Origin of the sequence: Clostridium sp. CM74B_53 (assembly GCF_036318045.1) — a bacterium.
GTDB lineage: Bacteria > Bacillota > Clostridia > Lachnospirales > Lachnospiraceae > Pilosibacter.
This window is the reverse complement of record NZ_JAWQDE010000015.1, coordinates 1-83,901: the sequence shown is the minus strand read 5'-3', so window position 1 is coordinate 83,901 and position 83,901 is coordinate 1. Positions and strand designations below refer to the sequence as shown.

Below are 83,901 nucleotides of genomic sequence, written 5' to 3'. Positions count from 1 at the left end.
TTGCCTGGGATATATTTACTCATAGTCAAACTCCTTCTACTGCTGTCAGAAGGACGATTAAAGTATCATATCAGTATGCATGAGTAAATATCAACTGTGCAAGAGTAAACTCCACCGCCCTTTGGAGGAGTGGAATTTAAATTTTCATTTTAGGAATGGGCAAAAAACCATAGAAATATAGACATTTTTTTCCAAAAGTGGTAGCATTATGTATCATGGGATACTTATAAACAGAAGTATGTGAAAAAGCTTACAGATATGTCCCCAGCATAATCAAGAGGTGAGAAAAAATGTCGAAATACGGAAAACTGATTGCGATCGGTGCAACAACGCTGTTTGCCGCCGCAGGTACATTATCAGCCGGGTGTAAGTTATCGAATAACCTGCAATAATGGGAACCAACGAACCCTTATAAACCCTTAAAGTCCCTTACATGGCGAGAAATCCCGTGATTAGGGGCTTTTTTAGGCTTATAAGGTATTTTTAACCCTTAAAATTTTAATGGGAACCAGAATTCCTATTGAAAAACTTAAAATGGGAAGAATCCTTGAAAATAAGAGTGGAGAGGGGCCGATGGAAAGTGGATGTTTAAAGCCTTTTAAAACTTTTTAAATTAAAAAGATGAAATGGGAGAAAGTATTGATAATTCAAGGATTTTCTGCGTTTGAAAGGCTTTAAAAGACCGTTTAAAACAATAAAATTTAAAAGCAATTATAAGCGAGTGCTGCGGAATCCATGATCAACGTGATCGCCGGGGAGATGAAGAATCTACGCTTCGCTGATATTGCGATCAACAACGGAACGAAAGCGGGAACCGGTTTTGGTATTGTCTCCACAAACCAGGGTAAGATCGAGAACTGCGAGTTCGAGAAGGTAAAACTTACCGGTTATCAGGCATCCCAGGTCGGTATGATCGGAACGAACACAGGTACGATCACGAATGCTTCCTTAAAGAATATCGAGATCTCGGTTTCCTCGACATCGAGTTATGTCGGTGGTCTTGCCGGTTACTCGACCGGTGCGATCAGCAACATCATGGCGGAAGGAGACGCGGTGGACTATACGTCCCTCGACGGTCTTCCATCGGACACACTCTTTACCTACCGGATCGTTGCACCGTACAGTGAGGGCGTCGGCGGTATCGTCGGCGGAACAAAAGCGACGATTACAGATGCTTCGGTCAAAGGAATCTATGTCAGTGGTTATAGTTATAACGGCGGTATCGCCGGACGTCTCGCTCAGGGCGTGCCGTCCGGAAACCTTACGGTCGGTGAGAGCGGATATCCGGTCTTTGTAAGCGGCAAAAACTATACCGGAGGTATCGGCTCCCTGTTCTCCGAGTCGACGAGAGACAGTGCACCGATCACGAACACGAAGGTGCAGTACACTTATGTCTCCGGCGGAGGAACCACCGCAGGTATCCTCGGAATCGGAAGCTGGTGGACGAGGATCGATGATGCCATGGTATACCGCTCCTATATTAAGGGAACCGGAAGCTACACGATGGGAATCATCCAGAGTGGAGCGAAAGTGAACCGCGCACTCGTAAAAGAGTCCGTGATCACCGGAACTTCCTACGTTGCCGGTATTTCAAACGGGCAGAGTGGCGGTATCTACTACTCGAGCGTCGTTGATTCAACGGTCGAGGGAAGCGGAAACTATATCGGCGGCATCATGGGTAATACATCTGCTCAGGAGGGGATCTCCCAGGTTGCGGTTGTCGGATGTACAGTTCAGGGAACCGGAGCAACCTCGATGGGTGTCGGTGGAATCGCCGGAAGAAACGAGGGAACCGGAACGGCCGCCAGCTTCTTCGTTGTCAATAACACAAAGGTCAAAGGCGTCACGGGGGTTGGCGGTATCACCGGAATTGCGATCGCCGGAAGATATACGTATATGAACTGTAATGCGGATGTCGAGGCGACCGGTTCTGCAGCCGGTGCCTTTGCGGGAATCCTCTACGACTACAAATACGATAACCGTGGATACATTTCAAGAAACCGCGCGATGGTGAAGGAAGGTATCTTCGGAGGAACGGTCAAATCTGTTGAGCAGGCAGGCGCTTTTGTCGGACGTCTCACCTACAGCAATCCGGAGAGAGATGCGACGGGTGCTGTCGTTGCTCACGGAAATGACTATCTGAGCAGCGAAAATTATAATAATCTCGTTCTGACTTCGGATGTAACCGTGACGGGCAGATCGAGTACACCGACCGTCTGGGGTACTTTCTATCTGGACACGACTGAGTACACAGATACGGATTCAACTTATTTAAGACCGACAAGGACTCTTGACGATGAGGGGATCCGGACCGTGAACGGGGCAGCTCCGAAGGCAGCTGTCTGGGGCGGACTGAAATTAAACGGCACACCGCTCTGGGGCGAGAACGGTTCGAAGATCCAGGATTACACCGGAAGCGGAAAACCGTATGCGGAACTTAAGCTGAATGCAAATGCGAAGGATCCGACGAAATTCGATGATCCGGCAGCCGTTGCTCCGTACCAGTATTTTGTTACGGATGCGAATGTGTTTGGTACCAATGCGTTCTACACGAATGTTTTGAGCCTGAATTCCAGCTACTGGGATTATAAGAACCTGAAGCCTGGAAATAATGATACGTATACGGCACATTTCCCGTATGTAAAGACGGGGGAGAGCTTCTACCCGTATCCGGATCAGACACAGACAAACCTCATCAACTATGAGGATGGCTCCTACGGCTTCTGGGGAGTTCCGATCCCGACAGGCGCGATGACTTCGATGTTGTCACTTCGGGATCTTACTGACGAGCAGTACCTCTGGGTATCCGCTTCGGGACCGGCGTCCATCACGTTTGAACTCGCTTCCGACGTTGTCGGAGTGACGATGACGGTTGCAGATGGATCCGGGGAAGTCTTAAGTGTCAACACGACCGACCGGATCTATACGATGCCGTACAATTACAGTACGCCGCTTACCGTAACGCTCTCGGCACCGGAACTCGGATTTACACAGACCTATGATGTTCTGGCGACGGACCTTGTGTCCTCCGTCATGGCATGGAACGGGGATCAGTATTACCTGACCGGTTCCGGGATCCGGAGTGCATCCGGAAAGCAGATCGCGGGAAGCTTCCTGAACCTGCGCGACGGAAAAGCGCTCGACTTAAACGGCGATGTCTGGGATGTGGAGAGCGGAAGCGTCGTATCGCACTGCGATTTCTCTGACATTCAGTGGGAGGAACCGAAGGCAGTCCATACCTTTACATACGATGGAAAGAAGCTTTCCGTCTACCACCAGTTCATCCACTACGACGGGGAGGACCTCGACAGGCTCGCTTATGTGAAGAACGGAATCCTGTTCGGATTGGAGACGGATCCGGAGCTTGTCTACGGGGCAGTGCTCGCAGATACATATCAGGACAGCCAGTATCTGACAGTTCTCGGAACCGATGGAATGCTTCATGACTTAAATGAGTCGATCCATCTTCCGGAGAGCTTCACAAACCGCGGGATCGTGGAGCTGGCTGATAATATGAACGACAGCAGCCATGTCGCGATCGGCCGGTTTGAGGACGGAAAGGTATTTGCCTTCAACTTCCTGACCGGAACGGAGCTTACGCTTGAGGAGACGGATTCCTGGGAGAACGGCGAGGATCTGACACTTGCGGATTACGCGGGTCAGTATATCGAGAGTTACTTAGGAAGCTGGTTCGGAATCAACAATTCCGGATATCAGGCATCCGTGAACCTCATGACGAACTTAAGCAACGGAAAACTTGGAAGTCTTGACGATATCCTTTCCTACAAGGGAACCGCCTCCGGAGACGGGGATGCGGCTGTTTCTTCCGGAAAGGCAGGAGGAGACGGATCCTCATCCGGTGATCCTGACAAGACCGAAAAGAACGGAGAAAACGACAGAACGGCTGACAAGACGGAAACGACAGACGGAAACGGAAATATCTCCGACAATACGGAGAAAAATACTGTTTCCGGAACATCGGTGAAGGATCGTGAGGCGGATACTTCTGAAAAGGATGTAAAAGCTTCCGAGAAGCCGGATTCCGAGAAGAAGACGACTGACAAAAAGGATGGCGGAAAAGAGAAAGCCGCTGTATCTGAGAGCGCGGCTGAGAAGGAGAAATCCGGAAACAGCAGTATCGTGGATAAGATCAGGAGTCTCTTCGGAAAGGCGAAGGACGATGTGAAAGCCGATGCGGCCGATGCGAAGAGCAAAGATGCATCAGAGAGCACGGATGCAGCGAAGAAATCCGGTGCAGCCGATACTCAGATGAAGAATGCAGCTCAGAATGCAGAATCTCTGACAGTGCAGAAGGAAGACGCAGAGAAGACTGCAGACGGATCAGACAAAGCACAGAACGCGCTGCCGGAGAACCGTGCAGACGGCACAGAGACCGGAAATACGGACAATTCCGGTGCAGCAGCTTCCGACTCTGCAGGATCGGAGAATGATTTTGAAGATGCAGATTCGAATGCTGCCTCTGAGGATACGACCTCCGGAACATCTGCAGAAGGTTCCGCGGATGAAGCCGGAAAGGCAGCAGACGCGGCAGCTCAGACTGACGGAGAACAGGCCGGAGAGTCCGCTGGAAATTCTTCTGAAGCTTCCGGACAACAGGCTTCTGAGGCCTCCTTCGACGGAACATCTGCGGAAGCAGCCGATGGAATGACCACCGATCCGACATCCGGCTCTGTGACGGAAAGGAAACTGATCACTGTCTATAATCCGGCAGACGGATCTTACAAGGTTTACACAGCGAAAGATTACCTGTCTCAAAAGAGCAGTGATCTTACAAGTGTGGACGACAAGGTGAAGGAGATGGCATCTCAGGGACTGATCGCCGATCAGGCACAGTTAAAGAGCAACGATTTCGTGAAAGACAAGAAATACGGAATCATGATCTTCGGTGCGTTCTCTGCGATGGGAGTCCTCTTATCCCTTGGTCTTCTGTTCAGAAAGAGAGAGGGGAGGAAATAAGATTCCATGAAACAAAAAAAAGGCTGGAAAGTATTCTTTCTGTCGCTCCTCATGTGCCTGACGTTTTCGTCAGGCGCGTGGGCGGCAGAGGGAGATCCCGTGAAGATCGAGCGGGTGAAACTGAAGCTGGAATCCCAACTGACAAAGACCGGGGAGGTCAAGGTCACAAATATGGGAAAAGGCTACACAGTTACCGGCTGCGAGGTCATCAACGGTGCGGATGTTGACAACTGGAATTCTTCCTACTGCGCACGTGTCCAGATCGGGCTTGTTGCGGACAGCGGGTATGAGTTCCGGAAAAAGGGAAGCTCCTATTTCGACCTCAAAGGGTCCGATGTCTATCGCTTTGTATCGAGAGAATACGAGGGGAATGAAGAGGTCTGGCTCTATGTGGACATGATCCCGATGAATAAAAAGATCGGGGTTCCTCTGGATCCGGACTGGAGTGGTACCGGGACAGCAAAGTGGAGCCAGGCATATAAGGCGGTTTCCTATCATGTAACCCTTTATGAGAATGGAAAAAAGAGAACGAGTGAGACGGTAAAACGTGGAAATACGATCGATTTTTCCGGTCAGATGAAGGAAGGAAAGCTCTACACCTTCTTTGTGACAGCAGAAAACAGCGATGGAAAGAAGAGTAAAGCGGTTGCCGGACCCGGGATCGTCTATACCGGAACCAGATTCACATCACAAGATGGAGGTACTCCGAAAGATCAGGCATTTTCAGGTGCGTGGATCGAGGAAGACAAAACCGGAAAGTGGCGTTATGTGATGAATGCCAGAGGGACTTCTTGGTGTCAGAACCAGTGGAAGGAGATCGGCGGAAGCTGGTACCGGTTTGATGCGGACGGCTACATGGTGACCGGCTGGTACCAGTCTCCGGATGGAACCTGGTATTATCTCGATGAATCCGGTGCGATGGTAACCGGAGAGAGAACGATCGACGGAAAGACGTATCGTTTTGGAAATGGTTCCGACCGGGAAGCCGGAGTCTGGATCTCCTGAGCATGTGATCCGGGAAGACTCCTGACCGGTTTCAGAGCGGCATGAAATTTTTCACGGATGTGCGGCAGCAGAGAAAATGGCGGCTGGGAAGACATGCTCATATGACATGTCGTCCCAGCCGCTTTGTTCACTTGTTACCTCAGACGCCCGGCGAGGCGGCGGATCATTTCGGCTTTCTGACGCTCCGGCGGGGAGAGGGATTCACACAGGACATCAAAGAGAAGTCCTTTTTCGTCTGCCGAAAAGGAGATGGCCTCTTTCTGCAGCTTCTGATTCAGGCTGAGAAACGCATGCATCCTCTCATTTTCGGGGGTGCTTGCAAGCTCATCCGCAAAGGATGCGAGAAGCGCGATCTTCGAGGCGTCCATGGCGTGAAGTCTCGGGTCGGATTTCCATGTGGAGTTGTTCATGCGGAACCTCCCGGCGCGAAGCTCTGGATCACCATCTGCAGGGTCTCAAACTGATTTTTCACATCCGGCGGCAAAAGTGCGAGAAGCTGATCCGGTGTGACTCCGGCATTTGCGGCGCCTTTCCGGGTCTCTAAGAACCGGGTCATCATATCGATCATCTCCTGCTCCTGATGGTTTGCGTAGGGGCGGACGGCTGAGAGCATGGATCGCGGAGAAGTGTGTTCCGCATCGAGCGCACAGATCTTCATCATGCCGTCCTCGTTGTCCCGGAAAAATTCCATGGTCCGCAGAAGCTCTTCGACTTTTACGAACATGGAAAGATTTCTCTGCCTGCCGATGTCGAGGTAGGGGAGTGCGGCTTTCACCATCTGGAGATGATGATCACCGGTAGCGTAGTCGAGATCGGTCAGTTTTAATTCTTTTTCACTCATACTTGTGGACCTCCTGTATGTGAAAATATATGAGAGGAAGTTCCGGCTCATGACGGGAAAATCCGGATGAAAGAGGAATGCGAAAGGTTACAGTACACGGTCACTCCATGCCCGCGTACTGTAACAGGATTTTGCCGATGCTTCGCATTCCAAATCGGCAAAATCCGCGACCACAACGGTATCATACGGAATTTTCAGTTCAGAAAATTCCTACCCGTGAAAAGTAACTGCGAAAGCACTGCTTCTCCGGGTTCACAGTGAAAGAAGTTCCGGAATAAAATAACAGTAAAAAGACGCAGATGGAAAGAAATGGTGCAGCTGCGGACGGAATCCGGATGGAAGAAAATGGGAAGACTTGTCATAGATGGAAACAGTGTGTATGAGATCGATGAGGAATGTGAGAGAAAGAAGATGATGGAGGAGTTGAAACGTGCAGAGGAAAACCATCCGACGGGAAAAAGCGGATGGAACAAAGATGGAACGAAGGTGCCGCTAAGGCGCGGTTAGGAAATATTGGGCGAATCTTAACAGGAGGGCGGGAAGATCTCCCGCCCCATGAAAGAGATGAGACTGCAAAAGGATCAGCAGCCAAAGCCGCATCCGTTTCCATTGCCCCAGCCGCCGCAGCAGCAGAGGAGCAGGATGATCCAGAGACAGCTGTTGTCACATCCGCATCCATTTCCACAGCCATTGCCGCAGCCGTTATGTCCCCAACCGCCGCAGCAGCAGAGAAGCAGGATGATCCAAAGAGAGTTGTTTCCGCATCCGCATCCGCCGCAGCCAGGTGCCGGGCTGTCACATCCACATCCACAGTTTGTAGCAGCTAAATCACTCATGTTATTTCCTCCGGAAATATCTTTACACTTTAAGTATATGCAGGATGGCATGTCAGAATTTAACGAATATCAGCAGAAATTTTCTATTGCCGTGTAAGGGGCATTTCCGTATGCGGCGAAAATGCAGGACCATGGTACGGATCTAACTCACAATATATGAATTCTCGCCGCCTTAAAGGGCTGTGGGATTTATCTGATCGAGATAAAATTAAGGAGGAACAGGTCAGTATGAAAAAGAATCAGCGAAAGCTCAGACAAGCAGGTTTTATTGCGGGGATACTCCTCTGCGCAGGGATCAGCGTTTTCCCTGCATCGGCAGCCGGGCGGATCCAGAAAATTTCCCTTTATCTTGAGGGGGAGGCGGCAAAGCCGGGACAGTTTCTGGATGATACGCTTCCGGAGATCACTACGTCTGCGGAAAAATATACGATCCATTCTTACGATTATGTAAATGACCGAGTCAGATGGGACCGGATGGACACACCGGAGCTCATGATCGATCTTTATTATGACAGTGGTTACAAGCTTTCGAAGGAGACCGTCGAGAAGATCCAGCTGCGCGGTCTGGAGTGTACCTACGAAAAGTGCGAATGGCTGAGAAAAGATGATCTCGAAGAAGACGGAGTCCGGGGTGTGCGGATCTATCTGAAATTCCCGGCATTCAGTACGCCGGGAGAAAGTGCGAAGGCGAAACAGGAGGTGATCGAGGCGAAAGCAGCGGAGCTTGAGAAAAAGTCAAAGAAGAAAGCAAAGCGGCTGCGCGATACTTCTGTCGCTAACGGATGGTATCAGGATGCGAATGGCTGGTGGTACCTTGAGGATGACGGCAAGTGGCATACGAACGAATGGAAACAGACCGATGGCAGCTGGAGTTATCTGGATGCCGACGGTTATGCAAAGACCGGCTGGTTTGAGGTCGGCGGGACCTGGTACTGCGCAGACAAGACCGGCACGCTCTATGTCAACACAGTTACTCCGGACGGGTATCATGTGAACGGGGACGGTGCATGGGTGTCATAACATCCCTTTTCGCAGACAGAGATTTTTTGAACTGAAAGTTTATATGACACAGTAATAGATGGGGATTTTGGCGATTTCGAGTGAGAAACATCGGCGAAATCCCCATCTTGTCATATGGGAAGCGAGATGGTAAAATCAAGATACACTGGGACGTTCGGCAGCAGGGACCGCAGCAGATGGTTCCGGGAGTACGGCTCCGGAGAGGAGACAGGATATGACAGGACGGAAAAAACTGTCAGTCAGGCTTGATGATTTCCGGAAGATCCGGGGAAATTGAGAGACAAAGAGGAGAAAGACAGTAATGAAAAAATTATATTATAATTCAGCATATATCCGCACATTCGAGGCGAAAGTCCTTTCCTGTACGGAGGGAAAAAAGGGATATGAGGTGGTCCTTGACCAGACGGCATTTTACCCGGAGGGCGGCGGACAGCCGTATGATACGGGAATCCTCGGCGGGGCGCATGTGACGGCGGTCCATGATGTGAAAGGGGAGATCGTCCACTATACGGACGCACCGCTTACCGTCGGTGAGACCGTGACTGGCGAGATCGACTGGGAGAGAAGATTTCGGAATATGCAGGGACATTCCGGTGAACATCTTGTCTCAGGGCTGATCCACGAGAAATACGGATATGACAATGTGGGATTCCATATGGGATCGGAGGAGATCACGATCGATCTGAACGGAACGCTCACATGGGACGAGCTTCTGGAGATCGAAAAGAAAGCGAACCGGATGATCTGGGAGAACCTGGAGATCTACGCGGGATTTCCGTCCCAGGAAGAGCTTGCAAAGATGGACTACCGGAGCAAAAAGGAGCTGACCGGGGACATCCGGATCGTCAGCATCCCGAACGGTGATACCTGCGCCTGCTGCGGGACACATGTGGCGAAAACCGGTGAGATCGGGCTCGTGAAATTTTTAACCATGATCCACTATAAGGGCGGTGTCAGGATCTCTCTGCTCTGCGGGGAAGAGGCTGTGATGGATTATGAGAAGAAAAGGGAAGAACTTCAGAAAATTTCTGTATTCCTGTCCGCAAAAGCCGGAAAGACTGCGGATGCCGTGGAAAAACTGAAAAATGAGCTGATGCAGACTCAGGCAAAATTGTCTGAGACTTCAAGAAAACTTATGAAATTCCAGGCGGATCAGTTAAAAGAGGGAAATGAGAAGATCTGTTACCTCGGAAATGATCTCGATATGACGGAACTCCGTCACTTTGTGAACTTCGCGCTCGAAGGAAAGAAGGGGAAAATTGTCCTCGCCCTGTCAGAAAGTGTGAATGGGGGATTCTCTTATGTTCTGGGGAGCCAGAGCGAGGACATGCGCGCTCTCTCGAAGGAATTAAATGGGGAACTCTCCGGGAGAGGCGGGGGAAGCAGCCAGATGGCACAGGGAACCTTCTTCGCAAAGAAGGAAGAACTGCTCTCCAATCTGGCCGGTAAAGGGTTTGTTATGGCTTAAATGGATCAGCAGCCCTGAACCATGTACTGGATCAGACGCTTGGAATCCTCATCGTTGTGTGTGGTAAGGCTTAACTCCTTGATGTTTCCGTTGGAAAAAACGGTAGCCATGGAGAAGTACTGGCTGAGTTTGGACTTTAAGTTTACGCTTCCGCCTTCCGGAAGACTTAACTCAACAGCACCGTCACACTGATTGATGGCTTTGAAAAATGTATCAAGATTGGAAATATTTCTCATTTTTAATTTCATAATGATTACCTCCTTAAAGGTTGCTTGTAACTGCCACAGTTACTCATGTTTTACTTTGTCACTTCGTTTTTCTTTTAACGATTTGAATTCTACCAGATGAGTAGGGAAAAAACAATCGACGGAATAGATAAAAATTTAACAATCTAAACTGGATTTTTATGGAATTTATGGGGAACATCGGGCGGAAGCTGGACGGACTGTCGAAAATGCACCAAAAACAGGGAAAGGATCAGGAAAAATGGCATATTTTCCATTGTTTGTGAACCTGGAAGGGCGTCGTGTCCTCGTAGTCGGCGGCGGAAAGATCGCTGCAAGGCGGATCCGGACGCTGTTGGAGTTCGGATGTGAGATCACTGTTGTGGCACCGGAGGTGGGTGAGGAGCTTCTGGAAATGCTGGAGCTGGATGCCGGGACCGTGTATGCGGAAGAGGAAGGAAAATCAGGAAAGGTGACCCCGGGGAGTTGCCGGATCATCTGGAAAAGGAAAAAGTATGAGATCAAAGAGCCGGAAGCAATTTCAGCAGATCCCATGGAGACAGATAAATTCACATTCGTTCTTGCCGCCGCCACCCCGGAGGTAAACGCACAGGTCGTCCGGGAATGCCGCAAAAAAAATATCCCGGTCAACAATGCGTCGGACCGGGATCAATGTGATTTTTATTTTCCGGGGATTGCGAAGGATGGCGACACGGTCATCGGAATCACATCCGGTGGGAGAGATCATAAGCTGGCGGCGAAGATCTCGCAGGCTGTGCGGAACGTGTTACATGTCTAAGATCTTCCGATTCCGGCCATAAACATAGAAAGCTTGATGTCGTCCAGGTAAAGCGCCGAGACCCGCAGCCCGCCGCGTCCGGATCCGATCTCGATATCGGGCTTTGCGGCACCGTGGAAGTCGGAGCCGCCTGTGGGTGCAAGAGCGTATTTTTTTGCAAGCTTCCGGAGCTTTCCGCTTTCATCCTGATTGTTGGAGGAGTGAAAACATTCGAGACCGCAAAGACCATGCTCTTTTAACATGGAGACAAGCTCTTCTGTGCCTGCCCAGCCGAGCTTATACTGGAGCGGATGGGCGAGGACCGGGAAACCGCCTGCGGCCTGGAGAGCGTTAAGGACTTCCTCCGGCGTGATGAGCTCTCTGGAGCGGTAGTACGGTCGGTCCGGGTTTAAGTATTTCCGGAACGCCTGATCGACGGAGGACACATATCCCCGCTTTAAAAGCGCTCTCGCAAAGTGGGCACGAGTGATCACGGTTTTCGGATTCCCGCAGTGGAGATCTTCCACAGTGATCTCAAATCCATCTTTATTGAAGGCGGCGAGCATTTCCATATTGCGGTCATATCGTTTCCGGGAAGCTTCTTTTAAAAAGGAGAGAAGCTCCGGGTTCGTATGATCAATGTAGAGACCCAGGATATGGATCTCTTTTTCTTTATAGATACAGGAGACCTCGATCCCGGGAATGACCTCCATATCGAGGTCCTTTGCGGCTTTTAACGCCTCGTCGATCCCGGAGACCGTATCGTGGTCCGTGAGAGCCATGGCGGTGAGCCCGAGACCGGCTGCACGGTTTACGACCTCGGTGGGAGTCAAGGAGCCGTCGGAGGCGGTAGAGTGAACGTGAAGGTCGATGAGTTTCATATATCAGAAGTTCCTTTCTTGATCTGTAATTGCGATGCTGTACATCAATGACGAACAGCAGACTGTTACCTTATTTTAACATATCTGAGACAAAATTGTGAATAAAATTTAAGATTTCTGTTATACCATTTTTCTTAAATTATGCTATACTACTACCTGTATATCTGCGCGTTTTGCGGAAACGATGTCCCGATACATTTTCTGTACCGGGATCGGCTGCCTGTAAGAGCCGGAAGCTTCGCGCGGATTCGGATTCAGAAAAACGGATGGATAGAGAGAAGATCCGTCCTGAAAACAAAAATAAAAGGTGAGAGCAATGAGTGACACATTCAGAAACAGCAGAGCGGGCGGAAGATCCCGCCAGTCCAGCGCGGCAGACCGCATCATGGCGGTACAGAATGCCCGGAATAAGGGAACCGGGGCAAGAAGAGGAGGCTCCGGAAGAAGACGGGGCCGGGGAAGAGGAAGAGGTCAGGGACCGGATATGGCAAAGATCGTCCTGATCGCGATCGGCGTCGTGATCTTTCTGATCTGCGTGGCAGTCGGACTCCAGAGCTGTGCAAGGTCCGGGAAACAGGACGCGGGATCCGAAACATCCACGGAGGAGACAACGACGGAGCCGGAGACAGAGATCGAAGCGGAGATCACGGTAAACGGGATCCAGATCCACGGTCTCACAAAATCCGAGGCGATGGAGAAGGTCCTTGCAGATATGGGATGGAAGATGAAGGTGACCTTCGGTGACAGCACGGAAGAACTTCCGAACCTTATGGAAGCAAATGTAGATGCGGTGATCGAAGAGGCACTCGCAAAGAAGGAATCCGGCGACTATACTGTTCAGACGGATGACCTTGATGACGCGGTCCAGGTCGAGGTAAAAGCGCTGGCCGCAAAGTGGGATGTTGAGCCGAAGAATGGTTCGATCGCTTCCTATGATAAATTGACCGGCAAATTTACATTTGCAGGAGCCCAGACCGGAAAGAAGATCGATCAGGAAAAACTTGCCTCCGATATCACGGCGGCGATGAAAGCGGGAGAGTACGACAAGACGATCACGGCGACGGCGAACGAGGTACAGCCGGAGATCACGGAAGCTCAGGCCCGCGACAATTTCAAAAAGATCGGAACATATACGACGACGACAACGACAAATAAGGACAGAAACGAAAATATCCGTCTCGCCTGCGCGGCGATCAACGGCACGATCCTTCAGCCGGGAGAAGAATTCTCCTTTAATAAGATGACAGGCAACCGTACCACAGAAAAAGGATACAAACCAGCGGGTGCGTACTCCAACGGCGTTGTGGTTCAGGAGCCGGGCGGCGGTGTCTGCCAGGTATCCTCAACTCTCTACAATGCGGTCGTATTTGCCGGACTCAAGACGACGGAACGCCATGCACACACATATGAACCTTCCTATGTCACACCGGGCGAGGATGCGATGGTAAGCTATGACGGATATGCGGGTCCGGATCTGCGGTTTGTGAATAACGGAAAGACAGCGATCGGCATCAAAGCGTCCATCTCCGGTCAGACCCTGACGGTTTCCATTTACGGAAACCCGATCTTAGAGGACGGCGTGACCGTGTCGATGCATTCCGAAAAGATCAAGGAACTCGACGCGCCGGCACCGACTTATGTCGAAGACCCGACTCTCCAGCCGGGTACCGAAGTTGTCGCAAAGGCGGCAACACCGGGAAGCAGATGGCAGACGAACCTGATCACGAAAAAGAACGGGCAGGTCGTGAGCGATGTCCTTCTCCACAACAGCACTTATAAAGGAAAGGCGGCTACGATCAAGAGAAATACTTCCGGAACGGTTGCGGCGACGGAAACGCCGTCCACAGAGTCAGCGGCAGCACCGTCTGAATCTGCTGGGGAGTCAACGGCAGCGGAGACGACGGCTGCAGAGACAGCAGCACCGACAACGGCAGCGGAGACAACAGCAGCGCCGACAACGGCAGCACCGTCCGCCGGATCCAACTACGGACCGGGGTATACGCCGGAGACAACGGCAGCGCATGCGGAGACGAACCAGGCTCCGTCCGATATGGGGCTGATCGCTCCGAACGGACAGTAGCGGATCTCCCACTCCAGGACAGCAGCGAAGGTCCTGCTTGAGAGCGGGGAATGGTCGGACCAATAAAAAGAATACTTTATATAAAAAAGCGGTGAACAGGAATCAAAATGATTTCCTGCCTCACCGCTTTTTATTTAAAAGAAATCATTATCTGTAAAAGAGAGAAGTGCTCCGGAACGGGAGTTTGTCAAAACTAACCAAATGCACATTCTCACAATGCGGATAACATTCCATAATATGAAAAGATAATGCAAAAATTTTAATATTGTTTATGATTTGGTACATGATTCTGCCGTTTTTGATTTGCATTTTAGGGAAAAATTGCTATAATAATTTATAGATGTTCTGATAAACGCGGAACACATAAGTTTAATAAATATTTACATATTTATACACTTTACAGGAGGAAATCAACTATGGCAAGAAAAATGAAAACCATGGATGGTAACCATGCAGCCGCTCATGCTTCCTATGCATTTACGGATGTAGCAGCCATCTACCCGATTACCCCTTCTTCTCCGATGGCGGAAGCTACCGATGAATGGGCAACCGATGGAAGAACAAACATGTTCGGACAGCCGGTACAGATCACCGAGATGCAGTCCGAGGCAGGTGCTGCCGGCGCCGTACATGGCTCCCTTGCAGCAGGTGCATTAACAACAACTTATACAGCTTCTCAGGGTCTTCTTCTTATGATCCCGGATCTCTATAAGATCGCTGGTGAGCAGCTCCCGGGCGTATTCAACGTATCCGCTCGTTGTGTAGCAACTCACGCTTTAAATATCTTCGGTGACCACTCCGACGTTTACGCCTGTCGTCAGACCGGATGCGCAATGCTCTGCGAATCCAGCGTACAGGAGGTTATGGACTTAACACCGGTTGCACACCTTGCAGCATTAAAGGGTAAAGTTCCGTTCATCAACTTCTTTGATGGTTTCCGTACTTCCCACGAGATTCAGAAGATCGAGACATGGGATTACGAGGATTTAAAAGAAATGGCTGATATGGACGCCATTGATGCATTCCGTAAGAACGCTCTGAACCCGAACCATCCGGTACAGAGAGGTTCCGCTCAGAACCCGGATATCTTCTTCCAGGCAAGAGAGGCATGTAACCCATACTACGATGCTCTTCCGGCAATCGTACAGGAGTACATGGACAAAGTAAACGCTAAGATCGGTACAGATTACAAACTGTTCAACTACTACGGAGCTGCTGATGCTGAGCACGTTATCATCGCTATGGGTTCCGTAAACGATACAATCGAAGAGACGATCGACTACCTTGCAAAACAGGGCAAGAAGGTCGGCGTTGTTAAGGTTCGTCTGTACAGACCGTTCTGCACAGAGGCTCTTATCAACACAATCCCGGATACAGTTAAGCAGATCTCCGTACTCGACAGAACAAAAGAGCCGGGTTCCATCGGCGAGCCGTTATACCTTGATGTTGTTGCAGCATTAAAGGGCTCCAAGTTCGATAAGGTTCCGGTATTCACAGGTCGTTATGGTCTTGGTTCCAAGGATACAACACCGGCACAGATCGTTGCTGTATACGAGAATACAGAGAAGCAGAGATTCACAATCGGTATCAACGATGATGTGACACACCTTTCCTTAAAGTTAGGTGCTCCGCTTGTTACAACTCCGGAAGGAACTACAAACTGTAAGTTCTGGGGTCTTGGCGCAGACGGTACTGTAGGTGCCAACAAGAACTCCATCAAGATTATCGGCGACAACACAGACATGTACGCTCAGGCTTACTTCGATTATGACTCCAAGAAGTCCGGCGGTGTTACAATGTCCCACTTACGTTTCGGACATACTCCGATCAAGTCCACATACCTGATCCACAAAGCAAACTTCGTTGCATGCCACAATCCGGCATACATCCGCAAGTACAACATGGTTCAGGAGCTTGTTGACGGCGGTACATTCCTCCTCAACTGCCCGTGGGATGCTGAGGGTCTTGAGAAACACTTACCGGGACAGGTTAAGAAGTTCATCGCTGACCACAACATCAAATTCTACACCATCGACGGTGTTAAACTTGGTATCGAGACAGGCATGGGCCCGACCCGTATCAACACGATCCTTCAGTCCGCATTCTTCGAGCTGACAAAGATCATCCCGGCTGACAAAGCAAACGAGCTTATGAAAGCAGCTGCAAAGGCTACTTACGGTCGTAAGGGTGAAGATGTTGTTATGAAGAACTGGGCAGCGATCGATGCAGGCGCTAAGGGACTTGTAGAAGTGAAAGTTCCGGAGAGCTGGAAGAACTGTGAAGACGAAGGTCTTGACATGGTTCACGCTACAGAGGGCCGCGAGGATGTTATCAACTTCGTAAACAACATCCAGGCTGCTGTAAATGCTCAGGAAGGTAACAACCTCCCGGTATCCGCATTCAAAGAGTATGTTGACGGTACAACTCCGTCCGGTTCTGCTGCATACGAGAAACGTGGTATCGCAGTAAACGTACCGGTTTGGAATCCGGACAACTGTATCCAGTGTAACTTCTGTTCTTATGTCTGCCCGCACGCAGTTATCCGTCCGGTAGCTATGACAGAGGCTGAGGCTGCTAACGCACCGGCTGGTACAAAGACAATCCCGATGACAGGTATGCCGGAGTACAAGTTCGCTATGACGATCTCCGCACTTGACTGTACCGGATGTGGTTCCTGTGCGAACGTATGCCCGGGCAAGAAGGGTGAGAAGGCTCTTACAATGGTTCCGCTTGAAGGAAACGCTGCAGAGCAGGAAGTATTCAACTACGGTCAGAAACTTGACATCAAGCAGGATGTAATCGATAAATTCAAAGAGACAACTGTAAAGGGCAGCCAGTTTAAACAGCCGCTCCTTGAGTTCTCCGGCGCATGTGCTGGTTGTGGTGAGCCGCCGTACGCAAAACTGATCACACAGTTATTCGGTGACAGAATGTACATCGCAAACGCAACAGGATGTACTTCTATCTGGGGTAACTCTTCACCGTCCACACCTTACACAGCAAACAAGGCAGGCAAAGGACCGGCTTGGTCTAACTCCCTGTTCGAGGATAACGCTGAGTTTGGTTATGGTATGTTACTCGCTCAGCAGGCAATCCGCGATGGCTTAAAGGCTAAAGTTGAGGAAGTTGCTGCAAACGAGAACGCAACAGCAGAAGTAAAAGCTGCATGCCAGGAGTGGTTAGACACATTCGGTGTTGGTGCTACAAACGGTGCTGCAACTGACAAACTCGTAGCTGCTCTTGAGAACGTTGACTGCCCGACATGCAAGGACATCGTCAAGAACAAAGATTTCCTGGCTAAGAAGTCCCAGTGGATCTTCGGTGGTGACGGTTGGGCTTACGATATCGGATTCAACGGCGTTGACCACGTACTTGCAAGCGGCAAGGATATCAACATCATGGTATTCAACACTGAGGTTTACTCCAACACAGGCGGACAGTCCTCCAAGGCTACTCCGACAGGTGCTGTTGCTCAGTTCGCTGCAGGCGGTAAAGAAGTTAAGCAGAAAGACCTTGCTGCAATCGCTATGAGCTACGGCTATGTATACGTTGCACAGATCTCCATGGGCGCTGATATGAACCAGACCATCAAGGCAATCGCTGAGGCTGAGGCATATCCGGGACCGTCCCTGATCATTGCTTACGCTCCGTGTATCAACCACGGTATCAAGAAAGGTATGGCAAAGGCTCAGACAGAGGAGAAACTTGCTGTTCAGTCCGGTTACTGGAACCTCTTCAGATTCAACCCGGCAGCTGAGGGCAAGAAGTTCAGCCTTGACTGCAAGCCGGCTACCGTTGATTATCAGGAGTTCATCAAGGGTGAGGTTCGTTACACATCCCTCGCACTGAAGAACCCGGCAAGAGCTGAGAAGCTGTTTGCTAAGGCTGAGCAGAACGCGAAAGATAAGTACGCTTACCTTGAGAAGTTAGTAAAGCTTTACGATGACAACGAGCAGTAATCTGCAAAATTGAATCAGATCGTATTGAGATCCCGGGAACAGCTTTGGCTGTTTTCCGGGATCTTTTTGCAGTGCGCTGCATTTGCAGCGGCTTCCGCTTCATCGTAAATAAATCGTAAGAAAAAAGACCTGTGATATTCCTTGATTTCACAGGTCTTTTTCTCTATACTAACTGTATTAAGAGTGTTGATACACTTAGAAAGAATAAACAGACAGAAATTTTTCTGCCCCAGGGCCCGGAAATCAGGAGTGTATCACGCAGAGAATCGGGAAAGGAGGAGGCTTATGATCCTGTTAGACTACAAAGACCGGCGGCCGATCTATGAACAGGTGGTCGCGAAACTCGAGGAGCTGATGCTGCTCGGCGTGATGAAAGAGAATGAACCGCTGCCGTCCGTGCGCAGCCTTGCGATGGAACTTTCGATCAATCCGAATACGATCCAGCGCGCGTATGTGGAGCTGGAACGGCAGGGATACATCTATACAGTGAAGGGAAAGGGAAGTTTTGTGGCAGACAATCAGGCAATGAAAGAGAATAAGAAGAAAGAGGTTCTCCTGAAGGTGAGCGATATGATCGATGAGGCGATCCGTGTCGGGATCCCGGGAGAGGAGATCAAAAACATGGTGGAGATCCAGTATGAGGCGGCAAGAAAGAACGGAGGTGGAGACGAATGATCGAGACAAGCGGACTGACCAAACGATTTGATGACATCACAGCGGTGGACCATATCGATGCGAAGATCAAAGAGGGCAGCGTGTTCGGGCTGATCGGGACGAATGGCGCCGGAAAGAGCACATTTCTCAGGATGGTCAGCGGGATCTTAAAACCGGACGAGGGAACCGTTCTGATCGACGGGGAGAACGTCTATGAGAATCCGAAGGTAAAGTCGAAGTTTTTCTATATCTCCGACGACCAGTATTTTTTCGCGAACGGAACCCCGGTGGAACTCATGAAGTTCTACAAGACGATCTACCCGGCGTTTGATGAGCCGAGATTTTTCCATCTCCTGGAGTCCTTCGACCTTGGAAAGAAGAGAAAGATCTCCACGTTCTCAAAAGGGATGAAAAAGCAGCTCTCGATCATCTACGGGATCTGCGCGGGAACGGACTATATTTTCTGTGACGAGACCTTCGACGGTCTAGATCCGGTGATGCGCCAGGCGGTAAAGAGCCTGTTCGCGAACGATATGGCGGAGCGGAACCTGACACCGATCATCGCCTCCCACAACCTGAGGGAGCTGGAAGATATCTGTGACCATGTCGGACTTCTCCACAAGGGCGGGATCCTGCTCTCAAAGGATCTCGATGACATGAAACTGAATATCCATAAGATCCAGTGCGTCTTAAAACCAGGAGTGAAGGTGGAGGACCTTACCAGTCTCGATATCTTGAAGACAGAGTACCGGGGCAGCCTGGCGACGATCACGGTGCGCGGGACGAGAGAGAATGTGGAGCAGCAGATGGCGGCGTGTGAACCGCTGTTCTTTGAACTGATCCCGCTCTCACTGGAAGAGATCTTTATCAGTGAAACGGAGGTGGCAGGATATGACATCAAAAAGCTTATTTTTTAAACTTATGAAAGAGGACATGAAACGAAGACTCTGGGCGGTCGCTTTTTCCCTGCTCACATTCTTCTTTGCAATGCCGATGGCGGCGGCCATGGGGATCGCGAGCATCGGAAAAGAGTATGAAAACTGGCTCGTGAACGGGACCGGATATGCGGAGATCGGGGCAGATGCCCTGAAACACACGAAGATCCTGCGCCTCGTCGGAGAAGTTCTTGGATTTGAGAATGCGTTCCTGTGCGTTTTGGTGGCAGCAGCGGCTATGATCCTCGGACTGACCGGATTTCTGTATCTGCATTCCAAAAAGCAGGTTGACTTTTACAACTGTCTCCCGGTCAAAAGAGAGCAGCTGTTTGCCGTGAAGTTTCTGGACGGCTTCCTGATCCTCTTTGCGGCATATTTGATCAACATGATCGCTGCATTTGCGATCTTCTGCGGAAACGGGATCCAGGGAGGCAGCATCGTGAAGATGATGCTCTCTGCGTTCGCCACTCATATGGTAGGATTTTTACTGATCTATGCTGTGATGGTGATCGCGGTCCTGCTCACGGGAAACCTGTTCATCTCGATCCTCGGTGCAGGTGTTCTGTACGGCTATGCTCCGGCCATTTCCCTTTTACTCAGTGTCCTGAAGGAATTTTTCTTTGTGACGACCGGAAGAAATAGCGATATGGGATGGATTGCGGAGTACGGATCCCCGATCGGATATTATGCAAAACTGATGGAAGCGGGACTCCGGATCTTCCATTCAGATCAGTTTTTTGATGATATCGATTATGGATATTCCAGGATCCAGATGAGTATCGGAAGCACGGGAACGGGCATGGGACTCTATAAGCTCTGTGTGATCGGCCTCCTTGCTGCGGTGCTCCTCACCGTCCTGGCGCTAATCCTCTATAAGCTCCGCCCCTCAGAGTCTGCCGGAAAAGCGATGGCCTTCAAAAAGACGCAGGCCCCGATCAAAGTCCTGCTCCTTGTGCCGGTCACAACGGCAGCGACGATCCTGCTGTGGAGTATTTACTACAGCCTGTCCTGGGCAGCTATCGGCTTTATCCTGGGACTTGTCCTCATGAGCTGCATGATCGAGATCATCTATCATTTCGATTTCTCGAAGCTCTTTTCGAATCTTGCCCAGACAGCAGCAGGGGGAGTCCTTGCCATTCTGCTGATCGGGATCTTCTGGACGGATGCGATCAGTTATGATTCGTATCTTCCGAACGAGAAGAACTTTAACTATGCATCGATCAATGCCTATCTTGACGATCTCGATTATGGGCTTCCGTACCGGAACGGAACCTCCTACGGATGGAAGTATCTGGATTACGGAAATTATGCGGATGAGAACATGAAACTTACCGATTACGCGAAAGTCCTCGCCTTCGCGGAGCACGGTGTGGAAGAGGCGAAGCTGCAGAGGGAGGCGAAGATCAAAGGAAATTCGACTTCCATCTATGATGACAGCGAGAGAATGATCTATGCGCAGGTCAGTTTCCATATGAAAAACGGAAAAACCGTTTACCGCTCCTACATGATCCCGCGCTCGGTACTCGGAAGTAGTCTCGATGAACTCTACGCATCGAGAGAGTACAAAGAGGGCATTTATCCGGTAATGTCCTACACACCGGAGAATATCACGGGGATCTACTGGATGACGGATGGAGACATCTCGGAGCTCAGGACGGACGATTCCATGAAGGCGGAGATCTTATCCGCCTACCAGGATGAGCTTGCAGGTCTGACGTTAAATGAGAGAGCGGTAAATGCACCGGTGGCTGCGCTGCGCTTCCTCACCACGGCTGAGCAGGAATACCTCACCGTGATCAGCAAACAGCGCGGAAATACTTCCTCTGGATTCCGCCTTGATGATATGAATAATGTAAACTTCTTCCCGGTCTATCCGTCCTTTACAAAGACGATCGCCCTTTTAAAACAGGCGGGTCTCGATGTGGAGCAGAGAATCTCCGTGGATGAAGTGGCTGCTGTAAAGATCCTGTATCCGCTGGACTATGAGACGGAGCAGACCGGGACAGATCCTCAGACAGGAGAGTCTGTCTTAGCGGCAGATATGGTGGCTGACGAGAGCGCGGTGCAGGCGGAAGTTTCTTCGGACGAAGGAATGGCGATCGCGACGAGAACGTACGATGACAATTACCGGGCGATCACGATCGTAAACGATGGATCGGAGGAAAACAGAAAGAAGATCGAAGAGGTCCTTTCGGCGAGTGCCTCGGATAACCTTCTCCAGAGAAACCGCCTCTGCACATATGAGAGCGGGATCGAGATCTATGTGGAACTGAAACCGTCGGGAGATGAGGTTCTGACCGGAACTCCGGAAGAACGCCTGTACCGGTTCGTTGGAACGACAATCCCGGAATTCCTGGATCAGACGTTAAATTACGATCAGATCGTGAATAAATCTGTAAACCAGGGGATCGGAGTCAGCGAAAGTGATTGATGGAATGGAACGTATCGTGTATAATCAGATCGTCTGAATGAAACAGGATTTACCACAGACCAGGCAGAGACGCCGGATACACCGGCAGCTGCCTGGTCTGTCGGGCGCATGAGACACCCGAACGTTCCCGGCAGATCGCTGCGCTGTGTGGAAATGGAGAATGGGATCATCCGGACAAAAGATTTATGGAGGTTTATCATGAAATTTTTTGGCAATATCATAAAGGGAGTCATGATCGGGATCGCAAACATCATTCCCGGCGTTTCCGGAGGAACGATGGCGGTTTCCCTTGGCATCTACGATCGGCTGATCGGTGCGGTTTCAGGTCTGTTTAAGGAGTTTAAGAAGAACATCGCATTCCTGATCCCGATCATCATCGGCTGCGGGATCGGGATCGTGGGATTTACCTATGCGATCGAATATCTGCTCGACAAGCACACATTTGTGACATGTATGGCGTTCGTGGGTCTGATCCTCGGCGGACTTCCTGCGATCATTTCCTCCATGAAGTCAAAGATGACTTCCGGCGGGATCGGCGTGTTCGGGATCCTGGCGTTTGTGATCGCCTTCGTGATCTCCGGTGGAATGCCGCTCTTAAAGGAGAGCAAGGACGCTCTGACCGTGATCGCAGTGACTCCGGTGAATATGGTGATCTTATTTATTCTCGGAGTTGTGGCTTCTGCGACGATGGTGATCCCGGGCGTATCCGGATCCATGATGCTCATGATCTTCGGATATTATTACGCGATCATCAATACGATCAAGACATTCCTCGACAATCTCCGTGCGTTTGATCTCATGGGAATGAAGGATGGGATCCTGCTTCTGGCTCCGTTCGGGATCGGCGTGATCCTCGGGATTTTCCTGATCGCAAAGCTGATCACGTTCCTCTTTGAAAAATACGGGGTTCAGACATTCTGTGCGATCCTGGGACTTGTGATCTCATCCCCGATCGCGATTTTTATCAACACGGGTCTCGTATCGAAGCTTGGTTCCCTGTCCATCTGGGAGATCTTATTCGGGATCGTTCTCATGGGCGCGGGTGCGTTTGTGACGGTGTTTGTGGGAGAAAAATAATAAAAGAAAACCGGCGCTGCTGCTAGGATCCGTGGAAAGGGATTCCTGCAGACATCGCCGGTTTTCTTTCTGTCAGATGGTTTATTCGTGATCTTCGGTCACATTTGCCGTAGTCTCGGCGGATCCGTCTTCGAATTTCTCATCCGGAACCGCTTCGCAGGCGCAGGTATCATTGGATGTTTCGTTTTCGGCTGTCTCAGCTGTTTCGGCAGTATCGACAACGTCGACAGGAGCATCCTCCGGCATCACTTCCGCGATCTTAGCACCGCACTTGCTGCAGAAAGCGGCGGTCTTCTCGATCCTTGCACCGCATTCCGGACAGTGGATAAATCCTTCCAGGGTGGAGAGCTTGTCCTGGAGTTCATCGATCGTCTTTAAGCTTTCACGGATCAGGGCAAATTCTGCGGAGTAAGCTTCCTCGTCGGCTGTGTTTGCGGCTTCGAAGACTTTCTTGCCGATCTGGGCGTACTGGCGGTTCACCGCCTCTTTTTCTCTGGAGATCTGTGTTTTTAACTGAACGGTGTCGGAAACTTCCTTCGTTTTCTGAGCGACCTGTTTTCCGGCCTCCGTGAGACTGCGCTTCATATCTGTAAAAAATGCCATATGCAATAGACTCCTTTCTGAATATGGATCGTGAGCGGCTGTGTGAGAACAGACGCTGGATATTATCTTTATTTTAGTCTTTTTTGTGGGAGAAGTCAATCATTATGCTGGCAGCGTAACGACTTTGGTAGGTTGAAGCGGAAGAGAAAGTGTGCTATGATAATAGTCAGTTTACACATCGGACCACAGTCCGGGGGAAAGAGAGGAATTATTATGGGAGAGAAGAGAAAACCAGCAACGATCTGTATCCAGAGCGGCTGGAAGCCGAAGAACGGGGAACCGAGAGTTCTCCCGATCTATCAGAGCACGACCTTTAAATATGAGACGAGCGAGCAGATGGGGCGTTTGTTCGATCTGGAAGAGGACGGATATTTCTATACAAGACTCGCAAACCCGACGAACGACGCAGTCGCAGAAAAGATCTGCGAGCTGGAAGGCGGTGTCGCTGCGATGCTGACTTCCTCCGGACAGGCTGCAAACTACTACGCAGCCTTCAATATCTGCAACGCAGGTGACCATATCATCAGCGCGGCAACGATCTACGGAGGAACCTCCAACCTGTTTACCGTTACGATGAAAAAACAGGGGATCGATGTGACGCTCGTTGATCCGGATGCACCGGAGGAGGAGATCGAGAAGGCGTTCCGACCGAACACAAAGATGGTATTCGGCGAGACGATCGCAAACCCGGCGCTAGTCGTTCTCGATATCGAGAAGTTTGCCCGCCTTGCGCATAAACACGGCGTACCGCTGATCGTGGACAACACGTTTGCAACTCCGATTAACTGCCGCCCGTTCGAGTGGGGAGCAGATATCGTGACACACTCCACGACAAAATATATGGATGGCCATGCGATGACTGTCGGCGGCTGTATCGTTGACAGCGGAAACTTCGACTGGAATGCCCATGCGGACAAATTCCCGGGACTTACGACACCGGATGAGTCTTACCATGGAATCGTATATACAGAGCGTTTTGGAAAGAAAGCGTACATCACAAAGGCGACAGCCCAGCTGATGCGTGACCTCGGATCGATCCCGTCCCCGATGAATTCCTTCCTCTTAAATGTCGGACTGGAGACTTTACACCTCAGAATGCCGAGACACTGTGAGAATGCACAGAAGGTAGCAGAGTGGCTGCTTGCGAGAGAGGATGTTGCCTGGGTCAACTATCCGGGACTCAAAGACAACAAGTACCATGCGCTCGCGGAGAAATATATGCCGAACGGAAGCTGCGGCGTGATCTCCTTCGGCTTAAAGGGCGGAAGACAGGCAGCAGGCGAATTTATGGACAAACTGAAATTCGTTGCGATCGTTACCCATGTCGCTGACGCGAGAACGTGCATCCTTCATCCGGCGAGCCATACCCACCGCCAGCTGACCGATGAGCAGCTTGTGGAGGCCGGAGTCGATCCGTCCCTGATCCGCTTGAGCGTCGGGATCGAGGATGTGGATGACATTATCGAAGATTTAAGACAGGCACTGGAAGATTAAAAACAGTTTTGCAGATCAGCCGACTGATCGGAGACTGATATGGACGAGATAAGTTGAGGCATAATATATGATGGAAATGGATGAAATGAAGGGAAAGGGAAAACGCGGACTTTTGAGAGTCGTATTCGGACGAACTGCGTTCTTCCTCTTATTTATCGCGCTGCAGCTGGCAGTGCTGTACTGGGTCTATGTGTGGCTGGACAAGCGATACCAGGCATGGGGATATGGTTCCTTTGCTGTGATCAGCGCGATCCTCACGATCCATATCCTGAATGAAAAGCAGAATGCGAGCTTTAAGATGGCCTGGCTGGTCCCGGTCCTCCTGTTCCCGGTATTCGGAACCCTGTTTTATGTGTTTGTCCAGCTCCAGACAGAGACGAAGATCTTTGCGAGACGGATTGAACAGGTGAAAAAGAAGACGGATCATTACCTTGATCAGGACCTGGATGTCTGTAAGAGACTGGAACTCAGGAGCCGGAGCAATTCTAATCTCAGCCATTATATGAAGGAGAGCGGCGGCTATCCTACCTGGGACCGGACGAATTTCAAGTATTTCCCGCTGGGAGATGACTTCTATGAAGATGTTCTCCAGGAGCTTCAGAAGGCGAAGCGCTATATTTTTATCGAGTATTTTATTATCGCAAAGGGAGTTATGTGGGACTCCATCGTGAAGATCCTGGAGCAGAAGGTGAAGGAAGGTGTCGAGGTGCGGATCCTCTACGACGGAATGAACTCCTTCTCAAATCTGCCTCATGACTATCCGAAGGAGCTGGAGGCAAAGGGGATCCACTGCCAGATCTTTAATCCGATCCGCCCGGCGATCTCGACAAGCCAGAATAACCGCGATCACAGAAAGATCCTCGTGATCGACGGCCATACGGCATATACCGGAGGAGTGAATCTTGCGGATGAGTATATCAACCGGAAAGTCCGCTTCGGACACTGGAAGGACAATGCGATCCGCTTAAAGGGCGATGCGGTGAATAATTTTACCGTGATGTTTCTCCAGATGTGGGACGTCTGTGTGAAAAAGCTGGACTCCGATTTCGATTACAGCAGATATCTGGACACCGGCGATTATTTCCACGCCCCGGAGCTCAACATGGACGGCTTTTCCATTCCGTTTTCCGACAGCCCGATCGACGGGGAGCCGGTCGGACACCAGCTCTACCTGGACATCATCTACCAGGCGAGAAAATATGTGTACATCATGACTCCGTATCTGGTTCTGGATGACGATATGATCACGGCGCTCACCTATGCGGCAAAGCGCGGTGTGGATACAGTGATCATCATGCCGCATATCCCGGACAAGAAATCGGCGTTCATGCTGGCACATTCCTACTATACGGAGCTGATTGAGGCCGGTGTAAAGGTATATGAGTATCTTCCGGGCTTTGTCCATTCCAAGACATTCGTCAGTGATGGGGAGAAGGCAGTCGTCGGATCTGTAAACATGGACTTCAGGAGCCAGTACCTGAATTTTGAATGCGGTGTTTATATCTATGAGAATCCGGTCGTGAAGGATATCCGGTATGATTTTGATGAGACATTAAAGAAATGTGTCCGGATGACGAAGGAGAGTGTGGATGCACTTCCGACACTCCATAAATTCTGCGGAAAGGCGATGCGGCTCATTGCACCGCTGATGTAAAAAGAATCAGACGAAAAAATGGAGCAGAGAAGATCTGCTCCATTTTGTTTTCACTTGTTGAAATCCTGTGACGCAAAAGACCCTGTTATTCGTTTCCGCTCTTATCACTGAGCGGATCTGCAGAGGCTGTATTGACGGATGCTTCCGCGCGTTCCCTGAGACTTACTGAGGCATTTTCTTTTTTGTAAGCGGAGATGGCCTCAGCGATCCGTTCTTTAATGTACTGATCCTTTTCTAGTTTTCGTTCCGCTTCGTCCGGATTGTCGAGGATCGGCACAAAGAGAAATCTGCGGACAGCAAAGAGGATCGCGACGGCAATACAGCCGATGAGCGCCTCTTTTATGGCAAGGTGATCGATGACCATCTGTCTTGCGACAGAGAAGAGAAGAACTTCGACGATAGAGTCGATATCATGGCGGCAGAACATCTTCAGAAGCTCGACACCGATGACGAGATCAAAACTTTTCTTCATAAAGTCTGAGAGATCAAAGCCGTTGTCAAGATACAGACTGTACAGGTTTTGCGGGACCGGTATGAACGCGATACAGATCGCGACGATCAGGATCAGGGCACAGGCGATCTCAAGATAAGAGGAGACTTTCATGAGAAAAAGCTGTGCCCGCTGGATCCGTGGGCTGGTGTAATGTTTCATGTGGGGTACCTCCTGGGTGAATTTATCTCAGTCTGATAAGATCCCGGCTGCGTCCGGCCGGTAAAAAGCATCAGACTTATATACAACGTGAAAGCGTTCAGAAGATCCGATTCCATATGCCGGAAAAGTCATGACTTTTGTAACTTTAGACAATATGGACAAATAATTAAGAATATTATACAAAAATTTAGCAATGTTTTCAATTATAAATGTCGCTTGTGCAAGAAAAAATACAGGATCTGTTTTCCGGCTGACGACAGTGCCCGGGGAAGGAGCACCGTGCACAGTCACCGGGTGACGCCATGTTCACAATTTTTTAATAGAAAATTTTTTGCTTTTTGATTACAGATATGTTACACTAATGTTTGTATGTGCATGACAGGGACAATTGTCCCTGCCCACAAAACGCGCTGCTTCGTCTGATCGGAACGTGACAGACGGGGAGCGGAAATCGGAAACAGCATGGAGAGAAACATATGAATGATGATAAAGATACGGTAAACTATATGGATTCAATCAATAAAGCGAGCAGAAAGCGGAGAAGAAAACCGTCTTTCTGGGAACACTACGGGATCCTGGTGATCGGCGCAGCAGTTCTTGCGGTGATCGCTCTGGCGGTATTGTTCGGAGGAAAGGCTGTGACTGCGGTCCGCTCAAAGATGGCGGCAGCACAGGCGGCTTCCGAGTCGGCGGCGGAGAGCGAGAGTGCGGAGGAGTCTTCCCTTGCGGCGGAAGAGGAGAGCCGCGCTGAGATCGAATCAGAGTCTGAGGCGAGAGATGCGAAGATCCAGGAAGTGATCGATTCCTATTCAAATCTCGGGATCGCGAAGGTGACAGGATACCTGAATATCAGAAAAGACCCGGACGGAGCGGCGAATGTCGTCGGAACGCTCTCGGACGGAAGTGCCTGTGAGATTTTAGAGACTCTGGATGGCTGGGTAAAGATCAGCTCCGGGGAAGTTGAGGGATATGCAAGCTCCGAATACATCCTCACCGGGGATGAGGCGAAAGAGGCTGCGAAGGACCTCGTGAAGGAGCGCGCCTATATTACGGCGGATAACCTGAATATCCGTGAGACTCCGTCCACAGACGGACAGATCGTCGGAAAATGCCTGCAGGGAGAGCTCCACGAGATCGTCGGGGAAGAGAACGGCTGGTATAAGATCTCCGGCGGTTACATCTCTGCGGATTATGCGGAGAAACGCTTCTGTATGAATGAGGCGAACAAGCTGGATATGAAAGCGATGGTCTTAAATTTCTATGACCGTCCCGGTGTTTCCAATGTCTCAAACTATCTGAATATCCGTGCTGGTGCCGGGGAAAATGAGAAGATCATCGGAAAACTCCCGAGCTATGCCGGATGCGAGATCCTGGAGGATGCGAACGGCTGGTACAAGATCAGTTCGGGCGGGATCACCGGATATGTAAAGAGCGATTATATCCTCACCGGAGACGAGGCTAAGCAGGCGGCGATGAACCATGCGGAGTTAATGGCGATCGTCCATGCGGACCGACTGAATGCGAGAACGGAGCCGTCCACCGATGCGAAGATCTGGACACAGATCTCTGAGAACGAGCGCTACCATGTCGCAGAACAGCTTGACGGCTGGGTAAAGATCGAATTTGATGAGAGTGGCGAGGGAGACGGAGATGATGAGATCTCGGCGGCCTATGTATCTTCCGAGTTCGTAGAGGTACGGTACGCCCTTTCCGAGGCGATCAAGTTCTCGCCGACGGAGGAGAGCGCGTCCTTAAGGAGCCGGATCGTAAACTACGCGATGAAATTCCTTGGAAATCCGTATGTATGGGGCGGAACGAGCCTCACAAAGGGAGCGGACTGCTCCGGATTTACGATGTCCGTTATGAAAAACTTCGGAATCTCCCTCCCGCATTATTCCGGATCCCAGGCAAAGAGCGGAAAACGGATCAAGTCGAGCGAGATGCGTCCGGGTGATCTGGTATTCTACGGAAACAGCCGTGGAAGGATCAATCATGTTGCAATGTATATCGGAAACGGGCAGGTCATCAATGCGGCGAGCCGCCGGAGCGGGATCAAGATCTCGACCTGGAATTACCGCACACCGATCTGTATCGTGGATGTGATCGGAAACCGTTCTTAAAACGGAGAATGACTCAAAACAGAATATGATTTCCTGAAATGGAATGGATAGGAAAACTCCTTTCTGTGCATACTGGGGATACCTGGTATGTCGGAAAGGAGTTTTTTGATATGAATGAAAAGGAACAGAAGGGGATAAAGGCGGAGGAGGAACGGATCCGGGAGAACGGTCAGGCGACGCTTGAGGAGAACGGAAAGAGGATCCATCTTTTGTCGATCATCGGGGAGATTGAGGGACATGAGAACCTGTCGGGAAGCACAAAGACGACGAAATATGAACATATCCTGCCGGAGCTCGCCAAGGTGGAGAGCGATGAGACGATTGGCGGTGTCCTGATCCTTGTCAACACGATCGGCGGAGATGTGAGCTGCGGACTGGCACTGGCGGAGATGATCGCCTCCTTAAGCAAGCCGACGGTGTCTCTTGTCATCGGGGACAGCCATTCGATCGGAGTTCCGCTTGCAGTGGCATCGGATTATTCTTTTATTGTGCCGACCGGAACGATGCTGGTGCATCCGGTGCGCATGAGCGGGATGGTGATCGGAACGGCACAGACGTATGAATATTTTGAGATGATCGAGGAGCGGATCATAAGTTTTGTGTCGGAGCACAGCCGGATCGACAGGGAAAGACTGAAAAAGCTCATGCACAATACAAAAATGCTGACAAAGGATCTCGGGACCGTACTTGTCGGAAAAGAGGCGGTGGAGTGCGGCCTTATCGACGGGGAAGGCGGGATCCGGGACGCGATCGGGAGATTAAACAGGATGATGGAAGAAAACGTTGTTTCCCACAGGTAGAAAATCTGAAATCGAAAATATGTTCGGTTTGTGATTTCTTACGGTTGCATTTTGAAAATTTTTTTTGTATACTATACTTTGGGGTACTTGCCCTGTAAAATAAAAGGGGGAAAAGCACTTGGCTGGAACCAGGAAACAAAAAGAAACGACAAAACAATCACAGACGTCTGTGAGAACGAGATCATCATCAACAGCGAAGACAACAGGAAGATCCGCACAGGCGTCTAAAAATAAGACAGCAAAAAATCAGACAAGATCCACGGCAAAGAAGAGAGAGCCGGAACCGGAGTACGAGGAGGACACCGGATTTTTACAATCCGAAGCGGTGATCCTCGGAACATTCGCGGTATGTGTGCTGTTATTTTTAAGCAACTTCCATATCTGCGGATTTCTCGGGAATTTCTTCAGCCAGATCATGCTGGGTGTATTTGGCTGTATCGGCTATCTTGCACCGCTCCTGCTTTTCGCGGAGCTGTTATTTTACGCCTCAAATAAGGGAAATATCCGCGCGGTCTACAAGATGATCGCGGTGGAGGTCCTGCTGATCGTGCTCTGCGGACTTGCGCAGCTGATCTTTGGAGGCGGATACCAGGAAGGGCAGACGATCCTCGATATCTACCAGTCTGCCGGCGCGAGCGGACTCGGCGGCGGTGTGATCGGCGGCGTCCTCGTCATGATCCTTCACACAGCGGTCGGAACGATCGGAGCCTATGTGGTCCTCATCATGTTCATGATCATCTCCCTGGTATGCATCACGGAGAGATCGTTCGTGTCCGCGGTGAAGAGCGGAAGCGGGAAAGCCTACCAGTACGCGAAGGAAGATTACAGCAGAAGAAAAGAGATCCATGAGGAGCGCCAGGCTGAAAAGCGCAGACTCCGGGAAGAACAGCGCGTCCAGGGTGTAAACCTTGCGGCGACGGATTTCTCGAAAAATCCGGATTTCGGCGGGATCGCCGGCGGATATATGGGGGTTGTGGATGCCGAGGCGGTTTCTGAGACGGACGTGACGGAGGAGAAACAAGCAGCCTCCGGTACATATCATGAGGAAAAACAGGGTCAAAGATCAGAGGCGAAGCAGATGCAGCCGGATCCGGCCGATATCTTCAAAGGAAAGATCACGATGGGCGGACGTCCTCTTGAGGAGGCGGATGTCTCCCGGGAAGAGAGAACGGCGGAATCCCGTCCGGCGGAAGAGACTGCAAAGAATACAGAACGAGTTCCGTTTGCGGAAGCTCCGGCATCGGCCGGAACCCGTGAGGACGAGGACGTGTTTATCCGTCATGGGGAGAATGCCTTTGATGATCCGGATCTTTTCCCGGATGAAAAGAAGAGGGAGACGGAAGCCTGGGAGAGAAAACCGAAGGTGTCTGTCTTATCCAACATTCCGGATATCCCTGTCGGGGAGTCTGGGGAGGACGGTGAGATCCTCGCCGCGATGAGAAGAGACGCAGAGAGGAAAGCAAAGATCTTCCGCTCAGAGACTCCGGAGCAGAATGAGAGCGCAGAGAACCGGGAACCTTCAGAGATGCCGGAGACGGTATCCGCAGAGGGCGGACAGAAAATAGAAGCGGAGACAGGAGCAAAGAGCGGGGAAATGACCGCTGCCGCTGCTGAAAGCGAACCTGTATCCGTATCTGAAACCGTGGAAACTCCGAAAACGTCCCGGATTTCAGAAGAAAAGTCCGTGATGGATCTGACAGATGATGAACTTCTCGATACGGAGCCGTATGTGGAAAATGACGATTACTGGATCCAGGCGGCTGCGGAGCCGGGAAGCCGCGCTTACAGAGCGGCCCATCCGGAGAGTGCGGAGCACGATGGTCCTGTGACAGAGTTCCATGACGACAGCGAAACGGACGAATGGGCTGAGGAAACCAGTCCGTCAAAAGTACAGGAGATCCCGGAGCCCGGACCAGGACCGGCGGATCCGATCGTGGAACCGGCGCCGGCTGCATCCGGACAGTCAGACATGGAACAGCCGACGTACCAGGAAGATCGTTCACCGGACCGTCCGGCAGCCCGCGAATCTGCAGACGACAGGCGCAGGGTCGTGACCGCTTCCGGCAAGGTGATCGAAACGGACACAGAAGAGATCATAAAGAAAAAAGCGGAAGCGAGAAAGCGGGAAGCTGCCGAGAGAGAAGAGGCAGGAAACGAAGTCTTAAAGGAGATCAAACAGACGGAGGAAAAACCGAAGAAACCGTATGTGATCCCTCCGCTTGATCTCTTAAAGAAAGGTGTTCCTGTGACGGGACAGTCGGGGCAGGAATTTAAGGATACCGCGATCAAACTTCAGCAGACACTCCGGAACTTCGGCGTTGGGGTCACTGTGACGAATATCAGCTGCGGCCCGACGGTCACCCGGTATGAGCTTCACCCGGAACAGGGCGTGAAGGTGAGCAGGATCCTGTCTTTAGCGGACGATATCAAGCTGAATCTCGCGGCGGCGGATATCCGTATCGAGGCGCCGATCCCAGGAAAGGCGGCCGTCGGGATCGAGGTCCCGAACAAGGTCAACAGCATCGTATATCTGCGTGATCTTCTGGAGAGCCCGGAATTTAAAAACCATAAGTCAACGCTGGCGTTCGCCGTCGGAAAGGATATCGGCGGCCAGGTCGTCGTTGCGGATCTCGCGAAGATGCCGCATCTTCTGATCGCAGGACAGACAGGTTCCGGTAAATCCGTGGGGATCAATACAATGATCATGAGCCTCATCTACCGGTCGTCACCGGATGACGTAAAACTCATCATGATCGACCCGAAGGTGGTGGAACTTTCTGTATATAACGGGATCCCGCATCTTCTGATCCCGGTCGTGACCGACCCGAAAAAGGCGGCCGGCGCGCTCAACTGGGCAGTTGCGGAGATGATGGACCGCTACAACAAATTTGCGGCCTCAAATGTCCGTGATCTGAAGGGATATAACGCGAAGGTTCAGACTCTGGCGGAGAGCGGGGATATCCCTGCTGATCAGATCCCGAAGAAACTGCCGCAGCTCGTCATCATTATCGATGAGCTGGCGGATCTTATGATGGTCGCTTCCAATGAGGTGGAGGACGCGATCTGCCGTCTAGCACAGCTCGCCCGCGCTGCGGGGATCCATCTTGTGATCGCGACCCAGCGTCCGTCCGTCAACGTCATCACAGGCGTGATCAAGGCGAACGTGCCGTCACGAATTGCCTTTTCTGTCGCATCCGGCGTGGATTCGAGAACGATCCTCGATATGAATGGCGCGGAGAAACTGTTAGGAAACGGCGATATGCTGTTTTACCCGTCCGGCTATCCGAAACCGCTCCGTGTTCAGGGCGCTTTCGTCTCGGACGGCGAGGTATCAAATGTAACCGAGTTCTTAAAAGAACAGAACACGGATGCAGGATATAACACGGAAATCGAAAAGAAACTGAGCCAGTCCTCCTTCGGAGGAGGAGCGGGCGGACAGAATGAACGGGACGCGCTCTTTACGGACGCGGGCAAGTTCATTATCGAAAAGGATAAAGCGTCGATCGGTATGCTGCAGAGAATGTTCAAGATCGGCTTTAACCGCGCTGCCCGGATCATGGATCAGCTTGCCGAGGCCGGTGTTGTAGGTGAGGAAGAAGGAACGAAGCCAAGGAAGATCTTAATGTCCATGGAAGAGTTCGAAGAATTCCTGGAAGCAGGATACTAGGAACTGCGGCAGCTGTGTGGATATCAGACGGCTGCCGGACGCGAACTGCGCAGATCCACTGAAAAGTTATGCTACTACAAAAGGAGGATACCGATTATGAAGACCGATATCGAGATTGCACAGGAGACAAAGATGCTCCCGATCACTACCGTTGCATCCCAGTATGGAATCACTGAGGATGACCTGGAACTTTATGGAAAGTACAAGGCAAAGATCTCCAATGAGCTCTGGCAGGAGATCAAAGACAGACCGGACGGAAAACTCGTTCTGGTGACAGCGATCAACCCGACTCCGGCAGGAGAGGGAAAGACGACCACTAGTATCGGACTTGCCCAGGCGATGGCAAAATGCGGAAAGAAAGCAATGCTTGCCCTCCGTGAACCGTCCCTCGGACCGTGCTTTGGGATCAAAGGCGGAGCTGCCGGCGGCGGATATGCCCAGGTTGTTCCGATGGAGGACTTAAACCTTCATTTTACCGGTGATTTCCATGCGATCACAACGGCAAACAACCTTCTGGCTGCTCTCCTGGACAACCACATCCAGCAGGGAAATGCACTTGGGATCGACCCGAGACAGATCCTCTGGAAGAGATGCCTGGACATGAATGACCGTGTGCTCAGAAATATCGTTGTCGGCCTCGGTGCAAAGGCGGACGGCTTTGTCCGTGAAGACCACTTTGTGATCACGGTTGCCTCCGAGATCATGGCGATCCTCTGTCTGGCGACGGATATGAAGGACTTAAAGGAACGTCTCGGAAAGATCATCGTAGCATATAATTTCGCGGGAGAACCGGTGACAGCGAAGGACCTCAACGCAGTCGGCTCCATGGCAGCGCTCTTAAAAGACGCTATCAAGCCGAATATGGTCCAGACCCTGGAGCACACAGGCGCCCTTGTACATGGCGGACCGTTCGCGAACATCGCCCACGGATGCAACAGCGTTATGGCAACAAGAACCGCATTAAAACTTGCTGACGTTGCGATCACGGAGGCAGGATTCGGCGCGGATCTCGGAGCTGAGAAGTTCTTCGATATCAAATGCCGCAAGGCCGGCATCCATCCGGACGCAGTCGTTCTCGTTGCGACCGTGCGCGCATTAAAGTATAATGGCGGTGTTCCGAAGGACCAGCTCTCCGAGGAGAACCTTGACGCGTTAAAGAAGGGAATCGTAAACCTGGAGAAACATATCGAGAATATCCAGAAATACCACGTTCCGGTCGTAGTTACCTTGAACTCCTTCCTCACAGACACCGAGGCGGAGTACGAGTTTATCCGGAATTTCTGCGAGGAGAGAGGATGTGAGTTCGCTCTGTCCGAAGTATGGGCAAAAGGCGGCGACGGCGGTATCGAGCTCGCAAAGAAGGTATTAAATACTCTGGAGACAAAGAAGAGCGATTTCGCTCCGTTATATCCGGATGAGATGGGAATCTCCGACAAAATCGAGACGATCGCGAAGGAGATCTACGGAGCCGGAAGCGTAAGCTATTCCCCGGCGGCGAAAAAGGCAATCGCAAAGATCACAGAGATGGGATTCGGCGATCTTCCGGTCTGCATGGCGAAGACCCAGTATTCCTTATCTGACGACCAGAAGAAGCTGGGACGTCCGGAGGGATTTGATCTGACGGTGCGCGACGTCTATGTGTGCGCGGGTGCCGGCTTTGTGGTTGCGCTCACAGGTGCGATCATGACAATGCCGGGACTTCCGAAAAAACCGGCGGCGGACAATATCGACGTGGATGAGAACGGAAAGATCACAGGACTGTTCTAAATTATAAAAGTGAAAGAAAACTTGCAGGCGGGCGCTTTTTGTTCCCGCCTGTGCGGGTTATGGGAAAGGATGACGACAGTGGTAATTGGAGATTGGTTAAAACGCATGAAATATGTTCTGGTTTCCGGCAGTCTGGATCAGAACGTGGATGAAGTGATCTATGATTCAAGAAAGGCGAGACCGGATTCTGTGTTCGTGTGCATTCAGGGCAGCACCAGGGATTCCCACGAGTTTATCCCGGATGTGTTAAAGGCGGGCTGCAAGGTCCTCGTGATAGAAAAAGAAGTGGAAGTCCCGGCAGATGTGACGGTGATCCGGGTAGAAAACGGAAGACTTGCACTGGCGGAACTCTCCGCGGCGAGATTCGGCTATCCGGCGGAGAAGCTGATCACGATCGGGATCACCGGGACAAAGGGAAAGACCACGACGAGCTACATGATCAAGGCGGTCCTGGAAGCCGCCGGAAAGAAGACCGGGCTTATCGGAACGAACGGAGCTGTCATCGGGGATGAGAAATTCCCGACCTCCAATACGACTCCGGAATCCTATGTGGTGCAGGAGTATTTCCACAAGATGGTGGAGGCCGGCTGCGAGTGCTGCGTGATGGAGGTTTCCTCCCAGGCACTGATGCTGCACAGAGTCGGCGGGATCATGTTTGATTACGGCCTGTTCACAAATATTTCCCCGGACCATATCGGGCCGAAGGAGCATAAGAGCTTCGAGGAATATCTTTTCTATAAATCAAGACTTCTGACTGTTTGCAAAACAGGTGTCGTGAACCGTCTGACCGACCACTATGAGGAGATCACCCGTGATGCATCCTGCAGACTGGTGACATACGCGCTGGGCGGGAATGCAGATTTTACAGGTGATGACATTCACTATGCGTCAGACCATGATTTCGTGGGGATCGAATTCTCCGTCCACGGACCGCTCAACGGCAGAGTCCGTGTGGGAATGCCGGGAAAATTCAATGCGGACAACGCTCTTGCGGCTCTCGCAGTGTGCTCTCTTGCGCTCTCCGGCGGAAGCGGAAACCTGGATGAAAAAACGCAGAAAGCAGTCCTTACTTCCCTTGAAAATGTCCGCGTGGACGGCCGCATGGAGATCGTCTATGTGTCAAAAACGTGCAGCGTGATCGTCGATTACGCGCACAATGCGGTCAGCATGGAAAGCCTGCTCTCGACACTCCGGGATTATCATCCGAAGCGTCTCGTCTGCGTCTTCGGCTGCGGCGGAAACCGTGCGAGGGACCGCAGATATTCCATGGGCGAGATCGGCGGAAAGATGGCGGATCTCTGCATCATCACAGCCGACAACCCGCGGTTTGAGAAGAATGAGGACATTATCAAAGATATCGAAGTTGGTCTTGCAAAGACGGACGGAAAGTATATCGTGATCCCGGACAGACGGGAAGCGATCTTTTACGCGATCCACAACGCTGAGGAAGGCGACATGATCGCGATCATCGGAAAAGGCCATGAAGACTACCAGGAGATCGAGGGAGTAAAGCACCATTTCCTTGACCGGGAAGTTGTGGAAGAGGCAGTAAAGGAGATTGGAAAGTAATGGAGAACGTAAGTGTTCAGGATATCGTTCGTGCCACCGGGGGCGTGCTGCTCTCCGGAAACAACGATGCCCTGTTAAATAAGATCCGTCTGGATTCCAGACAGGTGGAGGCAGGAGACCTCTTTGTGCCGATCATCGGTGAGAAGGTCGATGCGCACCGTTTTTTACCGCAGGTGGCTGAAAACGGCGCCGGCGCTGTCCTCACAAGTGAGCAGAACGCGAAGACAGAGGAGATGGAAAAGACTTCCTGCGCATGGATCGCTGTGGATGACACGAAGAAAGCGCTCCAGGCAGTGGGACGTTATCTCAGAAAGCGCCTGACATTGCCGATCGTCGGCGTTACAGGAAGTGTCGGAAAGACTACGACGAGAGAGATGATCGCAGCGGCCCTCTCTGCCCGTTACCATGTATACAAGACTCCGGGAAACAGCAACAGCCAGGTCGGCGTCCCGATCACTGTGTCCGAGATCACAAAGGCGGATGAAGTCGGTGTCCTGGAGCTTGGAATGAGCGAGCCGGGCGAGCTCACCGTGATCGCGCAGATCGCAAAGCCGGATATCGCAGTGATCACAAATATCGGGATCACCCACATCGAGCAGCTTGGATCGCGCGAGAATATCTATAAAGAAAAGATGACGATCCAGGACGGACTTTCCGACGGCGGCGTTCTCGTCTTAAACGGCGATGACGATATGCTGCAGAAGACAAAAGGAAAGGACGGCGTGAAGACCGTCTACTACGGAACCGGTGAAAACTGTGATTACCGCGCGGTGGATCTCGTCCTCACGGACGGAAAAGCTGAATTTACGGCGCTCCACGGCGGAAAGACACAGAAGATCCGCCTGAATGTCATGGGCATGCACAATGTGATGAATGCCATGGCGGCCATCGCGGTCTGCTGTGAGCGCGGCATGACGATGGCGGAGGCAGCGGAGGGACTTTTAACGTTCCACGGCTTCAAACACCGCCAGCAGGTCTATGCGGACGGACGCTTCACGGTGATGGACGATTCCTATAATGCAAGCCCGGCATCCATGAAAGCGGCGCTCGATGTATTTAAGGGACTCACCGGAAAGCGCCACATCGCTGTCCTTGCGGATATGAAGGAGCTCGGAGAAAATTATCTGGCCTACCACAGGGAGGTCGGTGAATACGCGGCAAATTCCGGGGTGGATCTCGTTGTGACACTCGGAGAGGCGAGCAAGTGTCTTGCGGAAGGCGTCCGTGCGGTGAAGGAGATCCCGGTCGTGGAGTTTTTAGACCGCGACGAGATGGTGAAGTATCTGGAGCAGGAAGTAAAAGACGGAGACTGTATCCTCTTTAAAGGATCCAACTCCATGGGACTTTCCGCTGTCGCGGACAAATTTGCGGAACTGGAAGAGAAGTAACATAAAAACTGCTATAAAGCTTCTCAAAGAAAGGAGGGACCCGGATTGGAACAGTACGCGGACATTATCATTGATCTTTCTGTAAAAAATGTGGACCGGATCTTCCAGTACCGGATCCCGGCCCATCTGAGAGAAGCTGTAAAATCGGGGGTACAGGTAAATGTCCCGTTCGGAAAGGGTGACACGGTGCGGAAGGGCATCGTCGTCGGGCTCTCGACGGAGACGGACTACGACCCGGAAAAGATGAAAGAGATCATGTCGGTGGAGGAAGGTGCGGTCCCGATCCGTACCCAGATGATCTGTCTGGCGTTCTGGATGAAGGACCGCTATGCGACCACGATGAACCAGGCGTTAAGGACGGTCCTCCCCGTGAAGGTGAAAGTGACGCCCAGGGAGGAGCGGGTGATCGTCTCCTTAAAACCCCGGGAGGAGATCGAGACGCTGCTCATAGAAGCGGAAAAGAAGAAATTCCGGGCAAGAGTCCGGCTTTACCGGGCGCTCCTGGAAAACGATGAACTGCCGTTAAAGCTCACATCGGAGAAACTCGGCGTCACATCCGCTACATTAAAACCGCTGGTGGAAAAAGAGATCGTCGAATTAAAAGCGGCGCCGAAGGAACCGGGACACCTGGGAAGCTTTTCATCCGCGCGGAATATTTCCCTGAATGAGGAACAGAGACGGGCAGCAGAGACTGTGATCCGGGACTATGATTCCGGACTGAGAAATACCTATCTGCTCTACGGGATCACGGGAAGCGGAAAGACGGAAGTCTATATGGAACTCATCGATCATGTCCTGCGGGAGGGCAGACAGGCGATCGTTCTGATCCCGGAGATCTCCCTGACTTACCAGACCGTGATGCGCTTTTACCGGAGATTCGGAAGCCGGGTCGGGATCATGAATTCCAGGCTTTCGGCCGGTGAGCGCTATGAACAGTCGGAACGGGCGGCAAACGGGGAGATCGACATCATGATCGGTCCTCGTTCCGCTCTTTTTACACCGTTCCCGGATCTCGGCCTCATCATCATCGATGAGGAACATGAAGGCGCATATAAGAGTGAGACGGCGCCGAGGTACGATGCGAGAGAGGTGGCGCGCGTCCGGGCAGATATGAGCGGGGCGGTCCTTGTTCTCGGATCTGCGACTCCGTCCGTGGAGAGCTACTACCGGGCGGAACGGGGGGAGTACCGGCTTCTGACACTCACAAAGAGAGCGAAGGAGAACAGCCGCCTGGCGGGAGTCCACATCGTGGATCTCAGGGAAGAACTCGCAGAGGGAAACCGCTCGATCTTCAGCCGGAAGTTAAAGAAACTGATCGAAGACCGGCTGGAGAAAAAACAGCAGGTGATGCTGTTCATGAATCGGCGAGGATATGCGGGCTTTGTGTCCTGCCGTTCCTGCGGAAAAGCGATGAAATGCCCGCACTGTGACGTGAGTCTTACCTACCACAGAAACGGCCGGTTAAAGTGTCACTACTGCGGATTTGAGCGCCCGCTCCCGGATCGATGCCCGTCCTGCGGATCCCCGTTTATCGCGCCGTTCGGGACCGGGACTCAGAAGCTGGAAGAGTTCACAAAGCGGGAGTTCCCGACTGCCCGCGTGCTTCGGATGGACGCGGACACGACTGCAAAAAAAGGGGCTCATGAGGAGATCCTCGCCACCTTCGCGGAGGGGGGCGCGGACATCCTGATCGGGACCCAGATGATCGTAAAGGGACACGATTTCGAAAATGTGACGCTTGTGGGTGTCATGGCGGCGGACCTCTCCCTCTATGCGCCTGATTTTAAGAGCGCGGAGCGGACCTTTGAACTCCTGACCCAGGCGTCTGGCCGTGCGGGCCGCGGGGATCTTTCGGGGGATGTGGTGATCCAGACCTACGCGCCTGACCACTATGCGGTCTCCTCGGCAGCCGAACAGGATTATCTGCAGTTCTACCGGCAGGAACTTCTCTACCGGAAGATGATGGGATATCCGCCGCTCGTGGGACTCCTGACGATCGGTCTTTCTTCAAAGAGGGAGGCAGATGTTGTCCGGGCGTCGGAGGACTTAAAACGCGTTATCCTGCGGGAATACGCTCTGGACGGGCTGAAAGTCATCGGCCCTGTGGAGGATTCCCCGTATAAACTTAATGATAATTACAGAAAAATTTTATATATGAAACATGAAAGTTATGATATACTATTAAAAATCAGAAATTCTGCCCGGAAACGGGAGACCATCCCGGATCTCTTCCGGAATGTGTTTGTGCAGTACGATCTGACGTGACATCATGTTTCGGCAAAAACAATGCGGGAGCCTTTCTGGCCCCGGTATCATAAATATGAGAGGAAATAAGATAAAATGGCAATCAGACAGATTAGAACCATCGGAGATGAGATCCTTACAAAACCGTGCAAACCGGTAAAAGAAATGAATGAGAGAACGATCGAACTCATTGAGGATATGTTTGAGACAATGTACGAGAGCAACGGCTGCGGTCTTGCGGCTCCGCAGGTAGGTGTTCGCAAGCGCATCGTGGTCATCGATGTGGATGACGGAAACCAGTATGTACTGATCAACCCGGAGATCCTTGAGACGAGCGGCAGCCAGACAGGACAGGAAGGCTGCTTAAGCGTTCCGGGAAAATGCGGACAGGTGACCCGCGCGGAGCATGTAAAGGCAAAAGCGCTCAATGAAAATATGGAGGAATACGAGATCGAGGCGGACGGACTTCTTGCCAGATGCATTCTCCATGAGTGCGACCACCTGGACGGAAAACTTTATGTGGACCTTGTAGAGGGCGAACTTCAGGACACAGTCGGAGAGGAAGAGGAATAATATGCGTATCGTATTTATGGGAACGCCGGACTTCGCAGTTCCGACGCTGACCGCTCTTGTGGAGGGCGGACATGAAGTGATCGCTGCGGTGACGCAGCCGGATAAACCGAAAGGACGCGGAAAATCCGTTCTTATGACGCCTGTAAAGGAAAAAGCGATCGAGTATCAGATCCCGGTATACCAGCCGGTGAAAGTGCGGGATCCGGAATTTGTGGATCTCTTAAAAGTGATGGCACCGGACGCGATCGTCGTTGTTGCCTTCGGACAGATCCTGCCGAAAGTGATCCTGGATCTGCCGAAATACGGCTGTGTGAATGTTCATGCGTCCCTGCTCCCGAAATACCGCGGAGCTGCCCCGATCCAGTGGGCAGTCATCGACGGCGAGAAGGAGAGCGGTGTGACCACGATGATGATGGATGTGGGACTCGACACCGGAGATATGCTCGAGCAGAAAGCGATCCCGCTCGATGAAAAAGAGACGGGCGGAAGCCTGTTTGACAAGCTCTCTGCCCTTGGCGGATCAATGATCTTATCGACGTTAAAAGGACTCGAGGACGGAACGATCACGAGAACTCCCCAGGGAGAATCGGAGACTTCCTATGCGAAGATGCTCACGAAAGAGATGGGACATATCGACTGGACAAAGGATGCGGCGTCCATCGAACGCCTTGTCCGCGGCTTGAATCCGTGGCCGAGTGCCTATACTTCCTACGCAGGAAAAACCATGAAGATCTGGGCAGCGGATGTGGCTGACCTTCCGGGCGAGAGGACTCCGGGAAAGATCCATGTGACAAAAAATCAGCTCTTTGTGGAGACCGGTGACGGCGTCCTTGATGTAAAAGAGCTTCAGCTTGAGGGAAAGAAGCGGATGGATACGGCTTCCTTCCTGCGCGGCTTCCAGATGGAAGACGGAAGTTTCTGCGAATAAGGCCTGTGGCAGGATCACACTGCAGCGCTCAGGCAGAAAAGTGACTGTGAAGTCAACACGGGAACGGCAGAAACGACATCGAAAGGAGAGATGTTTATGTACGGAATGTATGGTTACGGTTATGGATACGGGTTTGACCCGACGATCATCCTTGTACTGATCGGAGTTGCCCTCTCACTCTGGGCGCAGGGACGTGTGAATTCCACGTTCTCCAGATACTCGAGAGTCCGCAGCATGACCGGGATGACGGGTGCTGAGGCGGCGAGACGCCTTCTGAATGCCCAGGGAATCTATGATGTGACGGTCCAGCCGATCGCAGGAGAGCTGACAGACCACTATGATCCGCGGACGAAGACCGTAAATCTGTCCCAGTCCGTATACGGGGCAACTTCCGTCGCAGCGATCGGTGTCGCTGCCCACGAGTGCGGACACGCGATGCAGGACAATGAAGGATACGCTCCGCTGCGCTTCCGGAGCGCTCTGGTCCCGGCGGCAAACTTCGGCTCTAAACTTTCCTGGCCGCTGATCCTTTTAGGACTTGTGTTCGGCGGACTTGGCTCCCCGCTCGTTGAGATCGGGATCCTGATGTTCTCCCTTGCGGTGCTGTTCCAGCTCGTGACGCTTCCGGTGGAGTACAATGCGTCCGCCAGAGCAGTGAGACTCCTGGATTCCCAGGGGATCCTTGCGGGCGAGGAAGTAAGCGGAACGAGAAAAGTTCTGAATGCGGCAGCCCTCACTTACGTGGCAGCGGCGGCGACCTCGATCCTGCAGCTTCTTCGTCTCATTATTCTCTTTGGAGGAAGAAACAGACGTGACAACTAATACGACAAATATCCGGGAGGTCGTCCTTGACGTCCTCCTGGAAGTCCTTGAAAACCACAATTTAAGCCATCTCGTCTTAAAACAGGCACTGGAAAAGTACCTGTTTCTGGAACGCCAGGACCGCGCATTTATCACAAGATGCGTGGAGGGAACGCTGGAATACAGGATCCAGATCGATGCGGTGATCGACCGCTTCTCAAAGGTAAAGACTGCGAAGATGAAACCGGTGATCCGCGAGATCCTCCGGATGTCGGTCTACCAGATCCTCTATATGGAACGTGTCCCGGATTCCGCTGTCTGCAATGAGGCGGTAAAGCTTGCAAAAAAGAGAAAATTCCAGGGACTTTCCGGCTTTGTAAACGGTGTGCTGAGGACCGTCTCAAGAGAAAAAGAAAATCTGTCCTGGAAGGATGCATCCATCCGGTATTCGATCCCGCAGTGGATGCTGTCCATGTGGGAGGAGATGTTTGGAAAAGAGACCGCGGAGACGATCGCGGCATCGTTCCTGGAGGAACGTCCGCTCACGGTGCGGTTTAACGAGAGTATTGCCCCTGCGGCGGAGACCGTCGAAGAACTGAGAGCCCAGAATATCACGGTGGATCTGTCAGATGTATTCCCTGGGATCGCTTCGATCCGCGGATTTGACTACTTAGACCGAGTCACCGCGTTCGCGGAGGGAAAGATCACGGTCCAGGATCCGAGCTCCTCTCTGGCAGCCCGGATGGCATCCATCAAGCCGGGAGACTTTGTCCTTGACGTGTGCAGCGCCCCCGGAGGAAAGGCCATGCACGCGGCAGATCTCCTGAGGGGGACCGGAATGGTGGAAGCGCGGGATGTGAGTGAGAGAAAGACGGACCTCATCGAGGAAAATATCATGCGCTGCGGATTTCCCAATATCCGGACAATGGTCTGGGATGCGACGTTCCTGGATCCGTCCATGATCGGACAGGCAGATGTTGTCCTCGCGGATCTTCCGTGCTCCGGGCTCGGGATCATCGGCAAAAAGCCGGATATCAAGGAGCGGATGACGAAAGATGAGATCGTGAAACTGGCTGGACTTCAGAGGGAGATCCTCTCTGTGGTGTCCCAGTATGTGAAAACGGGCGGAACGCTTGTTTACAGCACCTGCACGATCACAAAAGAAGAGAATGCAGAGAACGCGGACTGGATCGAAAAAAATCTGCCGTTTGAGAAAAAAGAGATCCGTGACCTTCTGCCGGAGGCGTTAAAAGCTTCCTGCGAGGAGAACAGGATCCAGCTTTTACCGGGAGTCCATCCGTGCGACGGATTCTTTATCTCGGCATTCAGAAGAAAATAACTGTGCAGATATACCGGACAGTTACAGAAAAAATAACAGAACTGCTGTTTTGGAGAGTGGAGAATGGAAAAGAAAGACCTGAAATCAATGACGTTGGAGGAGCTGACAGAGTTTGTGAAGGAACTCGGCGAAAAGCCGTTCCGTGCGAAACAGCTGTACCAGTGGATGCATGAAAAACTGGCCGCATCCCTGGACGAGTGCACAAACCTGCCGAAAGCGTTTAAGGAAAAACTCGCGGAGAACAGTACATATACGTCTTTACGGACCGTAAGAATGCTGGAATCAGGGATCGACGGGACGAGAAAATATCTGTTTGGTCTCGATGACGGGAACGTGATCGAGAGCGTCCTGATGAAATACCATCACGGAAATTCCGTATGCATCTCATCCCAGGTCGGCTGCCGCATGGGCTGCCGGTTCTGTGCGTCGACTCTGGACGGACTTACGAGAAACTTACGTCCTTCAGAGATGCTGGATCAGATCTACCGGATCCAGAGATCCACGGGAGAGCGCGTTTCCAATGTGGTGGTCATGGGAAGCGGAGAGCCGATGGACAATTATGACAACCTGGTCCGCTTCATCCGGCTCCTCTCCGACGAAAACGGCCTGAACATCAGCCAGAGAAACATCACGGTCTCCACCTGCGGGATCGTCCCGAAGATCTTAAAGCTCGCGGATGAAGGTCTTTCGATCACCCTGGCACTTTCTCTTCATGCGCCGGACGATGAGACGAGAAAGACCCTGATGCCGATCGCCAACAGCTACTCCCTGTCGGAGGTGCTTCCGGCATGTAAGGAATATTATAAAAAGACAGGAAGACGCCTGACCTTTGAGTACAGCCTGGTCCAGGGAGTCAACGACAACCTCGATGAGGCAAAGCGCCTGACAGCGCTCTTAAAGGATATGCAGGGCCATGTGAACCTGATCCCGGTCAACCCGATCAAGGAGCGTGACTTTAAACAGTCCAACCGGGACGCGATCGACGCGTTCAAAGGCTACCTTGAAAAACACGGGATCAACGTTACGATCCGCCGGGAGATGGGCCGCGACATCGGCGGCGCCTGCGGGCAGCTTAGAAAGAGTTACCTGAGTGAGGAGGGACTGTCATGATCTCTTACGCGAAGACAGATACCGGAATCGTGAGAAGATCCAATCAGGATTTCCTGTTTGCATCGGATCAGCCGGTGGGACCGCTCCCGAACCTGTTCATCGTTGCAGACGGAATGGGCGGACATAAAGCAGGGGATTTCGCATCCCGGTATGTCGTGGAACATATGAAAGAAAATATCGAAAATTCTGACGCTGTGAGTCCGGTGATGGTCCTGAGAAAAGCGCTTGAAAAGACGAATCTCGGCCTTTATGAGGAGTCCATGGAAGATCCGGAGCGGGAAGGAATGGGATCCACCCTGGTGGCGGCCACCATCGAGGACGATATGATGTATGTGGCAAACGTGGGGGACAGCAGACTCTACCTTCTGCGGGACAGCCTGGCCCAGATCACGCGGGATCACTCCCTTGTGGAGGAGATGGTCGCGAGAGGGAAGATGGAGCGGGACAGTGAATCCTACCGGAACCAGAAGAATATCATCACGCGCGCTGTAGGGATCGGAAAGCGTGTGGAGGCGGACTTCTTCGAGGTGCCGCTTCTCGAAAGCGACTGCGTTCTGCTCTGCTCCGACGGACTGACAAACATGGTGGATGACGCAGAGATCAGCCGCGTCTTAAAGACGACGAATACACTGAAAGAGAAGACGGACGCCCTGATCGATGAGGCAAACCGGAACGGAGGAAAGGACAACATTGCGATCGTCCTTGTAGAACCTCAGATAAGTGAGGTGAATGTATGATTCTATATCCTGGAACGATGCTCCAGGATCGGTATGAGATCCTGGAAAAGATCGGATCTGGCGGAATGTCAGATGTGTATAAGGCAAAATGCCATAAGCTGAACCGCCTTGTCGCGATCAAGGTTCTGAAATCGGAGTTTACTTCCGACGCCACTTTTGTCAGCAAATTTAAGATGGAAGCCCAGGCGGCAGCCGGACTTTCCCACCCGAATATTGTCAATATCTACGACGTTGTGGATGAAGGAGACATCCACTTCATCGTTATGGAGCTCGTAGAGGGAATTACTTTAAAGAGCTATATCACGAAAAAAGGTCATCTTGAAGTGAAAGAAGCGATCGGGATCGCGATCCAGGTTGCCTCCGGGATCGAGGCTGCCCACGAGCAGCATATCATCCACCGGGACATCAAACCGCAGAATATGCTGATTTCCATGGACGGCAAGGTGAAGGTCGCGGATTTCGGGATCGCGAGAGCCGTCTCCTCCCAGACCATGAATGCGGCAACGGTAGTGGGATCCGTCCACTACATTTCCCCGGAGCAGGCGCGGGGCGGATACAGCGATGAGCGGAGTGATCTGTATTCTCTCGGTATCACGATGTTCGAGATGGTCACCGGTCATGTCCCGTTTGCGGGAGACAACACCGTGACAGTTGCGCTGGCACATCTGGAAGATCCGATGCCGGATCCGAGAACACTGAATCCGGAGGTTTCCCCGAGTCTTGCCCGCATCATCTTAAAATGTACGGAAAAGAGACCGGAACGCCGCTATCCGAGCGCGGCAGCCGTGATCAGCGACCTGAGAAGAGCGCTCTTAAACGACGATGATCCGAATGTCGGTGTGATCGAGGAGGAAGACCACAGCTCCGATACGATCGTGATCAGCCCGAATGAGCTGAATATGATCAAGACCAGGAGTGGAGAGCGGATCCGGGAGTCAAAGCCGGTGAAGGAGATCCGTGAGCGCAGGGAACGGCGTGATCTGGAAAAACGTTATGAGCAGCCGGAGGGCGCAAAGAAAGACCAGAAAAAGAGCAAAGAGAACGACGAAGCGACCGGGCTGGAAAAGATCCTGACCGGCCTGGGTGTTGCGGCAGCCGTGATCATCGTGGCGGTCGTGATCGTATTTATCCTGAAACTCGGCGGCCTCTTCAGGAGCAGCACGCCGGAAGATCCGACGGAGCAGGTCTCCCAGGAGGCGACCACGGAGGAGGCAAAGACCACAGCGGTATCGGAGACAACGATCAGCCAGAAAGAGGTCTACATGCCGAAGCTTGTGGGACATTCACAGGATGAAGCTGAGAAGATTCTGCAGGGACTCGACCTTTCCATGCAGGTGGAGCAGGAAAATTCCGACGGTGTGGAAAAAGGCATGGTCATTTCCCAGAAAGAGGAACCGGATACCGTGATCCCGCGCTTTTCCAAGGTGACTGTCGTCATCAGCGCCGGATCTGACAAGGTGGATCTCGCGGAACTCGGACTTTCCGGAATGACTCTTGAGACGGCAGTGCGCCTCTTAGAGGGAAAGAACCTGAAAGCAGATGTGCAGGAAGAATCCAGCGAGGATGTCCCGTCCGGAACCATCATCCGCTATGAGCCGGAGGACAAAGTGGCACTCGGAAGTACTGTGACTCTGTATGTGAGCACGGGGCCGGAGGAAGAATTTGTCTCTGTTCCGAATCTCTACGGAAAGACAGACGCGGAGGCATCCGTACTTCTTTCTGCGGCAGGACTTGTGGCGGGCGAGATCTCAAAAGAGTATGACAGTACGATCTCGGCCGGTCATGTCATCAGCCAGGGCGTTGAGGCAGGAACCCAGGTCGCACCCGGAGAGACCGTGGATTATACCGTGAGTCTCGGACCGGAAGCACCGAAAAAACAGTTTATCGCCTCCCTGGATGCAAGTTATCCTCTTCAGGTCTCCTACGGACCGGGGGCAGCGTCCTCCGAGATCCAGATCCTGATCCGTTTAAAACAGACGGTAAACGGAAAAGTGACCTACACGAAACTTGCAGAGCCGAAGTCCTACAGCGCGGACACGACCTTAAATATCAAGCTTGACAAGATCCGCGGCGCAGACGGCGTGCAGACCGGTGAAGTGGAGATCGTGGATCTCACGAACAATGTCGTTCTGACCTCGTACAACGTAACCTTTACGGAAGTTGACAGCTGATAAAAGGCGGCAGAGAGCGGATACGAAACCTGACTGCGGAGCATACGGGCAGTCAGGATGAGATATGGGAGAGTGTATGACTGGAAAAATCATTAAGGGGATCGCCGGATTTTACTATGTCCATGACGGCGTTTCCAAAGTATATGAATGCAAGGCAAAGGGCGTATTCCGGAACAGGAAGATCAAACCTCTTGTGGGTGACAATGTGGAATTCGATGTGCTCTCAGAGGAGGAATGCCTCGGAAACATCGTGGAGATCCTCCCGAGAGAGAATTCCCTGATCCGCCCGGCCGTCGCGAACATTGACCAGGCGATGATCGTGTTCGCGGTCGCTGATCCGGAACCGAACTTAAACCTTCTGGACCGGTTCCTTGTCACGATGGAAGCCCAGAATGTGCCGGTGGTGATCTGTTTTAACAAGACGGACCTCGGAAAAGAGGGAGAGGCTGACCGGCTCGCTGAAATCTACCGGAACGCAGGATATGAAGTTCACTTATCCTGCGCTCTTGAGGGAGATGGGATCGAGGCGATCCACGATCTTCTCCGGGGAAAGACGACAGCTCTTGCCGGTCCATCCGGTGTCGGGAAATCGTCCCTGACGAACCGCATCCAGCCGGAGGCGGAGATGGAGACGGGTGCTGTCAGCGAGAAGATCAGGAGAGGACGCCACACAACGAGACATTCCGAGCTGTTTTTCGTCGAGAAGGAAACCTTCGTGATGGATACGCCCGGATTCAGCTCGATCTTTGTTGACGATATGAAGCCGGAGGAATTAAAAGACTATTTCCCGGAGTTTGAAGCCTATGAGCCGGAATGCCGGTTCCTTGGCTGCGTCCATGTAGGAGAGCGGGAATGCGGTGTCAAGGATGCCGTAAAAGCAGGAAAGATCGCAGGATCCCGGTATGACAATTACCGGTTGATCTATGATGAACTTAAGAATAAAAGGAGATATTAAGATCATGTATATTTTAGCGCCATCGATTCTTTTAGCAGATTTTTCAAAACTTGGAGAGGATGTAAAGACTGTTTCCGACGCCGGAGCGCAGTACATCCATCTCGACGTGATGGACGGAGCGTTTGTTCCGAGCATTTCCTTCGGTATGCCGGTGATCTCTTCCCTCAGAAAGACGACAGACCGTGTGTTTGATGTCCACATGATGGTGGAGGAGCCGGGAAGATATGTAAATGATGTGAGAAAGGCCGGCGCGGACCTCATCTGTGTCCACCAGGAAGCCTGTCTTCACCTTGACCGTACGATCAACCAGATCAAGGAGACCGGCGCGAAAGCGGCTGTCGCATTAAACCCGGCGACACCTGTGGAGACTCTTTCCTGCATCTTAAAAGAGGTCGATATGTTCCTCATCATGTCCGTCAATCCGGGATTCGGCGGACAGAAATTTATCCCGTACACCTTAGAGAAGATCAAAAAGCTCCGCACCATGTTAAATGAGGCCGGTCTTACCACGGATATCGAAGTGGACGGCGGCGTCAATGCGGCAAATGTGAGAGATGTTCTCGACGCCGGTGCAAATGTCATCGTTGCCGGTTCTGCGGTATTTAAGAATGATGCGGCAGCGAATACGCGGGAATTTTTAAAGATCTTTGACGAGTATTCTGCAAAATAGAACCGGCAAAGTCTGCGGTCACTGTGGTATCATACGGAATTCCCGCTTCAAGAATTCCCGGATACGAAGAGTAACGAAATCATTTCATCAGCCATGCGTTTCCTGTATGCCATGAAGATCATGGAACAGGAAACGTCATGGCTGGATTTTTATCTCAGTCAGATAAGATCCCACCTGATCGGATCAAAAGGAGTGTGACAACGAAAATGAGTTCAGATATGAAAGAAGCTGCGGACACTTGCCTGATCGTGTCCGGCGGGCCGACAGACCGGGAGTTTGCGGCAAAATTTGTAAAGGAGAGGAAGTACCCGTATGTGATCGCGGTGGACGCCGGACTGGCTGTCTGTGAGGACCTGGGACTTGTCCCGGATCTCGCGGTGGGGGATTTTGACACCTTTGGTCTGGAGCGGATGGAGGAGCTAAGGAAGAAGGAAGGCTGGGCAACGGATGTCCACAAACCGGAAAAGGATGAGACGGACACAGACCTCGCAGTCTGCTCCGCTCTCCGCGCCGGTTTCCGCACAGCCCATGTGCTCGGCGCTACGGGCGGAAGACTGGACCACGAGCTCTCCAACATTCACCTGATGAGGGCTGCGAAAGACGCCGGACTTTTTATGGAGATCTATGATGCAAAGAACCGGATCTTTCTCCTGACGCCGGACGATGAAGAACATTCCGTCTTTCGAAAGACAGACCTCTACGGAAAATACGTCTCCTTTCTGCCGCTCACGGAGAAAGTTCTCGGGATCACGCTGGATGGATTTAAGTATCCGCTCCATAATAAGGATATCTCGATCCTGGAAAACCCGAGTCTCTGCGTCAGCAACGAGGTCCCCGGGGAGTCTGCAAAGATCTCATTCCGTGAGGGGATCCTGATCTGTGTGGAATCCGGAGACTAAGATGCGGGATCAGGAAAACGCTGCAGAATGAAAAAGATGAAAGACTGAGCGCAGGACACAGGCAGAAGGCGGGACCGGAAGAGTGGAATAAGAATCTACTGGACTGCATAAAAAAACCAAAACTGGACATTTTGCACAATCCACATGCGTGCTACTATGGATGACAAGACAGAAGAGACAGCTCCTGCATGACCTGTCGGAATGGCTCCGGAAGCTCATATTCACGAAGAGCGATTCCTGATGCCGGACGGCATGCATCTGAAGAGAACTGCCGGATGGACTGTCAGTAACACACGAGGGGAGACTTAATTATGAAAGAAAAGAATGACCAGTTAATGAAAATCGCGCAGGCGGGCCTGATGGCGGCGCTCTGCTATATCGGATATGCGGTGTTCCCGGCGATCTCAGCCAGCGGAAGCAAGATCCACATCGGAAATGCGTTCGTCGTTCTTTCCGCGTACCTCCTCGGAGGTGTCTACGGAGGTCTTTCCGGAGCGGTCGGCTTATCGATCGCTGATATTGTCGGCGGTTACGCGGCATCTGCACCGAGAACCTTTATCACAAAGCTTGTGATCGGCCTGATCGTCGGCTTCGTAGCTCATAAGATCGCGAAGCTTTCCGATGAACATGACCATGCGTATGTGATCCGCTGGTCCGCGATCGCTGCAGTCTGCGGTCTCGGCTTCAACTGCTTCTTCGAGCCGGCGTTAAAGTATGTATGGTACACCTTATTATTCCCGAATGCTGACAAAGCCGCATCCGCGATCAAGGCGCTCCTTGCGATCACAACGTACACGACGATCATCAATGCAGTGATCAATTCCGTGATCGCCGTGATCCTCTACGCAGCGCTCCGCCCGGCTTTAAGAAAAGCGGGGTTGATTGCTGCAGAGAGAGTGTAAAAGATCAGGATTCAGGGAAAATAACTGAAAGATATGAATCAAAGTATTTTCCGCAGAATTTCTATTTGTCTATGTGCTGATGCCCGTGTGAACAGGAATCCCGGGAACGGCAGTGTATAAACGAGGGGGATTGCGGAAACACAGAAAGACTGGAAGAAAAATTATGCAGAAAAAAATTGCTGTGATCAATGATCTTTCCGGGTATGGCCGCTGTTCATTAACAGTGGCTATTCCTGTTTTATCGGTCATGGGCCATCAGTGCTGTCCGGTACCGACAGCGATCCTCTCGAACCACACGGAATTTCCGGTGTATTTCTTCGATGATTACACGGAAAAAATGACAGCCTACACTGACAAGTGGAAGGAACTCGGTCTCTCCTTCGATGCGGTGGCGACAGGATTTCTCGGCTCGGAGGCACAGATCGAGATCGTCATGGACATGATCCGGAAACTGGAGTCGGAGGAGACGTTTGTCGTCGTCGATCCTGTCATGGGAGACCATGGACATGCCTATGAGACCTACACGCCGGAGATGTGCGAGCAGATGAAGGAACTCGTCTGCATGGCGGATATCGTCCTCCCGAACGTGACGGAGTGCTGCATCCTCACGGATACCCCCTACAAAAAGGAAAACTGGACGCGGCGGGAGCTTTTAAATATGGCGATGATGCTTCGGCTCATGGGTGCGAAGTCAGTGGTCATCACGGGAGTCCGCGAAGGCAGCTATTACACGAACGTGGTCCTGGAACGCGGGCAGATGGAAGCAAAATTTATCAGGACAAGATCTTCCGGCGGCGAGCGCCCGGGAACCGGAGATGTTTTCTCCTCCGTTGTGGCGGGTGCACTCCTAAATGGAAAGTCCCTTCCCGAGGCAGTCGCTCAGGCAGCAGGTTTCGTGAAAGAGTGCATCAAAGTCTCCGACGAGGAGCAGATCCCGCACGCGAACGGCGTCTGCTTTGAGAAGATTCTGGGGAAACTGATAAAAAAGTAAGAGAAATCCCCTTCCTTTTCTCGAAGAAATATGATATATTTTTACCAAAGCGTGTTTTACGCAGAAAAGCCGTCAGATATCGGAGAACGTGTATCAGGAAAACTCCGGGTCCACGGACGGCACCGGATCTGATAAAGCCGGAAGAGAGAAAATTTACGCGGCGTTTCCGCAGATCGACCGGAAATGAGCAGGCCTGATCCTGAAATGTTGGAATTGCTGCAAAAATAAGGAGAAAAGCGATGTTAGATTTAAGATTTGTAAGAGAAAATCCGGAAGTCGTAAAGCAGAACATCCGGAATAAATTCCAGGATGCGAAACTTCCGTTAGTAGACGAAGTGATCGAGCTGGACGAGGAGAACAGAAAAGTAAAGAAAGAGGCTGATGATCTCCGCGCAAACAGAAACAAGATCTCCAAACAGATCGGTGCGTTAATGGGACAGGGAAAGAGAGAAGAAGCAGAAGAGGTAAAGAAACAGGTTACCGCAGCTTCCGATCACCTTGCTGAACTTGAGGAGAAAGAAAAAGACCTCGAGGAGCGCATCAAAAAGATCATGATGACGATCCCGAACATCATCGATCCGTCCGTTCCGATCGGTAAAGATGACAGCGAGAACGTGGAAGTACAGAAATTCGGTGATCCGGTCGTTCCGGATTTCGAGATCCCGTACCACACAGAGATCATGGAGAGATTCAACGGAATCGACCTTGACTCTGCAAGAAGAGTTGCCGGAAACGGTTTCTACTACTTAATGGGCGATATCGCAAGACTTCATTCTGCAGTGATCGCATATGCAAGAGATTTCATGATCGACCGTGGATTCACATACTGCGTACCGCCGTTCATGATCCGCAGCGACGTTGTTACCGGCGTTATGAGCTTCGCAGAGATGGACGCTATGATGTACAAGATCGAGGGCGAGGACCTCTACCTCATCGGTACAAGTGAGCACTCCATGATCGGTAAATTCATCGACCAGATCATCCCGGAGGAGGAACTTCCGAAGACCTTAACAAGCTATTCTCCGTGCTTCCGTAAAGAGAAAGGCGCACACGGCATCGAGGAGCGCGGTGTATATCGTATCCACCAGTTCGAGAAACAGGAGATGATCGTTGTCTGCAAGCCAGAAGAATCCAAGATGTGGTTCGACAAGTTATGGCAGAACACCGTAGACCTGTTCCGTTCCATGGACATCCCGGTTCGTACCTTAGAGTGCTGCTCCGGTGACCTCGCTGACCTGAAGGTAAAATCTGTCGATGTTGAGGCATGGTCCCCGAGACAGAAGAAGTACTTCGAGGTAGGAAGCTGCTCCAACCTTGGCGACGCTCAGGCAAGACGTTTAAGAATCCGTGTAAACGGAGCGGACGGAAAGAAATATTTCGCCCACACCTTAAACAACACGGTTGTAGCTCCGCCGAGAATGCTGATCGCTTTCCTGGAGAACAACTTACAGGCAGATGGTTCCGTAAGAATTCCGGAAGTTTTAAGACCGTATATGGGCGGCAAGTCCGAAATCAAATAAATAAGGAATTTCATAAAGCTGTGGCGAGTCATTTTGTCACAGCTTTTTTCCGTTTTGTAACTGTTCAATACCCTCACGATTGCGGGCAGACATCCATTCCAAACCGGCTTCGCCGATGGGATTTTTGCCTTCAAACCTATGTTATATTACGGTCAGCGCAGCAAGTGCGCAGATCTACGGAACAGTTACTCTGTTTTTTATATTACAAAGGAGATGAGTTTCATGCCGGCAGCATTTGCACATGATCTTTACGGGAGAAAAGTATATATGGAGGCAGATCCGGTCATCAAGCGGATCATAAAGAAAGAGCGGTACTGCTTTCTTCTTGGCGCGCATGGACCGGATGTCCTGTTTTTTTACAAAGCGCTCGGAAAGAACAAGGTGAACCAGAAAGGCGTGAGAATGCACGAGGAACCGGCTGCAAAGCTTTTTGAGCGGGGAAAGATGCTGGTCCATGAGGCGGAGACACGGGACGAGCGGGATGAGATGATCGCATACCTCATGGGCGTTGCCTGCCATTTCTGTCTGGATAACCGGGTCCATGCCTATGTGAACGCGGAGGAGAAACGGACCGGGATCACCCACGCGGAGATCGAGACGGAGCTGGAGAGACGGCTTCTGGAGCGCGAACACATGCGGCCGCTCCACTCAAACCTCACTTGCCATTTAAAGATTACTGCCCAGACTGTCCGCGCCTCCTCAAGACTTTTCGATGAGGACCCGATCAAGGTCGCAAAGGCCATTATGAGCTTTAGGACCATGAACCGGCTGTTCATCAACTCCAGCGAATGGACGAAGCGGTTCTGCTGCTTCCTGCTTCGCTTTACGGGCTGCTACGGGGTGATCCACGGCATGTTCATGAGAAAACAACCGACACCGGGATGTGAGTCGATCACAGACCATCTGGAGAGCGAATTCCATGAGGCAGTCCCGGTCGGGGCGGAGCTTCTCAGCGACCTGTTTACATACCTGAGAGGAAAGGGACCGATGCCGGAACTGTTTTACGGAAACTTTAACGGGGAGACACCGGCGTAATTTTTGCAGACACAATGCGGAAAGAAACAAAAACTTGGAGAATAAAGGAGAACCATCATGCGGGGAAAGATCTATGGAATCGGAGTGGGACCGGGTGACCCGGAGCTTATGACATTGAAGGCGGTCCGCCTGATCCGAGAAGCAGATGTGATCGCGATCCCGGGAAAAGACCGGGAGTCCTGCACCGCATATCAGATCGTCAGCGGGGCAGTTCCGGAGATCAAAGATAAGGAGATCGTCCCTGTGGTGTTTCCGATGACAAAAAATGAGACTGTGTTAAGGGAGAGCCATGAGGCGGCGGTTCAGAGCCTTACGGCGCTTATGGACCAGGGAAAGACCATCGCGTTTCTGACGCTGGGGGACGTGACGATCTATTCGACCTACGGCTATGTCCATCAGGAACTTTTGAGTCTCGGATATGAGTCGATTCTGGTAAACGGGGTCCCGTCCTTCTGCGCGGCGGCGGCAAAACTCGGGATCTCACTCGGGGAAAAGGCGGAGGCGATCCACATTCTGCCGGGATCCTATCCGGTCGCAGACGGACTGGAGCTCCCGGGAACAAAGATCTTAATGAAGTCAGGAAAAAAGATCGGGGACGTGAAGCGGGAACTCATGGAAAGAGAGCTTCCGGCCTGGATGGTGGAAAACTGCGGAATGGACGGCGAACGGCTTTTTGAGAGCGCTTCGGAGATTGCGGAGGACGCGGGATATTATTCCCTTATTATCGCGAAGGACAGGGAGGAACAGTAGCGCATGGAGACAAAAAAATGGCGGACGATCCGGATCGGAACGCGGAAGAGCAGACTGGCGCTCGTTCAGACAAAGATGGTTGCGGAGGCGATCCAGGCAGTATGTCCGGAGGTCGTGTGCGAGCTGGTGCCGCTGATGACAAAAGGCGATAAGATCTTAAAGACATCCCTCGTGGCGTTCGGCGGAAAAGGCGCGTTTGTCGAGGAGTTTGAGCAGGGATTGTTAAACGGGGAGATCGACCTTGCGGTCCACAGCGCGAAGGACATGCCGATGGATCTGAGCGACGGGCTTTGCATTGGGGCAGTTTTAAAACGGGAAGATCCGAGAGACGTCTTTGTAACGGTAAAAGGCCGGACTTCGGAGCGGATGCCGCGGATCATCGGAACGGGAAGCCCGAGACGCCAGGTTCAGATCATGGAGCGCGGGGACGTGGAGTGCAGACTTCTTCGCGGAAATGTCGATACACGGCTGAAAAAACTATATGCGGGAGAGTATGACGGGATCATTCTTGCTGCTGCTGGTCTCTCCCGCCTCGGACTTCTGGATGATCCGAGATTTTCATTTGAATTCCTGGAACCGGAAATCTTTATCCCGGCGGGCGGACAGGGGATCATCGCTGTTGAGGCAAAAAAAGGCAGCGAGGTTTTAAAGATCCTGGAAAAACTGAATGACAGAGAGGCGGAGCGCGCCCTGTTTGCGGAGCGGAAGGTCCTGCGTCTTCTTGGGGCAGGCTGTACCGCGGCAGTTGGTGTGTACGCGAAGGAAGAGAATGGAAACTTCCGGATGGATCTGATGAGGGAAACAAAGAACGGAGTAACCCGCACTCAGGTTTCAGGAGCAGCGGAGGATTCCATGAGACTCGCGGAGCTTCTTGTCAGACAGGGAACCGATGGGGATGTGCCGGCAGGAAAGGCATTTCTCGTCGGAGCAGGTCCGGGAAATGGCGGTCTGATCACTGTAAAGGGGCAGCAGATCTTAAAAGCGGCGGAAGTTCTCGTATATGACCGGCTTGGCTCCGAGGAATTATTGTCTTTAGTGCCGGAATCCTGCGAGCGGATCTATGTCGGGAAAGAGGCGGGTCACCACATCAAAAAACAGTCGGAGATCAACCGGATCCTTGTGGAGAAAGCACTGGAGGGGAAACGTGTAGTCCGCTTAAAAGGTGGAGATCCCTTCGTCTTTGGGCGAGGCGGCGAGGAGATCCAGGCACTCACGGAGGCAGGAATCTCCTATGAGGTCGTCCCGGGCGTCACATCCGCGATCGGAGCACTGGAAGCGGCCGGGATCCCGGTCACACACCGGAATATCGCAAGAGATTTCCATGTCTTTACAGGACATATCTCCCATGAGGACGGCGAAGGACTCTCCGGGGATTACAGCCTGTATGCGAAACTCCCGGGAACCCTGATCTTTCTGATGGGATTATCCAACCTTGAGGAGATCGTGAAACGTCTCATGGACGGCGGAAAAGACGGGGAGACGCCCGCTGCCGTTGTGACGGACGGAACACTTTCGAGAATGCGTGTAGTGAGGGCATCCTTGAAAGACCTGCCGGAAGCCGTGAGAAAATCGGGACTCACACCGCCGGGGATCATCGCGGTCGGTGAGGTCTGCGCATTCCACTTTACATCCATGGTCCCGGGCGCGCTCACCGGAATTACAGTCGGAGTCACCGGAACGGAAGCCGTCGGAGGACGGATCATGGACCGGCTGGCAGTCGAAGGGGCGAAGACGATCCGCGCCGGGGAGTCGGTCGTAGTGAGAGAACCGATGGATCGCCTGGATCAGGCATTCGCGGATCTTGCACAGTACAGCTGGGTGATCTTCACAAGCCGGAATGCGGTGAAGATCTTCTTCGAGCGGATGCATGAAAAGCATGTGGATCTCAGAAAACTCGGCTCCTTAAAGTTTGCCGCTGTCGGGCGCGGGACCGGGGAGTATCTCGCAAATATCGGGATCACGCCGGACTTTATCCCGAAAGAATACACGACGAAGGCGCTGGCAGACGGACTTGCGGCGCATCTGAAAGAAGCAGGAGAAATTTCCGGGATTTCCGAGAGTGGAAAACTTCTGATCCCACGGGCAAAACAGGGATCAAAGATCCTCACGGATCGGCTGGAAGAACAGGGATATCTGTTTGATGACATCCCGATCTATGATGTGCGGGCGGAGCAGACAGATCTTTCGCGGCTGAAACATGCCGACTACATCACATTTGAAAGTGGTTCCGGCGTCCGCGGATTTTTCGCAGGACGGGAGAAAGATGCGGCAGCTCTGTTTGGGACGGCGCGCCCGGTCTGCATCGGAAAAGTGACAGCGGCGGTCCTCGCGGAGTATGGAGTGACAAATGCCCTGACAGCCTCCGATTACACTGCGGACGGGATCCTGGAGGTGCTGCTGGCGGACCGGAATGAGATCGCGAGATAACAAAAGTTGCGGGGCCTGCAGGGGCAGAGGAAAACAATGGAGACGTTTGTATATAAGGACCATAAAAAGTTAAGATGCGGCTACACAACGGGAACCTGCGCGGCGCTTGCGGCCCAGGGGGCAGTGCGTTTCCTTCTCACTGGTTCCTGGAGAGAAACAGAGGAACTCATGACCCCGAAAGGCATCCCGGTTCGCGTGGCGCTGGAGGAGAAAACTTCCGGGGATGGCTGGGCGGAGTGCGCAGTCCGGAAGGACGCCGGGGATGACTATGATGTGACGAACGGGATCCTCGTGTACGCGCGGGCGGAATTTCCGGATGCAGAGATGGGAGCTGCAGACCATGCAGTCGGCAGTTTCCTTCCGCAGATCGTGATCGACGGCGGCATCGGGATCGGCCGTGTCACAAAGCCGGGACTCGACCAGCCGGTCGGCGCTGCGGCGATCAACTCGGTGCCGAGAAAGATGATCCGGGACGCCGTGGATGCGCTTCTCGAAGAGGCAGGGGAAGTCAGGTCTGTTCTCGTTACGATCAAGATCCCGGCCGGTGTGGAAGCTGCGAAAAAGACCTTCAATCCGGTCCTCGGGATCGAGGGCGGGATCTCGGTGCTCGGAACCAGCGGGATCGTGGAGCCGATGAGCGAGGAAGCACTCGTGGAGACGATCCGGACGCATCTGAATGTTTTAAAGGCGGAAGGGCGCCGCTGGGTCATTGCTGTACCGGGAAATATGGGAGCGGGATTTCTGCAAACATATTTAAAAAGCTGTCCGGGAAAATACAAATCCAAGGATGAGGCTTCAGGAATCTGCGATCAAACGGAACCGTTGGATCGTCAGTCCTCGGACTGTTCCGATCGAAACTCTTCGGTGAATTCTTCCGAACAGGATGAGCAGAAAAAAAGTCTGGAAAAATCACTCGTTACGATGAGCAACTTCGTCGGAAAGACGATCGACATCGCTGCAGAACTCGGCTTTTCCGGGATCGTGATCGCCGGTCATATGGGAAAACTCGTGAAGATCGGAAACGGGATCATGAACACACATTCAAAGGAAGCCGACGGGCGGATGGACACGCTCTTATCCTGCGCGCTTTCCGCGGGCACCGAAGATCTGGAGCTATTAAGAAAGATCCAGGGATCCAACACGACGGACGAAGCGATGGACCACTTAAAACAGGCAGGCATCCTGGAAGATACGATCCGCGTATTTCTAAAACGTGCCGCCTGGCATCTCGCCCACAGATCCCGGGACGAGCTGAAGACGGGAATGATCGTCTTCGGAACAAAAGGGGAGTACCTTGGTGAGACGGATGATGCGGCAGAGATCCTGAAAGAGGCACTGTCGGAGCTGAAAATGCAGTCGTTATGCGAAGAGGAAGATCATCGTAGGTAAGCCCGGTGTGTGGACATGTGATGACAGGGCATGAAGAATGTTAAATATCGATAAAAAATCGGGAGGAAGATGTGCATGATACATTTTGTTGGAGCCGGAAGCGGGGCGCCGGATCTGATCACGGTCCGGGGACAGAGATTCCTTCGGGAAGCGGATGTCGTGATCTATGCGGGATCCCTTGTGAATCCGGAACTGTTGAAAGAGACGAAGCCGGGCTGTGAGATCTTAAACAGCGCCTATATGACGCTCGACGAGGTGATCGATGCCATGGAGAAAGCGGAAGAAGCCGGAAAGGTGACCGTGCGTCTCCACACCGGAGACCCGGCGATCTACGGCGCGATCCGGGAGCAGATGGACCGGCTGGATGAGAAAAAGATCGCCTACGATGTATGCCCGGGCGTCAGCTCCTTCTGCGGCGCTGCATCGAGTCTCCATGCGGAACTCACGCTGCCTGGCGTGTCCCAGTCCGTGATCATCACACGGATGGCAGGGCGGACGGATGTCCCGGAAAAAGAAAATTTCCGTTCCCTGGCAGCCCACCATGCGACGATGGCGGTCTTTCTCAGCACGGGTCTGCTCGCGCAGATGGAAAAAGAGCTGGCGGAAGCCGGATATGAGCCGGATACCCCTGCGGCGATCATCTACAAGGCGACATGGCCGGATGAGAAGATCGTCCGCTGCACCGTCTCCACGCTGGCACGGTCTGCAGAGGAAAACGGGATCCGGAAGACGGCGATGATCTTCATCGGTGATGTATTCGGGACAAGAGATCACAATGGTTATGAGGAGTCGAGACTTTATGCGCCGGACTTCTCCACAGAATTCAGAAAGGGGACGGACCAATGAAAAAACTGACTGTCGTCGGCATGGGCCCCGGAGAATATGAATCCATGACGCTCCGTGCCGTAAAGGCGCTTAACACCTGCGATGTGATCGTGGGATACACGGTCTATGTGGAGCTTGCGAAGTCGTACTTTCCCGATAAGGAATTCTTGACGACCCCGATGAAGCGGGAGATCGAGCGCTGCGAGATGGCATTTGCGGAGGCGGAAAAAGGACGATCCGTCGCGATGATCTGCAGCGGGGATGCCGGAGTTTACGGAATGGCGGGACCGATCCTGGAGCTGGCAGAAAAATATCCGGATGTGGAACTGGAAGTAATCCCGGGGATCACGGCGGCGCTCTCCGGCGGAGCAGTCCTCGGCGCTCCGCTCATGCATGATTTCGCAGTGATCAGCCTGAGCGATCTTTTAACCCCGTGGGAGACGATCGAAACCCGTCTCGATGCCGCGGCAAAGGCGGATTTTTCCATCTGTCTCTACAACCCGTCGAGCAAAAAACGCGCCGACTATTTAAAACGTGCGTGTGAGATCTTCCTGAGGTATAAATCTCCGGAAACGGTCTGCGGGATCGTGAAAAACATCGGACGGGACGGGGAAATGAAGAAGGTCATGACACTCGCGGAATTAAAAGACTACGAGGCGGACATGTTCACGACTGTGTTTATCGGAAACAGCCGGACCGAAAAGTCTGTTCTTGGCGGACAGGACTGGATGGTCACACCGAGAGGATACCGGATATGAAAATAGAGGAAGAAAAAAAGATCGCGATCTTTGCGGGGACCACGGAAGGCCGGCTTCTCGCGGAGAGACTGGCCGGGAGCAATGTCCGGGCGGATGTTTTCGTCGCGACGGAGTACGGAAAAGAGGAGATCCCGGAGGCACCGAATCTCCATGTCTATGACGGGCGCATCGATGAGAACGGGATGGAGGATCTGTTCCGGGAAAAACGGTACGATCTGATCCTGGACGCGACGCACCCGTTCGCGAAAGCCGTTACGGCAAATATCCGCGAGGCGGCGAAGAAGACAGATACGGCGTTTTTGCGGATCCTGCGGGACGGAGGCAGGAGCGGAATTCGGGTCCAGACGCTGGAGGAAATCCAGGAAATGGCGGCTGACCGGAAAAATGAGCCGGTATTTGTCGATTCGGTCCGCACGGCAGTCGAATTTTTGAAAATGACCGAAGGACCGGTCTTTGTCACGACCGGGAGTAAGGAATTATCTGCGTTTCTGGAGCTCCCGGACTGGGAGACGAGAGTCTACGCGCGCGTCCTCTCGATGCCGGATGTTGTAAAGACATGTGCGGACATGGGATTCTACGGCAGCCATCTGATCGCGATGCAGGGACCGTTTTCGGAAGAGCTGAATGTCGCGATGATGAGATCCGTCCATGCGAAATGGATGGTGACGAAAGAATCTGGGAAAGCCGGCGGCTTCGGGGAGAAAGTCAGCGCTGCGAAGAAAGCCGGAGTCGGACTCGTTGTGATCGGGCGTCCGTCGGAGGATGGAATCTCACTGGAAGATGGGATCAAATATCTGGAGAAAAATTTTTCACTCGCAGCTTCCGATGGGCATGAAAAAGACGATGCGGACGACAGACCGGAACAGGCAGGAGAGAGCTGCCAAACAGGTTCAGATCTGATAAACACAGATCATATCGCTCTGGAGAAAGCAGATCGGAACCAGCCCGCTCCTGCACAGGAAGACTCCGTCGGATCAGCGGTTGGAGAAAACATAAAAAACGAAAAAATTCGCCAGGTTTTCCTCATCGGAACCGGCCCGGGAGATTCATCCTGGCTTACAGGCGAGGCAAAGAAACGTCTTGAGGCGTGTGACCTGATCGTCGGCGCATCCCGCTGTGTTAGACAGCTCGCCGATTTTCACAAGCCGGTCTACGAGGCATATCAGCCGGAAAAGATCGCAGATTATCTGGACAGCCATCCGGAAGCAGGGATCATCTGCGGAGCCATGTCAGGCGATACCGGATTCTACAGTGCGGCGGAGAAGCTCTCCACAGTCCTGGAGAAGCGCGGATCATATGAAGTCACGATCATTCCGGGGATTTCATCGGTCGGATACTTTTTCGCAAAGATCCGGCGCCCGTGGGATCATGTAAAACTCTTCAGCATGCATGGTCAGGAGACAAATTTTGCGTCCGAACTGAAACGCACCGGACGCGCGTTCGTCCTTGGAGGCGGAACCGATTTCTACGGGAAGATCTGCGGACAACTGGAAGAACTCGGAATGCAGGAGACAAAGCTCTTTATCGGTGAGAATCTCTCTCTGGACGGGGAGCAGGTCCTCTCCGGATCCCTGGAGACATTCAGGGAGCGGAAGGCTCCGCCGCTGGCGGTCCTCTATGCGGAATGGAACGGTCCGCTCCGGCCGTTGTCACATGGTCTCTCGGATGAGGAATTTCTTCGCGGCAAAGTCCCGATGACAAAGATGGAAGTCCGCGCGGTTTCCGTATCGAAGCTGGAGCTGACGGAACATTCCGTTCTCTACGATGTCGGGGCCGGAACGGGATCGATCTCCGTGGAGTGCGCGGGACTTTCCGACTCGGTAAAAGTCTTTGCGATCGAGAAGAACCCGGAAGCAGTGGAGCTTCTGGAGCAGAATTTCCGGAAATTTGCACTCACAAATGCAAAAATCATCGCAGGAAATGCCCCGGAGGCATTGAATGACCTTCCTGCTCCGACGCACGTCTTCATCGGCGGGAGCGGCGGAAAGATGGAGGAAGTCATTGCGCTCTGTCTCAAGAAGAATCCTAAGACAAGATTTGTCGTAAACCTCATCACACCGGAATCTCTTGCAGCTGTCCTTGCGGCGGCGAAGACACTTCCGGTAACGGAACCGGAGCTCGTGACCCTGACAGCAGCCAGATCAAAAAAAGCCGGAAACAGCCACCTGATGATGGGACTGAATCCGGTGTGGATCGTGAGCTTTGAAGGGAACAGGGGATGAGAACAGTCAGAATTTTCTGCACCCTATCCCGCCCGGCGTTGCAGTCGTTTCACCATCTGCATAGCCCGCAAAAGCGGAATTGTTTTCCGGCAGACGGTCTTTCCGCTTTTCTGTTCCAGAAATTCGCGGAACGCAGTGACTTCCTTTTCATCGCCGAGCTCTTCTTTCGGGATCATGTATCCCCCGTAAGAATCGCGGAACAGGTAAAAGAATCGCTGATCTTCTCCGAGTTTATCGAAATCAGTATACCTCAGGGAAACTTCTTTTTTACCGGCAGGAAGAACATAAATTTCAATATGATCATCAGAGAATTCATAGCGGGATGACGGAAACGGCATCCCGCTATTTTTGATCTGTTCCGCAAGCCTGTGTGCCGTGTGGTTCGCGGAGCTGTAGGTGCTGGTTGTCAGATAGCAGCCGTAGGCGGCCAGCAGGATGCCCCACCACTGGGTGAAATTCACGATCCCGGCGGCGATGAGCAGAATGCTCAGGATCGTCCGTGTGATCCGGTTGGAGGAGCAGAAGAGATCGTACTGCATCCTGGAGAGTGCTTCAAAGGTTTTTTCGTCGTGCTGCATCTTAATCGTATAGCGAATCATAAGAATTGTCCTCGTATCCTATAGTAGTAGTTTTTATACTGCTTTCAGTATACCTTCCCTGCCTTTTTTTTACAACCGTGAATTGACGGATTTATGCATAAAGAATATGTAAGATGGAAGATACGATAAGAAACTTGCACAAAAATCAAACACAATCACAAAAAAAATATATAATTTCGACAAAACATCTTGCGGTTTTGTAAAATAAGTGCTAATATTAAGTAAAAGATAAATAAAGACCCGATAGCAGAGAGTTAAGAGATGCGCCGCGGATAGAAAATAGTTTTTTATAACTGTTTATTTGCGTTGGCGCTATTTTTCTACTCAAAAAAGGGCTTTATGGAAAGGGAGCAGGAACTTGTTAATGTACCGGCCGGGGGCCGGGAGGTTCGAAAAGGAGAAAAGAGAATGAAAAAAGTATTATCAGTAGTACTCGCAGCAACAATGGTGATGAGCCTGGCAGCCTGTGGAGGCGGAAACAGCGCAAAGACAGATACCAAGGCAGCAGACGCAGGATCAGGATCTGAGGCAGCAGCCAGCGCCGATGCGGCAGATGATTTCCAGATCACGATCAAATTTTCCAACGTATTCCAGCCGGCAGAGTGGAACTACAAAGCCAGCGAATATCTGGCAGATCTCGTAAAAGAGAAGACCGAAGGCCATATCATCCTGGAATACTATGGACAGAACCAGCTCGACTGCTACGCAGAGTCTGTAGCACAGGCACATAACGGTGCTGTATGGATGGGCCTTGAGGAGCCGTCCTACTTTGCAGACTATATCGGCGACTACAACGTATTAGTAGGACCGATGCTTTATAAGAACAATGCGGAATACAACGCAGTGATGGATTCCGACATCGTAAAAGACCTGAATGCAAAACTGGCAAGCGACTATAACATCCACGTTCTTGATACCCATTATTCCTTTGGATTCAGAAGTGTATGTACGAATAAGGTTGTTACAAAACCGGCAGATCTGAATGGTCTGATCATGCGTTCCACAGAATCTCCGTTATTCGTAAAGACGATCACCTGCCTCGGTGCAACCCCGTCCGCAATGAGTTTTACGGAGTGCTTATCCGCAATGTCCAGCGGTGTTGTAGATGGTTTCGAAGGTTCCGTCTCCACGCTGAAAGATACAGGTGCTTATGAGTACACCAAGAAAGTTGCAAACACCAACCACTTTATCGCAACCCGCTGGTTGTTCATGGCAGAAGATGTTTACCAGTCCATCCCGGAAAAATGGAGAAACATCCTCGACGAGTGCTGTGTAGAAGCTGGTAAGTGGGAACAGGAAAATGCAGAGAACGACGAAGCTTCCATGATCGAATTCCTGAAGGAAAAAGGCGTTGAGTGGAACGATGTCGACGTAGACGCATTTACAGAGGCATGTGCTCCGGTTTACGACTGGATCGTAGAAGAGTACGGCGCAGACCCGGATCTCCACCAGAAACTGGTTGATTTCCTGAATGACTACCGCGCAAAAAACTAACGGATCATCCATAAAACATATGGAACCGGCGGCTGCTCTTTCCGGGCAGCCGCTGATGAATTAAGATCGTGACTATTATGATGAATGCATGAGGATAGATTATGGAGAAGAAAAAAATTACACTGGGGTCGGTGCTGGTAAATCTGGATGCGATCATTACCTGCGTGACACTGACACTCTGTACCATCGTTGTAAATGTAAACGTCCTTCTGCGCTACTTTCTGAAAAGACCGCTTTACTGGTCGGAGGAAGTCGCTACGGGGCTCTTCGTCTGGACTGTCTTTATTGGAAGCGCATATGCGTACCGCAAGCATGCACATCTGGGCGTTGATATCCTGATCAACATTCTTCCGGAGAAGATCAGAAAAGTCGTTAAGGTGCTCATGGATCTCCTGGAGCTCGCAACACTCATCATGCTGACGAGGACAAGTGTCCAGTATGTCATGAACACAATGGATAAACTTACAAATACGCTTCGTGTACCAAGCTGGTATATCTCCAGCGCAGTTCCGATCGGATTTGGTCTTTCCCTGATCTTCTGCATTTATTTTCTGTTGAAAGACCTGATCAGGGTATTTAAAAAGGGAGGAGGAGATGAATAATGGGACTCGAATTAATTGAACTCGTTCCGATCTTTATGGTATTTATTCTCTATTTCCTGGGAATGCCGATCGTGTATGCGCTGTTCGGATCGACCTTTTTCTATTTCACGTTTATCGACACGACGAGTAAGAACTGGCTGATCTTACAGAAGGTCATGACTTCCACACAGTCGTTCTCGATGCTTGCGATCCCGTTCTTCGTCATGGCCGGTTCCGTCATGAACTACGGCGGCATCAGCGACAAGATGATGGATTTCGCGGAGGTCCTGACCGGACACATGAAAGGTGGTCTGGCACAGGTCAATGTTGTGCTCAGCATGTTGATGGGCGGATGCTCCGGTTCTGCGAACGCAGACTGTGCGATGCAGTCCAAGATGCTCGTTCCGGAGATGGAAAAGAGAGGATATTCCAAGGCATTCTCAGCAGCGATCACGGCAGCTTCATCGGCAGCCACTCCGGTTATCCCGCCGGGAGTCAATCTGATCGTGTTTACCCTGATTGCGCAGATCTCCCTTGGCCGTACCTTTGCAGCCGGATATATTCCGGGTATCATGATGGCGATCTCCATGATGATCGTGGTTTCTATCATCGCACATAAGAGAAATTACCCGACGACCCGTAAAAAATTCCCGTCTCTGAAAGAAATCGTAAAACAGGGAATTACCTCCTTCTGGGGACTGTTTTTCCCGTTTGGCATTATTCTCGGAATGCGTTTCGGAATGTTCACACCTTCCGAGGGCGGTGCAGTAGCCGTTCTTTACTGTATCATTATCGGACGGTTCGTCTATAAGAAACTGTCCGTAAAAGAACATCTGATCCCGATCCTGCTTGACAGTATCGCCGGAACCTCCAGCGTTGTCCTGATCATGGTTGCAGCCAATGTATTCGGCTACTATATGACCTGGATCAACCTGCCGAGAGTCGTAGCATCCGCAATGTTAAGTCTGACGACGAACAAATGGCTGTTCCTCTTAGCGTGCAACGTGATCCTTCTGATCATGGGTATGTTCCTGGAAGGCGGTGCAGCGTTAATGATCATCACACCGCTCCTTCTTCCGGTTGCGAGACAGCTTGGAATCAACGATTACCATTTCGGCCTTGTCGCTATTGTAAATATCATGATCGGTGGTATCACACCTCCATTCGGATCCATGATGTTTACGACCTGTGGTATTACGGGCTGCCCGATCAGTGAATTCCTGAAGGAAGTATGGCCGTTCATCCTTTCCCTCCTGATCGTTCTTCTGATCCTGACATTCTGCCCGTTCCTGATCACCTGCGTACCGGATCTCCTTTACGGTGCGGCATAAGAGGATCTGTCACAGAACATATGGACCATCATGGAACCAGATGAAAAATAGATAAAACCGGATAAGATGAGCCTGTGAGAAGAAGAGTAGAAAGGCAGTCGTAGCGATACGGAGGCATTCTGCTCTTTTCTGTTACAGAAAAAACAAAAACTGCACATCCGCTTGTCTTATCCCAGGATTCGGGAGGCGATAGCAATGGCAGTTTGGAAATGGATCGTGGGTACGGCAGCCACCTGGACACTGGCCGGAATCTGGATCCGCCTGTTGTTTTCACTGGCAGTCGGAATGTTTATCGGAATTGACAGAGGATTGAAAAGGCGAGGCGCCGGGATCAAGACGCATGTTCTCGTCTGTCTGGGATCGACTCTTGTCATGCTGACGAGCGAATATATGTTCCGGACATTCCCGGATGCCAAAGCCGATATGGCAAGACTCGGAGCGCAGGTGATCAGCGGAGTCGGATTTCTCGGAGTCGGAACGATCATGGTGACCGGACGGAATCAGGTGCGCGGCCTGACGACAGCGGCGTGCCTCTGGATCAGTGCATGTGAGGGACTTGCAGCCGGGATCGGCTTTGTCGAAGGAGCAGCATATGGGTTGGTTCTGATCGCTCTGACGCTGAAGCTGCTGACAAAAGTAGATGCAATGATCCATAATCATGCTAAAGTGTTCGATTTTTACCTGGAATTCAATACCAGCAGTGGAGTCGGAACCTTTATGGATACCATGCGTACCAAGGATATCAGGATCGTATCGTTTGACATTGCGAAAAGCAGGCTGAAGGGCGAGGGACCGTCCGCGACGATGTCGATCGAAGTCCAGGATAAAACGCTGAGAAAGACCTTGCTCAGCAATATCCAGGCAATGGAAGAGATAAGATTTGCAGAAGAATTATAGGAAGTATCAATACGATGGAGGATCACAGGATGAATGGGAACAGATACGATGTAGTGATAATCGGAGGAGGCGTGATCGGAAGCAGCATCGCAAGAGCGCTTTCGAAATATCAGTGCCGTACGGTCCTGCTGGAAAAGGAAGAGGATGTCTGCTCCGGCACTTCCAAGGCGAACAGCGCGATCGTTCATGCCGGTTATGACGCAAAAACAGGATCATTAAAAGCAAAGTTAAACGTAAAAGGCAATGCCATGATGGGAGAGCTGTCGAAAGAGCTCGATTTTGATTTCAAGCGCAACTCATCCCTGGTGCTCTGCTTTGCGGAGGAAGACCGCCCGGCATTGCAGGCGCTTTATGAAAGAGGCATGGCAAACGGTGTTCCGGATCTTGAGATCCTGTCCGGAGATGAAGTGCGAAGAAGAGAGCCGAACATCAGTGAGGAAGTTGTTGCTGCCCTCTATGCGCCGACAGGCGGGATCGTATGCCCGTTCAGCCTGACGATCGCACTCGCGGAGAATGCATGTGACAACGGTGTAGAGTTTGTGTTCAACACAAAAGCGGAGAAGATCGAAAAGACTGCGGATGGATACCGGATCGAGACCCCGAACGGCACGTATGAGACAACTTACATAGTCAATGCCGCAGGAGTTTACGCGGATGAGATCCACAACATGGTCTCCGCGAAAAAGCTTCATATCGTTCCGCGCCGCGGCGAATATTGTCTGTTAGATAAAGAAGCAGGCCATCATGTCTCAGCGACCGTATTCCAGCTTCCGGGAAAATACGGAAAAGGGATTCTGGTCAGCCCGACTGTCCACGGAAACCTTCTCGTCGGACCGACAGCGGTCGATCAGGAAGATAAGGACGGAACATATACAACAGCAGAGGGACTTGCGGAAGCCTGTGAAAAAGCGGCAAAGAGTGTAAAGAACATCCCATTCCGTCAGGTGATCACCTCCTTCTCCGGTCTTCGTGCACATGAGGACGGGGACGATTTTATCATCGGGGAAGCGGAAGATGCACCTGGATTTTTTGATGCCGCGGGCATTGAATCTCCGGGACTTTCCTGCGCTCCGGCGATCGGGGAATATTTAGCGGAGATGATCGGGGAAAAGGCGGGATTCGGAAAGAACCCGAACTTTGATCCGGTTCGGAAAGGCATCGTGAAAGCCGCAGATTTAAGCCTGGAAGAGCGCGCGGAACTGATCCGGAAGAATCCGGCATACGGCTCGATCATCTGCCGCTGTGAGAACATCAGCGAGGGCGAAATCATCGATGCTGTGACAAGAACGCTCGGCGCCCGCTCCATGGACGGGATCAAGCGGCGTGTCCGCCAGGGAATGGGACGCTGCCAGGCCGGTTTCTGCACGCCGAGGGCGATGGAGATCCTCTCCCGTGAGGCGGGGATCCCGATCACGGAGATCTGCAAGAACCGCAAAGGCTCAGAAATGATAAAAGGCGAGGAGGCATAACCATGATTCAGCATGACATTGTAATTATCGGCGGCGGTCCTGCAGGACTTGCGGCAGCGGCGGCAGCAAAAAAGAGCGGAGTGGATGACATTCTGATCCTGGAGCGCGACAGTGTGCTGGGCGGCATCTTAAATCAGTGCATTCACAATGGGTTCGGCCTTCATACCTTCAAGGAAGAGCTGACCGGACCGGAATATGCGGCCCGCTACGAGGAAGAAGTAAAGAAACTTGAAATCCCGTACCGCTTAAACAGCATGGTCATGGATATCCATCAGGAAAAAGAGATCATCGTTGTGAGCCGGAGCGAAGGATTGGAGATCATCAAGGCAAAGGCGATCATCCTTGCAATGGGCTGCAGAGAGCGCCCGAGAGGCGCCTTAAATATCCCGGGCTACCGCCCGGCAGGCATCTACACCGCCGGAACGGCACAGCGCCTCATGAACATCGAGGGACATATGGTCGGAAAAGAAGTCGTGATCCTCGGCTCCGGGGATATCGGGCTGATCATGGCGCGCCGTATGACGCTCGAAGGGGCGAAAGTCAAGGTCGTGGCGGAACTGATGCCGTATTCCGGAGGCTTAAAGAGAAATATCGTGCAGTGTCTTGACGATTTCGGAATTCCGTTAAAGCTGAGCCACACCGTTGTCAAAATTGACGGAAAAGAGCGCGTGACCGGGATTACCCTGGCGAAAGTAGGATCGGACAGAAAACCGATCGCCGGGACGGAAGAATATTACAGCTGTGATACACTTCTGTTATCCTGCGGCCTGATCCCGGAAAATGAACTGACGAGAAACATGGGCGTCACCATGAATCCGGTCACATCGGGGCCTATGGTCAATGATCGGCTGGAAACCGGGATCGAGGGTGTGTTTGCCTGCGGAAACGTCCTCCATGTGCATGATCTTGTCGACTATGTTTCAGAGGAAGCGGCACTTGCCGGGCAGAATGCGGCCCGTTATATCATGTCCGGTGAGACGAAAAAAGGTCATACCGTGACGATCAAAGCCGAGAATGGCGTCCGCTATACCGTGCCGCAGTCGATCGACATCGGTGCGATGGCAGACAGACTGACGGTGCGCTTCCGCGTAGCGGATGTATACAAAGGACGCAGCATCTGTGTTTATTATGACGGAACATGTATCAGCCGCCGGAAAAAGAAAGTGCTGGCGCCCGGGGAGATGGAACAGGTATTCCTGACAAAGGAAAGCCTGGAACAGTATCCGGATCTGAGAGAGATAACCATTTGCACGGAGGTGGATGAGTGATGGAAGTAAGAGAACTGACATGTATCGGATGTCCGCTGGGCTGCCAGCTCACTGTGACGATGGGAGAAAACGAGATCAAGGTTGAGGGCAATACATGTCCGCGCGGGGAAGCCTATGCGAAAAAGGAAGTGACCAACCCGACCCGGATCGTGACCTCGACTGTGAGAGTAGAAGGCGGAACGATCGAACGTGTATCCGTCAAGACCGCATCCGACATTCCGAAGGGCAGCATTTTTGAATGTATGAAGGAGATCCATGCCGCAAAAGTAAAAGCACCGGTGCATATCGGAGACGTGATCCTCGCGGACTGTGCCGGAACCGGAGTGGCGGTTGTCGCGGGCAAAAATGTAGAGCAGGCATAAAAGACTAACCGCCGGTGCGGGGGCAACGATGACAGAGGCAGTACAGACAGATCGTATTTGTCTGCTGCCTCCTTTCTGCCTGTAGGGGAGCAGGATTTGCATTCGCGGATCAGATGATGTAAAATAGAGGGAAGAGAATGGGCTGCACCGGTCCTGGAAAACGACAAGGAGAAGAACATGACGAAACGTGAGATTTTGAAGGAAACAGAACTTTTTGTCCTGGATATGGACGGAACATTTTATCTGGATACCGATGTGATTGACGGAGCGCTGGATTTTCTGGAAGAGGTGAAGAAAGCCGGAAAGCGATATGTCTTTTTTACAAATAATTCATCAAAATCACCGAAAACATATATTGACAAACTTGCAAAAATGGGGTGTTATATTAGCAGAGATCAGATCATCACGTCCGGAGATGTGATGATCCAGTATCTGAAAGAGTATTATCCCGGACAAAAAGTCTACCTTGTGGGAACGCCGGACCTTGAGGCAAATTTCCTTGAAAACGGGATCCATCTGACGAAAGAAATGCCGGACGTGGTAGTGTTCGGCTTTGATATGACATTGACGTATGAGAAGCTGGAACGAGCCTGCACATATATCCGGAACGGCGCAGTATTCCTTGCAACCCATCTGGATATCAACTGTCCGACAAAGGATGGATTTATCCCGGACTGCGGCGCCATGTGCGCGGCGATTTCTCTGTCGACGGGAAAGGAGCCGAAGTACGTCGGAAAACCGTTCCGCGAGACGGTGGACATGGTCCTGGAGCTGACTGGTGCGAATCGTGAGGAAGTTTCCTTTGTCGGAGACCGGATCTATACGGATGTAAAGACCGGCGTGGTAAACGGTGCACACGGGATCCTGGTTCTGACCGGAGAAACAAAGCTGGAAGATGTGCCGAAATCCGACGTCGTTCCGGATGCCATTTTTACAGGGTTAAAAGAGATGGGAGAACTGCTCAGAAAAATGAGGGAGGAAAAGGCTTTCTGAATCTGTAGAAGAAAGCCGGAGGAGAAGAAATGACAATGCTAGAATTATTGGAGGAATCTCCGATCATTGCGGCGGTCAAGAGCCAGGAAGGACTGGAACACAGCCTGAAATCAGAATGTAAGGTCGTATTCGTACTGTTTGGGACGATCTGCGACATCGATGCGATCGTGGCGAAGATCAAAGCTGCCGGAAAGATCGCGATCGTCCATGTAGATATGATCCAAGGACTCAGCACAAAAAAGGTGGCGGTTGATTTTATTGCCCACAATACGAAGGCGGATGGAATCATCAGCACGAAGAACGTGCTTGTGGAATACGCGAAGGAGATTGGTCTGTTTGCGATTCAGAGAACCTTTGTGGTGGATTCCATCGCCTTAAATACCCTGAAAAAACAGATCGAGCTGTTCCGCCCGGACGCGGTCGAGATCATGCCGGGTGTAATGCCGAAGATCTTAAAGATCATGCGGGAGTATACCGATATTCCTCTGATTGCCGGCGGGCTTCTGTCTGATAAAAAGGATGTGATGGCGGCATTCGAGGCCGGTGTCGATGCGATCTCTGCGACGAATGAAGATGTGTGGTATGTATAATTTCTGACAGTGTCCGTTTTGTATCCATCTGTATGATATCATAAAAAAAGAGTCAGAAATCTACTTGCGGATTTCCTGCGAACGGCAAATATTAAATCTTCAAAAGAAGAAAAGTGGATGACACATGGAAACAGATATGACAATGTTAGCAGGTGCAACCGTGATCGGAGGGATCCTGGGAATCTATTCAACCTTACGGCTGATCTATTATATCTTCTATATGATCGCAAACTGGAAGATCTTTTCAAAGGCCGGAGAACCGGGCTGGAAATCCCTGATCCCGTTCTACAATGTTTATACGGAGTATAAGCTGATGTGGAAACCGCAGCTCGCGTGGACTTACATCGGACTAGGAGTTCTCGCAGATATCTTTCTCGAAAACACAGGGACAAGCGCCCTGATGTTCCTCGGTGGTCTGATTTGCACGATTGCTTACCTTGTAATTGATTTCAAGGAAAAACAGCATGTTTCCAAAGCATTTGGACACGGTTTCGGCTTTGGCGTAGGACTTTTCCTCCTCCAGCCGATCTTCTCAATGATCCTCGGATTCGGAAGCGACCAGTACCAGGGAAATCAGTCATAAAAACAGAATATAAAAGATGGGAAGCAGGGGCACTTGGCGGCTCCTGCTTTTTTTGATGCAGAGGAAATAGCAATGAAATTTTTATCCAGGAGGACCTGTCCAAAAAATGTGAGGACAGACAGATATAATAAAATCATACTTCAGATGGAGAGCGAAAATAAGGAGTGGGGCAGGAGCAGAGAGATGAGAACGAAAATTCAGGATACGTGGGATATTTAAAGGACAGGTGAAATGATATAATAAAAATGTCAAACAGGAAAGATGCAGGCAGAATACTTAAACCGAAGAAAAAAACACATGGAACAGGTTGCGGCATCATCCACAGGAATATCCGGAATTAGGAAAAGGGGGATCTATATGAGAAATATGACATTTGGAGGATTTTTAGCAGGCTTATGTACGATCATCGGACTTCTCTGTTTTATCGGAGCTGTCAGCGACGCGGCAGAACCGAAATGTATCGTGACCGGGTGCAGCAACAAGCGGGCACCGGAGAGCAGTTACTGTTATCTCCACAAACCGTACCGAAGATCTTATACAAGTTCTTACTCGTCGGGGAGTTCGGGCAGCAGTTCGTCCTCGTCCTACGGAAAGTCATCGGGAAGCAGCTCATCCGGATCATCCAGCTATAAAAGCAGCAGTACTTCCGGCAGCAGCTCTGCAGCATCCAGAAGCTCTTCTTCCTACAGCAAGCCGAAAAGTTCTTATGGAACCAGCAGCTACAGAAAAAGCACAGCGGATTCCTACGATGACGGATATGATGACGTCTATATGGACGGGGATTACGACGATGACCGTTATGCCAGAGACAGCGACTACGCGGATGGCGTCGATGATGCGCTGGATGAGCTGGGGGATGATTAGAAAAACAGCGGAGAAGATTGCAAACCATGTCTGGCGCTATGAAATTACTGATGGTATATAGAAACAAATGGAATGAAAATACAGAGTACAGGAGGAAACGTTTATGAAACATATTGTAATCGACCTGGAGATGAACAAGATCGCGCGCAGCTCAGAAGCGAGAAAAATCTGCAAAAGCGAGATCATAGAGATCGGAGCCGTCATGCTGGATGAAAACCTGCAGGAGATCGGGAACTTCCGTACATATGTAAAACCGGAATACAACGATAAGATCGCGGCGGAGATCCGGAATCTGACCGGGATCACAGACGTGATGGTAGCGAATGCACCGGTATTCAGGGAAGCATTCCGGATGTTCACAAATTGGTGCCTGGGAACCGGAGACGAGGTCACGATCTATGCCTGGAGTGACTCTGACTACAACCAGGTCGTAAAAGAGATCCTCTTAAAAGAATACGAGCTTTCCGACGAAGAACACGGCCTGATCGACACCGAGTGGACCGATTTCCAGAATGAATTCGATGCGCACATCGGATTCGAAAGACGGATCTCCCTGGAACTCGCCCTCGACATGGCCGGAATCGATTCCTCCGGCAGACAGCACGACGCCCTCGACGACGCCAGAAACACCGCCGACCTCCTCCACGTCTTCCGCGACCGTGATCTCTTCGAGAAGACTCTCCGCAAAGTCAAAGAAGCGATGGACCCGACGCCGCTGGGGAATACGCTGGGGAGTATGATTGATTTCTCGGGGTTTGTGGTGGGGTGATGGAGAAGGTCATTGTAAAGCATAGATATATTATCTGAGGGGTGAAGAACATGGAAAAAGAGAACAAACGTGAGGAAAAAGTATTTTATGCTCACACATCGTCACATGGCAATGAGCCATTGGAAGATCACCTTCGCTTGGTTGGAGATCTGGCGGAAACATTTGGAGCTGACTTTGAAAGTTCCAAAATCACAAAAACAATTGGAAACGTTCATGACATAGGAAAGCGGACAGTAAAATTTTCCAGAGTATTGGAAAGAATGGAAAGTAAGGTTAACCATGCGATTGTTGGCGCTGAATATCTGCATAATGAGTGTTTTTTGGAAAATGAAAAAAGACGATATATTGAAGATCGAATGATGCATTTGATCATATGCGCTGCGATCAAGGGGCATCATTCGAGAATGGGGGAATCGTTTTCGCGAAAATATGATCTGGAAGAGATGTACCAGCTTCCGGAAGCGGATGAATTTGATATGCCGGACGGAGATGGAAAGGTAAACGCGTTGGCATCTTTGAAGGAGTATGAAGCTGTCGCGCAATATGCGGAAGATAATAAATTGGTAGGTCATATTGAAAAAACGGACTATCTCCCGTTAGAGACAATGGACGAATATGCAAAGATGTTGTATGCCAGAATGATTTTTTCCAGTCTGGTCGATGCTGATTATACAGCAACAGCTAAGTTTTGTGATGATATTGAACTGGAAGAAGATAAAATATTGAACGCTGATAAGTGTATTGGAGATTTGAATGCCTATCGGAACAAGATCCTTGCAAATGCGGATCCTTCTCTTGAAATCAATCGCCTTAGAAATAAAGTTTATAATGATGCTGAAGCAGCAGGGAAACTCGGGAGGGGATTTTATTCGATGACGGCTCCTACAGGAACCGCTAAGACATTAGCGTTAATGCGCTTTGCGTTGGAACAGGCAAAAGTGAACGGATATAAACGGATTTTTGTTGTTTTGCCGTATCTTTCGATCATCTCACAAAATGCGGACGTCTATCGAAAAGCATTTGGTGATAACATTGTTTTTGAAGATGACAGCGACACAAAATATAATGAAGCGGCGCAGCGAATGGTTGATCGTTGGAACGCGCCGATTATTATCACAACAAGTGTAAAATTCTTTGAAACACTGTTTACAGACTATGCAGCTCCGTCCAGAAAATTACATCAGATAGCAAATTCTGCTGTGGTTTTTGACGAATGTCAGGTCCTTCCACACGATCTGACAAGTTGCACGATCATGACATTGAAGGCATTAGTTGATCATTTTAATGTGAGCGTTTTATTATCGACTGCGACCTTCCCCAAATATCAGTATCGAAGGGAAATACCGGATGGATTTCAAATGACAGAGGTCATAAAGAATGTAAAAACACTCTACTGTGATTATGACAAGATCAAAAAAACGAAAATAATCGTGAGAAAAGAAGAGATAGACTTTCAGGATCTGCGTGAGTATGCGCAGGATAAAAAGCAAGTACTTTTTGTTTTCAACACCGTTGGAAAAGCGCTTTCTATGTATAAAATATTGAAAGATGTAAAGGAAGGATCAACAGTGTTTTATTTGTCCTCGGATTTATGTACGGAACACAAAAAGACGGTGATCCGGAAAGTTAAAGCAATGCTGGATCAGGGACAGGAATGCTATCTGGTAAGTACACAATGTATTGAGGCAGGTGTTGATATTGATTTTCCGACAGGAGTACGTGAGTATGCACCTCTGTCATCCATAATACAGACGGCGGGAAGAATCAATCGAAACGGAAAAAGGTATGGTGAATTTGTGATCTTTATGCTGAAAGATACGAATGTATATGGATTTCCTAGCAGTGCTTATTATACAGAGGCATGTCGAACAAGAGCGCTTGCAGAGCGTCATCAAGAATTGAATCTGAATGATATTGAGCTAATGGATGAATATTATTCGGAGCTTTACGGTCAGGACACAAGTACGGGAGCTGACAGGAGTGAAATCAGAGAGGCCTGCAAAAAGCTTGATGTAAAGAAAATGTGCGATGAATATAAACTGATCGATTCGACCGGCCAATGCACGGTAATTGTGCCATACGCTGCAAAAAGGGAAGAATTTGAGTCTTTGCTCAAAACAATCAGAGCGCAGGATTACTGCATTACCAGGAAACAAATGGCATTATGCCCGGATTTCCGCGTCAACCGATATATGAATGGAAAGAAAGCAGAATTTATAAAAATGCATTGTCATCAGCTGCATGTACGGCTTGGAAGAAATCGGGAGAAGGTAGGAATCGATTGGTATATTGCAGATATCGATGAAATTTATGATGAGAAGACCGGACTGCAGAGAGAGGAGATGAGCGAGGCGTATATGCTCTAAAAGGATCAGAAAATATTTGTACATAGAGTGTACAGAGTATGGAGACGGCTGGTTGGAAGACGGAAAATAATATGACGATGTAAAATTTTGTATTGTCATATTTAAAGGTTTTAGATATAATGAAGTCCTGGGGTTTTATATCCCGTGGATTGAAATTAATTTAAGATTTACGTCAGTGGCCAGGATGCTTTGTGCTCCTGGCCAATTTCTTTATAATGATAAAGTGTCAATGAAACAATTCAAGTTGAATAAACATAGTGCTTAGCGTGTGATGTTTGTCACTGATGGAGATATCTTATGATTACGTACTGCTTTAAAAAAGACAGAAGTCCTATCTGACTGAGATAAGCACTGTTTATAATCAATTGAAAGCAACGGTGTACAAGGGGTACAAACAAGATTAAAAAGAAAAGATAGATTTGAAAGTAAGTAGAGTGGGATAATCCAGAAGTTAGAGCTTAGATTTTCCACTCTACTTGAACGTGGTCGCTAGTTGCGCTGATTGAAATAATCAGGCCGTCAACGGCTTTCCTTTTGTCGTCAAATTCAATGCTGTCCCAATGGTCGAGGTAATAAGAGAGTTCCTGCTCCTTTTGGGGTGACATTGTTTCAATGGACATTTCCGCAATCTCCTTTGAAATGGTCTGGCGGCGAGTGTCCAGTTCTTCAATTTTTTTGTTAGCATAGGCAAGAAGTGTTGCGTTGGCTCCGGTTAGCGTATCAAGTAGTTTTTCAATCTCGGCTTCAACTTGCGCCAGTTCAATTTGATGGGCGGTCAGTTTGGGATTGACTTTTTCCTCCCGGCTATGGCGGACTTGAAAATTTTTAAATCTCGCCCGCATAGCACTGAAAATAAATTCCTCAAATTCAGATTTACGGATTTTACCACAGCCCGGGCAGCCTTTATTTTCAGTCCGTTTACTACAGCGAAAATAGCCTTCGCTGTTCGGAACGTGTGTTGCCTTTAAGGCATATCCGCAACACCCGCATTTAACTTTTCCGGCAAGCCATGTATTTTTCGGCTTACGTCCTTGTTGAAAACTCTTATTTGTCATTAGCTTCTTCCTGCATTTCAGCCATACATCAGACGGTATGAGCGCTTCATGTGGAGCGATTACAAGTATCTGGTCTTTCAGGCTCCTGTCTTTATCCTCCTTCACGTCCCGGCCCTGATAGAGATAACAGCCATTGGTTCCGGCAAAATCGGAAGCGTCATTGACAATAGCCGCCCCCTGGCTTTTAAAAAATTCGTAGAGTTCTAAATCTGCTTGTGCGTAAACAGGATTTCTTAAAAGCTGTGAAATAAAGGTACGGAATAGCGATTTACCGTAAACTTTGATGTTCTGTTCCTCAAAGTACCGTGTAATGTCACCAAAAGACGTTTCCGGCTCGGAATACATTTCAAACATGAGCTTTACATATTGGGAAGTTTCGGGGTCTGCCACCATCTTTTTTGTGCGGATACCTTCAACCACTGTCGGCTCCAACTGATAACCATAGGGGGCCTGTCCGCTCATGTGAAAACCTTTCAGGCACCGGGAGTAGTAAGCGTCCGTGACGCGTTTCTGGATTGTCTCACGTTCAAGCTGTGCGAATACGATACAAATATTCAGCATGGCCCGCCCCATTGGGGTTGAGGTGTCGAACTTTTCTGTGGACGAAACAAACTCCACGTCATATTCCTGGAACAGCTCCATCATGTTTGCAAAGTCCAGAATGGAACGGCTGATTCTGTCCAGCTTATAAACGATTACCCGCCGCACCCGGCCCTTTCGGATTTCTCCTAACAGCTTTTGAAACTCCGGCCTGTCCGTATTCTTCCCGGAATAGCCTTTATCCTTGAATACTTTACAGCTTCCGCCTTTCAGCTCATACTTACAAAAATCAATCTGGCTTTCAATGCTGATACTGTCCTTACGGTCTACCGACTGTCTCGCGTATATACAATCTTCTCTGATAATGTCCATATTGGGCTCCTTCCGTATGGAATGGAGCTACCAACCTTACAATTATATTATACCATAGGCAGCCCCGGACAACAATGTTGCGGTTGATTAGTAAAATCTGTCCGTGTATTTACTGAACACATCATATAAGTGATTTTCGATTTCTCTTTTTCGCTTGTTCTTTTCATCCGGGGATAGTACCGGAATTAGATTTTCCAATACGATAAGTTTCCCTTGAAAATATACGGATTGTTTTTCGCTTTGGTATGTAACAGATTGAACCATCGAAAACCTCCACTTTTCAGTACGGATGAACAGCGGCCAGCTTCCCTCTTGTCTGCTGGGGAAACCTAAAAAAGCGGCTCCCTGGAAGGAACTGCCCTTTGAGCTTTCCCCAGCCTCGGGCCACGTTGGCCCGAAGCTAATAATCGCCGTTATAATATTTCTGTTCAGCCTCGTTGAGTGTGTATAAGTCAAACACTCCATAAAGCTGATTTACTACACGGCTAATATCTTTATGGGTGAATCCACAGTCCTGCATGGCCATAATCACATAGCCCCGGCAGGCGTCATTACTCCATATATTCAGCGTTAATTCTGGACTAGATATATTTTCCTTCATAAAATTCTCCTGTTCATAGAAAAATATGGGGCCCAGCCAGAACGGTTGCCCTATCATCAGACAGTAATAGAGGAAGGGCCCCACAGGTTAGAAAGTTTTTTCAGATAGACCGGACGGACAGTTGGCTTTTTGTCCCATAGCATTTCAGCTCTCCCCATTCTGATGGCAAGGCGATCTCATTACCTGCGACGGCTCACGGTTCGCAACACCGCTGCACGCTCGGATTGTGACTAATCGCAAGTATCCGGGTTTTGTGTTTTGTCCGGCAGACCTGCCACAGTCTGCCTACGGCATGGGCCTGGTCGCTCTCTCTAGTGTAAAAATAGAGGTCATGGCGGGCCTGTCACTGGACACAAGCACCCTTCGTATCCGTCTATCTTTTATTCAGTTTTCAATCTGCGTGAGGCGTGTCCCGCTTCGGGCCAATGTGGCCCGAGGCTTTGACTGCCTCTCATAAGCCATTTCATTTTTGAGGCGAAATCGGTACACCTTATAAAAATTTTTTTAAAATTTTTTCCAAGTTCCGAAGGCCGCGCTCAATGGCGAGCCGCACGACCTTTTCATCCACACCCTCGGCCCGGGCAATGTCTTGTTTCGTCAAGCCGAGAATGAAATGAGCGTAAATGCGCTTTGCCTGTTTGTCGGGCAGTCGTGAGATGGCGGTATAGAGTTCTTGTATCGTCACTTTACGCTCATACAGTTCATAGGGAGAGAACGCAACGAAAAGCGCCTCATGCTCAATTCCATCATTCCGATCCAGGGAGTAATAGGCTTTGTGCCGGTATGTACGCAGACGGTAAGCGGCTTCCTTCCGGTCAAACTCCTTGAACATTTCAACAACATCTTCTGGTACTTCCATAAAGTAGTCTGACGTATAAAAAGGGTAATAGTCCCGTAAATTTATAATAGCCATATTGAACCTCCGCTTTGTTTTGTGATGGATGGACAACAAAACAGAAGCGGCGGGGAGCGTATATGTAGGCTGAAATTTCTGAAATTTTCAAAAAATAACAGTGAAAAATCTATAAAATAGTAAAGATGGCTACTCGTTCTAAAAAAGCCTCGACAGCTTATCTCAAGACTGGCTCTGTTTCGATAGCAAATCCTGAAATAAGGTGTCGAACATAAAAAAAGCTCAAACAAATAACAGCTTGTTTGAGCCTTAAAAAAGTTTAAATTGGAATAAAACTCCTCCCATCTAGGAGGAGGTAAAGCAAAAGGGGCGTTGCTTCATCTATTTTTTCTCAATAATCTAACTCATGTTATTAGCAACCTCCGCGTAAAAATCTCGTAGTTCTTTTATTATCATATAATGTATTTTTTGCAAAATTTGTCGTAGATAGGAGGCAAAAATAAAAAAATAGAGTAGAGGATATGTTAATGGTTAACGTACCTCTACTCTATCTAATTGTTACTAAAAATTTTCTTTTAAAAAGGTTGTTACAAAACAGACTCAATTTACTATATATAGTATATGTCAATTATTAAATCTACCATATACAGAACATTACTTTTCTCTTTGCAACAACCCTTTTAAATTGTATAATTGCTTTCACTTAATCAGCATTATTTTTTATCTGATTGAATAGCCATCCTATAATTCGAGCTATACAGTATAAAACACCAAGTCCAAGGACGGAGCATACAACTAGAAAAAATATAGACATTGCCGACATATTTACATCAACACCTTTTTGAATAGGACTCTACTTATATTATTCTTAATTTAATACGGTAGAAACTTCTCCATTAAAAACTTCCGTTCTTAAAGCGAAAGAAAGTGTTCCTACTCCGCCGACTACATTTGCTCTCATAGAGCCAGTCACTTCGGCCGCTTTGCTTGAGGTAGATGTTGCGCGGCCAATGGCTAAACTTTCATCTTCAACCGTTCCGCCAACACAGTAGGTATTTAAATCACGTGCATTAGAAATTTTCCACTGGCTACCACTCTTTGATAAGTCAAATCTGTAATCCATACCTGCGACACCCCAAAATGCATCCGATTTCCACGTTCCTTCAGTAGCAGGATCACGAGTTAAAGGAGGCGTATAGCTAAGTGTCACTGTTACCGGCTGACCGTCCTTCTCGAAATGTAATGTTTCCGAATAGGGCTGGCTTTCGTCAAAATTATTCAGATCGACACTGAATGTTTGTCTCTGTTCTGGAGAATCAGCAGCAAGAGCACTAAATGCGCTACCAACTACCATGAGACTCAGCGCTACCAACAGACCCAATGCCTTTTTCAAACCTTTCTTTATAAATGACCTCCTTGAGACTTTACCATAGTAACAAACTCAGATTTTTTAGCGCCCACCATTATGTAAGGCACTATTCTCTCAAATTCTCCTCCTCTATAGCCCCAATGGTATCCCTCCCTTTACTAATCGGTTATGAGCTTTTTATAACTAACTGTAGTATACCACAGAATCCCTATATATGCAATATAATCTAAAAATGGTAAATAAAACTTAATAAATTGTTAATTATCAACATATATCGTATATTTTTCTGATATAAAAACCGGGTATTCAAGTTTTGTGTTTTGATGTTTGAGTTAAAACGATAAAAAGAAAGAGAACTTGTTGATATAAAAAAAATATCATTCTTTTTGCATAAACATATAAAAACTCGAAAAGCGATTGATAAATCACCGAAAATTTGTGGCGAATTTTCTTAATATAGATATTTTAAGGAGGTATTGCGTAAAACAATAGATGTTGTATAAACTCAATAATCTTTTTTGCAGTATATTGCTAAATAGCTAAATGGCAAGCAATGCCTCTGTGGCCACAAGTGGCACAAAGGCTGCTTGTTGGGGCTCGCCCCAAACCCATATCTTCGGGCCAACATGGCCCGAAGTGTCAGCGTCGCTTTGCTCCTTATTTTCATAACCTTAACGCTCCTTTTCCTGCTTTCTTCCCGGCTCGGTGTAGCCCATCAGAGTGTCAATGTTCGCCTTGATTGTGACGATCTCCTGCATATCCCGTCGTGCCTTCTGGTATTCTCCATAGAGCTGTTTTTTCTTTGCTGTGAGCTTACGG

At 50.7% G+C, this 83,901-nt stretch carries 68 protein-coding genes; 56 read left to right on the top strand and 12 right to left on the bottom strand.

The genetic code is table 11. The annotated features are described in order from the left end of the window. Positions 1–735: 735 nt before the first annotated feature. Both V2546_RS12425 and V2546_RS12420 read left to right on the top strand, forming a co-directional pair. Positions 736–4,977, top strand: coding sequence for a hypothetical protein (locus V2546_RS12425; RefSeq protein WP_329752489.1), 4,242 nt, complete (start codon positions 736–738; stop codon positions 4,975–4,977). A 6-nt stretch (positions 4,978–4,983) separates the two neighbouring features. Beyond that, positions 4,984–5,982, top strand: a complete 999-nt coding sequence (locus V2546_RS12420; protein ID WP_215702491.1) for an N-acetylmuramoyl-L-alanine amidase family protein — start codon at positions 4,984–4,986, stop codon at positions 5,980–5,982. A 134-nt stretch (positions 5,983–6,116) separates the two neighbouring features. Here V2546_RS12420 and V2546_RS12415 read toward each other — a convergent pair whose 3' ends face one another. Both V2546_RS12415 and V2546_RS12410 read right to left on the bottom strand, forming a co-directional pair. Further along, positions 6,117–6,392 carry a hypothetical protein gene (locus tag V2546_RS12415; RefSeq protein ID WP_329752488.1) on the bottom strand — a complete coding sequence of 92 codons (276 nt, stop codon included), beginning with the start codon at positions 6,390–6,392 and terminating at the stop codon, positions 6,117–6,119. Next, a complete protein-coding gene (locus V2546_RS12410) occupies positions 6,389–6,823 on the bottom strand; it encodes a hypothetical protein (protein ID WP_215702493.1) in 435 nt (144 codons plus the stop codon). The genes V2546_RS12415 and V2546_RS12410 overlap by 4 nt, the downstream gene beginning before the upstream one ends. Positions 6,824–7,168: 345 nt before the next feature. On the opposite strand from V2546_RS12410, the gene V2546_RS12405 reads away from it, so the two are divergent. Then, positions 7,169–7,330, top strand: a complete 162-nt coding sequence (locus V2546_RS12405) for a hypothetical protein (protein WP_182427670.1) — start codon at positions 7,169–7,171, stop codon at positions 7,328–7,330. Positions 7,331–7,404: 74 nt separating this feature from the next. On the opposite strand, the gene V2546_RS12400 is transcribed toward V2546_RS12405, so the two are convergent. Beyond that, positions 7,405–7,659 carry a chorion class high-cysteine HCB protein 13 gene (locus tag V2546_RS12400; RefSeq protein WP_118532010.1) on the bottom strand — a complete coding sequence of 85 codons (255 nt, stop codon included), beginning with the start codon at positions 7,657–7,659 and terminating at the stop codon, positions 7,405–7,407. 228 nt (positions 7,660–7,887) lie between these two features. On the opposite strand from V2546_RS12400, the gene V2546_RS12395 reads away from it, so the two are divergent. The 3 genes from V2546_RS12395 to V2546_RS12385 all read left to right on the top strand — a co-directional run bounded on the left by V2546_RS12395 (position 7,888) and on the right by V2546_RS12385 (position 10,147). Further along, a complete protein-coding gene (locus tag V2546_RS12395) occupies positions 7,888–8,679 on the top strand; it encodes a hypothetical protein (RefSeq protein ID WP_329752486.1) in 792 nt (263 codons plus the stop codon). Between the two features lie 126 nt (positions 8,680–8,805). Beyond that, the gene (locus V2546_RS12390; RefSeq protein WP_329752485.1) at positions 8,806–8,928 is read left to right on the top strand and encodes a hypothetical protein; all 123 of its coding nucleotides are present in this window, start codon (positions 8,806–8,808) and stop codon (positions 8,926–8,928) included. A 52-nt stretch (positions 8,929–8,980) separates the two neighbouring features. Further along, complete coding sequence (locus V2546_RS12385) at positions 8,981–10,147, top strand: alanine--tRNA ligase-related protein (protein ID WP_329752484.1); 1,167 nt, start codon at positions 8,981–8,983, stop codon at positions 10,145–10,147. Positions 10,148–10,152: 5 nt separating this feature from the next. Here the strand turns inward: V2546_RS12385 and V2546_RS12380 are convergent, their stop codons facing one another. Beyond that, positions 10,153–10,395: a polya polymerase gene (locus tag V2546_RS12380; protein ID WP_329752482.1), complete on the bottom strand. Its 243-nt coding sequence runs from the start codon at positions 10,393–10,395 to the stop codon at positions 10,153–10,155. Positions 10,396–10,633: 238 nt separating this feature from the next. On the opposite strand from V2546_RS12380, the gene V2546_RS12375 reads away from it, so the two are divergent. Then, positions 10,634–11,170: a precorrin-2 dehydrogenase/sirohydrochlorin ferrochelatase family protein gene (locus V2546_RS12375; protein ID WP_215702497.1), complete on the top strand. Its 537-nt coding sequence runs from the start codon at positions 10,634–10,636 to the stop codon at positions 11,168–11,170. Here V2546_RS12375 and V2546_RS12370 read toward each other — a convergent pair. Continuing rightward, on the bottom strand, positions 11,167–12,030 hold the full coding sequence (locus tag V2546_RS12370) for a PHP domain-containing protein (protein ID WP_118532024.1): 864 nt from the start codon (positions 12,028–12,030) through the stop codon (positions 11,167–11,169). The genes V2546_RS12375 and V2546_RS12370 overlap by 4 nt on opposite strands. A gap of 316 nt (positions 12,031–12,346) precedes the next feature. On the opposite strand from V2546_RS12370, the gene V2546_RS12365 reads away from it, so the two are divergent. The 6 genes from V2546_RS12365 to V2546_RS12340 all read left to right on the top strand — a co-directional run bounded on the left by V2546_RS12365 (position 12,347) and on the right by V2546_RS12340 (position 23,166). Next, positions 12,347–14,110, top strand: coding sequence for a VanW family protein (locus V2546_RS12365; RefSeq protein WP_329752480.1), 1,764 nt, complete (start codon positions 12,347–12,349; stop codon positions 14,108–14,110). Between the two features lie 416 nt (positions 14,111–14,526). Further along, positions 14,527–18,069, top strand: coding sequence for a pyruvate:ferredoxin (flavodoxin) oxidoreductase (nifJ, locus tag V2546_RS12360; protein WP_118532028.1), 3,543 nt, complete (start codon positions 14,527–14,529; stop codon positions 18,067–18,069). A 285-nt stretch (positions 18,070–18,354) separates the two neighbouring features. Then, entirely contained in the window at positions 18,355–18,744 is a 390-nt protein-coding gene (locus tag V2546_RS12355) for a GntR family transcriptional regulator (protein WP_329752479.1), read from the top strand. Then, on the top strand, positions 18,741–19,640 hold the full coding sequence (locus tag V2546_RS12350) for an ABC transporter ATP-binding protein (protein WP_118650316.1): 900 nt from the start codon (positions 18,741–18,743) through the stop codon (positions 19,638–19,640). The genes V2546_RS12355 and V2546_RS12350 overlap by 4 nt, the downstream gene beginning before the upstream one ends. Next, on the top strand, positions 19,615–22,089 hold the full coding sequence (locus V2546_RS12345; protein ID WP_329752477.1) for a DUF6449 domain-containing protein: 2,475 nt from the start codon (positions 19,615–19,617) through the stop codon (positions 22,087–22,089). The genes V2546_RS12350 and V2546_RS12345 overlap by 26 nt, the downstream gene beginning before the upstream one ends. Positions 22,090–22,287: 198 nt before the next feature. Further along, positions 22,288–23,166: an undecaprenyl phosphate translocase family protein gene (locus V2546_RS12340; RefSeq protein WP_329752476.1), complete on the top strand. Its 879-nt coding sequence runs from the start codon at positions 22,288–22,290 to the stop codon at positions 23,164–23,166. A gap of 81 nt (positions 23,167–23,247) precedes the next feature. Here V2546_RS12340 and V2546_RS12335 read toward each other — a convergent pair whose 3' ends face one another. Beyond that, a complete protein-coding gene (locus V2546_RS12335) occupies positions 23,248–23,769 on the bottom strand; it encodes a zinc ribbon domain-containing protein (protein WP_329752474.1) in 522 nt (173 codons plus the stop codon). A 213-nt stretch (positions 23,770–23,982) separates the two neighbouring features. Between V2546_RS12335 and V2546_RS12330 the strand changes: the two genes are divergently transcribed. Both V2546_RS12330 and cls read left to right on the top strand, forming a co-directional pair. Continuing rightward, positions 23,983–25,263: an O-acetylhomoserine aminocarboxypropyltransferase/cysteine synthase family protein gene (locus V2546_RS12330; protein WP_118298090.1), complete on the top strand. Its 1,281-nt coding sequence runs from the start codon at positions 23,983–23,985 to the stop codon at positions 25,261–25,263. 67 nt (positions 25,264–25,330) lie between these two features. Beyond that, positions 25,331–26,917: a cardiolipin synthase gene (cls, locus tag V2546_RS12325; RefSeq protein ID WP_329752473.1), complete on the top strand. Its 1,587-nt coding sequence runs from the start codon at positions 25,331–25,333 to the stop codon at positions 26,915–26,917. Positions 26,918–27,002: 85 nt separating this feature from the next. On the opposite strand, the gene V2546_RS12320 is transcribed toward cls, so the two are convergent. Continuing rightward, on the bottom strand, positions 27,003–27,569 hold the full coding sequence (locus tag V2546_RS12320; protein WP_118532044.1) for a hypothetical protein: 567 nt from the start codon (positions 27,567–27,569) through the stop codon (positions 27,003–27,005). A 476-nt stretch (positions 27,570–28,045) separates the two neighbouring features. Between V2546_RS12320 and V2546_RS12315 the strand changes: the two genes are divergently transcribed. The 27 genes from V2546_RS12315 (at position 28,046) to cobK (ending at position 64,126) form a co-directional block, all read left to right on the top strand. Beyond that, positions 28,046–29,689: a C40 family peptidase gene (locus V2546_RS12315; RefSeq protein ID WP_329752472.1), complete on the top strand. Its 1,644-nt coding sequence runs from the start codon at positions 28,046–28,048 to the stop codon at positions 29,687–29,689. Between the two features lie 110 nt (positions 29,690–29,799). Beyond that, positions 29,800–30,489 carry an ATP-dependent Clp protease proteolytic subunit gene (locus V2546_RS12310; RefSeq protein WP_329752470.1) on the top strand — a complete coding sequence of 230 codons (690 nt, stop codon included), beginning with the start codon at positions 29,800–29,802 and terminating at the stop codon, positions 30,487–30,489. Between the two features lie 118 nt (positions 30,490–30,607). Then, positions 30,608–34,156, top strand: a complete 3,549-nt coding sequence (locus V2546_RS12305) for a DNA translocase FtsK 4TM domain-containing protein (RefSeq protein WP_329752469.1) — start codon at positions 30,608–30,610, stop codon at positions 34,154–34,156. A 96-nt stretch (positions 34,157–34,252) separates the two neighbouring features. Further along, positions 34,253–35,923 (top strand): formate--tetrahydrofolate ligase, encoded by a 1,671-nt coding sequence (locus tag V2546_RS12300; protein WP_118298094.1) that lies wholly within the window; start codon positions 34,253–34,255, stop codon positions 35,921–35,923. Positions 35,924–36,001: 78 nt separating this feature from the next. Then, positions 36,002–37,492, top strand: coding sequence for a UDP-N-acetylmuramoyl-L-alanyl-D-glutamate--2,6-diaminopimelate ligase (locus V2546_RS12295; RefSeq protein ID WP_329752467.1), 1,491 nt, complete (start codon positions 36,002–36,004; stop codon positions 37,490–37,492). After that, positions 37,492–38,880 (top strand): UDP-N-acetylmuramoyl-tripeptide--D-alanyl-D-alanine ligase, encoded by a 1,389-nt coding sequence (locus V2546_RS12290; RefSeq protein ID WP_329752466.1) that lies wholly within the window; start codon positions 37,492–37,494, stop codon positions 38,878–38,880. The genes V2546_RS12295 and V2546_RS12290 overlap by 1 nt, the downstream gene beginning before the upstream one ends. Positions 38,881–38,925: 45 nt before the next feature. Then, positions 38,926–41,145, top strand: a complete 2,220-nt coding sequence (priA, locus tag V2546_RS12285; protein WP_329752465.1) for a replication restart helicase PriA — start codon at positions 38,926–38,928, stop codon at positions 41,143–41,145. Positions 41,146–41,220: 75 nt separating this feature from the next. Then, entirely contained in the window at positions 41,221–41,697 is a 477-nt protein-coding gene (gene def / locus V2546_RS12280; RefSeq protein WP_118298097.1) for a peptide deformylase, read from the top strand. 1 nt (position 41,698) lies between these two features. Further along, the gene (gene fmt, locus V2546_RS12275) at positions 41,699–42,625 is read left to right on the top strand and encodes a methionyl-tRNA formyltransferase (RefSeq protein WP_118298098.1); all 927 of its coding nucleotides are present in this window, start codon (positions 41,699–41,701) and stop codon (positions 42,623–42,625) included. A gap of 96 nt (positions 42,626–42,721) precedes the next feature. Further along, positions 42,722–43,447, top strand: a complete 726-nt coding sequence (locus V2546_RS12270; protein ID WP_118298099.1) for a zinc metallopeptidase — start codon at positions 42,722–42,724, stop codon at positions 43,445–43,447. Next, positions 43,437–44,765 (top strand): 16S rRNA (cytosine(967)-C(5))-methyltransferase RsmB, encoded by a 1,329-nt coding sequence (gene rsmB / locus V2546_RS12265; RefSeq protein WP_329752464.1) that lies wholly within the window; start codon positions 43,437–43,439, stop codon positions 44,763–44,765. The genes V2546_RS12270 and rsmB overlap by 11 nt, the downstream gene beginning before the upstream one ends. Positions 44,766–44,828: 63 nt before the next feature. Then, entirely contained in the window at positions 44,829–45,875 is a 1,047-nt protein-coding gene (gene rlmN / locus V2546_RS12260) for a dual-specificity RNA methyltransferase RlmN (RefSeq protein WP_329752463.1), read from the top strand. Then, the gene (locus V2546_RS12255) at positions 45,872–46,612 is read left to right on the top strand and encodes a Stp1/IreP family PP2C-type Ser/Thr phosphatase (protein WP_329752462.1); all 741 of its coding nucleotides are present in this window, start codon (positions 45,872–45,874) and stop codon (positions 46,610–46,612) included. Before rlmN ends, V2546_RS12255 begins: the two co-directional genes overlap by 4 nt. Continuing rightward, positions 46,609–48,783: a Stk1 family PASTA domain-containing Ser/Thr kinase gene (pknB, locus tag V2546_RS12250; RefSeq protein ID WP_329752461.1), complete on the top strand. Its 2,175-nt coding sequence runs from the start codon at positions 46,609–46,611 to the stop codon at positions 48,781–48,783. Before V2546_RS12255 ends, pknB begins: the two co-directional genes overlap by 4 nt. Positions 48,784–48,859: 76 nt before the next feature. Next, positions 48,860–49,738 (top strand): ribosome small subunit-dependent GTPase A, encoded by an 879-nt coding sequence (rsgA, locus tag V2546_RS12245; RefSeq protein ID WP_329752460.1) that lies wholly within the window; start codon positions 48,860–48,862, stop codon positions 49,736–49,738. A gap of 4 nt (positions 49,739–49,742) precedes the next feature. Further along, entirely contained in the window at positions 49,743–50,408 is a 666-nt protein-coding gene (gene rpe / locus V2546_RS12240; protein WP_486463589.1) for a ribulose-phosphate 3-epimerase, read from the top strand. A gap of 206 nt (positions 50,409–50,614) precedes the next feature. Beyond that, the gene (locus V2546_RS12235) at positions 50,615–51,307 is read left to right on the top strand and encodes a thiamine diphosphokinase (RefSeq protein WP_329752459.1); all 693 of its coding nucleotides are present in this window, start codon (positions 50,615–50,617) and stop codon (positions 51,305–51,307) included. A gap of 311 nt (positions 51,308–51,618) precedes the next feature. Next, the gene (locus V2546_RS12230; protein ID WP_118532068.1) at positions 51,619–52,209 is read left to right on the top strand and encodes an ECF transporter S component; all 591 of its coding nucleotides are present in this window, start codon (positions 51,619–51,621) and stop codon (positions 52,207–52,209) included. A 163-nt stretch (positions 52,210–52,372) separates the two neighbouring features. After that, positions 52,373–53,200, top strand: coding sequence for a pyridoxamine kinase (locus V2546_RS12225; RefSeq protein ID WP_118321011.1), 828 nt, complete (start codon positions 52,373–52,375; stop codon positions 53,198–53,200). Positions 53,201–53,439: 239 nt separating this feature from the next. Further along, positions 53,440–54,720, top strand: a complete 1,281-nt coding sequence (gene serS / locus V2546_RS12220; protein ID WP_118298108.1) for a serine--tRNA ligase — start codon at positions 53,440–53,442, stop codon at positions 54,718–54,720. Between the two features lie 222 nt (positions 54,721–54,942). After that, a complete protein-coding gene (locus tag V2546_RS12215; protein WP_329752458.1) occupies positions 54,943–55,755 on the top strand; it encodes a zinc dependent phospholipase C family protein in 813 nt (270 codons plus the stop codon). Between the two features lie 57 nt (positions 55,756–55,812). Then, entirely contained in the window at positions 55,813–56,505 is a 693-nt protein-coding gene (gene cobI / locus V2546_RS12210; RefSeq protein ID WP_329752457.1) for a precorrin-2 C(20)-methyltransferase, read from the top strand. A 3-nt stretch (positions 56,506–56,508) separates the two neighbouring features. Then, the gene (gene cobA, locus V2546_RS12205) at positions 56,509–58,932 is read left to right on the top strand and encodes a uroporphyrinogen-III C-methyltransferase (protein ID WP_329752456.1); all 2,424 of its coding nucleotides are present in this window, start codon (positions 56,509–56,511) and stop codon (positions 58,930–58,932) included. A gap of 36 nt (positions 58,933–58,968) precedes the next feature. Next, positions 58,969–60,321, top strand: coding sequence for a cobalt-precorrin-5B (C(1))-methyltransferase CbiD (gene cbiD / locus V2546_RS12200; RefSeq protein WP_329752455.1), 1,353 nt, complete (start codon positions 58,969–58,971; stop codon positions 60,319–60,321). Positions 60,322–60,396: 75 nt separating this feature from the next. Further along, positions 60,397–61,167: a precorrin-4 C(11)-methyltransferase gene (gene cobM, locus V2546_RS12195; protein ID WP_118532078.1), complete on the top strand. Its 771-nt coding sequence runs from the start codon at positions 60,397–60,399 to the stop codon at positions 61,165–61,167. Beyond that, a complete protein-coding gene (gene cobJ / locus V2546_RS12190) occupies positions 61,164–61,904 on the top strand; it encodes a precorrin-3B C(17)-methyltransferase (RefSeq protein ID WP_329752454.1) in 741 nt (246 codons plus the stop codon). The genes cobM and cobJ overlap by 4 nt, the downstream gene beginning before the upstream one ends. Then, positions 61,901–64,126 carry a precorrin-6A reductase gene (gene cobK / locus V2546_RS12185; protein ID WP_329752453.1) on the top strand — a complete coding sequence of 742 codons (2,226 nt, stop codon included), beginning with the start codon at positions 61,901–61,903 and terminating at the stop codon, positions 64,124–64,126. The genes cobJ and cobK overlap by 4 nt, the downstream gene beginning before the upstream one ends. A 23-nt stretch (positions 64,127–64,149) precedes the next feature. Here the strand turns inward: cobK and V2546_RS12180 are convergent, their stop codons facing one another. Continuing rightward, positions 64,150–64,725, bottom strand: coding sequence for a YcxB family protein (locus V2546_RS12180; RefSeq protein WP_118321019.1), 576 nt, complete (start codon positions 64,723–64,725; stop codon positions 64,150–64,152). 408 nt (positions 64,726–65,133) lie between these two features. Between V2546_RS12180 and dctP the strand changes: the two genes are divergently transcribed. The 14 genes from dctP (at position 65,134) to cas3 (ending at position 78,292) form a co-directional block, all read left to right on the top strand. After that, positions 65,134–66,219 (top strand): TRAP transporter substrate-binding protein DctP, encoded by a 1,086-nt coding sequence (dctP, locus tag V2546_RS12175; protein WP_182426519.1) that lies wholly within the window; start codon positions 65,134–65,136, stop codon positions 66,217–66,219. A gap of 101 nt (positions 66,220–66,320) precedes the next feature. After that, positions 66,321–66,821 carry a TRAP transporter small permease gene (locus V2546_RS12170; RefSeq protein ID WP_329752451.1) on the top strand — a complete coding sequence of 167 codons (501 nt, stop codon included), beginning with the start codon at positions 66,321–66,323 and terminating at the stop codon, positions 66,819–66,821. Next, positions 66,821–68,131 carry a TRAP transporter large permease gene (locus V2546_RS12165; RefSeq protein WP_329752450.1) on the top strand — a complete coding sequence of 437 codons (1,311 nt, stop codon included), beginning with the start codon at positions 66,821–66,823 and terminating at the stop codon, positions 68,129–68,131. The genes V2546_RS12170 and V2546_RS12165 overlap by 1 nt, the downstream gene beginning before the upstream one ends. A 195-nt stretch (positions 68,132–68,326) precedes the next feature. After that, on the top strand, positions 68,327–69,028 hold the full coding sequence (locus V2546_RS12160; RefSeq protein ID WP_118298120.1) for an MgtC/SapB family protein: 702 nt from the start codon (positions 68,327–68,329) through the stop codon (positions 69,026–69,028). Positions 69,029–69,042: 14 nt separating this feature from the next. Next, a complete protein-coding gene (locus V2546_RS12155; RefSeq protein WP_243022309.1) occupies positions 69,043–70,497 on the top strand; it encodes an NAD(P)/FAD-dependent oxidoreductase in 1,455 nt (484 codons plus the stop codon). Between the two features lie 2 nt (positions 70,498–70,499). Next, a complete protein-coding gene (locus tag V2546_RS12150) occupies positions 70,500–71,765 on the top strand; it encodes an NAD(P)/FAD-dependent oxidoreductase (RefSeq protein ID WP_329752449.1) in 1,266 nt (421 codons plus the stop codon). Further along, on the top strand, positions 71,765–72,127 hold the full coding sequence (locus V2546_RS12145; protein WP_118532086.1) for a DUF1667 domain-containing protein: 363 nt from the start codon (positions 71,765–71,767) through the stop codon (positions 72,125–72,127). Before V2546_RS12150 ends, V2546_RS12145 begins: the two co-directional genes overlap by 1 nt. 177 nt (positions 72,128–72,304) lie before the next feature. Further along, positions 72,305–73,120 carry an HAD-IIA family hydrolase gene (locus V2546_RS12140; protein ID WP_118532088.1) on the top strand — a complete coding sequence of 272 codons (816 nt, stop codon included), beginning with the start codon at positions 72,305–72,307 and terminating at the stop codon, positions 73,118–73,120. Between the two features lie 35 nt (positions 73,121–73,155). Then, complete coding sequence (locus V2546_RS12135; RefSeq protein WP_486463588.1) at positions 73,156–73,710, top strand: glycerol-3-phosphate responsive antiterminator; 555 nt, start codon at positions 73,156–73,158, stop codon at positions 73,708–73,710. Positions 73,711–73,834: 124 nt separating this feature from the next. Beyond that, entirely contained in the window at positions 73,835–74,293 is a 459-nt protein-coding gene (locus V2546_RS12130; protein ID WP_329752447.1) for a DUF5684 domain-containing protein, read from the top strand. 72 nt (positions 74,294–74,365) lie between these two features. Further along, positions 74,366–74,512 carry a hypothetical protein gene (locus V2546_RS12125; protein WP_215702516.1) on the top strand — a complete coding sequence of 49 codons (147 nt, stop codon included), beginning with the start codon at positions 74,366–74,368 and terminating at the stop codon, positions 74,510–74,512. 138 nt (positions 74,513–74,650) lie between these two features. After that, a complete protein-coding gene (locus V2546_RS12120; RefSeq protein WP_329752446.1) occupies positions 74,651–75,157 on the top strand; it encodes a hypothetical protein in 507 nt (168 codons plus the stop codon). A 103-nt stretch (positions 75,158–75,260) separates the two neighbouring features. After that, the gene (locus V2546_RS12115; protein ID WP_329752445.1) at positions 75,261–75,926 is read left to right on the top strand and encodes a 3'-5' exonuclease; all 666 of its coding nucleotides are present in this window, start codon (positions 75,261–75,263) and stop codon (positions 75,924–75,926) included. A gap of 50 nt (positions 75,927–75,976) precedes the next feature. After that, positions 75,977–78,292, top strand: coding sequence for a CRISPR-associated helicase Cas3' (cas3, locus tag V2546_RS12110; protein ID WP_329752444.1), 2,316 nt, complete (start codon positions 75,977–75,979; stop codon positions 78,290–78,292). 458 nt (positions 78,293–78,750) lie between these two features. On the opposite strand, the gene V2546_RS12105 is transcribed toward cas3, so the two are convergent. From V2546_RS12105 to V2546_RS12090, 4 genes are all read right to left on the bottom strand, one after another. Further along, positions 78,751–80,259: a recombinase family protein gene (locus V2546_RS12105; RefSeq protein ID WP_107001168.1), complete on the bottom strand. Its 1,509-nt coding sequence runs from the start codon at positions 80,257–80,259 to the stop codon at positions 78,751–78,753. Between the two features lie 400 nt (positions 80,260–80,659). Beyond that, positions 80,660–80,860, bottom strand: coding sequence for a hypothetical protein (locus tag V2546_RS12100; RefSeq protein WP_107001169.1), 201 nt, complete (start codon positions 80,858–80,860; stop codon positions 80,660–80,662). Positions 80,861–81,350: 490 nt separating this feature from the next. Next, positions 81,351–81,773, bottom strand: coding sequence for an RNA polymerase sigma factor (locus V2546_RS12095; protein WP_107001170.1), 423 nt, complete (start codon positions 81,771–81,773; stop codon positions 81,351–81,353). An 808-nt stretch (positions 81,774–82,581) separates the two neighbouring features. Then, entirely contained in the window at positions 82,582–83,106 is a 525-nt protein-coding gene (locus V2546_RS12090) for a hypothetical protein (RefSeq protein ID WP_329752443.1), read from the bottom strand. Between the last annotated feature and the right edge of the window lie 795 nt (positions 83,107–83,901).

Excerpts from the sequence above, each read along its gene's own strand:
- V2546_RS12425 (WP_329752489.1), top strand. The coding sequence starts at position 736 with ATGATCAACGTGATCGCCGGGGAGATGAAGAATCTACGCTTCGCTGAT.
- V2546_RS12420 (WP_215702491.1), top strand. The coding sequence starts at position 4,984 with ATGAAACAAAAAAAAGGCTGGAAAGTATTCTTTCTGTCGCTCCTCATG.
- V2546_RS12415 (WP_329752488.1), bottom strand. The coding sequence starts at position 6,392 with ATGAACAACTCCACATGGAAATCCGACCCGAGACTTCACGCCATGGAC.
- V2546_RS12410 (WP_215702493.1), bottom strand. The coding sequence starts at position 6,823 with ATGAGTGAAAAAGAATTAAAACTGACCGATCTCGACTACGCTACCGGT.
- V2546_RS12405 (WP_182427670.1), top strand. The coding sequence starts at position 7,169 with ATGGGAAGACTTGTCATAGATGGAAACAGTGTGTATGAGATCGATGAG.
- V2546_RS12400 (WP_118532010.1), bottom strand. The coding sequence starts at position 7,659 with ATGAGTGATTTAGCTGCTACAAACTGTGGATGTGGATGTGACAGCCCG.
- V2546_RS12395 (WP_329752486.1), top strand. The coding sequence starts at position 7,888 with ATGAAAAAGAATCAGCGAAAGCTCAGACAAGCAGGTTTTATTGCGGGG.
- V2546_RS12390 (WP_329752485.1), top strand. The coding sequence starts at position 8,806 with ATGGTAAAATCAAGATACACTGGGACGTTCGGCAGCAGGGACCGCAGC.
- V2546_RS12385 (WP_329752484.1), top strand. The coding sequence starts at position 8,981 with ATGAAAAAATTATATTATAATTCAGCATATATCCGCACATTCGAGGCG.
- V2546_RS12380 (WP_329752482.1), bottom strand. The coding sequence starts at position 10,395 with ATGAAATTAAAAATGAGAAATATTTCCAATCTTGATACATTTTTCAAA.
- V2546_RS12375 (WP_215702497.1), top strand. The coding sequence starts at position 10,634 with ATGGCATATTTTCCATTGTTTGTGAACCTGGAAGGGCGTCGTGTCCTC.
- V2546_RS12370 (WP_118532024.1), bottom strand. The coding sequence starts at position 12,030 with ATGAAACTCATCGACCTTCACGTTCACTCTACCGCCTCCGACGGCTCC.
- V2546_RS12365 (WP_329752480.1), top strand. The coding sequence starts at position 12,347 with ATGAGTGACACATTCAGAAACAGCAGAGCGGGCGGAAGATCCCGCCAG.
- nifJ (WP_118532028.1), top strand. The coding sequence starts at position 14,527 with ATGGCAAGAAAAATGAAAACCATGGATGGTAACCATGCAGCCGCTCAT.
- V2546_RS12355 (WP_329752479.1), top strand. The coding sequence starts at position 18,355 with ATGATCCTGTTAGACTACAAAGACCGGCGGCCGATCTATGAACAGGTG.
- V2546_RS12350 (WP_118650316.1), top strand. The coding sequence starts at position 18,741 with ATGATCGAGACAAGCGGACTGACCAAACGATTTGATGACATCACAGCG.
- V2546_RS12345 (WP_329752477.1), top strand. The coding sequence starts at position 19,615 with ATGACATCAAAAAGCTTATTTTTTAAACTTATGAAAGAGGACATGAAA.
- V2546_RS12340 (WP_329752476.1), top strand. The coding sequence starts at position 22,288 with ATGAAATTTTTTGGCAATATCATAAAGGGAGTCATGATCGGGATCGCA.
- V2546_RS12335 (WP_329752474.1), bottom strand. The coding sequence starts at position 23,769 with ATGGCATTTTTTACAGATATGAAGCGCAGTCTCACGGAGGCCGGAAAA.
- V2546_RS12330 (WP_118298090.1), top strand. The coding sequence starts at position 23,983 with ATGGGAGAGAAGAGAAAACCAGCAACGATCTGTATCCAGAGCGGCTGG.
- cls (WP_329752473.1), top strand. The coding sequence starts at position 25,331 with ATGATGGAAATGGATGAAATGAAGGGAAAGGGAAAACGCGGACTTTTG.
- V2546_RS12320 (WP_118532044.1), bottom strand. The coding sequence starts at position 27,569 with ATGAAACATTACACCAGCCCACGGATCCAGCGGGCACAGCTTTTTCTC.
- V2546_RS12315 (WP_329752472.1), top strand. The coding sequence starts at position 28,046 with ATGAATGATGATAAAGATACGGTAAACTATATGGATTCAATCAATAAA.
- V2546_RS12310 (WP_329752470.1), top strand. The coding sequence starts at position 29,800 with ATGAATGAAAAGGAACAGAAGGGGATAAAGGCGGAGGAGGAACGGATC.
- V2546_RS12300 (WP_118298094.1), top strand. The coding sequence starts at position 34,253 with ATGAAGACCGATATCGAGATTGCACAGGAGACAAAGATGCTCCCGATC.
- V2546_RS12290 (WP_329752466.1), top strand. The coding sequence starts at position 37,492 with ATGGAGAACGTAAGTGTTCAGGATATCGTTCGTGCCACCGGGGGCGTG.
- def (WP_118298097.1), top strand. The coding sequence starts at position 41,221 with ATGGCAATCAGACAGATTAGAACCATCGGAGATGAGATCCTTACAAAA.
- fmt (WP_118298098.1), top strand. The coding sequence starts at position 41,699 with ATGCGTATCGTATTTATGGGAACGCCGGACTTCGCAGTTCCGACGCTG.
- V2546_RS12270 (WP_118298099.1), top strand. The coding sequence starts at position 42,722 with ATGTACGGAATGTATGGTTACGGTTATGGATACGGGTTTGACCCGACG.
- rlmN (WP_329752463.1), top strand. The coding sequence starts at position 44,829 with ATGGAAAAGAAAGACCTGAAATCAATGACGTTGGAGGAGCTGACAGAG.
- V2546_RS12255 (WP_329752462.1), top strand. The coding sequence starts at position 45,872 with ATGATCTCTTACGCGAAGACAGATACCGGAATCGTGAGAAGATCCAAT.
- pknB (WP_329752461.1), top strand. The coding sequence starts at position 46,609 with ATGATTCTATATCCTGGAACGATGCTCCAGGATCGGTATGAGATCCTG.
- rsgA (WP_329752460.1), top strand. The coding sequence starts at position 48,860 with ATGACTGGAAAAATCATTAAGGGGATCGCCGGATTTTACTATGTCCAT.
- rpe (WP_486463589.1), top strand. The coding sequence starts at position 49,743 with ATGTATATTTTAGCGCCATCGATTCTTTTAGCAGATTTTTCAAAACTT.
- V2546_RS12235 (WP_329752459.1), top strand. The coding sequence starts at position 50,615 with ATGAGTTCAGATATGAAAGAAGCTGCGGACACTTGCCTGATCGTGTCC.
- V2546_RS12230 (WP_118532068.1), top strand. The coding sequence starts at position 51,619 with ATGAAAGAAAAGAATGACCAGTTAATGAAAATCGCGCAGGCGGGCCTG.
- V2546_RS12225 (WP_118321011.1), top strand. The coding sequence starts at position 52,373 with ATGCAGAAAAAAATTGCTGTGATCAATGATCTTTCCGGGTATGGCCGC.
- serS (WP_118298108.1), top strand. The coding sequence starts at position 53,440 with ATGTTAGATTTAAGATTTGTAAGAGAAAATCCGGAAGTCGTAAAGCAG.
- V2546_RS12215 (WP_329752458.1), top strand. The coding sequence starts at position 54,943 with ATGCCGGCAGCATTTGCACATGATCTTTACGGGAGAAAAGTATATATG.
- cobI (WP_329752457.1), top strand. The coding sequence starts at position 55,813 with ATGCGGGGAAAGATCTATGGAATCGGAGTGGGACCGGGTGACCCGGAG.
- cobA (WP_329752456.1), top strand. The coding sequence starts at position 56,509 with ATGGAGACAAAAAAATGGCGGACGATCCGGATCGGAACGCGGAAGAGC.
- cbiD (WP_329752455.1), top strand. The coding sequence starts at position 58,969 with ATGGAGACGTTTGTATATAAGGACCATAAAAAGTTAAGATGCGGCTAC.
- cobM (WP_118532078.1), top strand. The coding sequence starts at position 60,397 with ATGATACATTTTGTTGGAGCCGGAAGCGGGGCGCCGGATCTGATCACG.
- cobJ (WP_329752454.1), top strand. The coding sequence starts at position 61,164 with ATGAAAAAACTGACTGTCGTCGGCATGGGCCCCGGAGAATATGAATCC.
- cobK (WP_329752453.1), top strand. The coding sequence starts at position 61,901 with ATGAAAATAGAGGAAGAAAAAAAGATCGCGATCTTTGCGGGGACCACG.
- V2546_RS12180 (WP_118321019.1), bottom strand. The coding sequence starts at position 64,725 with ATGATTCGCTATACGATTAAGATGCAGCACGACGAAAAAACCTTTGAA.
- dctP (WP_182426519.1), top strand. The coding sequence starts at position 65,134 with ATGAAAAAAGTATTATCAGTAGTACTCGCAGCAACAATGGTGATGAGC.
- V2546_RS12170 (WP_329752451.1), top strand. The coding sequence starts at position 66,321 with ATGGAGAAGAAAAAAATTACACTGGGGTCGGTGCTGGTAAATCTGGAT.
- V2546_RS12165 (WP_329752450.1), top strand. The coding sequence starts at position 66,821 with ATGGGACTCGAATTAATTGAACTCGTTCCGATCTTTATGGTATTTATT.
- V2546_RS12160 (WP_118298120.1), top strand. The coding sequence starts at position 68,327 with ATGGCAGTTTGGAAATGGATCGTGGGTACGGCAGCCACCTGGACACTG.
- V2546_RS12155 (WP_243022309.1), top strand. The coding sequence starts at position 69,043 with ATGGAGGATCACAGGATGAATGGGAACAGATACGATGTAGTGATAATC.
- V2546_RS12150 (WP_329752449.1), top strand. The coding sequence starts at position 70,500 with ATGATTCAGCATGACATTGTAATTATCGGCGGCGGTCCTGCAGGACTT.
- V2546_RS12145 (WP_118532086.1), top strand. The coding sequence starts at position 71,765 with ATGGAAGTAAGAGAACTGACATGTATCGGATGTCCGCTGGGCTGCCAG.
- V2546_RS12140 (WP_118532088.1), top strand. The coding sequence starts at position 72,305 with ATGACGAAACGTGAGATTTTGAAGGAAACAGAACTTTTTGTCCTGGAT.
- V2546_RS12135 (WP_486463588.1), top strand. The coding sequence starts at position 73,156 with ATGCTAGAATTATTGGAGGAATCTCCGATCATTGCGGCGGTCAAGAGC.
- V2546_RS12130 (WP_329752447.1), top strand. The coding sequence starts at position 73,835 with ATGGAAACAGATATGACAATGTTAGCAGGTGCAACCGTGATCGGAGGG.
- V2546_RS12125 (WP_215702516.1), top strand. The coding sequence starts at position 74,366 with ATGAAATTTTTATCCAGGAGGACCTGTCCAAAAAATGTGAGGACAGAC.
- V2546_RS12120 (WP_329752446.1), top strand. The coding sequence starts at position 74,651 with ATGAGAAATATGACATTTGGAGGATTTTTAGCAGGCTTATGTACGATC.
- V2546_RS12115 (WP_329752445.1), top strand. The coding sequence starts at position 75,261 with ATGAAACATATTGTAATCGACCTGGAGATGAACAAGATCGCGCGCAGC.
- cas3 (WP_329752444.1), top strand. The coding sequence starts at position 75,977 with ATGGAAAAAGAGAACAAACGTGAGGAAAAAGTATTTTATGCTCACACA.
- V2546_RS12105 (WP_107001168.1), bottom strand. The coding sequence starts at position 80,259 with ATGGACATTATCAGAGAAGATTGTATATACGCGAGACAGTCGGTAGAC.
- V2546_RS12100 (WP_107001169.1), bottom strand. The coding sequence starts at position 80,860 with ATGAAGGAAAATATATCTAGTCCAGAATTAACGCTGAATATATGGAGT.
- V2546_RS12095 (WP_107001170.1), bottom strand. The coding sequence starts at position 81,773 with ATGGCTATTATAAATTTACGGGACTATTACCCTTTTTATACGTCAGAC.